The sequence below is a fragment of the Methylobacterium nigriterrae genome (assembly GCF_037106235.1).
GTDB lineage: Bacteria > Pseudomonadota > Alphaproteobacteria > Rhizobiales > Beijerinckiaceae > Methylobacterium > Methylobacterium nigriterrae.
Genome location: NZ_JBAWTG010000011.1, coordinates 1 through 106,542 on the forward strand (window position 1 = coordinate 1; position 106,542 = coordinate 106,542).

The window sequence follows — 106,542 nt, forward strand, 5'->3', positions numbered from 1 at the left end:
GGGGTCGACGTGCGGGTCCTGGTCCGGGTCGGCGGCCGCGTCACGGCCGCGGTCACGGCCTCGCTCGTCGTGCTCATCGCCATCAGCCTCGCGCTGATCGCGGGGCTCGGGCTCCGGTGACGCGGGCGCGGCGAGGCCCGACCGGCATCCGCTCCGACGGGAGAGCGCTGCCGCGCAGCGCCCGGGCCATAAAAAAGGCCGCTCCCGAAGGAGCGGCCCGAAGTCTAGGGAGGAAACGCCCAGACGGGCGACACCCCGGCGACGCCATCGCCACGGTGCATGTCGGGTGTCTCCCACGGGGCGCCGCAGCGCACAATCATGCGTCGAGCGGGCCTGGCATGCCAACGACGCATGGAAACGTTTCCAGCCCGGCTGCGGACGGCGATCCCGATGCGCGGGCAGGGCGGGCCGCGCTTGCCTTCAGGAGACGACCGGTCTAGAGCGTCCCCATGATCCCCGGATCACGAAAAAACGCACTAACCCCTTATGAAGCCGCATCTTTTGCGCCGAACCGGCAGCCCCTTCGGCGGTCCATTCTCTAGCCAGATCGCACCCGCTCCGCGGCTCGGAACGGCGCGGGCGCGACCCTCGGGAGCGCGTTCATGACGGTGCAGGCGCGGCTGGAGGGCACCTACGACTACATCGTGGTCGGCGCAGGCTCGGCGGGCTGCGTCGTCGCCAACCGGCTCTCGGCCGACCCGCGCAACCGCGTCCTCGTCCTGGAGGCGGGCGGGCGCGACAACTGGATCTGGTTCCACATCCCCGTCGGCTACCTGTTCGCGATCGGCAATCCGCGCGCCGACTGGATGTTCGAGACCGAGGCCGAGCCCGGCCTCAACGGGCGCTCCCTCCGGTATCCCCGCGGCAAGGTCGTCGGCGGCTCGTCGGCGATCAACGCCATGATCTCGATGCGGGGCCAGGCCGCCGACTACGACCATTGGCGCCAGCTCGGGCTGACCGGCTGGGGCTGGTCGGACGTGCTGCCGGTATTCCGGCGCCTCGACGACCACTTCCTCGGCGAGAGCGAGCACCACGGCACCGGCGGCGAGTGGCGGGTCGAGGCGCCGCGGCTGCGCTGGGCCGTGCTCGACGCGCTGGCGCGGGCGGCCGTCGAGATGGGCATCCCGGCCACCCCCGACTTCAACACCGGCGACAATACGGGGGTCGGCTATTTCCACGTCAACCAGAAGCGGGGCCTGCGCTGGTCGGCGGCGCGCGGCTTCCTCAAGCCGGCCCTGAGGCGGCCGAACCTGCGGCTCGAGACCGGCGTGCAGGTGGAGGGGCTCGTCCTCGAGGGACGGCGCGCCGCGGGCGTGCGCTTTCGCCAGGGCGGCCGCCTCGTCGAGGCGCGCGCGGGCCGCGAGGTCATCCTGTCGGCGGGCGCGATCGGCTCGATCCAGATCCTGCATCTCTCCGGCATCGGCCCGGGCGAGTGGCTCGGGCCGCACGGCATCGCCACCCGGCTCGACCGGCCCGGCGTCGGCCGCAACCTGCAGGACCATCTGCAGCAGCGGGCGGTCTACGCGGTGAGCGGCGTGCGCACCCTCAACGAGACCTACCATTCCCTGGTCCGGCGCGGGCTGATGGGCGTGCAATACGCCCTGCTGCAGCGCGGCCCCCTGACCATGGCGCCCTCGCAGCTCGGGATCTTCACCACCTCCTCGCCCGAGCACGAGCGCGCGAACCTCGAGTTCCACGTCCAGCCGCTCTCCCTCGACCGCTTCGGCGACCCCCTGCACCGCTTCCCCGCGGTCACGGTCTCGGCCTGCAACCTGCGCCCGACCTCGCGCGGGACGGTCCGGCTGCGCGCCCCCGACGCGGCGGCCAAGCCCGTCATCGCGCCGAACTACCTCGCCACGGAGGAGGATCGCCGGGTCGCGGCCGACGCCATCCGGGTGACGCGCCGCCTGATGCGCCAGCCCGCGCTCGGCGCCTACCGGCCGCGGGAATACCTGCCGGGGCCGGAGGTCGACGACAGCGACGCGGCGCTCGCCCGGGCCGCGGGAGATATCGGAACCACGATCTTCCACCCGGTCGGCACGGCCAAGATGGGCCTGCCCTCCGACCCGCTCGCCGTCGTCGACGAGCGCCTGCGCGTGATCGGCCTCGACGGGCTGCGGGTGATCGACGCCTCGGTGATGCCGACCATCACCTCGGGCAACACCAACACCCCGACCATCATGATCGCCGACAAGGGCGCCCGGATGGTGCTGGAGGATGCCCACGCGCCCGCGGCGGCCTGGTCGCCGGGGCGGGCCGGCTGAGCTTGTTTTTCTAGCCGATCGGTCCAATAATCGGCGCGTGACCCGCGCCCTGACCATCGACGCCGCCGCGCCGCCGCGCCGCCGCGGCCGGCCCCCGAAGCGGGTGCCGCGCTACGGCGAGACGCGCGAGGCGCTGATCCGGGCGGGCGTCGCCGCCCTCTCGGAGAAGGGCTTCTCGGCGACCGGCCTCGACGAGATCCTGCGCGGCGTCGGCGTGCCGAAGGGCTCGTTCTATCACTACTTCGCCAGCAAGGACGCGTTTGGGGCGATCCTGATCGACGCCTACGCGACCTATTTCGCGGGCCGGCTCGAGCGCGCCTTCCGCGACGATGGCACGTCGCCGCTGCGGCGGCTGCGCGGCTTCGTCGACGAGGCCCGGGCCGGCATGGCGCGCCACGATTTCCGGCGCGGCTGCGTCGTCGGCAATCTCGGCCAGGAGATGGGCGCGCTGCCGGAGCACTTCCGGGGCCAGCTCCGCGATGTCCTCGGCGACTGGCAGGCGCGCACCGCCCGGTTGCTGCGGGCGGCTCAGGCGGCCGGCGAGATCGGGCCGCACCACGATTGCGAGCGGCTCGCCGCCTTCTTCTGGATCGGCTGGGAGGGGGCGGTGCTGCGCGCCAAGCTCGAGCGCGACCCCGCTCCCCTCGACCTGTTCGCCGACGGCTTCTTCGACCTCATCGGCCGCTGAGGCGGCAGGCCCAGCAAGACGGAGATCCCCATGTTCCAGGCGGTCCTGATCGAGAAGGACGAGGCAGGCACCCGCGCCGGCCTCCGGGAGGTCGACGAGGCGCGATTGCCCGAGGGCGACGTGACGGTCGAGGTCGCCTACTCGACGCTGAACTACAAGGACGGGCTCGCCATCACCGGCAAGGGTCCGGTCGTGCGCCGCTTCCCGATGGTGCCGGGCATCGACATCGCCGGCACCGTGCGCGACTCCGCCCATCCCGGCTACCGCCCCGGCGACCGGGTCGTGCTGAACGGGTGGGGGGTCGGGGAGACCCACTGGGGCGGGCTCGCCCGGGTGGCGCGGCTCAAGGGCGACTGGCTCGTGCCGCTGCCCGACGCCTTCACGCCGCGCCAGGCCATGGCGATCGGCACCGCCGGCTACACCGCCATGCTCTGCGTGATGGCGCTGGAGCGCCACGGCGTCGGCCCGGACAAGGGCGAGATCGTGGTCACGGGGGCGGCGGGCGGCGTCGGCAGCACGGCGATCGCCCTCCTGTCGGGCCTCGGCTACACGGTGGCGGCGGTGAGCGGCCGCCCCGAGGAGGCGGATTACCTGCGGGGCCTCGGCGCGGCCGAGATCCTCGACCGGGCAGCATTTTCCGGGCCGGCCAAGCCGCTGGCCAAGGAGCGCTGGGCCGGCGCCGTCGACGTGGTGGGCAGCCACGCGCTCGCGCATGTCTGCGCCTCGGCGAAGTACCGCGGCGTGGTCACGGCCTGCGGGCTCGCGGGCGGCATGGACTTCCCGGCCTCGGTCGCGCCCTTCATCCTGCGGGGCGTCACCCTCGTCGGCATCGACAGCGTGATGTGCCCGCGGCCCGAGCGGCTGGAGGCGTGGGCGCGCCTCGCCCGCGACCTCGATCCGGCCAAGCTCGACGCCATGACCTCCGAGATCGGCCTGTCGGAGGTGATCCCGACCGCCGAGCGCCTCATGGCCGGCCAGGTCCGCGGCCGGATCGTCGTCGACGTGGCGCGGTAGGGACCGGTCCGGGCCGAAGCGGGATGGCAACGGCGCCCGCGCATCCCGGGCGCGGAGCCGGCGGACGATCGCCATGACCGCCTCCCTCTGGATGCCCGTCCTCGCGCGGGCCCTGACCACCGGCCTCGTCGTCGTGCTGGCATCCGCGCTCGCCGAGGCCGCGGGCCCGTTCTGGGGCGCGCTGATCATCAGCCTTCCGGTCACGGCCGGTCCGGCCTACGCCTTCATGGCGCTCCAGCACGAGCCGGCCTTCATCGCCGGGGCGGCGCTCAACGGGTTCGCCGCCAACGCGGCGACCGGCGCCTTCCTGATCGTCTACGCGCGGCTCGCCCCGGCCGGCCCGCAGCCGCGCGCCCTCGGGGCGGCCGTGCTGGCCTGGCTCGCCGGTGCCCTCCTCGTCAGCCAGATCGCCTGGACGCCGCTCGCGGCCCTCGCCCTCAACGGCGCCGTGTATGGCCTCGGCGCCGCCCTGTTCCGGACGGGGAGGCGGACGGATTACCGGCGCAGCGCCGTGGCGGCGCGGCGCTGGCTCGACCTCCTGATCCGCGCGGCGGCCGTCGCCCTGTTCGTCACGGCCGTGCTCGCGGCAAGCTCGGTGCTGAGCCCGGCCCGGACCGGCGTGATCGCGGCCTTTCCGGTGGCGCTCACGAGCACGATCGTCATCCTGCATCCCCGTGTCGGCGGGGCGGCGACGGCGCAGCTCGCGGTCACGGCGATCCGGGGCGTGTTCGGCTTCGGCCTGACGCTGCTGACGCTGCACCTCCTGGTCGAGCCCTGGGGCGTTGCGCGGGCGCTGCTCGCCGCGCTCGGCGTGTCGCTCGCCTGGTCGGCGGGGCTTCTCGCCCTGCAGCGGCTGGCGAGCCGGCCCGTCCGTTAGGGCGTTCCCATGATCCCCGGATTCCCATGATCTCCGGATCGCGAAAAGCGCTCCAGCTCCTCGTGGCGTCGCATTTTCCCGCCGCACGGGTGGCCCCTTCGGCGAAAAGCGCTCCGGCGCGGATCAGCGGACCGGTCCCGTCCTGCGATAGATCAGGCACAGGTTGTTGGCCGGCATCGCGACGCGCTCGCGGAAGGTCAGTCCGCATGCCTCGGCCGCCCGGGTGACCGCCTCGAGGTCGCGCAGGCCCCAGTCCGGGTCGCGCGCGCGCAGGTCCGCGTCGAAGGCCGCGTTGCTCGGCGCGGTCGGGCGCCCGCCCTCCCGGAACGGCCCGTAGAGGACCAGGATCCCGCCCTCCGGCAGCACCCGCGCCGCGCCGGCCATCAGCCCCTCGGTCGCCGCCCAGGGCGCGATGTGGATCATGTTGATGCACAGGACGGCATCCGCCCGGTCCACCGGCCAGGCGTCCGAGGCCGCGTCGAGGTCGAGCGGGGCGAGGATGCCGGCGAGGCCGGACGCGCGGGCATGGGCCGCGACGCTGCGCCGGGCGGCGGGCGCGGGGTCGCTCGGCAGCCAGCGAAGCCCCGGGAGCGCGGCCGCGAAGTGGACCGCGTGCTCGCCCGTCCCGCTCGCGACCTCGAGAACGGTGCCGGCCTCCGGCAGGACGCGGCGCAGGACGGCGAGGATCGCGTCGCGGTTGCGCGCGACCGCGGGTGCCGTCAGCGCCTCGTCCGTCGCGTCCCGATCCGGCATCCTCGTCGCGGCCTTTCGGCGATGGCGGCCGGACCGGGCGCGCCCCGTGGTGAGGAACGGGCGGGGACGCCGTGCGGTTCGGCCTCGGGCAGGCCGGGCGGCCCCTGCCGGCGCCGCCCGGTTCCGCTCAGCCCTTGGTGCGGTTGCGGATCATGAAGGAATCGTAGGAATACTCGGCCACCTGGAACCAGAGGTACTCCTCGCCGCGGAACGCGCGCAGACTGTCGTACCCGGCCTTGAAGTCCGGGTTCTTGGCCGAGATCTCCGCGTAGACCTCGTTGGCGGCCTTGAGCGCGGCCTCCATGATCTCGTTCGAGAAGGGGCGCAGCTGCGCGCCCGTGCCGACCAGCCGGCGCAGCGCGGCCGGGTTGCGCGCGTCGTACTTGGCCTGCATGTCGAGATTGGCCGCCATCGCGGCCGACTGGACCACCGACTGGTAGGTCTTGGGCAGGCTCTCCCACTTGGCCTTGTTGATGTAGAAGTGCAGCGTCAGGCCGCCCTCCCACCAGCCCGGATAGTAGTAGAACGGTGCGACCTTGTTGAAGCCGAGCTTCTCGTCGTCGTAGGGCCCGATCCACTCGGCCGCGTCGATCGTGCCGCGCTCCAGCGCCGGGTAGATGTCGCCGCCCGCGACCTGCTGCGGCACCGCCCCGAGCTTGGCCATGACCTGACCGGCAATGCCGGCGATGCGCATCTTGAGGCCCTGGAGGTCCGCGACCGTCTTGACCTCCTTGCGGAACCAGCCGCCCATCTGCGTGCCGGTGTTGCCGCCCGGCAGCGCGTAGATGTTCTGCTTGGCCATGAAGGCGTTGACGATGTCGTTGCCGCCGCCGTGGTAGAGCCACGCGCTCTGCTGGCGGCTGTTGAGGCCGAAGGGCACGGCCGCCCCGAGGGCGAAGGTCGGGTCCTTGCCGACGTAGTAGTAGCCCGCCGTATGGCCCATCTCGACGGTGCCGTTGCCGACCGCGTCGGCGGTCTGGAAGGTGCCGACGATCTCGCCCGCCGCGAAGGGCTGGACCACGAACTTGCCGTCGGTGGCCTCCGAGACGAACTTCGCGAAGACGTCGGACGCCCCGTAGATCGTGTCGAGGGATTTCGGGAAGGCTGAGCTCAGGCGCCAGCGCACCTCGGGGGCCGACTGGGCGATGGCGGGCGCGGCCACGCCCATGGCTGCGGCGCCGAGGCCGGCGCTCTGCAGGAATTCGCGTCTCTTCATGGTGTCCTCCCTGATTTTCTTGCCGATGACGCGCGAGCGGCCCGACGGCTCACTCGATCTTGGGCGGCCCGAGGTCGATGGGCGGCGCCTCGCCGCCGGGCTCGCCCCCGCCGAGCCCCGGCAGGCTGTCGAGCTGCTGCTGGACCGCGGCCGGGTCGATCTTGGTGCCCGAGTCCTTGTAGTGGGTGACCATGCCGGGAAACAGGATGACGAGCGCGACCATGACGCACTGGATCACCACGAAGGGAATCGCCCCGTAGTAGATCTGGCCCGTCGTGATCGGCTCCATCCGGCGGCCGGTGACCCGGTCGATGTAGGGCACCCTGGCGGCCACCGAGCGCAGGTAGAACAGGGCGAAGCCGAAGGGCGGGTGCATGAAGCTCGTCTGCATGTTCACGCCGAGCATCACGCCGAGCCAGATCAGGTCGATGCCGAGCTTGTCCGCGGCGGGGCCGATCAGCGGGATGATGATGAAGGCCAGCTCGAAGAAGTCGAGGAAGAAGGCCAGCAGGAAGATCAGCACGTTGATGAAGATCAGGAACCCGATCTGGCCGCCCGGCAGGCTGGTGAGCAGGTGCTCGACCCAGACATGGCCGTTGACCCCGTAGAAGGTCAGCGAGAAGACGCGTGCTCCGATCAGGATGAACAGCACGAAGGTGGACAGCTTCGCGGTCGACTCGGTCGCCTGCTTGACGATGCCGAGATTGAGGCGGGCCGGATTGCGGTCGAGCCAGCGCTTGATGCCCGCGAGCACGAGCGAGCCAACCGCGCCCATGGCGCCGCCCTCGGTGGGGGTCGCGATGCCGATGAAGATGGTGCCGAGGACGAGGAAGATCAGCAGGAGCGGCGGCACCATCACGAAGGTGACCTGCTCGGCCATGCGCGAGATCAGGCGCAGGCCCGTGAGCCGGCCGATCAGGCCGACCGCGAAGGCGTAGACGGCGCCCGCAGCGACGAGCTCGGCGAGGAGGCTGAGGGTGCCGGCCTGGGCCTGCCGCAGGGCGAGGCTGCCGGCCGCGAGGGCGAGCGCGAGCACGGCCGAGAGCACGAGCCTCTTCACGCCGAGGAAGCGGTTCATCACGGCGCAGATCAGCGCCACGACGGTGGCCACGCAGATCGTCAGGATGACGTAGTCGGCGCCCGCCTTGGTGCCGGTCTGGCGCATCATCGCCGTGCCGACCAGCGCCGAGAAGAGGACCAGCACGCCGAGCTGCCAGACGCCGCGGGCGCCGTTCGGCTCGCGGTAGCCGATCGCCTCCCGCGGCAGGCCCGGCGCGGCCTTGGGATAGACCAGGGTGATCAGGAAGACGTAGCCCGCGTAGAGGCCCGAGAGCATGAGCCCGGGCAGGAAGGCGCCCTCGTACATGTCGCCGACCGAGCGGCCGAGCTGGTCGGCCATGACGATGAGGACGAGGGAGGGCGGGATGATCTGCGCGAGCGTCCCCGACGCCGCGATGACGCCCGAGGCCAGGCGCCGGTCATAGCCGTATCGCAGCATGATCGGGAGCGAGATCAGGCCCATCGAGATCACGGAGGCGGCGACCACCCCGGTCGTGGCCGCGAGCAGCGCCCCCACGAAGATCACCGCGTAGGCGAGGCCGCCCCGAATCGTGCCGAAGAGCTGGCCGATCGTGTCGAGCAGGTCCTCGGCCATGCCGGATCGCTCCAGCACCAGCCCCATGAAGGTGAAGAAGGGGACGGCGAGCAGCACCTCGTTGGACATCACGCCGAAGACGCGCTCCGGCAGGGCCTGGAGGAGGGGCCAGGACAGCGTGATCGTGTCCGGCGCGTAGGGCGCGAGCTCGACGGCGACGACGAAGAACAGGAGGCCGTTGGCGGCGAGCGCGAAGGCGACGGGGTAGCCGAGGAGCAGGAACACGACGAGCGCCGCGAACATGATCGGCGCGAGGTTATGGGCGATCAGCTCGGCCATGGGAGATCATTTCTGCGCGGCGTGGGACGGGAGTGCGGAGGCGCGGGTCAGGGCCGGGGCTGGCCCGGCGCGTGCGGCTCGATCACGAGGTCGGCGACGAGGCGCTCGGCCTCGGCCTCGGCCGCGGCATGGTGGCCGCCCGCGCTTCCGGAATCCTCAAGGTGCCCGGTCAGGATGGCGATCCGCTTGATCAGCTCCGAGAGCCATTGCAGGGCGAGCAGGAAGAAGCCCGCCAGGATCAGGCCCTTGGCCGGCCAGATCAGGAGGCCGCCCGCGTTGGTGGAGACCTCGCCCGACTCGAAGGAATGCAGGAAGAACGGCGTCGAGAGGTAGAGCATCACCGCCACGAAGGGCAGCAGGAAGAACAGGTGCCCGAACACGTCGACGAGGTCGCGCCCGCGCTTCGACAGGCGGTTCGACAGGATGTCGATGCGGATATGCTCGTTGGCCTTGAGCGTCCAGGCGGCGCACAGCATGAACACGGCGCCGAACAGGTACCATTGCAGCTCGAGCCACGCATTCGAGGAGGTGCCGAACACCTTGCGCACGATGGCGTTCAGCGACGAGACGACCACGGCGGCGACGATCGCCCAGGCGGCGAGCTTGCCGACCCGCTCGTTGAACGCGTCGATGAACCGGCTCAGGCCGAGCAGGGGCATCCCATCCTCCCTCGCGGAACCGCCGTTTCAGTTCCGCTGTACACCCATAGCTTGAACCCAAGCCGAGAACAGCCCCTCGAACGAGATTGCCCAGCGTTTGTAACGGGCCTCAATCCGCGAAAAAAACCACCGTGACGAGCATGAAGAGCGGCACCAGGATGCAGCCCGACCAAAGCATGTAGCCGAAGAAGCTCGGCATTCGGATGCCGCGCTCCGCGCAGATCGCCTTGATCATGAAGTTCGGCGCGTTGCCGATATACGAGTTTGCGCCCATGAATACGGCGCCGGCTGAGATCGCTGTCAGCGTGCGCGCGAGCGGGCCCATCAATACTGTTGGATCGCCGCCCGCGAGATTGAAGAAGATCAGGTAGGTCGGCGCGTTGTCGAGGAAGCTCGACAGGCCGCCGGTCAACCAGAAATAGGCGGCATCGACGGGCGTGCCGTCGGGCCGCCCCACCAGCGCGATCAGGGGCGCGAGGGAGCCGTCCGGCCCGGCGCGCAGGATCGCGAGGACCGGGATGATCGTCGCGAAGATGCCGGCGAACAGGATCGCCACCTCTTGGATCGGCGTCCACGCGAAGGCGTTCTCGATGCGGATGGAGCGCCGCGTCGTGCGCCACGACAGCAGCCCGAGCGCGAGGAGCAGCCCGTCGCGGACCAGGCCCTCGAGCGGCCGCTCGACGCCGAACCCGAGGGGCACCCGGATTCCGGAGCGCCACAATCCGCTGGCGAGGACGGCCGCGATGATGCCGGCGAGATAGAGGATGTTGTGCAATCCCTCGATCTCGATCCGGCGCGGCCCGCGGCCCGCGGGCCGAGCGGCGGTCTCGTGCCGCCAGGCGAGGCGATCGATGAGGTAGAACAGGGCCAGCAGGAGGCCGCTCGCGAAGGCCATCGGGCCGGCGAGCGCCGTCATGGTCCAGAGGAAGTCGACGCCCTTGAGGAAGCCGAGAAAGAGCGGCGGATCCCCGAGCGGCGTCAGCGAGCCACCGATATTGGCGACGAGGAAGATGTAGAACACGAAGACATGCGCGTTGCGGCGCCGGCCCTGATTGGCGCGGATCAGGGGCCGGATCAGCAGCATCGCGGCGCCCGTCGTGCCGAGCAGGCTCGCCGCCAGCGTGCCGACGCCGAGGATCGCCGTGTTCGTCAAGGGCGTGCCGACGAGGTTGCCGACGATCCGGATGCCGCCCGCGACCACGAACAGGGAGAACACCAGCAGGATGAACGGCAGGTACTCGACGGCGAGCGCGTGCCAGATCTCCACCGCGGCCGTCGCGGGGCCGAAGCGGGCGGCGCAGGGCAGGAGAAAGGCGGCGGCCCACAGGGCCGCGACCTTGCCGAAATGGTGCTCCCAGAGCCGGGGCACGAGCATCGGCAGAAGCGCGATCGAGAGGAGGAGGCCGGCGAACGGTACGGTCCAGGCCAGGCCGAGCGCGGCCCCGTCGAGGTGAGGCGCGAGGTGGTCCGCGCCGAGCCCCGTCGGTGACGACGCCTGGGCCGACGCGATCGCGGTCGTCTCGGTCAATGGGCTTCCCCCGAATTCCTGCGCCGCCGGTGACCGGATCGGCCGCGCCCGCCAGGGTCCCGGAATTGTCCGGGCCGCATCGCGGACGTGTCGTCGGGCATCCTGATGGCGGGCCGGGCGAGGTCTATAGGAGAGGCTGGGCAGAGGATCCACAGGGCTCGCCCGCATTCGCGGGGGACCGTTCCGCTCGGGGAGCAGCCGCGACCGGCGCGTGTCCCCGCCCCCATGCGGCGCGATCCCGCGGCCATTCCTGCGAATCGGGCGCGCGGTGCCAGCGATTCGGCGTGGCGCCGTCGCCTCCGCGTCCGGCCGCACGGCTCCGCGGCGCCCGGGCCGCGCATCCGCCCGGAGCGGACGAGCGGGGATCCGCCTTGCGGTCTTGCGGGGACGATGAGCCGCCTTCCGCGACGTGGCAGCACGGCAACAGCCCTATGGAACCTTTGCCGGAGTCACGAATCCGTGTTGCTCAAGCTACCTCCTTCACACAATGTGCTGGCGCAAATGGGCTGAACCAGTTCGCGTGCGAACGCTCCGGAATCTGGGTCGGACATAAGAAAACGAACGCAACAAGGGCAGCGCAGGTCGATTGCGCAAATCGCCCGTTCGGTCTCGAAACCATTGGAGGTTGTAATGAAGCTCCTGAAGACCGCACTTCTTGGAACTGCGGCCTGTCTGTCAGTCGTGAGCGGTGTGCAGGCGGCAGATCTTCCGGTCAAGAAGGCCGTACCCGTCGAGTACGTTCGCGTTTGAGGCGCCTACGGAGCGGGGTTCTTCTACATTTTTAACACCGACACCTGCCTGCGCGTCTCGGGACGCGCGCGGTTCGAGGCCGGCTACCAGACGAATTTCAGCCGGAACCAGGGCGCCGGCGACACGACCGGCTACCGCGGCCTGCTGCGGCTCAACGTCGATGCCCGCACCCAGACGGCCTACGGCACCCTGCGCGCCTTCACCCGCATCGAGATGGCGTCGCGCACCGGCTACCCGACCCTGAACTCCGGCACGCAGCAGCGCATCGGCAACGCCTTCCCGGCCCTCGGCCAGGATCAGTTCGGCCGCGCCCAGCAGTTCGTGAACGTCGACAAGGCCTTCATCCAGTTCGCCGGCTTCACGGCCGGTCGCGCCTCGTCGTTCTTCGACTTCTACGCCCATGACTTCGAGATCATGGCCGGCACGCTCGGCTCGGACGTCGCCTCGACGAACCTCCTCGCCTACACGGCCAAGCTCGGCGACGGCCTGACCGCCACCCTGTCGGTGGAAGACCCGACCTTCCGCAAGAACACGGTCTACTCGCCCGCCAACGGCGCCGTCGCGGCGATCGTGGGCAGCTCGACCTTCGCGACCTTCGGCGCGAGCAACGCGCCCGCGCCCGTCTTCCTCGGCTTCAACGCCGCGGGCGCCGGCACCGGCGTCGGCTTCGTCGACGTGATCGAGCGCAACCGGATGCCCGACTTCGTCGGCGCCCTGCGCTACGACGCGGCCTGGGGCTCGGCCCAGATCTCGGCCGCCGTCAAGGACGTCAACGTCGGCAACTTCATCCCGGGCAGCTTCCTCGGCACCACCGGACCCGGCGCCGGCGTTCCGCTGACGGCCGCGAACGCCGCCGTGCGGGCGCGCGTTCCCACCGAGTACGGCTGGGCCGTCCAGGGCGGCCTGAAGCTCAACATGCCCTACGTCTCGCCCGGCGACACGCTCTACCTCCAGGGCGCCTACGGCGAGGGCGCGACGGTCTACACCGGCTACCAGGCGTATACCGGCACCTACATCTCGAACACGACCTCGCTCCAGGGCTCGCCGTTCCAGCAGTACCTGAGCGACGCGACGCTGAACCCGGTGACCGGCAAGATGCAGCTCTCCACGAGCTGGACCGTGGTCGGTTCGTATCTGCACTACTGGTCGCCCGAGTGGCGGTCGGCCTTCTTCGCGAGCTACGGCGAGCTGAACTTCGCTCCCGGCGCCCGCATCGCCCAGGGCCTCGCCACCACGATCGGCGGCACCACCCTGGCCGGATCGCCGGGCGTCCCCGGAACCCGCAGCTTCCTGCTCAGCCAGGTTCTGCGCGACACCTACCAGGTCTATGCCGGCGCCAGCCTGATCTGGTCCCCGGTCAAGGATCTCGATATCGGCGTCGAGGGCATGTACACCAGCATCGGCGTCCAGCAGGGCCGCGTGACCGACCTGAACAAGAACTTCGGCGTCAGCGCGGCTCAGATCAACGCCGGCATCGCGGTCCGGACGGTCTCGTCCTACGACGGCGGTCAGGTCCGCGTGCGCGTGCAGCGCGACTTCTAAGAGCGGCTGATCCGGGGATCGCGCTCGCGTCCGGTCGGGATCCGGTTCGGCGCGAACGCGAAATCCGGGGCGTTGCTTCTCAAGGTTCGGGGCTCGGCCTTCACGGCCGAGCCCCTTCTTTTTGGCGGTGGCCCTCACGCGGTCCGGCTCTGGACGGGCCGGCCGGTCCGAGCTCTCCGCACGCGCCGTTCGGCACGCGCCGCAGCGTGGTCAGGCGGGCGGCGCAGCCTGGAGCGGGCCGGATCTGCGGGGGCCTTCGGTCCCGTCACGATCGGATGCTCGCCGTTAGAGCATTGATCTGGCGCGCTTTCTGGTCGCCAAACCGGCAACCGCTTCGGCGGAAAGCGCGCTGGCAGGCCACGCGATGCCCCGGGCGCGGATCTCGGCGCGCCGCATCCGCGCGCTCTGGTTGCTCAACCCGCCTGACGGCGCAGATAGGCGACGAACCGCGCGGCCGCCGAGGCCCGGTCGCCTTCGTTGACGATGGTGTGGTCGGCCAGGGCCGGAGCCTCGCGCGCGAGACGGGCGGCCAGATCGCCGTCCTGGGCGCGGCCGCGGGCGGCGAGGCGCCCGGCCAGGATGTCCGGCGAGGCGGTCACGGCCACCACCCGCACGCGCGGAAGTAGGCGCCGCGCATCCGCGACGACCCGGCGCGAGACATTGCAGACGATCCAATGGCCGCGACCGGCCGCTTCCAGCGCGTCGGCCGGGATCGCGTAGCCGAGCCCGTGGGCGCGCCAGTGCAGGGCGAAGGCGCCCGCGGCCGCGCCCCGCGCGAAATCCGGCTCCGAGATCTCGATATTGTCCTCGTGGGCGGAGGGGGGGCGCGTCACGAGGCGTCGCGGGAAGACGAAGCGCGCGTCGCCGGCGAGGTCCTCGCGGGCCAGCCCGATCAGGGTGTCCTTGCCGGCCCCGCTCGGGCCGACCACGAGCACGAAGCCGCCGGTGCGGTCCATCACACCACCCGTTCGCCCGCGCGCCAGACTTGGCGCACCACCGGGACCCCCTGCGCGATCCGCACGCGGACGAGATCGGCCCGCAGGCCGACCGCGATCCGGCCGCGGTCGTTGAGGCCGGTGGCCCGGGCCGGGTTGGCGGTGACGGTGGCGATCGCCTCCGGCAGGCGGATGCCGGGCACGCGCTCCGGCAGCTGGAAGGCCGCCATGAGCAGGCTCGCGGGCACGTAATCCGAGGAGAGGATGCTGAGCAGCCCCGCCTCGGCCAGATCCTGCGCCGCGACGTTGCCGGAATGCGAGCCGCCGCGGATGAGGTTTGGCGCGCCCATCATCACGGTGATGCCGGCAGCGTGGGAGGCTTGCGCCGCCTCGAGCGTCGTCGGGAACTCGGCGAGCGCGACGGATTCCGCGCGGGACATCCCGACATCGGCGAGGGTCGTGTCGTCGTGGCTCGCCAGCGGGATGCCCATCGCGTGCGCCAGGGCGACGAGAGCGGGCCGGTTCATGGCGGTCAGGGCTCGGCCCTCGCGGATCTTGCGCTCGGTGCCGGCCCTGATCTCCTCGATCGGGCGGCCGCCGCGCCCGGCATACTGATAGTATTTCGAGACGTCGCGGAACTGGCGCTGCCCGGGCGTGTGGTCCATCAGCGAGATCAGCCCGACCGGGAACCGCTCGGCGAAGGCCCGGACCGCGTCGACCACGTCGGCGGACGGGATCTCGCAGCGCAGGTGCGTGCGGTGATCGGCCCGGAACAGGCCCGACGCTCGCGCGTCCGCGATGGCCTGCGCCAGCGCGTCGAGCTCGGAGCCGAGCCCGCTGCCGTCCGGATCGGACCCGGCCCGCAGGGAGTCGAACACGGTGGTGATGCCGGAGGCGGCGATCTGGGCGTCGTAGGCCAGCACCGCCCCGAGGGGATGCCAGCGCACGCCGGGGCGGGGGGCGTAGTGGCTCTCGAGATGGTCGGTGTGAAGCTCGACGAGGCCGGGGAGCAGGATGTCGCCGCGCAGATCGAGGCCGCGCTCGGGGGCAGGGCCCTCGCCGATCTCGGCGATGCGCCCGCCCGTCACCGCGAGCCAGCCCGTCTCGACCCGATCCGGCAGGACCAGGCGCGCATTCTCGACGATCTCGATCGCGCCCGTCATCGTCCCGGCTCCATCCGCCATCGCCTCGGCTCCGCTCGTCATGCCGCGGCCCGCCCGCGGAAGGCCGCCACGTCGACCACGCGGGTCGCCACCGCCTCGCGCACGTCCGCGTCGTGGAAGATCCCGAGGATGCCGGCCCCCGCCGCCCGCTTCTCCCGGATCAGCGCGACCACGACGGCACGGTTGCGGGCGTCGAGGGAGGCCGTGGGCTCGTCGAGGAGCAGGAGCGGCCGCTCCGCGATCAATCCGCGGGCGATGTTGACCCGCTGCTGCTCGCCGCCCGAGAAGGTCGCGGGCGGCAGGTCCCACAGCCGCTCGGGCAGGTCGAGCCGGGTCAGGAGATCGGCGGCCCGGCGCCGGGCCGCCTCGGGCGCGAGCCCGCCCTCGATTCCCGCCGCCTCGACGACGGCGCGGGCGCCGACGCGGGGGATCACCCGCAGGAACTGCGAGACGTGGGCGACGACGTGCCGGCGCAGGGCCAGGATCTCGCGGGGCTCGGCCCGGGCGACGTCGATCCAGCGTCCGTCGTCCCGGATCCGGATCGCGCCGCGATCGCAGCGGTAATTGCCGTAGGCCATCTTCAGGAGCGAGGACTTGCCCGAGCCCGAGGCGCCGCCGAGCACGACGCACTCGCCCGGATGCACGGCGAAGGTCGCTCCCGCGATCACCGGCAGCACCGCGCCGCCGCGCAGGTGCAGGGTGAAGCTCTTGGCGACGTCCTCGAAGGCGAGCAGGGGCATCGACATCACGCGGCGAGCACCGATGAGACCAGGAGCTGGGTATAGGCGGCCTGGGGATCGTCGAGGACCTGATCGGTCAGCCCGGTCTCGATCACCCGGCCGGCGCGCATCACGAGGACGCGGTGCGACAGGAGGCGCGCGACGGCGAGGTCGTGGGTGACGATGATGACGGCGAGGCCGAGCTCGGCCACCAGCCCGCGGACCATGTCGAGGAGGCGGGCCTGCACCGAGACGTCGAGGCCCGAGGTCGGCTCGTCCATGAGCACGAGGCGCGGCGCGGTGACGAGGTTGCGGGCGATCTGCAGGCGCTGGCGCATGCCGCCCGAGAAGCGCGTCGGCGGATCGTCCACGCGATCCGCGGCGATCTCGACGCGGGCGAGCCAGTCGAGCGCGGCGGCGCGGATGCGGCCGTAATGCCGCTCGCCGACCCCCATCAGGCGCTCGCCGACATTGCCGCCGGCCGTGACCGCCATGCGCAGGCCCTGCGCCGCGTCCTGGCGCACGAAGCCCCAATCGGTGCGCATGAGCGCCCGGCGCTCGGCCGCGCCGAGATCGGCGAGATCGCGGGTCGTGCCGTCGCGCATCCGGTAGGCGACCGACCCGGCATCCGCCGCGACCTCGCCGGCGATGAGGCCGAGCAGGGTGGACTTGCCGGAGCCCGATTCGCCGACGACCGCCAGCACCTCGCCGGGATCCAGGGCGAGGTCGATGCCGTCGCAGGCCAGGCGCGCGCCGTAGCGCTTCGTCAGGCCCCGCACGCTGAGCAGGGGACCGCCGGGCAGGGGACCGCCGGGCAGGGAATCGCTTGGCAGGGAATCGCTCATGCCGCCCGGTCTCCCTCGGCGCCCTGCGCCCGCCGCTCCTCGCAATGGTCGGTGTCCGAGCACACGAACATCCGCCCGCCGGCATCGTCGAGGACGACCTCGTCGAGATAGACGCGCCCAGCCCCGCACAGGGCGCAGGGCCGGTCGAAATGCTGCACCCGGAACGGATGATCCTCGAAGTCGAGGCTCCTCACCCGCGTGTGGGGCGGCACCGCGTAGATGCGCTTCTCGCGCCCCGCCCCGAAGAGCTGGAGGGCGGGGCAATCGTCCATCTTGGGGTTGTCGAATTTCGGGGTCGGCGACGGGTCCATGACGTAGCGGCCCGCGACCTCGACCGGGTAGGCGTAGGTCGTGGCGATGTGGCCGTGGCGGGCGATGTCCTCGTAGAGCTTCACGTGCATCAGCCCGTACTCGGCGAGCGCGTGGAGCTGGCGCGTCTCGGTCTCGCGCGGCTCGAGGAAGCGCAGGGGCTCCGGGATCGGCACCTGATAGACGAGCACCTGCCCCTCGCGCAGCGGCGCCTCGGGGATGCGGTGGCGGGTCTGGATCACGCTGGCCTCCCGCGTGCGGGTCGTCGTGGCGATCCCGGCCGTGGCGGAGAAGAAGCGGCGGATCGAGACCGCGTTGGTGGTGTCGTCGGCGCCCTGGTCGATGACCTTGAGCACGTCCGAGGCGCCCAGGATCGCGGCCGTGACCTGAACCCCGCCGGTCCCCCAGCCGTAGGGCATCGGCATCTCGCGGGACGCGAAGGGCACCTGATAGCCCGGAACGGCGATCGCCTTGAGGATCGCGCGCCGGATCATCCGCTTGGTGCCCTCGTCGAGATAGGCGAAGTTGTAGCCGGCGGTCTGCATGGCGGCGGAGGTGCTCATCACTCGGCCGCCTCCCGGAGCGGATCGTCGCCCGCGTCGGGCCGGCCATGGGGCCGGCCATGAGCCGCCGCGTGCTCGGCGCGCAGCCGGCGGACGAGTTCGAGCTCGGCCTGGAAATCGACGTAGTGCGGCAGCTTCAGATGCTCGACGAAGCCGGTCGCCTGCAGGCTGTCGCAATGGGCCAGGACGAATTCCTGGTCCTGGGCCGGGGCCCCGACGGGCTCGCCGAGCTCGCCGGCGCGCAGCGAGCGGTCGACGAGGGCCATCGCCATCGCCTTGCGCTCGCCCTGTCCGAAGGCGAGGCCGTAGCCGCGGGTGAATTGCGGCGGCACCGCGCCGCTGCCGTGGAACTGGTTGAGCATCTGGCACTCGGTCATCGCCACCGTGCCGAGCTCCACCGGAAAGCCGAGCTCCTCGGGCGTGAACGCGACGGCGACCGCACCGAACCGGACCTCGCCGACGAAGGGGTGGGTCCGGCCGTAGCCGCGCTGCGTCGAGTAGCCGAGCGCGAGAACGAAGCCCTCGTCGCCCCGGGCCAGCGCCTGGAGACGCACGGCGCGATCGGCCGGATAGTCCACCGGCTCGCGGGTGAGGTCGCCGACCGGCGCGCCCTCGTCGGCGGGCGACGCCTCGAGGAGGCCGGCCTCCCGCAGCAGGTCCGTCACGCGCGGGCAGGCGCCGGCATCGGGGCCGGGCTCGGCCTCCGCCGCCGCCTCCGGTTCGCGGCCCTCGGCCAGCGAAGGGTCGATCAGCCGGTGGGTATAGTCGAAGGTCGGGCCGAGCACCTGCCCGCCGGGCAGGTCCTTGAAGGTGGCCGAGATCCTGCGCGAGACCGCCATGGCGCCGGTATCCACCGGCTCCGTCGCCCCGAAGCGCGGCAGCGTCGTCCGGTAGGCCCGCACCAGGAACACCGCCTCGACCACGTCGCCGCGCGCCTGCTTGAGGGCGAGCGCGGCGAGGTCGGGGTCGTAGAGCGAGCCCTCGGTCATGACCCGGTCGACGAGCAGGCTCATCTGCTCGCGGATCTGCGCCACGGTCAGGTCGGGCACCGCCCGGTCGCCCCGGCGCGCCTCGGCGAGCAGGCGGTGGGCGTTGTCGATGGCGGCCTCGCCGCCCTTCACGGCCACGTACACGGGCTCACGCCTCCATGGAGTCGACGACGGGCTCAACGAGCCGCGCCGAGCGCGGCAGGCCGGCGACGCGGCCGGGTGCGGTGAGGAGAAGGTCGACGCCGCGCGGGAAGCCGGCGTGGTTCGCGCGAAGGCGCGCGGGCCAGTCCGCCGGCAGGGGCGCCGCGTCGAGCTGCGTTCGCCCGCGGATGCCCGGCCCCTCGAGGCCGAGGCCGTCATCGTCGGACAGGCGCTCGACCGCCAGGATCAGGGTGGTCGAGGCGTCGGGATAGTCCGGGCTCCCCTGCCGGAACTGCGCGAAGTCGGGGCAGGCGGCCGGATCGGCGATCAGCGCGAAGGCGGCCTCGGCCGGCGACGGCACGATGGGGGCTCCGGTGTGGAAGCGCAGGAACTCGGACACCGCGGCGACCTCCGCGAGGGGCGCGTCGAGCCAGATCGGCGTGTCGGCATCCGCGAGCGTCAGCGCGAGCGCGGCGAGTTCCGGCGCGAGCGGGGCAGGGGGCGCCAGGGCGCAGGCCAGGGATCCGACGCGGCCCGGCCGGGCGAGCGCGTCCATCGCGGCCCGGAAGACGGCCTGCGCGTCGTGCACCGGATCGGTAAAACCGCGGGCAAGCGCCATCAATCCTCTCCCCGAACCAGGGTGAAGAAGTTCACCCGCGTCGCCGCGACACGCCGCGCCGCGGCCTCGGCCTCCCGCCTCCGCCGCTCGGCGACCCTCGCCAGGGCGGCCTCGACGGCGGCGCGGCTCTCCGCGCGCTGCCAATGGGCGTCGAGGAGGGCGGCGAGCCGCGCCCTCGGGCGGTCCCGGCCGAGATGGTAGGCGAAACCGGTCTCGCCGGAGGGCAGCCGCACCGCCGCCCGCGTCACGGTGGCCTCGCCGAGGTTGAAGGCGCGCCCGTCGCCGCCGATGCGGCCGCGGGCCATGACGAGGCCGGTCTCGGGCGCCCGCAGGTCCTCGGCCTCGTCGGAGAGGCCCACGCCGGCGAGGACGCCCCTCAGCTCGGCCAGCGTCGCCGCTCCGGCCAGCGCCATCGCGGCGCGGCGCGCCTCGACCTCTGGCGTCGTGCGGCCCGCTGGTGTTTCGCTGGCGATCGGAATCATGCTGCGAAGGCTCCGAATTCGTCTATATGTATAGACAACCGGGGAAACGAGAACAAGGGCAATTCGGACCCGTCATGGCCATCACGCGCGACACTCCCGTGACATCCCTGCAGCGCGGCGGAGGCCTGGCGGCCTGGCGCCAGATTGCCGACGCGCTGGCGGAGGCCATCGGGCAGGGCGAATTCCCCCCCGGCAGCCAGCTTCCCACCGAGGCGTCGCTGGCCGGGCGATTCGGCGTGAACCGCCATACGGTACGTCGGGCCCTCGGCGTGCTCGCCGAGCGCGGGCTGGTGCGCGCCACCCAGGGGCGCGGCACCTTCGTCGAGCAGGGCCAGATCCCCTATCCGATCGGTCGGCGCACCCGCTTCTCCGAGATCGTCTCGCGGGCGGGCCGCGAGGCTTGGGGCGACCTGACCGCGGCGGCGACGGCGCCGGCCGATGTCGAGACCGCCGCGGCGCTGGGGATCGCGGCCGGCGCACCCGTCATCGAGATGCTCACGCTGCACCGGGCCGACGGCGCGCCGATCTCGGCGGCGCGGATCTGCCTGCCGCTGCCGCGCTTCTCCGGGTTCGACGCGGCCTACGCGCGCCTCGGCTCGATCACCCGGGCCTTCGCGGAGTTCGGCGTCGACGACTACACCCGCCTCTCGACGCGGATCGGCGCGCGCGCCGCGACAGCTGAGGAGGCCGCCCGCCTCGACATCGCGCCGGGCCGCCCGCTGCTGATCGTGTCGAGCGTGAACGTCGACGGCGGGGGCCTGCGCATCGAGGCGAGCCGGAGCCTGTTCTCCGCCGACCGCGTGGAGCTGCTGGTGGAGTAGACGACGCGTCCCTAACGCGCCTCGCCCCCGATCAGCGCCCGGCGCAGGCGCCCCGAGACGGCGTCGATCGCAGCGACCGTGGCGAGGATCATCAGGACCAGGAAGGCGACCTGCTGCAGTTCGAGCACGCGGATCAGCTCGGTGAGGTACTGGCCGATGCCGCCGGCCCCGACGATGCCGATGATCGTCGCCGAGCGCGTGTTCGATTCGAAGAAGTACAGGACCTGGCTCCCGAGGACCGGAAGGACGGCCGGCACGAGGCCGAAGCGGATGCGGTGGAGCGGGCTGCCGCCCGAGGCGGCCACGCCCTCGCCGGCCCTGCGGTCGGCGGTCTCGACCGCTTCGGAGAACAGCTTGCCGAGCGCGCCGAAATCCGCGCAGGCGATGGCGAGCGCGCCCGCGAAGGGTCCGAGGCCGACCACGTTGATCCAGATCAGGGCCCAGATCAGGACGTCGACAGAGCGGATCACGTCGAGGCCGCGCCGGACCGCGAAATGCGCGAACGGGTTCCGCACCACATTTCTGGCGGCGAGGAACGCCACCGGGAAGGCGAGGAGCGCGGCGGTCAGGGTGCCCAGGAAGGCGATCGCGAGGGTCTCGCCGAGCGCCTGCAGGAAGTCCGGAAAGCGCCCGCCGGCGCTCGGCGGCAGCATCATGAGCGAGAACTCGCCGAGGCGCCCGAGGCCGTTGAGGATGCGCGTCGCCGAGAAGTCGAGCCGCGCCATCGCGAAGCCGGTGAGCCCGAGAAGGGCCGCCGCGGCGGCGAGCGTCGCGAGGCGGGCCGGCCAGGAGACGCGGAACGCGTCGGGGTAGCGCAGCCGAAGGGCGGCGACGTCGGCCGTTCGGCCCCGGGCGGGCGGCGGCCGGGTCACCGCGCGGCCTCCAGGCCGAGCAGGCGATGGCGCAGCCGCTCGGTGGCGAGGTCGATCGCCATCACGGTGACGATGATCATCAGGAGGATCGCGCTGACATCAGTGTAGTAGAAGTTGCGGATCGCCACGAGGAATTCCTGGCCGATGCCGCCGGCGCCGACGAAGCCCATCACGCCCGCGCCCCGCACGTTGATCTCGAAGCGCAGCAGGCCGTAGGAGGCGAAGTTCGACAGGACCTGCGGCAGCACCGCGAAGCGGATCGCCTCGACCCGCGAGGCGCCGGAGGCGGTCAGGCCCTCGACCGGCTTCATGTCGATGTTCTCGACCACCTCGGCGAACAGCTTGCCGAGCGCCCCCGCGGTGTGGATCGCGAGGGCAAGCACGCCGACCATCGGCCCGAGGCCGAAGGCGATCACGAAGACCAGCGCGAACACGATCTCGGGCACCGTGCGGAACAGCTCGAGGCTGCGCCGCGCGAGGAAGCACCCGGTCCGGGTCCGCGCGAGGTTGGCGGCCGCGCCGAAGCACAGGAGGAAGGCCGCGAGCCCGCCGAGCAGCGTGCCGAGATAGGCCATCAGCAGCGTCTCGCCGAGGAGCGCTGCCCATCGCGGCAGGCCCCAGTACCATTCGACGAGGTCGCCCCGGAGGTTGCCGAGGGTGAGATGCGGCAGGATCTGGCCGATATAGGCGGTGAAGTTGCCGATGTTCTCGGCAAACACCAGGGGCCTCACCTCGGCCATGAAGCCGGCGACCACCGCCAGGCCGGCGACGATCGCGAGGGTCGCCAGCGTGCGGCGTCGGCTCGCCGCCATGGCCCGCGCGTAGGCGTCCTCCAGCGTCGCCGCGCGCTCGGGCGCCAGGGCCGCGATGCGGCGGGTCATCGAGGCCGTCCGGGCGCCGCGATCAGGACTTGCGGCGCTGGTCGTCGTTGAACTTCAGCATCTCGATGATCGGCTGGTAGTCCTTGAGCGTGACCGGCGCGAAGCCGAGGTCCTTGCCGTCGGAGAGGCGGTCGAAGGCGGCCTTGTCGGCCGTCGGCAGATCGATGAAGGCCCGGCGGATCCTCGCCTTCAGGTCGTCCGGCAGGCTCGCCAGCATCGCGAAGGGCCCCTCCGGCAGGAACTCGGACTTGAAGATCACCCGGAAGTCCGACTGCCCCATCTGCGAGCCGTCGGGCTTCTTCAGCATGCCCTTGGTCGCCATGCGGGTGACCATGGTGTCCGTCTCGGAGTTCCAGAGATTGGCCGCGGCGTCGGCGGTGCCCTGGACCAGGGCGAGGACGGCGTTCTCGTGGCTGCCGGCGTAGACGGTCTTGCCGAAGAGCTTGTCGACGTCGTAGCCGGCCTTGTTCAGGAAGAAGCGCGGGGCCTGGTTGCCGGAGGTCGAGTTCGGGTCAACGAGCGCGAGGCTCTTGCCCTTGAGATCCTCGACCGACTTGTAGGGGCTGTCGGCGCGCACGTAGAGTACCGAGTAGTAGCCTGAGGCACCGTTGTTGTGCGTCTGGTTGACGATCGGCTCGAGCTTCACGCCAGTCATCACCGCCCGGGAGAAGGAGGCCGGCCCGTAGAAGGCGATCTGGATGTTGCCGGCGCGCTGGCCCTCGATCACCGCCGCGTAGTCGTTGGCGACCCGCAGCTTGACCGGCACGCCGAGCGCCTTGGTCAGGTAGGCGGTCAGCGGCGCGTAGCGGTCCGTGGTGCCCGAGGCGTTCTCGGCCGGGATCACCCCGAGGGTCAGCTCGGAATACTTGCCCGAGCCGCCCTGCGCGGCGGCGGGAGCGGCGAGCAGGGCGAGCGCGGCGAGGGCGCCGGCGAGGCTGCGGCGAGTGATCATGTCCGTCTCCTGTGACTTGCGTGTCGTCGAACGGGTCTGGCCGGTCAGGCGACGAGCGCCTTCCCTTGGCCGAGTTCGCCTTGGCCGAGCTGCCCTTGGCCGAGCTCCCCTTGGCCGAGCCCCTCTGGGCCGAGCACCGCCTGCGCGGCCGGCCGGCGGTCCATCACCTCGCCGGCCTCGAGGCCGTAGAGGCGCTGCGCCACGTCCTCGGTGAGGTCGAAGGCGCGCCCGTCGAACACCACGCGCCCGTCGGCGAGGCCGACCAGGCGGTCGCAATAGGCCCGGGCGAGGTCGAGCGAGTGCAGGTTGCACAGCACGGTGATGCCGAGGCGCTTGTTGGCGTCGGCCAGGGCGTCCATCACGAGCTTGGTGTTGCGCGGGTCGAGGGAGGCCACCGGCTCGTCCGCCAGGATGATGTCGGGCTCCTGAACCAGGGCGCGGGCGATGGCGACGCGCTGCTGCTGGCCGCCGGAGAGCTGATCGGCGCGATGTCCCGCGAACTGGCCCATGTCGAAGCCGTCGAGGGCCGCCAGGGCCAGGGCACGATCCCGCGTCGACCAGATCTTGAGGAGCGACCTGTGGCTCGGCACCCGGCTGAGGCGCCCCATCAGCACGTTCGTCAGCACGTCGAGACGCCCGACGAGGTTGAACTGCTGGAACACCATGGCGCAGCGGGCGCGCCAGCGGCGCAGGTCGCGGCCGCGCAGGGCGGTGACGTCCTGCCCGTCGAACAGGATCCGTCCGGCGGAGGGTTCGGCGAGCCGGTTCAGCATCCGCAGGAAGGTCGACTTGCCGGCGCCCGAGCGGCCGATCACGCCGACGAAGCTGCCGGGCTCGATCCGCAGCGAGACGCGGTCGACCGCGTGCCGGCTTCCGTAGCGGCGGGTGAGGTCTTCGACGATGAGCATGCCTTCGTCCGTCGCGAACAACGAAGGGCTGTAGACGCCTCGCCGACGACGATAGGATGACAGCCGCCCCGGATTTCCCCCGCTCAGGCCCCGTGGCGCTCGAGAAAGGCGTCGATCGGGAGCGCCCGGAAATCGGGCAGGGCGCGGCGGAGGCGCTCGTGATCCCAGTCCCACCAGGCGAGGGCCAGCAGGCGCTCGGCGACCGGTTCGGGGAAGCGCCGCCGCAGCGGCCGCGCGGGGTTGCCGACCACGATCGTGTAGGGCGCCACGTCGCGCGTCACGATCGCCCCGGCACCGACGACCGCGCCCGTGCCGACCGTCCGGCCCGGGAGGACGACGGCGCCGTGCCCGATCCAGACGTCGTGGCCGAGGGTGACGGGCCGCGCGCGGCGCCGCTCGAAGAAGGCGGCCTCGTTCTCCTCCTCCGGCCAGTAGGACTTGGCCCGATAGGTGAAATGGGCCTGCGAGGCCCGCTCGACCGGGTGGTTGCCGGGGTTGATGCGCACCTGCGCGGCGATCGAGCAGAACTTCCCGATCCGCGCGTAGATCGCCTCGCCGTCCTCGACAATGTAGGAGTAGTCGTCGAGGCTCGTCTCGGTGAGCCGGGTGCGGGCCCCGACCTCGGTGTAGCGCCCGAGCCGGCACCGCAGGATGCGGGCGGTCGGGTCAACCACCGGTTCGAGACCAAGCCTGTCCGCCGCCATGCGCTGCCTCCTGGAACCGCCCTGCCGAACCGCGCACCGGTCCGGCGGGCAATATTTCACGGCGCGAACGGGATGCGCTGCAGGATCCGGAACGGCTCCCCGCCCTCCTGGCGCATGACCGTGACCGCGTCGATCACGACGCTGGCCTCGGCATCGTAGGCGCGGGCCATCCGGGCGAGCCAGAGCTCGCGCTCCTCGGCGGCGAGGCTGCCGGTGAGCGTCATGTGGAAGCGGAACGCCTCGAAGACATGGGGATATCCCCAGCGGTCCAGCAGCGCCCGCCCGCGCGGATCGAGCCGGTCGGGACGGCGCCGGGCCCGCTCGGCCTCCGTCAGCGGAGCGCGCAGGACATCCAGCGCGGCGACGCACTCGGCCGCGAAGAGATCGACGTCCGGGACGGGCGCTTCCGGAACCAGGGCAACGAAGCTGCCGAGGAGCGCGACCTGAAGGCGGCCGGCCGGCAGCGGCCGGCGGTGCTCCGTCAGCGCCGCGCAGGCCCGGACGAGAGCGTCCTCGCCGATGCCGGCGGCGAGGCGCATCGGGGCCTTCAGGGTTGCGTGGAACCCGTAGGTCCTGGGCTCGGCCGTGACGGCCGCGAGCGCCGCTCCGGCCGCCACGACGCAATCCGGTGGCGGGCCGTCGCCGAGCACGCCCGCCCCGAAGCGGGCGAGCGCGGATCCCGGCGCCGGGGTGAAGTAAAGCGCGTAGCGGACCGTGCTGCTCAAACGAGGCGCTCTCAGACCTTGGGCCCGCTTCCGGACATGGCGTCGGGCCGCGATGTCGTCCGGTCCATAAGGCCGCCGCGCCGCGATTTTATGACGCCGCCGCGCGGACGCTCAAAGCCCGTGCCGGACGGCGGGATGCGTCGCGGCGCCCGGGAGCGCTCGCCCCGCCGGTCGACAGGTAAGGGGACGGTTCCCGCACGGGCCCGGCTCTGCCAGAGAGATGCGGTGGACCGAGCTGGAAGACATCCGATGCTGCCCGATGCGACGGCGCTGCCGCTGACCGAGATCCTGCTGCGTCTCGGCCTGGCGACGCTGTGCGGCCTGGCGCTGGGGCTCGAACGCGAGTTGCGCGGCAAGGACGCGGGCCTCAAGACCCACGCACTCGTCAGCCTGAGCTCGGCCGTGATCACCGCCTCGGCCCTGAGCATGTACGCGGATGTGCGCGCCCACGGCGGCGACGCGGATCCGCTTCGCGTCATCCAGGGCTTGGCACAGGCCATCGGCTTCATCGCGGCCGGCACGATCTTCGTGGCCCAGCGCGACGTGAAGAACCTGACCACGGCCGCCAGCATCTGGTTCGCGGCCTCGGCCGGCATCGTGGCGGGCGCGGCGCAGTTCAAGCTGCTCGCCGTCGCGATGGGCATCGGCTTCGCCGTGCTGATCCTTCTCAAGCTCCTGGAGCGCTACGGCCTGTCGGGAAAGGATTGAGGCCCGGAGCGCCCGCCCGCGGGCTTCGCGGCAGGGCGCTCACGGGCAGGGAACGCTCAGCGCAAGATGCCGGCCGCCAGGAGCCTGTCGCGCTCGGCGGCCGGAAGATCGTGCCGCTCGGCCACGATCTCGGCGGTCGACCCGCCGAGGGCCGGCGGCATCCGGCGCACGGGCGCGCGGGCCCCGTCGAGGCGGTAGGGCGGCGCGAGGACGTGCGCGGCGGCATCGGCCCCCGGACCCTGCGGAACGACGAGGCCGGCGCTGCGGGCGCGCGGCGAGGTCAGGGCCTCGTGCAGGCCGAGAACCTCGCCGCAGGGAATGCCCGCCGCGGAGAGCCGCGCGAGGAGGTCGGAGCGGGGCCACCGGGCGAGTTCCGCCTCCATCACCGGCAGGAACGCGGCCCGATTGCGGGACCGCGCCAGGTTCGTGGCGAAGCGCGGGTCGCTGCAGAGGTCCGGCCGACCGAGCACCTGCTCGCAGAAGCGGCGGTACTGACCGTTGTTGCCCACCGTCAGCACGATCGGCCCGTCGGCGGCCTGGAACACGCCGTAGGGCACGATGGAGGGATGGGCGTTGCCGTAGCGGAGGGGATCGCGCCCCTGCACCATGGCCTCCAGTCCGCAATAGGAGGTGAGCGCCACGCCGCAATCGAACAGGGCGAGCTCGACGTGGCGGCCGCGGCCGGTGCGCTCGCGCTGGAACAGGGCGGCGAGCACGGCCTGGGCCGCGTACTGGCCGGTGAAGAGGTCCACCGCCGCGAGGCCGAACTTCAGGGGCGGGCGCCCGGCCTCGCCGTTGAGGGCCATCAGCCCGGCCTCGCCCTGCACCACGAGGTCGTAGCCCGGCCGCGTCGCCTCCGGCCCGTCCGAGGCGTAGCCGGAGACCGAGCAGTAGATCAGGCGCGGGTTCTCGGCGGAGAGCGCCGCGTAGCCGAGGCCGAGCCGGTCGGCGCCGCCGGTCTTGAAGTTCTGCACCACCACGTCGCTCTCGCGCGCGAGATCGCGCACGAGGGCGAGCCCCTCGCGGCTCGCGAGGTCGACGCCGATCGAGCGCTTGTTGCGGTTCACGCTGTCGAAGTAGGAGGTGTTCGTCGGACCCGTAGGCAGGCCCCAGTCGCGGGTGTCGTCGCCGCGCTCGGGGTGCTCCACCTTGACCACGTCGGCGCCGAGGTCGCCGAGGCACATGGCGCACCAGGGGCCGGCCAGCACGCGCGACAGGTCGAGCACGCGGATGCCGGCGAGCGGCAAGTCGGGCGGCAAGTCGGGTGGCAGATCGGTCTGGTCTTCCCGCGACAACGCGACTCTCCTCAGGCGCCCATGACCCCCTCGAGGCCGCGCACGGCCTCGATGAGCTTCGGCCGGGCCACCTCCATCAGGAAGCGGCCGTCGGTGATGACTGTCGGGGCGCCGCAATTGACCGACATGGGCGGCAGGCCGCCGCCGGGGTGGAAGCCCACCGCGATGGCCGACACCGTGTCCTGCCACTCGCCGAAGGAGGTGCAGCAGCCGATCTCCCGGTGCTCGGCGACCGCGCGGTCGAGGCCGTCGCGCAGGGCCGGCCAGGCGAGCGGGTCGAGGGCGCAGAGCTCGTCGTAGATCTGGGCGCGCTCGCGCTCGGAGCAGACGGCGATGTAGGCCCGGCCCATGGCCGAGCGGGCGAGCGAGATGCGCGAGCCCGTGTCGAGGTTGAGCGAGATCGCGGCGGGTCCGCGCTGGCAGTCGACGTAGCGCATGCTGAGCCGGTCGCGCACGCCGAGGCCGACCGAGGCATTGGCGGCCTGCGCCACGGCGCGCAGCGCCGGCCGGGCGATCCGGCGCACGTCGAGGCCGCCCAGCGCCACCGAGCTCAGGGCGATCAGGGCGCTGCCGAGGCGATACCGGCCCGTCTCCTCGACGTAGTGGAGGTAGCCGAGCGTCGTCAGGGTATGGGTCAGCCGCGAGACGGTGGAGCGGGGCAGGCCGCAGGCTTCGGCGATCTCGTGGTTGGCGAGCATCCTCCGGTCGCGCCCGAACGCGGCGAGCACGGCAAGGCCCCGCGCGAGCGCCGTGACGAAGTGCCGGTCCTCCTTGGGGCCTGTCTCGTCCGGCTCGAGCTCTGTGAGGCGGTCGCTCATCGGGCGAAGAAGGCCGCGAACGCCGCCTGCGCGGCGGGCGACCGGCGCAGGGCGTGGAAGGTCTCGGCCTCGCTCTCGAGGGTGCGCGCCACCAGCGCCGCGTGGCCGGCGCGCAGCATCCGCTTGGTGGCGGCCAGCGATTCCGGCGGCAGCGCGGCGAGGGCCCGGGCCGTCTCCAGGGCCGATTCAAGGGCCGTCCCCTCGCTCACCACGGCGTTGACGATGCCCGCCTCGAGCGCCGTCTCCGGCCCGAACGGCTCGCCCAGCATCAGCAGCGCGGCGGCGCGCTTCGGGCCGGCCGCGAGCGGCAGGAGATAGCTCGACGCGCCCTCCGGACTGAGCCCCAGCGCGACGAAGGGCAGGCGGAAGCGGGCGCCCGCACCCGCGAAGGCAAGGTCGCAATGGAGGAGCAGCGTCGTGCCGATGCCGACCGCGTGGCCCTCCACGGCCGCGAGCACCGGCTTCGGGCAGCCGGCGAGCGCCTTGAGGAAGGACAGGCCGGCACTCTCCTCGCCCGTCTCCGCGGTATCGCGGAAATCGGCGAGGTCGTTACCGGCGGTGAAGCAGGTGCCGGCCCCGGTCAGGACGATGGCGCGCACCGCCCCGTCGCCGCCGGCCTCGGCCAGCGCCGCCGTCAGGGCCGCGTAGGTCGCGCGGTCGAGCGCGTTGCGCCGGGCCGGGCGATCGATGGTGAGGAGGCGGATGCCCCCCGCGGGATCGGCGATCCGTAGGGTCGCGGTCATGACGTGCTCCCTTCAGCCGGCGCCCGCGAGGCGGTCGCGCGCCGCGGCGTATTCCTGCGCGAGCCGCGCCACGAGCTCGGCGGTTCGCGGCACGTCGCGGATCGTGCCGACGCCCTGGCCGGCGCCCCAGACGTCGCGCCAGGGCTTCACCCGGTCGCTGGCGAAGCTCATGGCGCTCTTGTCGGCCCGCGGCAGGGCGTCCGGATCGAGCCCCGCGGCCCGGATGCTGGGCTTCAGGTAATTGCCCGGCACGCCGGTGAAGAACGGCGTGTAGAGGATGTCGGCGGCGCTGCTTGCCGAGACCATGTCCTTGTAGCCGGCGGCGGCGTTCGCCTCCGCGGTGGCGATGAAGCGGGTGCCCATGTAGGCGAGGTCGGCGCCCATGGCCTGCGCGGCGAGGATCGACGCGCCCGTGGTGATCGCCCCCGACAGGACGAGCGGACCGTCGTAGAAGCGGCGCACCTCCCCGACGAGCGCGAAGGGGCTGAGCGTCCCGGCATGGCCGCCGGCCCCGGCGCAGACCAGGATCAGTCCGTCGACCCCCGCCTCCAGCGCCTTCTCGGCATGGCGCACATTGGTGACGTCGTGGAACACCACGCCGCCATAGGCATGGACCGGCCGCACGACGGCGTCGGGCGCGCGCAGCGACGTGATGACGATCGGCACGCGATGGCGCGCGCAGGCCTCGACGTCCCGCGCGAGGCGGTCGTTCGAATCGTGCACGATCTGGTTCACCGCGAAGGGCGCGACCTTGCGGTCCGGGTCGGCGGCCCGCGCCGCGGCGAGCGCGGCGGTGATGCAGCCGAGCCAGGCGTCGAGCCTCTCGGCGGGCCGGGCGTTCAGGGCCGGGAAGGAGCCGACGATTCCGGCGAGGCATTGGGCGATCACGAGGTCGGGCCCCGAGACGATGAACATCGGCGAGGCGATGACCGGCAGGGCGAGGTTCTCGCGCAGGATCGGGGGCAGACGGCTCACGCGCTCAGCGCCTCCCGGGCGAAGTAGAGGTCGTGCAGCCGGCCGAGATCGACCTCCGCCGCCGGGGCGCTGAGGCGCACCTGGCCGCCGCGCAGCAGGTGCACGTCGTCGGCGACCGACAGGGCGACGCGGGTGTTCTGCTCCACGAGGAGGATCGTGGTTCCGGCCTCCTTGAGGCGCCGGATGATGTCGAACACCTCGTTGGCGATCACCGGCGCGAGGCCGAGGGACGGCTCGTCGATCAGCAGGATGCGCGGCTTCGACATCAGCCCGCGGCCCATCGCGAGCATCTGCGCCTCGCCCCCCGAGAGGGACCCGGCCGCCTGGCCGCGCCGCTCGCGGAGGCGCGGAAACAGGCCGTAGACCCGGTCGAGCCCCGCCGCGAGGTCGCCCCGGCAACGCTTCGGGTAGGCGCCGAGGCGGAGGTTCTCCTCGACGCTCATGTCGCGGAACACGAGGCGGCCCTCCGGCACCATGACGAGGCCGCGGGCGGCGAGGTCCCAGGTGCGGCCGGAGAGGCGCTCGCCGCCGAGGCGGATCTCGCCCCGGTGCGGCACGAGGCCGGTCAGGGCCCGCATCAGCGTGGTCTTGCCCGCCCCGTTCGGGCCGACGATGGCGGTGAGCGCCCCCTCCCGGAACCGGAGCGAGAGATCCCACAGCACGGTGATGTGCCCGTAGCCGGCGCGGAGGTCCCTCGTCTCAAGCATGGACGGCTCCCGTGTAGCTCTCGACGACCCGGCGATCGCGGAAGACCGCGGCGGGCGTCCCGTCGGCGATGATCTCGCCGAAATCGAGGACCACGGCCCGGGAGCAGAGGTCCGAGATCGTCTCGATGTCGTGCTCGACGATGACGATGGTGAGCCCGAAGCGGGCGTGCAGCTCCCTCAGCTTCGCGCTGAACCCGCGCTTGGCCTGGCTCTCCAGGCCCGCCAGCACCTCGTCGAGGAGGAGGAGCTTCGGCTCGGTGGCGAGCGCCTTGGCGATCTCGAGCCGCTTCAACTCCTGCAGGGCGAGCGCGCCCTCGGCCGGCCGGCCGGCCTGCGCCGACAGGTCCATCACGGCGAGGATCTCCTCGATCCGCTCCGGGTCGTGGCGGCCCGCGCCGAAGACCTGGGCGACCGCGAGGTTCTCGCGCACGGTGAGGTGCTTCATCGGCTGCGGGATCTGGAAGGTGCGGCCGATCCCGAGGCGCGCCCGCCGGTGCAGCGGCAGGCGGGTGATGTCGCGTCCCTCGAACAGCACCCGCCCGCGCAGCCGGGTCAGCCCCGAGATGCCGTTGAACAGGGTGGTCTTGCCGGCCCCGTTCGGGCCGACGAGGCCGAGGATCTCCCCCTTCTCGAGCCCGAAGGTGACGTCGCGGAGCGCGACGAGGCCGCCGAAGCGGACGGTGACGGCCTCAAGCGCCAGCATCGCGCGCCTCCTGCCGGAGGAGGCCGAGCAGGCCGTTCGGCGCAGCGAGCACCATGACGACGAGCACGACGCCGAGGACGATCTGGTGGCCCACCGCGATCATCCCCTTTGCCACCACTTGGTCGAACAGGTAGATCGCCACCGCCCCGCCGATCGGGCCGGCGATGGTGCGGTACCCGCCGAAGATCGCGGCGATGATCGGCAGCACGCTCCAGACCCCCGAGAAGGCGTAGTCGGGCTCGAGGAAGCCGATGATGTGCGCGTTGAGCGCCCCGAACAGGCCGGTCATGAAGGCCGAGAGCATGAGCATCCAGGACTTCAGGAGCACGCTGTTGACGCCGACCACCCGGGTCGCGTCCTCGCTCTCGGCGATGGCCCTCAGGGCGAGGCCGACATGGCTGCGCCGCACCGCGACGTAGGCGAGGGCGCAGAGCGCCACCAGCGCGACGAGCAGGAGATAGCTGCCGGTGCGGCCGCCGAGGTCGATGCCGAGGATCGTGGGCAGGCCCGGATAGCGCTGCAGGCCCGCCCCGCCGCCGGTGAGCCAGGCGGCCTCGGTGGCGAGGATGCGGAAGATCTGCGCGTAGGCGAGGATGGCGAGCGCGAAGTAGGGGCCGGAGAGCCTGAGCGCCGGAAGCATGGCGAGCGAGGCGAGCGCCGCGCAGAGGCCGGCGAGCGGCACGCTGAGGAGCACCGGCACGCCGAGCCGCGCGGAGAGCAGGGCCGAGGCGTAGGCGCCGACCCCGAAGAAGGCGGCGTGCCCGAAGGAGACCATCCCGCCGAGGTTGCCGAGCAGCGCCCAGGCCAGGGAGACGCCCGCGAGGATCAGCGCCGAGATGAGGAGGCCGAGCAGGTAGTTGCCGGCGCCGAGGAGTACCGGCAGCAGCGCGAGGACGAGGAGGCCGACGGCGAGCCCGGCGCCGCGGGGCCGGCCGCGGGCGGCGGGCTCCTTCAGCGCAGGTCCCTCCGATGACAGCGCGGGGGAGGTGTCGACGGACGCCATGCGCAGATCCTCAGCCGCGGCGGGCACGGGCGCCGAACAGCCCGTTCGGCAGGAGGAAGAGGACGAGGAGGAACAGCACCATCCCGGCGAGCTCCTGCAGGGCGGAGCTCGCGAGCGTGACGGTGAGCGCCTCGGTGACGCCGAGGAGGATCGCGGCGAGGAACACGCCGGGGATCGAGCCGACCCCGGCCAGCACCGTGACGATGAAAGCCTTCACGGTCAGCGCGTGTCCGAAGGCCGGCTGCACGACGCTCATCGTGTAGAGGGCGACGCCGGCGCAGCTCGCCAACGCCCCGGCCACCAGGAAGGCGACGAGCTCGGTGCGGCGGGGGCTGATGCCCATCAGCATGGCGGCGGAGCGGTTCGAGGAGACGGCACGCACCGCGCGGCCGTACCAGCTCCGCTTCAGCCACCACCACAGGGCGAGCATCAGGACGAGGCTGAGGCCGAAGGCGACGAGCTCGCCGTTCATCGCGTAGACGCTGCCGATGGCGGTCGCGTCCTGGAGGCGCGGCGCGGTGGTGGTGCGCACGTCGCTCGCGAAGGCGAGCAGGATCGCGTTGGTGAGGATGATGCCGATCCCGAAGGTGAGGATCAGCGAGTTCAGCTCGCGGTGGTCGCGGATCCGGTCGATCATCAGGAACAGGACGGCGCAGACCGGGAGCACCACGGCGAGCGCGAGGGGGATCGCGAGATAGGGGTCGAGGCCGGCGCGGGCCTCGACGACGTAGGCGGCGTAGGCGGCGACGAGCACCAACTCGCCGTGGGCGAGGTTTATGATGCGCATGGCTCCGAAGGAGAGGGCGAGGCCGAGGGCCACCAGGGCGTAGACGCTGCCGACGAGGAGCCCGGAGAACAGCGCCTGGAGGACGAGGTCTCGCACGCCCGTCACCAGGGCAGGGCGGGGAAGGCGATCTCGCCGGTGGCGGCCGCGGCCGGCGAGACGAGGACGATCCGGCCCGACCGGTGCTGGCCCATCGCCACCGAGAAGCGCGGGTTGTCGCCGTTGGCGTCGAACTGCACCGGCCCGAGCAGGGTCTCGCGCCGCGTCGCCCGCATCGCCTCGGGAAGGCCGCCGCTCCTGAGGGTGCCGGCCTCGTCCGCGCGGGCGATGGCCTCGGCGAGGATCGTGGTCTCCACGAAGCTGAGGGTGGAGAGGTACTCCACGTCCTTGCCATAGGCCTGCCTGTAGGTCTCGGCGAAGCGCTTGCCCTCCTCGTCCTTCATCTCGACCGGGAAGGGCAGGAACGAGGTCCCGACCACGTTGTTCATCAGGTCGGGGAATTCCTGGTACATCTTCGGGGTGGCCAGCGACCACGCGCCGACGACGAGCTTGACCTGCGGCTTCAGCACCTTGGCGGCGCGGATGATGCCGACGTAGTCGTTCTCGTAGGCCGACATCACGAGGATGTCGGAGCGGTCCTGGAGTTTCACCTTGTTGATGATCGGCTTGAAGTCGGTGATCGCCGGGTCGAACGCGTGCACCGTCACCGCGATGCCCTTGCCCGACAGATCCTTCTCGAGGCCCTTCGCCAGCAGCATCGGCGCTTCCTTGGTGGAGGCGAGGATCGAGATGGAGGCCGGCTTCAGGCTCTCCAGCAGGGCCCCCATGCCGCGCTGGTAGCCGGCGTTGTTGTTGATGCGGAAGAACGCCTTCAGGCCCCGCGCCGTCAGCTCGTCGCTCACGGCGCCGGCCGTGACGTAGAGCGTGTCCAGCTTGTTCGCGGCGTCGGAGGCGGGGCCGACGATGTTGGAGCCGTAGCCGCCGATGACCGCGACGGCGCCGTCCGAGACGAGCTTCTCCACCGCCGAGACGGCCTTGGCGGGCGCGCTCTCGTCGTCGATGACCTGAAGGCGGATCCGGTGCCTCGGCGAGCGCTCGTTGAACATCTGGATCGCCACGCGCATGCCCTCGTCGAAGGCCTGGCCCGAGCGGGCGAGCGAGCCCGTGAGCGGCATGTGCGCGCCGACCAGGATCTCGTCGGCCGAGGCCGGCCCGGCGACGCTCCCGCACAGGCCGGCGAACGCGATCGCCGCAACCGCGACGGCTCTGCCAAGCATGCTGATTCCTCCCTCGCGGCCCAGGCTTCCGGCCTGCGCGGCGTCGATTCCCCGTTCCGCGCGGATCGTCATTCCGCATCGTTCCCGCGACCGGCCCAGGACCGCCCTCGGGGCCGAGCCTGATCGCACGGGGGTTCGGCCCCTGTCAATTTTTCGCGGAATGTTATGCTGCATAGTGGAACGGCAATGTCAGTCATGCGTGGTTCTGAATGATTCGGGTTGACGGAGATCGGGTGAGGGGCGAAATCCGCGTAGAAAGCAGAATAAGGTTCTGCATAGCGGAATAATTCGGGAGGAGCATCCGCGTGATCCGCCAGGAGATCGGCGACGGCATCGCCGTGCTCACCATCGCCAGCCCGCCCGTGAACGCGCTCGGCGGCGACCTCCGCGCCGCCCTCGACCGGGCCGTGTCCGGGGCCATCGCGGACCCTGCCGTTCAGGCCGTGGTGATCGCCGCTGAGGGCCGGGTGTTCGTCGGCGGCGCGGACATCTCCGAGTTCGGCAAGCCGGCCCGCCCGCCCGTTCTTCCGGACGTGCTGGCGCGCCTCGAAGCGAGCCCGAAGCCGGTCGTCGCGGCGATCCACGGCGCGGCGCTCGGGGGCGGGTTGGAACTCGCGCTCGCCTGCCATGCCCGCGTCGTCGGCCCGGCGGCGAAGCTCGGGCTGCCGGAGATCCGGCTCGGCCTGATCCCGGGAGCGGGCGGCACGCAGCGCCTGCCCCGTCTGATCGGCGCCGCGGCGGCCTTCGCGATGATGCTCGACGGCGAGCCGGTCGAGGCCGAGGCGGCCCTGCGCCTCGGCCTGGCCGATGTCTTTGAGCCCGATGTCCTGGAGCCCGGCAGCCTGGTGGCCGCGGCCCGGGCCCTGGCGCGGCGCCTCGCGGATGCGGGCTCCCCGCCCCGGATCCGCGACCGCTCCGAGCGGATGGACGAGGCCGCGCGGGCGGCCTTCGAGGCGCGGGCGGCGGAGGCGCTGGAGCGCTCGGGCCGCCTGCCGAACGTCGCAGCCCTCGTCGACGCGGTCCGGGCCGGGTTCGAGCACCCCTTCGACGAGGCGCTCGCGATCGAGCGTGCCCGGTTCCTCGCCCTCGTCGACGACCCCCGCTCGCGGGCCCTGCGCTATGCCTTCTTCGCCGAGCGCGAGACCGCGCGCGTGCCGGGGCTGGACAAGGACACACCCCGCCGGCCGATCCGCGAGGCGGCGGTGATCGGGGCAGGCACGATGGGCGCCGGCATCGCCCTGTGCTTCGCCAACGCGGGCATCCCGGTCACGGTGATCGAGACCGGGGAGGCGGCGCTCGCCCGGGGGCTCGAACGGATGCGGGCGACCTACGCGGCCTCGGTCGCGCGGGGCTCCCTCCCGCAGGCGGAGATGGACGAGCGCCTCGCGCGCATCGACGGCCGGGTCGGGCTGGAGCATGCCGGCGAGGCCGACATCGTGGTGGAGGCCGCCTTCGAGGACATGGGCGTCAAGACCGCGATCTTCTCCGGGCTCGACCGGATCGCGAAGCGCGGGGCGGTGCTCGCCACCAACACCTCCTATCTCGACGTGGACCGGATCGCCGCGGCGACGGGCCGGCCGCAGGACGTGCTCGGCCTGCACTTCTTCAGTCCCGCCAACGTGATGCGGCTCGTGGAGGTAGTGCGCGCCGAGCGGACCGGGCTCGACGCGCTCGCCACCGCGAACGACCTCGCCCGGCGCCTCGGCAAGCTGCCGGTGACGGTGGGCGTCTCATTCGGCTTCGTCGGGAACCGAATGCTCGCGCGCCGCAGCGCGGCCGCGGAGCGGCTCCTCCTCGAAGGCGCCTTGCCGCACGAGATCGACGCCGCGGTGACGGGCTTCGGCTTCCGCATGGGCCCCTTCGCCATGGCCGACCTCGCCGGGCTCGACATCGGCTGGCGCACCCGCAAGGCAACGGGCGCGACGGCGCCCATCGCGGATGCGCTGTGCGAGATGGGCCGCCTGGGCCAGAAGACGGGCCGGGGCTTCTACCGCTATCCCGAAGGCACGCGCAGGGGCTCGCGCGATCCGGAGGTCGAGGCGCTGATCGCGGCGCAATCCGAGCGCCGTGGCGTCGCCCGGCGCAACGTTGCTCCCGAGGAGATCGTCGCCCGCCTGATGCTGCCGATGGTCAACGAGGGGGCGCGCATCCTCGAGGAGGGCATCGCGGCCCGGCCCGGCGACGTCGATACGATCTGGCTCAACGGCTACAACTGGCCGGCCTGGCGCGGCGGCCCGATGCACTGGGCCGACGGCCTCGGCCTCGCGCGGGTCGCGGCCGATCTCGATGCCTTCGCGGCAGCGACCGGCGACGAGACCCTGCGCCCCGCCCCGCTCCTGGCGCGGCTCACCCGCGAGGACGGCCGCTTCGCCGACCTCGCCGCCCGATGAGCGCCGCTCGACGAGGCTCCCCGATGACCGATGCCGTGATCGTCGCCACCGCCCGCACGCCCATCGGCCGGGCACATCGCGGGGCGCTGAACCTCACCCACGGGGCGGACCTCGCGGCGCACGCCGTCCGCCACGCCGTCGAGCGCGCCGGCCTCGATCCCGCCGAGGTCGAGGAGGTGGTGTTCGGCTGTGGCTATCCGGAAGCCGCCACGGGAGGCAACGTCGCCCGGCACGCGAGCCTCGTGGCCGGCATCCCGGTGCAGGCGTCCGGCGCCACGGTCTCGCGCTTCTGCGCCTCGGGCCTCGAGGCGATCGCCGGGGCGGCCCGGCGGGTCATCCTCGACGGCGTACCCGTCGCCGTCGCGGGCGGCGTCGAGTCGATCTCCCTCGTGCAGCCGCAGGTGTGCCGGGACCTGATCCGGAACGGCTGGCTCGGCGCGAACCTGCCGGCGATCTACATGCCGATGATCGAGACCGCCGACATCGTGGCGGAGCGCTACGGCGTGTCGCGCGAGGCGCAGGACGCCTTCGCGCTGGAGAGCCAGCGCCGCACGGCCGCCGCGCAGGCGGCCGGCCTGTTCGACGCCGAGATCGTGCCGATCACGGCGAGGCAGGCCGTGACCGACGCGGCCAGCGGCGAGACCCGCGAGGTCGAGACGCGGCTGGCCAGCGACGAGGGCAACCGGCCCGGCACGACCCTGGACGGCCTGTCGAAGCTCAAGCCCGTGCGCGGCGAGGGCGCCTTCATCACCGCCGGCAATGCCAGCCAGCTCTCCGACGGCGCCTCGGCCTGCGTCGTGATGTCGGCGGCCGAGGCCGGACGGCGGGGGCTGACCCCGCTCGGGACCTTCCGGGGATTCGCCGCGGCGGGCTGCGAGCCGGACGAGATGGGCATCGGCCCCGTCTTCGCCGTGCCGCGGCTCTTGCAGCGCAACGGCCTCACGGTCGACGATATCGGACTTTGGGAGCTGAACGAGGCCTTCGCGTCGCAGGCGGTCTATTGCCGCGACCGCCTCGGGATCGATCCCGAGGCGGTGAACGTCAACGGCGGCGCGATCAGCGTCGGCCACCCGTTCGGCATGTCGGGTGCCCGCCTCGTCGGCCATGCCCTGCTGGAGGGACGCCGCCGCGGGGTGCGCTACGCGGTCGTGACCATGTGCGTGGCCGGCGGCCAGGGCTGCGCCGGCCTGTTCGAGATCGGGGCTTAGGATGGACCTGCGCTTCACGCCCGAGGAATCCGCCTTCCGCGCCGAGGTGCGGAGCTTCTTCCGCACCGAGATCCCGGCGGAGATCCGCGCCAAGGTCTCGGAGGGCCGGCCGCTGGCACGCGCCGACTACGTGACCTCGCAGCGCATCCTCAACGCCCGCGGCTGGGCCGTGCCGCACTGGCCCCGCGAATGGGGCGGCCAGGACTGGGACCCGATCCGCCGCTACATCTTCATGGAGGAGCTGATGCAGGCGGCGGTGCCGCTGCCCCAGCAGTTCAACTGCTTCATGCTCGGGCCGGTGATCGCGGCCTTCGGCAGCGAGGCCCAGAAGGAGCGCTTCCTCGGGCGGGCGGCGAATCTCGACGATTGGTGGTGCCAGGGCTTCTCGGAACCCGGCGCCGGCTCGGACCTCGCCTCGCTCAAGACCCGGGCCAGGCGCGACGGCGACCAATACGTCGTCGACGGCCAGAAGACCTGGACGACGCTCGGCCAGCACGCCGACTGGATCTTCTGCCTCGTGCGCACCGACCCGGAGGCGAAGAAGCAGAGGGGCATCTCGTTCCTGCTCATCAACATGACGAGCCCCGGCGTGAGCCTGCGCCCCATCATCACGATCGACGGGCGCCACGAGGTCAACGAGGTGTTCTTCGATTCCGTGCGGGTGCCGGCCGAGAACCTCGTGGGCGAGGAGAACCGGGGCTGGGACTACGCCAAGTTCCTGCTCGCCAACGAGCGCACCGGCATCGCCCGGATCGGGCTGACCAAGGAGCGGATCGCGCGCATCAAGCGCCTCGCCCGCGAGGTGCCGGCGGGCGCCGGCACGATGTGGGACGAGGCGGATTTCCGGGCCCGCGTGGCGAGCCTGGAGATCGAGCTGAAGGCGCTGGAGATCACGCAGATGCGGGTGGTGGCCGCCCAGGCGAAGCGCGACGCGGCGAGGCCCGATCCCGCCTCCTCGATCCTCAAGATCAAGGGCTCCGAGCTTCAGCAGGCCGCGACCGAGCTCCTCCTCGAGCTCGCCGGTCCCCTCGGGCTGCCGGCGCCCCGCGGCGGCCTGCCCAACGATCCCGAGGCCCTGAGCTGGGAATCCTTCGCGGCGCCGACCTATCTCAACGCCCGCAAGGTCACGATCTACGGCGGCTCGAACGAGATCCAGCGCAACGTCATCGCCAAGGCGATCCTGGGGCTCTGAGGAGAGGCAGCCGATGGATTTCGATCTCACCGACGAGCAGAGCCTCCTCAAGGACAGCGTGAGCCGCTGGGCCTCCGACCGCTACGCCGCCCTTGAGCGGGTGGAGGCCGCCCGCCGGCAGCCCCTCGGGTTCGATCCGGAGGCCTGGGCGGAATTGGCCGAGCTCGGCCTGCTCGGCCTGCCCTTCGCGGAAGGCGACGGCGGCTTCGGCGGGGGGCCGGTGGAGACCATGCTGGCTTTCGAGGCGCTCGGGCGGCACCTCGCGCCGGTCCCCTATCTCGCCGGCATCGTGCTCGGCGGCGGCGCCCTGCGCCTCGCCGGCAGCCCGGCCCAGCGGGCCGAGCACGTCCCCGCCCTCGCGGAGGGCCGCCATCGTTTCGCCTTCGCGCACGGGGAGCGGCAGGCGCGCTACGATCGCGCGGACGTCGCCCTTGCCGCCCGCCGCGAGGGGGGCGGCTACCGGCTCGACGGCGAGAAGTGCGTCGTCCTGAACGCGGACGCGGCGCAGACCCTGGTGGTGAGCGCCCGCACCGCCGGCGGCCGGCGGGAGCGCGAGGGGATCAGCCTCTTCCTGGTGCCCGCCGACGCCCCCGGGGTGAGCGTGCGGGCCTATCCCACCCATGACGGCGGCCGGGCGGCGGACCTGCTGCTCGCGGGCGTCCGCCTGCCGGCCGACGCCCTGCTGGGGCCGGCCGACGCGGCCCTGCCGGTGATCGAGCGGGTGCTCGACGAGGGCATCGCGGCGGTCGCCGCCGAGGCGGTCGGCCTGATGGACGCGCTCCACGGCCTCACCCTCGACTACCTGAAGACCCGCCGGCAGTTCGGCACGGCCATCGGCGCGTTCCAGGTGCTCCAGCACCGGGCGGTGGACATGCTGATGGCGCTGGAGCAGGCTCGCTCCATGGCCCTTTACGCCACCATGATGGCGAGCAGCGAGGATGCGGCCGAGCGCGGGCCGGCGGTGTCGGCCGCCAAGGTGCAGATCAACCGCTCGGCCCGCTCCATCGGTCAGGAGGCGGTGCAACTCCACGGCGGCATCGGCATGACCCTCGAATATCTCGGCGCCCACCAGTTCCGGCGCCTGACCGCGATCGAGCACCTGTTCGGCGACACGCCCTACCATCTGCGCCGGGTGAGCGCGGCCGGCGGCCTGCCCGGCGCGGCCTGACGGCCGGGCGGATGACAGAGTCCCTCCAGAACCTGAACGGCGAGGAACCGACCATGAATGCTCCGCAGCGCCCCCCCGGCTCGGCCTTGCCCTCGGCCCCGGCCTCCGCGTCCTTCGTCTGGGACGATCCGTTCCTGCTCGACGACCAGTTGAGTGGGGACGAGCGCGCCATCCGCGACACCGCGCGCGCCTTCGCGCAGGAGCGGCTTCTGCCGGGGATCGTCGCGGCCTACGCGCAGGAGCGGACCGACCGCTCGCTCTTCGAGGCCATGGGCGAGCTCGGCCTGCTCGGCGTGACCCTGCCGGAGGAGTACGGCTGCGCCAACGCCTCCTATGTCGCCTACGGCCTCGTCGCCCGCGAGGTCGAGCGCGTCGACTCGGGCTACCGCTCGATGATGAGCGTGCAATCCTCTCTCGTGATGTACCCGATCCACGCCTACGGCGACGAGGCGCAGCGCAGGCGCTACCTGCCGAAGCTGGCCTCCGGCGAGTGGGTCGGCTGCTTCGGGCTGACCGAGCCGGAGGCGGGCTCGGACCCGGCCGGCATGACGACGAGGGCCGTGCCGGTCGCCGGCGGCTACCGGATCTCGGGCGCCAAGACCTGGATCTCGAACGCGCCCTTCGCCGACGTCTTCGTGGTCTGGGCGAAGTCCGCCGCACACGACGACGCGATCCGGGGCTTCATCCTCGAGAAGGGCATGCCCGGCCTCTCGGCGCCGCGGATCGAGGGCAAGCTGTCGCTGCGCGCCTCGGTGACGGGCGAGATCGTGATGGCGGAGGTGGAGGTGCCCGAGGATGCGCTCCTGCCCAACGCGTCGGGGCTCAAGGGTCCGTTCGGCTGCCTCAACCGGGCGCGCTACGGCATCGCCTGGGGCGCGATGGGCGCGGCCGAGGATTGCTGGCACAGGGCGCGCCAGTACACGCTGGATCGCAGGCAGTTCGGCCGGCCGCTCGCGCAGACCCAGCTCGTCCAGAAGAAGCTCGCCGACATGCAGACCGAGATCGCGCTCGGCCTTCAGGCGTGCCTGCGGGTCGGGCGGCTCTTCGACGAGGGCCGGATGGCGCCCGAGATGGTGAGCCTGATCAAGCGCAACAATTGCGGCAAGGCGCTGGAGATCGCCCGCACCGCCCGCGACATGCACGGCGGCAACGGCATCATGGGCGAGTACCACGTGATGCGCCACGCCCAGAACCTCGAGACGGTCAACACCTACGAGGGCACGCACGACGTCCACGCGCTGATCCTCGGACGCGCCCAGACCGGCCTGCAGGCCTTCTTCTGACGGTCTCCGGGCGGGGCCGCGCGGTCTCGGCGCCCGGCCGGGGCCGCGGCTTCGGACGCCGCGATCGGCGGAAGGGCCCCCGGGCCTGCCGAAGCTGTTGCGAGGCGCGGCGGCTCGACGCCCGGACCGATCCTACCGCGCGTCCGACTGCTGGCGGGATCTCGCCTTCAGCTCCGGAAAATCCTTCACCATGCCGATGCCGAAGAGCGGCTTGCTGACCCCGTTGTGGCAGGTGGCGCAGGAGACCTTCGGTGCGTCGCCGGCTGCCGGCCCGAGGCGGTTCGCGGGAAGCGTGTCGCGCAGCGGGTTGAGGTAGTTGCCGTTGAGGTCGCGCACCATGCGGATGCCGTGCCAGGCCGTGATCCGCTGGGGAGGACTGTCGGCCCAATCGTAGAACGAGCGCGTATTGTGACAGAAGTTGCAGTTCACGCCGAGCGACTTCGAGAAGCTCATCATCAGAGCGTAGGTCCATTGGGCCTGCTTGATCGATTGCGGGTTGCCCGCCTTCAAGGCCGTCCTCGACGCGACCCGGATCTCGCCATCCTGCTCCAGGAAGGGCGTGAGCGGGTCGAAGGGCAGGGCGGAGCCGCCGGCCACGCGCGACGGGTGATTCTTGCCGGCCGGCCTCTGGGCCGAACCGCCGGCCTGCGCGGGGCCGGGATCGCTGAACCAGACATTGGGCGGCACCAGCTGGCCGCGATGGCAGGTGTAGCAGGTCACCCCGGTCTCACCGACATGCTTCGTCCAGTCCGCGTTGACGTGCTGCACCATCTGCAGCATGCGCCGCGCCACGACCTTGGTGTAGAGCGCGTCGTCGGCGAAGTTCGCGGTGTTGTGGCACGCGGCGCAGCCCTGATCGGCCGCGACCCATTTGGTCATCGAGACCATCAGCCGGGTGAACTCGCCGACGCTGACCTCGCCCAGGACCTTGACGTTCTCGTAGACGGTGCCGGCCTTGGCGCCCTCGTCGCCCGCGTAGGGCACCGAGGCCGGGATCGCGTTCCCGGCGAGCGCGGCCGCCCTGGCCTCCGGCTCCTGCAGGAGGACCATGCCGGTGCCGCGATAGCCGTGCTGCTCGCTCCGCGTGTTCGGCGGGTTCATCGCCTTGTACACGATGAGCCCGAGAACGTTCAGGGCGATCGCGATCGGAGCGAGAAGAAGCAGCAGGGCCAGGCGGAAGCCGATCATCGAGAAGCCCCCTCCCGCGAAGCGTCCAGGACGGGCCGGCCCAGGACTCGCCTGCCCTGGGCGGCAGGAGGGGCGCCCGATGCCGATCACGGCAGGCGGCCCTCGATGCCTCGGAAAGCCGTTCCCGGCCCCGCGGCCGCTCGCGCCGGAGCGCGCAGCTTTACTGTGGCACCCTTTTTCCCATTGCGCCCAATAAGTTTGCTGATCGTTCCGATAAGAAGTTCTGGTTTTGTGCAAGTCGCCGTTTCGTGTTCGGTAGAACATGAGGAACGCCTTCGGGGAACACGGCCATGACGACGTCGCCGACGCGCTCGACGATGGGCCTGCGCTCGGCGCGCCGCGACGTCGCGCCTGCCGAATTCCGCCCTGACGGGGCCGCGCGGACCGGCACGGAGCCCGGCCGATGACGGGGCGCCTCGCCGCGACGGCCGCCTGCGCCGGCGTCCTCCTCCTCGCGCCCGTCACCCACGGGGCGTCGCCCCCGGGCGATCCGCCGGCCGCCGACAGGCGGGTGACGGCCGTCGTGCGCAACGATCTCGGCCAGCTCAAATGGGTGGTGACCGAGGCCACCGACTACACCCCGCTGGAGGCGGAGGGGCGCCGGGTCTACCTGGCGGGCGGGTGCAACTACTGTCATTCGCAGTACGTGCGCCCCGTCAGCACCGACGCGCGTCCCTGGGGGCCGGTCACCGCCGATGTGCGCCGCTGGGGGCCGCTCGCGGAGCCGGGCGAGTCCGCCTACGACAGGCCGCGGCTGTTCGGCCCCGGCGGGGTCGGCCCGGACCTCTCGCGCGAGGGGCTGAAATACGGCGACGAGTGGCACCTCGCGCATTTCTGGAATCCGCCCGGCATCACGCGCGGCTCGATCATGGGCGGATTCTCCGGCCTGTTCGAGACGGTTCCCGAGCCGGCGGCGATCGTCGACGACGAGGCGTTCACGCTCCCCGACGGATCGACCGGCAAGACGCTCGAGAGGACGGCGGCGACCGAGAGGCTGTTCGACTTCGGCAGCAAGGAGCAGGTCAAGCTGACGCCGAACAAGGACGGCCTGCTGTTCGTGCCGATGGATGCCCGCGGCAGGCACCCGATCGTCTGGACGCCGAACCAGGAATTCGCGGGCGCGGCCGTCAAGCTCGTCGCCGAGACGAAGGACGTCCAGGCGCTGACGGCCTATATCCAGAAGCTCGGGACGGATCGCGGGCAGTGGCGCGATCTCGCCCTGTCCGAGGAGGTGGAGGGGTCCGGGGTCGCCCAGGAGCGGTCCGACGCGTGGGTCGCGCGCGGCAAGCTCGTCTACGAGCGCCGCTGCATCGCCTGCCACGGCGAGACCGGCAACGGCAACGGCTGGGCCGCGACCTTCATGACGCGGCAGCGCCCGCGCAACTTCACCACGGGCGTGTTCAAGTTCCGGCTGACCAAGGGCACGCTGCCCTCGGATGCCGACCTGCTGCGGACGATCACGCGCGGCGTGCGCGGCACCGCCATGCCGGCCTGGTACGAGCTGCCGCTCGACGAGCGCCTCGCCGTGATGCAGTACGTCAAGTACGCGCTCACCGTCGACAGATCCGACGAGACGCAAGCCCCCGCCTACTACTTCGTCGACGAGCCGCCGGGACCACCGATGCCGATCGGCACGCCGCCGAGGCCGTCGGCGGATATGATCGCCCACGGCAAGGCGATCTGGCAGCAGGCCAAGTGCTGGGAATGCCACGGCCAACAGGGCAGGGGCGACGGGCAGAAGGCGCCCGGGCTGAAGGACGATTGGGGCTTTCCCATCCGTCCCGCGAACCTGACGCGAGGCCAGTTCAAGTCGGGTCCGACCGTGTCGGATCTCTACCGGACCATCACCACGGGCCTGAGCGGCACGCCGATGGCGTCCTTCAAGGACGCCTTCCCGGATGCGGATCGCTGGGCGCTGTCCTACTACATCCTGTCGCTCTCGGCCTTCACCGATCCGCTCAGCGGCAGGCCCCTGCCGCTCTCCCCGGCGGACCGCGCGGCGCTCAACGATCCGAACCTCCAGACGCTCGGCCCGGAAGACGCCTACAGGCCGCGAGCGGCGGCGGTGCCGCGTGGCGAGGGGCGTCCGGAGGCCGTGGCCGGGCGATGAGAGGCGAGCGCCGATCGACGGCCGCGCCCGCACGGATCGCCCGGGCGGCGGATGCGGCCGTCGCGCGGTCCGCGGGAGGCTCCGGCCTGCGCGACGAACCTCCCGCATATCGGGCCGGGAACGGCGAGTGGAGCAGCGAACGATGGCCGCCAAGCAGGTGACGTTCTCGGACGAGGCCCGCAGCCGGATGCTGCGGGGCATCGACCTCCTCTCCGAGACGGTCCGCGTGACCCTCGGTCCCAGGGGCCGCGTCGTCGTGCTGGGACGGGATCACGATCCGCCGCGCATCACCAAGGACGGCGTCACGGTCGCGAACGACATCGAGCTCGGCGACCGCTTCGAGAACATGGGCGTCCAGATGGTGAAGGCCGTCGCCTCGCGGGCCTCGTACCTCGCCGGCGACGGCACCACCACGGCGACGGTGCTGGCCCAGGCCATCGTCCGGGACGGCGTCAAGCTCGTTGCCGCCGGCGTGAACCCGATGGATCTCAAGCGCGGGATCGATGCCGCGGTCGCGGCGGTCGTCGCCGATCTGCGCCGGAACGCCAGGGCGGTGGCGTCGAGCGAGGAGATCGCGCGGATCGCCACCGTGTCCGGCAACGGCGACGCTGCGATCGGCCGCCTCATCGCCGACGCCATGCGGCAGGTCGGCGATGACGGCGTGATCAGCGTGGAGGCGGGCGAATCGTTCGAGACCGTGCTCGACGTCACCGAGGGCATGCAGTTCGACCGCGGCTACATCTCGCCGACCTTCGTGACCGACCCGAGAACGATGCGGGTCGAGCTCGACGAGCCCTACGTGCTCGTCAACGAGAGGACGATCTCGTCCCTCAGGGAATTGCTGCCGCTGCTCGACGCCGTGATGGAGACCGGCAGGCCGCTCCTCATCGTCGCGGAGGGCGTCGAGGGCGAGGCCTTCGCCACGCTCGCAGCCAACGCCATGCGCGGCTCCCTTCGGGTCGCCGCCGTCAGGGCGCCCGGCTACGGCCCTCCCGGCAAGGCGCTCCTGCAGGACATCGCGATCTTCACGGGCGGCCACGCGATCTGCGAGGAACTCGGCATCAAGCTCGAGAATGCCAGCATCCGGCTGCTCGGACGGGCGAGGCGGGTCACGGTCGACAGGAACGACACCACGATCGTCGGAGGATACGGCAACGAGGCCGAGATCGCGGCGCGGATCAGGGAGCTCAGGGCGCAGATCGGCGAGACCGCGTCCGACTACGACCGCGAGAAGCTGCAGGAGCGGATCGGCCGGTTGTCGACGGGCATGGCCGTGATCCGGGTCGGGGGCGCCGGCGAGGCCGAGGTCCGGGAGCGCAAGGACCGGATCGACAACGCGCTGCACGCGACGCGCGCGGCCGTGGCGGAGGGAATCCTGCCGGGCGGCGGCGTCGCCCTGCTGCGCGCCGCGCGGGCGCTGGGGCCGCTTGCGGGCGCGAACGAGGATCAGCGGCAGGGCATCAGGCTCGTCGCGAAGGCGCTGGCCGCGCCGATCGCGCAGATCGCGAGCAATGCCGGGCAGGACAGCTCGGTCGTGATCGGCAGGGTCCTCGCCGAAGACGCCTACGGCTTCGGCTACGACGCGCAGACGGGGCGGTACGCCGACCTCCTCGCCGAGGGGATCGTCGACCCGGCGAAGGTGGTGTGCACGGCGCTCCGGGCCGCCGCCTCCGTCGCCGGGCTCCTCGTGACGACCGAGGCGATGATCGCCGACCTGCACGACAGGGTGATGCCGGAACTCGAGGGCCACCACCATCACGGCAACATGGACATCGACTTTTGAGCGGTCGCGATCGACGGCATCGGCCGACGGGGGCCGCCTCGGCAGGTCGCGACCGCCGCGAGCGCTGCTTGCCGAACCAGACACCGGTTCGGCGAGAGAGTGCGCGCCGGATCCGAGGCTCGGAGCCGGCGCGGCTCCTGCCCGCCGCCCGGATCGCGGCCTGGATCTTGGCGGCCGGGATCTTGGCGGCCGGAATCTCGGCGGCCGGGATCTCGGCGGCCGCGGCGCAGGAGGGCGGGCCCCTCGTGGCGATCTGCGCGGCCTGCCACCGGCTCGACGGCCGCAGCACGGGCATCCCCTCGATTCTCCGGTGGGAAGCGGAGGAGATCGTCGACAAGATGCACGAGTTCCGCGCGGGCGGGCGCGCGAGCCCCGTCATGCGCGCGGTGAGCCTGTCGCTGACGGATGACGAGATCGCGGCCGTCGCGGACGAACTCGCCGCCATCGGCAGGAGAGCGAAGCCGCCGTGAGCCCCAAGTCATGACGGGCTGGACCCGCCGCGAACTCGGCATCGGCGCGGCGGCGCTGGGCTCGGCGCTCGGCCCGGCCCGCGCGCGAGCTAGGCCGCGCGTCGTCGTGATCGGCGGCGGCATCGGGGGTGCCACGGCCGCGAAGTACCTGGCGGCCGGCGACGCGCTCGACGTCACGCTGGTCGAGCCGAAACCCCGCTACGCGACGTGCGTCTTCAGCAACCTCTATCTCGCCGGCCTCTGGTCGCTCGAATCGCTCACCCACGGATACGGGACGCTCGCTCGGCGCTACGGCGTCGCGGTCGTCGAGGACGCGGCCGCGGCGATCGATCCGGGGATCAGGCGCGTCCGGCTCACGGGCGGCGCGAGCCTGACCTACGACCGGCTCGTCGTCGCGCCGGGCATCGCCTTCCGGTTCGGCGAGATTGACGGCTACGACGAGGCGGCGACGGAATCCATGCCGCATGCCTGGAGCGCGGGTGCGCAGACCAGGCTGCTGCGCGCGCGCCTGGAGGCCATGGAGGACGGGGGTGTCCTCGTCATCGTCGCGCCGCCCGAGCCGTCCCGCTGTCCGCCCGGGCCCTACGAGCGCGCCTCGCTCGCCGCCTATTATTTCAAGCAGTTCAAGCCCCGCTCGAAGATCATCATCCTCGATGCGAAGGACAGCTTCTACCAGCAGGAGGTGTTCCGGGAGGGCTGGGATCGGCACTATCCGGGCATGATCGAGTGGCTGCCGGCCCGCTCGACGGGAGGCGTGACGGCCGTCGACGTCCCGGCGGGGCTCGTCAGGACGGCGCAGGGGACCGTCAGGGCCGACATCGCCAACGTCATCCCGCGGCAGACCGCCGGTGCGCTGGCGCATGCCGCCGGGCTGGTCGATGCGGGGGGCTGGTGTCCCGTCGATCCGGAAACCTTCGAGTCGAGGCTCCGGCCCGGCATCCACGTCGTCGGGGACGCGGCCCGCGCGGGGGACATGCCGAAATCCGCCTTCTGCGCCAACGCCCAGGCCAAGGCCTGCGCCTGCGCGATCCTGACGGCGCTGACGGGGGCGCGCCCGTCCCGGCCGCATCTGCTCGGCACGTTCTACACCTTCCTCGCCGGCAACGACGCGATGGGCGACGCGGCCGTCTTCACGCCGGCCGACGGGACGATCAGGCTGAGCGGCGCCTTCCTGACCGGGACCGGCGAGCAATCGGAGACGCGCCGCAGGAATGCCAGGGCGGCGGTCGGCTGGTACGACGCGTTCACCCGGGACGTGTTCGGCTGAGGGCCCTGCTCGGGCGCCGGCCGCTTCGATCGAGCGGCGGCCGTATCAGTACTTTCCAGGGGTCAGCACCGAGCCGGTATTCGACCAGTAGATATACGCTTCCAGGTCCTTCATCGCCTCGGAATCGGCCTCGATCTGCTCGCCCTGCATCGGCTTCTCGATGCACCAGTTGACCATGTCCCGCAGCGTCGAGAACTTGCCGATCTGGGCCTGGAACTTCGGGAAGGTGTGCGGGTGGGTGTCGGCGGCATGGGGATGGCACATCGCGCACGCCATCCCCGAATTCGAGAGATTGACCCCCATCGCCTTCGCGGTCGCGGCGTCGCCGTGGAACAGGAGATCGCCCTTCTTGACCGCGTCCATGAAGGCGTCGTCGTAGGACTTCAACTGCTCCCGCGAGACCGGGGCCTTGTGCGCGCTCGCCGGGCCGACGACGAACAGGACGACCGAGAAGGCCGCCGCCGCCGCGAGCGCCCCCAGGAGCGAAGCGACCGTCCCGTCCCGCGTCATGGCTTCGCTCCTTCGTAGGGACCCAGCTGATCGGCGATTCTCGGCCGCAGGACCTCGGGATTGCTGAGCGAGGAATCCTCCGCCGACTGGACGAACACCTCCTTGCGGCCCCACATGACGTACTCGGCCTCGATCCTGTCCCTGTTCATCGTCAGCTTCTCCCAGCCGACGCCGTCGTAGATGTCGCCGGGATCGACCCGGATCATCGGCTTCGTGAGCTTGGGCACGCCCTCCGGCGCGTAGGGCCAGGGCCACGAGGTCGCCAGCATGCCGATCGAGCGCATGTTGCCGATCTCGTTGTAGAGCACCTGATGCACGTGCCCGTGGATGTTGGTGACGTTCGCGTACGGCTTCAGGATCGCCTGCACCTCGCGCCAGTCACGCACCCAGAAGTTCCACGGCGGGTAATACTCGTAGAGCGGATTGTGGCTGAAGATCACGACCGGCCTCGACGGGTCCCAGCCGGCGAGGATCTTCTCCATCCAGTCGAGCTGGTCGCGGCCGACGCCGGCCCAGGGGCCGGCCACCGAGCCGTCGAGGACCGCCATGTGGTCCATGCGCTCCTCGGGGCTCATCTTGCGCGCGGTCCAGTAATCCGGGCCGCGGCTGACGGTGTCGAGCCCGATGAAGCGCACGCCCTTGTGGTCGAAGCTCCAGTTGGGCTGGCCGAACAGCTGGCCCCACTTCTTGCCCATGTCGAGGTACCAATCGTGCTCGCCCGGGATGAAGACCTTCTTGATCTTCACCTCCTTGAGCAGCTCGACGCCGAGTTCGAGCTCTTCCGGCTTGCCGAGCTGCGCGATGTCGCCGCCGAAGATCAGGAAGTCGGCCGGCGGGTTCATGGACTGGACGTCCCTCGCCGCGCGCACGACCTTCTCGACGAAGCGGGTATTGACCGATCTCGGATACAGATGCGTGTCCGAGATCCAGGCGAACTTGAACGATTCCTCGGCCGCGTAGGCCACGTCGATCGTGTTGATCAAAGGCCACCACGCGAAGGTCTGGCCGACGGTCGCCGCGCCGAACAGGCACGACTTGTGGAAGAACGTCCTCCTGGTCAGCCTGAGGTCCGGATCGGGGCTGACCCCCGGCCGCTGCAGGGCCGCCGCGATCTCGCGTCGTTCGCGCTCAAGGTCCGACATCGGCGTCTCCTCCCATGACCGTGCTCAGCCTCGCGGGCCCCTTCTCCGACGCCCGTCATCCGGCTCGGCCCGTTCCGGGCGTGCGATTTCCGGGTCCGGGGTCGAGGCCGCCCGAACTCATTTCCTCTTCAGCTCGATCGACAGGCTGGTCGGCTTGCCGGCCTCGACGGTGACCTTCTGCTGGACCGGTTTGCTGGCCGATTGCAGCGCCACCAGATCGTACTCGCCGGGCGGCACGTCGGAGATGCTGAATCTGCCGTCCGCGCCGGTGAGCGCGTAGTACGGGTTGTCCACGACGTAGATCCAACCCTCCATCCAGCCATGCGCGTCGCAGTCGACCCTGACGGCGCCGGCCTTCGGCAGTTCGGCCGCGATGGCCTGGTTCTGGTTCGGCTGCGCCATGTTGAAGGCGGTGCGCTTGCCGTAATAGCCGTGCGTGTTGTGCAGGACGGGATCCCTGTTGACCACGTCCAGCGGACCGGCCGGGATCACCTGCACGGAGGGCACGAAGCGGCACTTCTCGTTGTCGAGTTCCGGCTTCCGGCCCGCCGGCGGCCAGGCCTTCCCGCTGCCCACGCCGACGAGGTAGACGACGGCGTCCTTGACGCCCTTGTCGGGACCGACCTCGATCAGGGCCTCCTCGCGCGGCCCGCCGCAGATCTCGACATCCTTGGTCGGCACGATCTTGCGCGTTCCGGGAACTCCGTCGAAGCGGACGGTTCCCTCGATCGTGCCGCCGCCCGCGACCGCGCCGGCATCGTAGGCCAGCGCGGGCAACGTCGTCGCGGCGCCGACGGCGATGGCGCACGCGGCCCCGATCGATCTGCCACTCGCCATGATCCTGCCCGATGATCCTGCCCGGCGTTTCTCCGTCCCCGGGAGGTTCCCCGAGGCCTGCCCTTCGGCGAGACGATCATGGATTTCGAAATGTTCAAAACTAGAACTTCTTATGAGGTCAATCAGCAAAGCTGTCGGACAGGGCATGGAAAGCCTGACACACTTGGCCAGACTGTCCGCGGCGGTCGATGATCGGGCAGGCAGGCATGGCTATCCCGGCCCGTGAACGGCGGGGTGCGGTGCAGGCCGAGGTCACCGGCCGCCTACCTGTGCTTGGGCGAGGCCCGATGCTGCTGTCCCGATCGCGTCTCGCCCGAGGGTTCGTTGCCGGGATCCTCATCGGCCTCGCCTCGGCAGCCTTCGACCCGCCGGCGCGCGCCGCGGAGGCCGTGACGGTCGGCGGCCCCTTCACGCTCAAGGCACCCGACGGGACGACCGTCACGGAGCGGAGCTACGGAGGCAAGTGGCTGCTGGTCTATTTCGGCTACACGTCCTGCCCCGAGATCTGCCCGACGACCCTGTTCGACATCGCCGCGGCGATGAAGCATCTCGGATCCGAGGCCGGCAATCTGCAACCGATCTTCATCACGCTCGATCCCGAGCGCGACACCCCGGTCGTGATGGGCGAGTACGTCCGGTCCTTCGATCCGCGGATCGTCGGGCTCTCGGGCGAGCCGCGGGAGATCGAGGCCGTGACCCGGGCCTACGGCGCCTACGTCGCCCGACACGAGGGAGGCGCGCACGCGCGCGGCGGCCGCCTGGACCACAGCACCTACATCTATCTGATGAGTCCGGCAGGCCTGTTCGTCCGCGCCTTCGATTCCGACTGGTCCGGAGAGGAGATCGCGTCGAAGCTGCGCGAGATCATGGCGCGGCAGCCGGATTGAGCGCCGCGCCCGATGGCTGCCCGGTCCCGCTACGCCTGCACGTCGGCCGACGGGTTGGCACAGTTTGCCCGCCTCGCCCGCCCGCCCTGATACAGCGCGAGCGCCGGGCTCGCCGCCTTGAGCACCACCTGGCCGAGGGCGTGGAAATCCTCCCTGCACGGCGAGGTCTTCCGCCACATGAGCCCGACGCTTCGGCTCGGCTGCGGATCGGAGAACCGCAGGAGCTTGACGCGGCTGTCGCGCAACTCGACGTTGACGGCGACCTCCGGCAGCAGGGTGACGCCGTAGCCACTGGCCACCATCTGGATGATCGTCGCGAGGCTGGTGGCGAAGAAGCTGTTGCTCGCCTCGTTGCGCGCGTCGCCGCAATAGGCGAGCGCCTGATCCCGCAGGCAATGGCCCTCTTCCAGCAGGAGGAGCTGACGCTGCTCGACGTCGCTGACCGTGACCCGTCCCCGTTCGGGCAGCGGATCCTTGGCGGAGACGGCGAGCAGGAAGCGGTCCTCGAACAGCTGCAGCGTCTCGATATCGGTCTTCTCGACCGGCAGCGTCAGGAGGGCCACGTCGATGGTGCCGCGCGTGAGTTCGTTCAGTAGGGTCCTAGTCTGCGCTTCCAGGAGACCGAGGCGAAGCTCCGGGTAGCAGCGCTGCAGTTCCGGGATCACCCGCGGCAGGACGTAGGGTGCGAGCGTCGGGATGATGCCGAGGCGCAGAGTTCCGACGAGCAGTCGGCCGGTGCGGTGGGCGAACTCCACCAGATCGCGCGTGGCGCTCAGGATCAGGGCCGCGCGCTCGGCAATCTGCGCGCCGCGCTCGGTCAGCCTCGCGTTGCCGTGGTGGCGCTCGACCAGCGCGCCGCCGAGACAATCCTCGAGTTCCTGGATCTGCATGGAGAGCGCCGGCTGGCTGACCGCACACTCCTCCGCTGCCCGCCCGAAATGTCGGTGCCGGCTCAGCGCGTCGAGGTAGCGGAGCTGGCGCAGCGTCAGCATGCACGATGCACGGCGACGAGGGCGTTCGGCCGCGCCGGCAGGCTGGGAGGCGACCCGCTCGATGGCTCGCGGAGCCGGCACGGCACGCCGCGGCGGCCGGATCGGCGCAAGGACATCGAAGGACTTGAAGGTTCCAGACCCGTTACCGCCTCGAGCGAGACAGGCAGTCTTCCGACCGTATGCCCGCGGGCGGCGCACGCGACGGGCGCGGCGGCATCGAGCAGGGACCGTCTTGCGTCGCCGGCAGGTCGTTCGCCACGCCCGCGGCCGATGGCTCGAACGTCCGGATCAAGCCCAGCCGGCATCTCCACTCCCGAGTTCCGTCCGCTCGCCGGCTCTCGCCATCCCGAAGGCCAATCGCCTCGGCGAGGGGTTGGGATTCTGATTGTTGTGCATGCAACCCGACTCGATGAAAACAAAATTTCACAAATGTGGATCCGATTCAAAAAAGTGATGCGTCCTGTCGAAGCGGCTCCTCGTCGGTCGGCGCGTTTCGACGGCTCGGGTTCTGCCCAGGCCTGACGCGTCCGGCTGTCGCGGCCGGCAGGGCAACGACGCCCGCGTCGCGGCCCGGCCCGATGCGCCCTGCATCGGCGAGACGTTCCGATCGGCATTGTCCGGAAGAGGCCGTCATCTTCAAAGCCGCTCAAGCAAAGGTTCAAAATTTCTCAATCGACTTGCGGTTTGCCTGATAGGATCATCGAGGAGACATGATGTCTGCGGTTATCATGCGCGTGCGGCGGATCGGTCTGCCGATGCAATTTTCAGGAAAATCGAAAAATGCGTGACGAGAGCTGTGGATCTGGAATGAAAACCCGGATGGAATCCTGACAGACGTCTTTCAAGGCACCCGTTGTGACGATGATGCGAGGACCCAGTTCGGGGCTTGTCGGTAATCCGGCCAGCTTCCGGGACAGGCAGGCGGCGCTCCCGGGCAGCGCGTGGAGGACAGGACCATGACCTCGATCCGTGGCGCCGATCTCGTCGCGCGCTCCCTCGAACGGCTGGGGGTGACGCGCATCTTCACGCTGTCGGGCAATCACATCATGCCGATCTTCGACGCGCTCCTCGCGACGACGATCGAGATCGTGCATGTGCGCCACGAGGCGGCCTGCGTCCACATGGCCGATGCCTGGGGGCGCCTCACCGGGCAGGTCGGCGTCGCGCTGGTCACCGGGGGCCAGGGCCTGTCGAACGGCGCGGCCGCCCTCTTCACGGCGCTGGCCGCGGAATCCCCGGTGCTCCTGCTGTCCGGACATGCCGGCCTGCGGGAGCTCGGCCGCGGCGCGTTCCAGGAACTCGCGCAGGCCGACATCGCCCGGCCGATGTGCAAGGCGTCCTGGACGGCGGCGTCGACCGCCACGCTCGGCGACGATCTGGCCCGCGCGATGCGGCTCGCGCGGGAGGGGAGGCCGGGCCCGGTTCATGTCGCGCTTCCGGTCGACCTCCTCGAACACGAGGTTCCGGCGCAGAGCATCAGCCTCCCGGACGCGATCGAGCCCTCCGCCGTCGCGCCCGCGCCGTCCCTGATCGATCGGGTGAGCCGGATTGTCTCGAACCATGCGCGGCCGCTGATCCTTCTCGGGCCGGCCCTGTGCGGCGCGGAGGGGGCCGCCATGGCGCGCGCTCTCGAGCAGCGGTCCGGCGTGCCGGTCATCGGGATGGAGAGCCCGCGCGGCGTCAACGATCCAGGCCTCGGTTGCTTCTCCGAGATCCTCGCCGAGGCCGATCTCCTGGTCCTCGTCGGGAAGCCTCTCGACTTCACCCTGAGGTTCGGGGACGAGCCCGCGGTCTCTCCCGCCTGCGCCTTCGTGGCGATCGATCCCGAGCCCGAGCTGATCGCGAGGGTCTCGCGCAGCAAGGGCTCCCGGCTGCTCGCCTCGGGCATCGCGGACCCGAAGCCCGTGCTGGCCGCGCTCACGGCGTCGCTCGCGGCCGAGGCGGGCGGGCGCGCCGGATGGTGCGGGCGCGTCCGCGCCGCCCTCGCCTACGAGCCGCCGGAATGGGCGGCGGTTCGCGGCAGCGCGGGGCGGGTCCATCCGGTGCAGCTCGCCCAGGCGGTCGGCGACTTCCTCAAGCGGCACCCCGGCGGCACGCTCGTCTGCGACGGCGGCGAGATCGGGCAGTGGCCGCAAGCGCTGATCCGCGGCGAGCGGCGCCTCGTGAATGGCGTCTCGGGCACCATCGGTGCCGCGATCCCCTTCGCCATCGCCGCCCAGATCCTGAGCCCGGACGCGCCCGTGGTGGCGATTCTCGGCGACGGCACGTTCGGCTTCCACATGGCCGAGTTCGACACCGCGGTTCGGCACGCCCTGCCGATCATTGTCGTCATCGGGAACGACGCGCGGTGGAATGCCGAGTACCAGATCCAGCTGCGCAGCTACGGTGTCGAGCGGGCCAAGCATTGCGAGCTGCTGCCCTCGCGCTACGAGCAGGTCGCCGTGGCGCTTGGCGGGCACGGCGCATGGGTGACCTCGGCCGAGGAGCTTCCCGCCGCGCTCGAGGCGGCCCGCGCCAGCGGCAAGCCCGCCTGCATCAACGTCATGATCGACGGCGTTCCGGCGCCGGCGATCCATCGAGCCGAGGCGGGTTGAGTCGCGGGCCGACCGAGCCCGGCAGCCTGATGGGAGAACGGAATGCTCAGACGTCACCTGATCACGGGCGCGGCCGCGCTGCTGGCCGGCGCGGGCGCCGCGCGCGGGGAGGGCGGCGACGTGCGGATCGCCAGGCAGCCGAGCCTGGGACATCTTCCGCTCATGATCATGGAGGAGCGCGAACTCCTTCAGAAGCAGGCCGAGCGGCGCGGATTGCCCGGCCTCAAGGTCGCTTTCGTGACGCTCGCGGGCGGCGCCGCCATGAACGACGCGCTCCTGTCGAACGCGATCCAGTTCGCGGCGGGCGGCGTTCCGCCCTTCATCCTGCTCTGGTCGAAGACCCAGGGCACCGGCCTGGCGGTGAAGGGGGTGGCCACGATGAACTCGATGCCGCTGCTGATGAACACGAACAACCCGCGGATCCGGTCGCTGCGGGACTTCACCGACCGCGACAAGATCGCCCTCCCGGCCGTGAAGGTCTCGGTCCAGGCCTTCTTCCTGCAGATGGCCGCGGAGAAGGAACTCGGCCAGGACCGGCGCAACGATCTCGACAGGCTGACGGTGACGCTGTCCCACCCCGACGGGATGGCGGCCCTGCTCTCGGGCCAGGAGGTGACGGCCCACTTCACAGCGCCGCCCATCCAGGAGCTCGAGGCGCGGCAGCCCGGCATCCGGACCATCCTGAACTCCTTCGACGTGCTGGGCATGCCGTCGACCTTCAACGCGATCTGGGCCTCGTCCCGATACGTCGAGGAGAACCCGAAGCTCTACGACGCCTTCACCGCGGCTCTCGACGAGGCGATCGCCATCATCGACAGCGACAGGAACGCCGCGGCGCGATCCTACATTAAGCTCTCGAAGGACCGGAGCGACGTCGATCTCATCGCGCGGATCCTCAACGATCCGCAGGTGACCTTCACGACGACGCCCCAAGCGATCGGCCAATACATCGGCTTCATGGCCCGCTCGCAGATGATCCGCCGGGTCCCCGGCAGCTGGCGGGATCTGTTCTTCGCCAATGTCCACGACAAGCCCGGCAACTGACCGTTCACCGGGTCCGGCCTGGAGCACGATGCGGACACGTGGAATCCGGTTTTCCGGACTCATCGTGCGGCCACAACAAGAGAGAGCATGCTGCCGTTTCCGCGAAAGTGCAGCATGCTCGAGCCCCTTACCCGGCAAGCCGCAGCCCGACGATCCCCATCATCGTGATCGCTGCGAACACGAGCCGGACGGGATCCGCCGGCTCGCCGAAGAGCAGGATGCCCGCCACGACGCTGCCGGCCGCGCCGATGCCGGTCCAGACCGCGTATGCCGTGCCCACCGGCAGCACCTGCAGCGCCTTGGTCAGCAGCACCACGAAGGCGGCCAGCAGGACCAGCGAGAGCGCCGTCCAGGCCGGATCGCGGAAGCCGTCGGCCTTCTTCGTCGCGAGCGCCCAGGCCACGTCGATGCAGCCGGACGCGACGAGGAGCCCCCAGCCCCACCCCGCGCTCACGGCACGCGCCTCAGAAAGCGCGGCGCGAGCGCGCGCAGCCGCGCCTCAGCCGCCGCGGCTGCCTCGTCCGCCGCCGGTCCGATCGTCGGGCCGACCGGCACGATCGTGGCGTCGCCCAGGCCGATGAAGCCGAGGGCGGCCCGGAGATACGGCGTGGCGAGGTCGGGCCGGCCGCGGCTCTCGCCCGCCGCATAATCGCCGGCGCTGGCTAGGATCACGAGGGTCGGGCGCGGCGCCAGGAGGGGGGCGTAGCCGCTCGCCGGATCGAACGAGAAGGTCAGGCCCGGCTGGGTGACGAGGTCGATCCAGTGCTTGAGCCTGTAGGGGATGCCGAAGTTCCACATCGGCGTGGAGATCACGACGTGCTCGGCGCGCGCGAGGCGGGCGACCATCGCCTCGATGACCGACCAGGCCGTCCGCTCGTCGGACGCGAGTGCCCGCCCTCCGAGGCGGGCGTACTTGGCGGCGAGCACCGCGCCGTCGAAGGCCGGAAGATCGGCCGCCCAGAGGTCGAGCCGGTCGACCGTGAGCGCCGGCGCCTCGGCGCGCAGGATCTCGATCAGCCCACGGGCGGCGGCCGAGGAGCGTGAGTCCGGGCCGCGCGGCGAGGCTTCGACATGAAGGAGCCGGGTCATGCCGGCAGCACCTTGAAGAGAATCCGTCGGTTCATCCGTACCCTCGCGTCGCGTGACACTTCAGCCGTGCCGAAGCAGGAGGTAGCCTGTGCGCGGATCGGCAGGGAGGCGGTGTTCTTGCGAGACGTCGCTGCACGGATGCACAACCCGGACTGGGACGACCTGCGCTTCGTTCTCGCGGTGGCGGAGGCGGGATCGCTCGCGGCGGCCGCGCGCCGCCTGCGCGTCAACCACACCACGGTGCTGCGGCGCCTGGGCGCCTACGAGCAACGCCTCGGCGCCCGCCTGTTCGAGCGCCTGCCGACCGGCTATCTGCCGACCCTGACCGGCGAGGCGATGATCGCGGAACTGCGCCGGATCGATGCGGCGATCCACGCGGCCGAGCGGCGGGCGGCGGGCCAGGACCAGCGCCTTTCCGGTTCGGCGCAGCTCGCGACGACCGATACCCTGATGGCCTCGCTTCTGCCGCGCGCGCTCACGCTCCTGCGCCGGGCGCATCCCGGCATCCTGCTCGAAGTCTCGACCGCCAACGCCGATGCCGTCCTGACCCGCCGCGAGGCCGATCTGGCCTTGCGCCCCACCGCGTCTCCGCCCGAGACGCTGATCGGGCGACGGCTGTGCGGGCTCGGCTACGCCCCGTACGCCGCCCCGTCCTACCTGGCGGACCGGAACGCGGATTGCCCGCTCGCCGACCATGACTGGATCGGGCCGGACGAGTCCCTGCGCGAGACGGCGACGGCCCGCTGGATGCGGGCGAACCTCGCCGGCCTCGTGCCCGCGTTCCGCGTCGATTCCCTGGTATCGGTCCGCGACCTGGCCGCGGCCGGCCACGGCGTCGCGCTGCTGCCCTGCTACCTGGGCGATACGTCGCCCGGCATCGTGCGGCTTGCGGGCCATCCGACGATGGATCTCGGCATCGCTCTCTGGCTTCTCACCCACGAGGATCTGCGCCGCGTGGCGCGGATCGAGGCCGTCTCGCGCGCGCTCACGGCCGCCCTGCTGGCGGAGCGATCAGTCCTCGAAGGGTGAACCGCGCGATGATCCGGGCCGGGCTTCGGGCGAGATCGGTGCCATGCGGCGCCTGCCGGTGCAGGGCGCCGATGTGCCGGCCGGCACGTGCTTGAGCCCGGGATTTGATGGCCTCGCTCCGGCGCTTGCGCCGGGCGGGCATCGCGGGCGGCTCGGCCATGACGCCCCCGCCCGGGGCAGTCGATCACGGGGCCGGTGTGACGGGCGCTGTCCGGCACGCGGGTCCCGGGACGGCGGGCCCGCGATCCGGACGCCCTGGCCCGACGCATCCGGCCCTCACGTCAGGCGGAAGCGCAGCTCGCCGAGGCCTTCGAGGCTGCAGGCGATCTCGTCGCCGGGCTTGAGCCATTTGCGCTCCGCGCGCGGGATCTTCTCGCCGAAGATCACCCCCTGCGGCGTGCCGGTGTAGAAGACATCGCCGGGCTTCAGGGTCATGATCTTCGAGGCGAAGCTGATCAGTTGCCGACAGTTGAAGATCATGTCGTTGGTGTTCCAGTCCTGGCGCTGGACGCCGTTGACGCGCGTCTCGAGGCGCAGGTTGTTCGGGTCCTTCACGAGGTCGCTGGTGACGAGGTAGGGCCCGAGCGGCGCGAAGCCGTCGCTCGTCTTGCCGATCATGAACTGGGAGGTCAGGAATTGCAGGTCGCGGGCGCTGAAATCGTTGCCGGTGGCGTAGCCCGCCACGTAATCGAGCGCGTCGGCCTCCGAGACGTCGCGGCACTCCCGCCCGAACACGATCACAAGCTCGACCTCGTAGTCGAACTCCTTCGCGACGGCGGTCGGGAGCCGGATCGTGCCGCCATGGTGGTTGAGGGCGTTGTTGTACTTGTTGAAGAGCGGCGGGTCCTTGGGGATCGGGGTGCCCGTCTCCTCGGCATGCTTGCGGTAGTTGAAGCCCATCATGATGATCTTCTCGGGCCGGGTCACGAGCGGGGCGTACTGGACCGCTTCCTCGCGCAGATACGCTGTCCGTTCGTCCCGCGCGCTCGCCGCGTCGACGAGCGCCCTGAGCTGCCCGCCCTTCCCGTTCTGCAGCAGGTCGTCCATGTCGACCGGCGCCGGCAGGCCGAGGGCCTCGGCGGCCGCCGTCACGTCGAGGACGCCCCTGTCGGACTTGACGCCGAGGCCGTAGCCGCCGCCCCGGCGCATGTTGAGCAGGGTCATCCCGCGCGGCATCTCGAAGGCGGCGGGCGCCGCGGCCGCCGCTCCGGCGCCCGCGCCCGCGCCCGCGCCCGCGCCCGCCGACGCGGCGGCAACGCCGACCGCTCCCATCAGGAAATCCCGACGCCCTGTCTGCATGACAAACCTCCCGTTGCTGATCTTCGCCCGACCGCGCCAGCCTATCGCGCGGCCTTCCGCATCCACAGGTCCCAGGCCCGCAAACGGATCTGGTCGAGAGCGCGTTCCGCCGTCATCCTCTCCCCGGGATCGAGGAAGGCGACCGGGCCGCCGAGCGCGATCGCCTGGCTCCGAGCCCGGCCGAGGCCGGACGGCGGCAACCTGGCGAGAGGCCGGCGGGTGTCCGGCTGACCGATTCGGTCCACGGGACGTCTCCGCCGGGACGCGACGGCCATGCCCTGTCCATCGGGCAAGGCCGCCGTCGAACGCCGCGCAGCCAGCCTGGCGGGACGGTCGCACGAGGAGGTCGAGATCATGCTCAGGCACTTTGACCATCTGACCATCGTGGTGCGGGACCTCGACCGCGCCAAGGCGTTCTTCGCCGTCCTGGGCTTCCAGGAGGCCATGTCCGTGGTCATCGCCGGAGAGCCCTTCTCGGGCTACATGGGCGTTCCCGACATCGAGGCTGACCACGTGACGCTCGTCCTGGAGAACGTGGCGCCCCGGACCGAGATCCAGCTCCTCCGGTACCGGCATCCGGAACCGCTGCCGGATCCGCACATCCGCGACCTGAACAAGCTCGGCATGAACCACATCTGCTTCGCGGTCGACGACGTCGAGGCGGAGGTCGCCAAGCTGAGGGCGCACGGCTTCGAGCCCCGCAACGCGATCATGGATTTCCACGCGCGGAAGCTCGTCTTCATCGACGGGCCGGAGGGCGTCACCGTCGAACTCGCCGAGTGGCACTGAGAGCACCTCGCGGGATGCCCGGCCACCGGGAGCCCTCCCTGCACGCGCATCGGCGCCGCGGGCGTCGGGCGCGCGGCCAGCCGGGCGCGGGGCGGGGCGGCATACCCTGCTCATAGGGCCGGAACGCTGCCACGGGCATCCCGGTTCATGGGGTGCGCCGCCCGGGGGCCCATCCGGCGCGGGCGGGATCGGAGGGAACCGAGCATGCGCTCAGCGGCCGTGGCGAGACCGGAGCCGACGCCCTTCTGGTCGGCGCTGTTCACCGATCGACGGATCGCGCCGGCCCTCGGTCTCGGCTTCACGTCCGGCATCCCGTTCCTTCTCGTCTACGCGACGCAATCGGCGTGGCTGTCCGACATCGGGATCTCGATCGCGACGATCGGGCTCCTGAGCGAGCTGACCCTCGCCTACAAGTTCAAGTTCCTGTGGGCGCCGTTTCTGGACCGGTACGATCCGCCTCTGCTCGGGCGCGCGCTCGGCCGGCGGCGGGGCTGGATCGTCGTCGCCCAACTCGGCGTCATGGCGATGCTCGCCGGCATCGCGTTCGGCGATCCGGCGCATCGGCTCGCCTGGACGATCGCGTTCTCGCTGGCCCTGGGGTTTGCCGGCGCCACGCTCGACCTCGTCATCGACGGCTGGCGCATCACCAGCGTCCGGCCTCCCGAGAAGCAGGCCGTGCTGTCGTCCTGGACGGAGATCGGCTGGCGGTTCGGCAACCTGGCGGCCGGGGCCGGCGCCCTGTTCCTGGCCGACCGGATCGGCTGGCGCGGCGCCTATCTCTGCATGGGCGCCCTGATGCTCCCGGGCATGATCGCGGCCGTGCTCGCGCCCGAGCCGCCTTCGGACCGGCTCCCCGCCTCCGCCCGAGCGGGCTTCGTCGAGACGGTCTGGGCGCCGATCCACGAACTCCTGACGCGGCTCGGCCCCACGGCACCCATCATCCTGCTGCTCGTTGCCGGCTTCCGGATGCCGGGCTACGTCGCGAGCGCGATGGCGGTTCCGCTGTTCAAGCACCAGGGCTTCTCGAACACCGATATCGCGACCGTCACCAAGCTCTTCGGCTTCTGGATCGCGCTCGGCGGCACGTTCCTGGCAGGCGCTCTCGTCCCGCGGCTCGGCATGCTGCCGAGTCTTCTCATCGGCACGATCGCGGGCTCGGCCTCGCATTTGAGCCTCGCCTACCTCGCAGCGCATGGGGGCGACGGCGGGACGGCCTTCTGGACCTTCGCGGCCACCGTCGGCATCGACGGCTTCGCCTACGCCTTCGCCTCGGTCGTGCTGATCACATACATGTCGACGCTCTCCTCGCCCGAGCATGCGGCAAGCCAGTTCGGCCTCTTGACATCGCTCTGCGCTTTCCCGGGCAGCCTGCTGGCGGGCTTTTCGGGCTTTGCCATCGAGCGGACGGGCTTCACGTGGTTCTTCGTCGGGACGTCGCTGATCGGATTGCCGGTGGCGCTGCTCGCGCTCTACGTCTGGGCCAAGGTCGGCATCGCCGACGAGACCGCGCCGCGGCCCGCTCAGGCCGCGCGATGAGGTCGAGGCGGCCTGCCGGCGTGGCGACCTCCGTGGCGACCTCTCCGAGAAGCGGCGCGGGCCGATGGGCGCCCGGAACGGCGGCGCCGCGCCCGGGTTGAGCCGGGAAGTCCCCGGAGGTTCACCGTGACGACCGACCCGCTGCACAAGTTTCCCCGTCCGCCCTTCGAGACCCAGCCCCAGGGCTTCCCGGGCAAGACCGGGCGCATGGCACCCGAACCCGACCACGGAGAGAAGAGCTACCAGGGCTCAGGCAAGCTCGCCGGCAAGGCGGCGCTCATCACCGGCGGCGACAGCGGCATCGGCCGTGCGATCGCCATTGCCTATGCCCGGGAGGGGGCCGACGTCGCCATCTCCTACATGCCCGAGGAGCAGAAGGACGCCGAGACGGTCGCTCAGTGGATCGAGAAGGCCGGCCGGCGCGCGCTGCTCCTGCCGGGCGATCTCAAGGATGCCGCCTACGGCCGCAACATCGTCGCCCGCGCCGTCGAGACGTTCGGCCGCCTCGACGTGCTCGTGAACAACGGTGCCTTCCAGCAGCCGAACCAGGGCCTCGACGGCATCGAGGACGCGGTATTCGAGGACCACTTCCGCACCAACGTGTTCGGCCCGTTCTACGTGACCAAGGCGGCGCTCGCGCACATGAAGCCCGGCGCCTCGGTGATCTTCACCTCGTCGGTGAACTCCAAGCACCCGATGCCGTCGCTGCTCGCCTACAGCGCCACCAAAGGGGCGCTCAGCAACATGGTGCTGAGCCTCGCCCAGTTGCTGGCCGAGAAGGGCATCCGCGTGAACGGGGTGCTGCCAGGCCCGATCTGGACCCCGTTCATCCCGGCTGGCATGGACCAGGACTCAGTGAAGAGCTTCGGCTCGATGGTGCCGTTCGGCCGCCCGGGTCAGCCGGCCGAGCTCGCCTCTGCCTACGTGATGCTGGCCTCCGACGAGAGCAGCTACACGTCGGGAGCGCTGGTCACGGTCGCCGGCGCCATGCCCGTTCTCTGAGCGGGGCGGGCGTTGCGCCGAGGGACAGGGACGCAACGAGGGGGAGCGATGGAGCGGACGATGGAGGCTGAACCCAAGCCGCGGCTCGTCGGCGTGAATCACGCCGCGTCGGAGGACCAACCGGATACTGGGCCCCTTCGGGACCTCTCTCTCGGATCCAGCCTGAGCCGAACTCCGAACCGAGCCGGACGTTGACCATGCTCCTACGATGGAGCCTGTCATGTCGAAGCTCACCGGCGACGAGCGGGAGGACATCCCGAAGAGCAAGTTCGCGCTTCCCGACGAGCGCAAATACCCCGTCGAGGACAAGGCGCACGCGCGCAACGCCAAGGCGCGTGCGGCCCAGCAGGAGAAGGCAGGAAACCTGTCCGCGGCCGACAAGAGGACGGTCGACGCCAAGGCGGACCGCGTCCTGAAGGGCCGGTAGGCGGTTCAGGCGCCTCGGCCACTCGGGCATACGGCGTGGCGGCGCCGACATAGAGCCCGACGTCACCCGCCTTCTGCGCGATGAAGTCGTCGCGGTCCGCGAAGTTGATCCGGGGTGCCCGGACCGTCCGTGCTGTGCCCGGACGGAGCCGGCTCGGCCCCGTTACCAGCCCGTACGCCTGGGCTCGGTTCCAAGGACGGCCTCGTCGATCCTGCCCCCACGTCCTCGGCGGCCTGTGCCGGCGTGTCGTCCTCCGCCCGTCGTTCGTCGAATCCCTGCCCAGGCAGGAACGTCAAAACGATTTCCTCACCTGTACATTCGTGCCTAACCGTACGGCTGCGGCCGGACATTGGCGTGCTGGCCGATTTCCTTCCGGATACTGTCTCCGGATTGCATCACTGCTCAGAATAACACCTTCTCAGGGTTTTTACGGCGCCTTCCGAGGGTTTCCCTGATTGCCCTTCGCGGGTGGGCTCGGAAACCCTGGCGGCCGAGCCACATCCCGGAGGCGGACATGGGGTCTGTCATGCGTCACCTCCTCGGCGGCCTCGTCCTGGCGGCCGTCGTCCCGCTGGCTAACCCAGCGCAGGCGGCCGAGGGCGGCCTCAGCTTCTACATCGAGGGGCAGTCGGTTCCGCTCGGCGGCATCGTGCCGCCGCCCGGCCTCTACTTCGACAGCACCACCTACTTCTACAACGGAAGGATCGGCGGCAATCGCCAGACCCAGATCGGCGGCAACGTCATCGCCGATGCCAAGGTGAACTTCGTGGCCGACTTCGTGACGGCTCTTTGGGTCACCCCCGTCGAGATCGGGGGCGGCAATCTCGCCGTCGCCTTCGTGATGCCGCTCGGCGAGCCGGCCGTGCGCGCGGGCGTCCTTCTCAACGGTCCCCTCGTCAACCAGGCGTTCGGCCGGCCGGTCGGTGCTTCCGTGGCCGACGCCACCTTCAACCCCGGCGACCCCATCGTGTCGGCCACCCTCGGCTGGCATTCCGGCAACTGGCACTGGAAGCTCTCGGGCCTGCTCAGCATCCCGGCCGGTGCCTACGTGCCAGGACAGCTCTCGAACGTCTCGTTGAACCGTTACGTCGGCGACGTTTCGGCCGCCGCGACCTACCTCGACCCTGCGCTTGGCATCGAGCTCTCGGCGGCTGCCGGCTTCACGTTCAACGGCAAGAACCCGGCCACGCAGTACGTCACAGGCACGGAGTTCCACGTCGACGTCTCGGCCTCGAAGTACCTGACCAGGGAAGTCTCGGTCGGCGTCATCGCCTCGCACTACGAACAGATCACGGGCGACAGCGGCCCCGGCGCCCGGCTCGGCCCCTTCAAGGGTCGGGTCACGGCGGTCGGCGGTACGATCGGTGCGACCGGCGAGTTCGGCAAAATCCCGGTCACCACCCGGTTGAAGGTGCTGCGGGAGGTGGACGTGGAGAACCGCTTCCAGGGTACCCTGGGCTTCTTGGATGTGTCGTTCCCGCTCTGGGTCCCGCCCCCGAAGGCGGCGCCGGAGCCCAGGCCGCCGGTGACGAAGTCCTGAGGGAGGCGCACCGCTTTCGGGAAGCGGAAGGGTAATTGAGGCACCGAGGCTTGCCCAGGGCGAGCGCCGGGAGCCTGATGCGGCGAGGACGCGAGCCCGCCCCCATCCCGGGTGGTGGGTGTTCGGCATGCCCGGGAGCCACGCGGGAGGCTATCTCGTGACGGTGACTATCCTGATCGTGGACGACCACATCGCCGTCCGCCGTGGCGTCCAGACCATCCTGGAGGGGCGCGACGGCTTCGAGATCGTCGCCGAGGTGGGCACGGGGGCTTCGGCCATCGATCTCGCCGAACGGCACAAGCCGGACGTGGCGGTCATCGACTACTCGCTGCCGGCCATGAACGGGTCGCAACTGACCCGGCGCATCCGGGAGGCCAGCCCGCGCACCGAGGTGCTGGTCTACACCATGCACGAGAGCGACGCCCTGGTACGCGACGTGCTTGGGGCCGGCGCGCGCGGGTACCTCCTGAAGTCGGACGCCGACCAGCACCTGATCGCCGCCGTCGACGCGCTGGCCCACCACCAGCCCTATTTCACCGGCCGCGTGAACGAGGCGCTCCTCGCTCACTACCTGGCTCATCCGGGCGAGGGCTCGCAACTCGACACGCTGACCTGTCGTGAGCGCGAGGTGGTGCAGCTCATCGCCGAGGGCCATTCGAGCAAGCAGGTCGGCGCGGCGCTGGCCATCAGCCTGAAGACGGTCGAGACGCACCGAGCCTCCGCCATGCACAAGCTGGGCCTGGAAACGACAGCCGCCCTGGTCCGCTACGCCGTGCGCAACAAACTGGTGGAGCCCTAGGGGTTTTTTCGGGCCGCCCTCAGGGAATTGCCGGCATCGGGTCAGGGTTTTGCCCGATAGTTCGAACGCGGTCCCCAGCCTAAAGTTGCCGCAAGTTAAGCCCGAAGATCTCGTGGCAGGCACGACTGATTTCGATGATCGGCTATCCTGACGGGAGGTGTCGATGCGGGTCCATGGCGGATCGCTGTGCCTTGCGCCCGCCGCGCTCCCCTTGCCGGCAGCGTCCGAGCCGGCTCGTGCCGCACCCCTGATGCCACACGCCGCCGTTGTCCCCCTCCCCGACGGCACGGTCGAGCTCGCCGCGCGGCGGCACGCGCTCCGGGATCGCTTCAGGGGCGGCGGTTTCCGGGGCGATTTCGCAGGGCGCAGGACGCGCGGTTTCGCCGGCCATCAAGCTCTGCCCGACGCCGGGCCACCTCGTGGGCATCCCGGTCGCGAACCTCTCGGCGGACGCGGCGCGCAGCACCCGCCTGGCCGTGTTCGTGGGTGGCTGAGCCATCGCCCAACTCTGGCTGTTCTGACCGGCTCCGATCGTCGGCGGAGCCCTCGGCGGCATCCTCTACCGCCGGCTCGGCGAGCAGCCCTCCAGCCAGGTCACCGGGATGGTGCCACCCGCGCCGGCCGAGTGCGTGGGCCGACCTTCCGTCGATCCCCGTTGAGGAGAGACCGATGCCGAGCGCGACCGTTCCCGACCGGCCCATCGTGCCGCGGGCGGACGGGGACGCGGTCTTCGTGCCGGGCGGGACCTTCCGCATGGGTTCGGATCGCCACGACCCGGGGGAGGCACCCGTCCATCGGGTCTGAGTCGACGGCTTCCGGATCGACCGCACGCCCGTCACCAGCGCTCAATTCCGGGCCTTCGTGCGGGCCGCGGGCCACGTGACGGTCGCGGATCGGCCGGCCGTGCGCCATCCGCATCCGGTCGACACGTCCACGAGCCACATCGTCTTCCGCTGCGTCAGAAGGAGTGGGTCATGACCGATCCCGTGCAGTCCCAGCTTGCCGCCGACGAGGGTCAGTCCGCGGCCGTCAACCGCAGGGCCATGCTGCTGCAGGGCACCGCGCTGGTCGCGGCCGCCCTGGGCTCCGGCACCGGTGCCCAGGCGCAGCAACCCCAGCAGCAGCCGCAGCCGGCCGCCCCGTCGCAGTCGGGGGCGGCGAGCCGGCCGCCCAACATCCTTGTCATCTTCGGCGATGACATCGGACAGACCAACATCAGTGCCTACTCATTCGGATTGATGGGCTACCGCACGCCGAACATCGACCGGATCGCCAAGGACGGCATGATGTTCACCGACTACTACGCCGAGCAGAGCTGCACGGCGGGCCGGTCAACCTTCATCACCGGGCAATGCACGCTGCGCACCGGCCTGTCCAAGGTCGGCATCCCCGGCGCCGCCGTCGGCCTGCAGCCGCGTGACGCCACCCTGGCCGAGCTCCTCAAGCCGCTCGGCTACGCCACGGGCCAGTTCGGCAAGAACCATCTCGGCGACCGCGACGAATACCTGCCGACGAACCACGGCTTCGATGAGTTCTTCGGCAACCTCTACCATCTCAACGCCGAGGAGGACCCCGAGAACCACTTCTACCCGCAGAGCCCTGAGTTCCGGAAGCGCTTCGGGCCGCGCGGCGTTCTCAGGACCTCCGCCGATGGCAAGATCGAGGATACGGGGCCGCTGACGAAGAGGCGGATGGAGACCATCGACGACGAGACCTCGGCGGCGGCCATCGACTTCATGCAGCGGCAGGTCCGGGCTAGCAAACCGTTCTTCTGCTGGTTCAATTCCACCCGGATGCACTTCCGCACACACGTACGGGCGGATCACCGGGACAAGCCCGGATTGGACTCCCGGACAGAATATGCGGACGGCATGATCGAGCACGACGCGACCATCGGCCAGATACTCAAGGCGGTGGACGACCTTGGGATCGCGAACGACACCATCGTGCTCTACACCACCGACAACGGCCCGCATCAGAACTCGTGGCCGGATGCCGGCACGACGCCGTTTCGCAGCGAGAAGAACACCAACTGGGAAGGCGCCTTCCGGGTGCCGTGCCTGATCCGCTGGTCCGGACGCATCCCTGCCGGCACCGTGTCGAACGAGATGGTGAGCGGGCTTGACTGGGTGCCGACCCTGATGGCGGCCGCCGGCGACCCGGACATCAAGGATAAGCTGCTCAAGGGCCATCAGGCGGGCACCAAGACCTTCAAGGTCCACCTCGACGGCTACAACCAGCTTCCGTACCTCACGGGCCAGCAGCCGAACAGCGCGCGCAAGGAGTTCATCTACTTCGACGACGATGGCGATCTCGTCGCACTGCGCTACGGGAACTGGAAGGTCGTCTTCGAGGAGCAGCGCGCCCCAGGAACGATGCGTATCTGGGCAGAGCCCTTCACCAAACTGCGGGTTCCCAAGATTTTCAACCTGCGGTCTGACCCTTATGAGCGGGCCGATATTACCTCGAACACTTACTATGATTGGCTTATGTCAGACGGCGCTGGCGTTTTCATAGCGGCCCCTCCCGTCGTGGGCCAATTTTTGGCGACCTTCAAGGACTATCCGCCGAGCCAGCGGCCTTCGAGCTTCAGCATCGACCAGATTGTCGAGAAGATGCAGCGGACCTTCGAGGCCCGCAACCAGTGACGGTGAAAGCGGGCCGACACGCCGGCCCGCCTCACATCGTGGAGACCTCGGATGCGCTCCAAGGCGTTCATGCTGGTCCGTCGCACGGTCCTTGCCGGCGCCGCGACGCTGGTCGCGGCACACGCATCGGGCCTCGCAGGGGCCGCGGACGCCGACCCCTTGCCCTCCTGGAACGAGGGTTCGACGAAGCACGCGACCCTGGACTTCGTCGACCGCGTCACGCGGGAGGGGCAGCCAGGCTACCTGTCGCCGGCGGAGCGGATCGCCGTCTTCGACAACGACGGGACCTTGTGGGCCGAGCAGCCGGCCTACTTCCAGGCCGCCTTCGCCCTCGACGAGGCGGTGCGGCGAGGCTCGGTCATCGTGGATATGGCACGGGATTGGAAGTCCATCTTCGCCGCCGCGCTCCCGTCCAAGCGCTGAGGAGGGGGGCCGGTGGCAAATCAGCTCCAGCCCCTGTCGACATCCGCGGCCGCGGCGGCGGATGCAGGACCGCGCGAGGCCATTCTCGACCTGCAGAGCCGTGTCAATCGGGACATCATCGGCCAGGAGCGGGTGGTCGAGCGGCTCGTCATCGCGCTCCTGGCAAACGGCAACGTGCTGCTTGAGGGCCTTCCGGGCCTCGCCAAGACCCGGGCGATCAAGAGCCTGTCGAGGAACCTGGAGAGCGCGTTCAGCCGCATCCAGTTCACGCCCGACCTCCTGCCCTCGGACGTGACCGGCGGCGAGGTCTATCGCGGTGAAGGGACTGGCGGAGGGACCTTCGAGTTCCGGAAGGGCCCGGTCTTCGGCAACCTCGTGCTGGCGGACGAGATCAACCGGGCCCCCGCCAAGGTTCAGTCGGCCCTCCTCGAAGCCATGGAAGAGCGGCAGGTCACGGTGTCCGGCAAGCGCTATCCCTTGCCGGACCTGTTCATGGTCCTCGCGACCCAGAACCCTATCGAGCAGGAGGGGACCTATCCGCTACCCGAGGCGCAGATGGACCGATTCCTGATGCACGTCACCATCGACTACCCGAGCGACGCCGACGAGGTGCGGGTGCTGCGCCTCGTGCGCGCCGAGAATGCGGGGGCGGGCGCCGCGCCACCGCCCAAGATCCCCCAATCCATCGTGTTCGACGCCCGGCGGGAGATCGACGCGGTCACCACGGTCGGGGCCGTCGAGACCTACATGGTCGCCCTGATCGCCGCGACCCGGCGCCCGTCGGAGTACGGCGACAAGCTGCGCCACTGGATCGCACTGGGCGCGAGCCCGCGCGGCTCCCTCGCCCTGGACCGCACGGCGCGCGTCGTCGCCTGGCTGCGCGGCCGTGACTACGTCGTCCCGGAGGACGTCCAGGCCGTCGCGCACGACTGCCTCCGCCACCGGATCTCCCCCTCTTACGAGGCCAGCGCCGACGGCGTGAGGGTCGACGACATCGTCGACGAAATCGTCGCCCAGGTCGCGGTGCCGGCCTGAGAGAAGGGAGGTACGGCATGCTCCGCACGGTCCCGCGCACGGCGAGCATCCCGGCGGGACGAGCGCGGGCCTACGTCGAGCTCGCGGACCTCACGCGGCTCAAGCACAAGGCCACGGGCTTCAGCTTCCTGCCGCGCCAGCCCGTGCACAGCCTGCTCTACGGGCGTCACGCCTCGCGGCTGCGGGGGCGCGGGCTGAGCTTCGAGGAGTTGCGCGGCTACGTCGAGGGCGACGACACCCGCGCCATCGACTGGCGCGCCACCGCCCGGCTCGGAAAGCCCTACATCCGGGTCTACAGCGAGGAGCGCAACCGCCCGGTCATCCTCATCGTCGACCAGCGGCAGACGATGTTCTTCGGCAGCCGGCACGCGACCAAGTCGGTCGTCGCGGCGGAGGTCGCCGCCCTTGCCGCCTGGCGGGTCACCTCGCTGGGAGACCGCGTCGGCGCGGTGCTGTTGTCGACGGCCGGCATCGCCGAGATCCGGCCGGAGCCTCGGGAGCGCGCCGTCCGGCGCATCCTCGACGCGACCGTGCGCGGCAACCGCCTGCTTCCCACCCCGGGCGGAGCGGCGGAGGCGCTCGGACAGCTGAACGAGGGCCTGCGCCGGGCCGCCCGCATGGTGCTGCACGACGGCCTGGTCTGCCTCATCTCCGACGGGGCGGGCACGGATGACGAGACGGCGGAACTCGTCACGAAGCTGACGGCCCACAACGACGTCGTCGCGGTGTTCGTCTACGATCCGCTGGAGGAGAAGCTGCCCGACCTCGGCCGGGTCGTCGTGGCGGACGGCGAGCGTCGGATCGAGGTCGATACCGGCGCGCGAAACCTCCGGGAACGCTTCGGCCAAGCCTTCGCCGAGCGGCGGAGCCGCCTGGAATCCTTCTCGCGCAAGCGAGCCATCCCGGTCCTTCCCGTGAGCACGGACCGCGACACGGCCGAACAGGTCCGGGAGATACTCGGGCGTCGCAGGGACGGCGGGCGGAAGGGAGCCGCCCTCGCGGGAGGGCTGGAGCGATGAACCCGGACCCCGCCAGCCTGGAGAACCTGCGCGACCTCGCGCTGCCGCCCCCGGTCTCGCTATGGCCGCCCGCGCCCGGCTGGTGGATCCTGGCCGCCGGCCTCGCGTCCGCTTCCGTGGTGGCAGGATGGCGGTCATGGCGGCGTTACCGCGCGGATGCCTATCGCCGCGAGGCGTGCCGGCAGCTCGACGCCATCGAGCGCCGGGTCGACGCCGGCCTGTGCGCGGGTGCCGCGTCCGAGCTTGCCGTCGTGCTGAAGCGGACGGCGCTCGCGGCCTTCCCCCGCGCCGCGGTGGCCTCGCTGACCGGACCGGCGTGGCTCAGGTTCCTCGACCGGACAGGCTGCACCACCGCCTTCACCGATGGCGCGGCGCGAGGGATCGGGCAATGGGCGTTCGCCGGGGACCGAGCCGCCCCGGCTGCGAACCTCAAGGCGGCGCTTCGGGAGACGCGCGCCTGGGTCCGGGCGCACCGGCGGTCGGAGGAACCGGACCGATGCTGACCTTCGCCTACCCTTGGGTTGCCCTCCTTCTGCCGCTGCCGTGGCTCGTGTCCCGCCTGTCCCCGCCCCGGGCCGAGCGGCGCCCAGGCCTGCGGGTGCCGTTCTTCGACGCACTGGTCGCCCTCACCGGCGCCCGCCCTCAGAGCGGCGCGGTCGTCGCCAGCCGCGACCGCTGGCGCACGGGCGTGCTCGCCGCCTGCTGGCTTCTCACGCTCGCCGCGCTCGCGCGCCCGCAGCGGATCGAGGCGCCGCTCCGCCGCGACCAGCCGACGCGCGACCTCCTCCTCCTAGTCGACCTGTCGGGCTCCATGGACGCCCGCGACTTCCATAACGCCTCCGGGCAGCTGACCGACCGCCTGACGGCCGTGAAGGGGGTCCTCGACGACTTCCTGGCGCGCCGGCAGGGCGACAGGGTCGGAGTCATCGTGTTCGGCGACTCCCCCTTCGTCCTCGTGCCCTTCACCACCGATCTCGCGCTCTGTCGCGAGCTGATCCGGGAGACCGCAGTGGGAATGGCCGGGCCGAGGACGGTCCTTGGCGACGCCCTCGGGCTCGGCATCACCCTGTTCGACCAGTCGCGCGCACGCGCCCGGACGGTCATCGCCCTGACGGACGGGAACGACACGGCGAGCCGGGTCCCGCCACCGGAGGCGGCCCGCATCGCGAAGGACAAGGGCATCGTCGTCCATACCGTGGCCATCGGGGACCCGGCCGCGGTCGGGGAGGAGAAGCTCGACGAGGAGGCTTTGCGGGACGTCGCGGCGACCACCGGCGGCGGCTTCTACCGTGCGCTCGACCGCGAGGCGCTCGCCGACATCTATCGCCGCCTCGACGCCATCGAGACCCGCCGGATCGAGACCGTGTCGTTCCGCCCCAGGACGGATCTCTACTGGGTGCCGCTCGGCCTCGCGCTCCTCCTGAGCCTGAGCGCCCAGGCACTCGGCCTGGCGCTGGCCTCCCGGCCGGCATCGCAGGCGGCCTCGCATTCCGGGGGCACGGCATGACCATGGCGCTCGCGGACGTCCACTTCCTACGGCCCTGGGTCCTCGTGCTGCTGGTCCCGGCCACGGCGCTGTGGTGGCTGACGCGTGCGCGGTCGGACACGACGACGCGCTGGCGGGAGGTGGTCGCGCCGGACCTGCTCCCCCTTCTGACCGCCGGCGGCGGCGAGCGGGGCCGGATCACCCCGGCAGCCATGCTGGCGGCCGTCTGGGCCCTCGGGACGATCGCCGTCGCCGGGCCGACCTGGGCGCGTGAGCCGGCACCCTTCGCCGCGACCCAGCCCCCCGTCATGCTCGTCGTCCGGGTGACGCCGTCCATGCAGACGGCCGACGTGGCGCCGAGCCGGGCCGAGCGAGCCTGGCAGAAGGTCTCCGACCTGCTAGCCCTGCGCGAAGGAGCGGCGGCAGGGCTCGTCGCCTACAGCGGCTCGGCCCACCTCGTCCTGCCGCCGACGCCCGACAAGGCCGTGCTCCTGTCGCTCCTCCGGGCGATCTCGCCGGAGGTGATGCCGGTCGAGGGCGACCAGCTGGCACAGGCCGTGTCCCTGGCGGCCCGGACGCTCGCGAGCGGTGGGCAGGGCGGTTCGATCCTGGTCCTGGCCGACGCGGTCGCGCCGGGTCAGGACGCGCTTCTGCAGGCGGCGGGTGGGGCCGGCGCCCGGCCGATGACGCTGCTGGCGATGGTCCCCCCCGACCAGGCCTCCGCGGCGCTCGAAGGGGCGGCGACCGCCCTCAGCGCCAGCCTCGTGCCGCTCTCGCCCGACGATGGGGATGTCCGGCGGATCGCGCGCCGCCTGGATGGCGCCCGGGCATCCGTCGGGGATCCGGCCAGCGAACGCTGGGCCGAGACCGGCTACTGGCTGACGCCGCTGCTGGCCGCGCTCGTGGCGGCCTGGTTCCGGCGCGGCTGGGTCCTGGCGCGCTGAGGGGCGGTTCGATGGTCTCTCGCAGCTTTGCCGTCATGCTCGGGCGCCTCGGCGACGCGGCGCGCGCGCATCCCTACGCTGTCGTGGCGGCCTCGAGCGCGCTGGGGCTGTTGCTCGGCGCCGCCTGGGTCGGCCCGGCGGACCTGTTCGCCTCGCCGGACCAGCGGGGGCGCTGGCACTTCGAGCGCGGCGATTACCGGGACGCGGCGGCCACCTTCACGAACTCGCTATGGCGCGGCATCGCCCTGTTCCGGTCTGGGGAGTTCAAGCAGACGGCGCAGGTGCTGGGCGGCCTCGATACCGCCCAGGCGGCCTACGATGAGGGCAACGCCCTTGTCATGCTCGGTCAGTACAATCAGGCGGTTCAACGCTACTCCCGCGCGCTGGAACTCCGCCCGGACTGGCCCGACGCCGAGGCCAACCGCACCCTGGCGCGACTGCGCGCCGCCCGCATGAGGACCGAGGGCGGGGATAGCGGCGACACCGAATCCAGCCCCGACGAGGTCGTCTACGACCGGACGAGGAAGAACGCCGGCCAGGGCGAGGGCACGGAGGCGGCTAGCGGCGCGGCCATGAGCGACGAGGGGGCCAGGGCCTTGTGGCTGCGGCGGGTCCAGACCCGTCCGGCCGACTTCCTGAGGGCCAAGTTCTCCTACCAGCTGCAGAACGCGCCCGCGGTCGCTCCTGAGGAGCGCCGGCGATGACGCGGCTCGGGCTGCTCCTCCTCTCGGTCGCCGTCGCCTGCTTGCCCGCCGCGGCCGAGGAGGCCGGCAGCGTGGTCGTCCGCCAGGGCATCCGGCCCGCCAGCGCGGTCATCGGCCAGCGCGTGACGGTCTTCGTCGACGTGCTGTTCCCCGGCGAGATGCCGGCCCCTCCACAGGTGAAGCTGCCCGAGGTGCCGGGCGCGCAGGTGTTTCGGTTCGAGAGCCAGGGGACGACGCTTCAGGATCGCCTGGGCGGAAGCCCGTATGTCGGCCAGCGCTTCGAGTTCGCCCTGTTTCCTCGCCGGGGCGGGAACCTGAGCGTTCCCCCTGCCAGGGTGACCCTGCTCGACCGGCGGCAGGTGCCTGCGGACACCGTGGCCGGACAGGCGGCGGCCCTTGCGGTTCGAGTGCCGCCAGGCGTCGATGCCTCCCAGCCCGTCGTCGCGACCACCCGACTGAGCCTCGGCCAGCGCTGGGAGCCGTCGCCGACGGATCGCATCGAGGTCGGCGGTGCCCTGAAGCGGACGGTTGTCCGCGAGGCCGAGGACGTGCCGGCCCTCGCGATGCAGGACCTGCGCGGTCCGATGCCCGAGGGCGTGCGTGCCTACGACGACCCGCCCGATGCGGACGATCGCAGCAATCGCGGCACCCTGACCGGGCGGCGGGTCGACCGGATCACCTACGTCTTCGAGAAGGCCGGGGCGTTTCGGCTCCCCACTCTCCGCCAGCCGTGGTGGGACCTCGGCGCGCAGACCTCTCGCACCGCGGAGGCCATGGGCACGAGCGTGCGCGTTCAAGCCCGGCCGGTGGATGCGAAAGCCCCTCTCTTCGAGAAGGCGAGGCGCCTGTCCATGCCCGTCTACGCCCTCGGCTTCGCGGTGCTCGCGGCCCTGCTCTGGGCTGGCCGACGGACCTTAAGCACCCTTCTTGCGTGGAGAGGGTCGCGGCGCCGCTCCGAGCGTGCGGAGTTTCGGCGATTGCGGCGCGCATGCCGGGGCACGCAGGCCGGACCGACCTACGCCGCTCTGCATCGGTGGCGGAGCCGCCTCGGAGAGAGCGTCGGCGCGAGCCGGATGCCTGACGCCGCCATCGATGCCGCCGCAAACCGCTTGTCCGCCATCCTGTTCGGGGGGGCGGCGTCGGCGTCATGGACCGCCGCAGAAGCACGGCAGCTCGACGCACGGCTCGGCGAGCTTCGCAAGGCGGCTTTGGCGGCGGCATCCCCGACCGCCGACGCGACGCGGCTGCCACCGCTCAACCCTGCCGTCCGATCCAGCTCCTCCGTCTCGCCGGCGGCGGCCCTGGAGCCCTCCAGGAGGGCGCCATGAGCGGTCACTCACGCGACGTCGCCGGGACGGCGGCCGAGCCCACCATCGTGCTCCTGCATCCGGCGGGCGCGGCCCAGGCACAGGCTCCCGTGCCCTTCGACGCGTCCGATGGCCAGGACGATGCCTACGACCGGATCATGGCCGACGAAGTCCGGCAGGTCGGGCTGAACCGGACGGTCCATTCCTCGGACGGCTATGCCGTCGGGCGCATCCTCGACGCGCGCTTCATCGAGCCCGGCCAGCCGGTCGAGGTCACGTTCAAGGCCTTCCCGCGCGAGGTCCACGCCGGGCGGGTCCCGGCCGTGCTTCAGGCCATCGCGACCGGGCAGGCGCAGCCCGGCGGCCTCGCGGTGGCGCCGTCGGAGATCCGACCGGCGCCGTTCGTGGTCCGGCTCACGCTCGACGACCCGGCGGTATCTGCCCGCCTGCCGGCCGGCAGCACGGACACGGAGCGCGTGCAGGCCGCCCACGTCATCCGCAAGGTCGCGCTGCGGCAGGCCGCGATCCTCAACTACGTCAATCCATTCTGGGGAGCGTCGTGATGCCGGCCAAAGTCGTTCGGTCCGTTCTCCTCGGCACCGCTCTCGCAACGGCGGTCAACGTCGGCGCCGGCGTCTCGCAGAGCCAGAAGCCGGAGGCCGTCAGGAGCGCCGCGCGGATGTCGGACCAAGATGTCGCCGACGCCTGGATGTACCTCTTCGCCCGGCTCCTGGTCCTGCGCCAGCAGCAATCCGACTTCCGGGAAGGGTTCAAGTGGAATGAGCTGGTGCACCGCAAGCCCGGCGCGGTCGACTGGCCCAACCCCAACCTCGACGTCGCCTACTCGGAAGCCTGGGTCGCGACCGACGAGAACAGCTGCACCGTCGTCACGGTGCCGAAGATCACCGGGCGATACTACACGGTGCAGTTCCTCAACGGCTGGGACGAGACCCTCGCCAACATCAACGAACGCGTCTTCCCGCGGCGACCTGCCGGCGCGTTCGCCGTCTGCCTGCGGGGCGCGAGCCTGCAACTGCCCGCCGACGTGAAGCGCATCGACTTGCCGGTGAGACATTCGCGAGTCCTCCTCCGCGTCGAGCTGGGAGCGGACTGGGACGAGGCGGTGCGCCTCCAGCACCAGTTCACGTTCCGCACCACCGGGTCACCGACGCCGCCCGAAATCCCGGTCACGCCCGCGTTCGACCTCGAGAAGCTGCCCGGGGTCGAGGCATTCGACGCCGCCGACACGGCCCTCGACAGCGAGCCCGACCTTAATCCGGGCCTGGAGAGGTACGCGTCCAACGCGCGCGCCATCGGTCGGGCCGTCAAGGATCCGGTCGAGCGCGAGCGGGCCCACGCCGACTTCGCCAAGTTCGGGCCTGCCATCGGTCACGGCGTCATCGTCAACGGCTGGGCCCGGCCAGCGGTGGTCGGCAACTACGACCTCGACTACGTCGCGCGCACGCTCATCGCGTATGGCGGCATCTGGGCCAACGTGGTGCCTGAGGTGCTCTACTACCGGGCGAGCACGGACGGGGATGGCGCTCGCCTGACCGGCGACGACAGTTACACGCTCACCTTCCCGAAGGACCAGCTGCCTGAGTCGTTCGCTTCGTATTTCTGGTCGGTGATTGCCGTCGACTCGACGCATTTCCGCGTCCTGCCCAATCCCCGGAACCGGTTCCTGCTCAATCGCGAGACGAACCCGCGATATAACCAGGACGGCTCGCTGACGCTTTACTTCGCGGCCGTGAAGCCTGCCGACGCGCCGGACGGAAACTGGCTGCCGACGCCCAAGGGCTCGGCCTACCGCCTGACCTTCCGCTTCTACGGGCCCATCGACGGGGTGGCGAACGGCACATACTTCCCGCCGCCGCTCGTGAAGCGGCGCTGAGCCCGCCGTCCGGAGCCTGTCATGAGCATCGCACGCTGCGCCATCGCCGTCGTCGCGCTCCTCGCGCTGACGATCCAGGCCTCCGCGCAGGTCGAGCCGCTCGCGTCGTGGAACGACACGCCGATCCGGCCTCCCGGCGCGGTGTCCACGCGGTCGCCATGAAGAGGGACTGGAGGACGGTCGTCACGCGCTGGCAGGCCAAGGCGTTGCGGACGCACACGCTCGATCTCGGGAGGAGACCGCCATGAACCGTCATGCCCACGTCGCCGCCGGATTGCTGCTGACAGCGCTCGGTGCCGGGACGCCGGCCATCGCGCAAGACCTTGTCCAGGTCTCGCCGTCCTGGTCCTTGGCACTGCCGCCGGGGCCCGACGCGCACGTCAAGATCACGGAAGCCTATGCCCGGATGGTGGCGCGCGACGCGTACTTCTGGGCTTGGCCGATGATGAACATCTACAATCGCCGCCTCGCGTTCAGGCAGGCACCCCAGGTGGGCCTGATGAACGGCGTCCTGCCGTTCGCGCCCCTCAGTACCCTGGCCATGCTGCACGACTACATCGAGCCGGAGCAACGTTGGGTCGCCTGCCCGAACCAGGGCGTGGTCTACGGCGGCGCCGTCGCCGCCCTCGACGAGACGCCGGTCGTGGTCCAGGTCCCCGATTTCGGCGGCCGGTTCTGGGTCTACCAGGTCGTCGATCTCCGGACGGACGGCTTCGCCCAAATCGGCTCCATGTACGGGACGAAGCCCGACACGGGGATGCCTGCTTATGCCCTGACTTGAGCGGGCAGTGACGCAACGGTGCCCGTCACCCCTTGCCGTGGCTCTCCCGCATCTGCGTTGGCGAACACCCGGCCCAGCGACGGAAGGCATTGGAAAAGGCAGCGACCTCCTGGAAGCCGAGAAGCCATGCAACGCGGCAGATGGGGAGCCTGCAATCCCTCAAGTAGTGATGAGCCAGATCCCGGCGCATCTCCTCCAGGATGTGCCCGAAGTTCAGCCCCTCGTCGGCGAGGCGGCGCGATAGGGTACGCTGGCTCATGCCCAGGGCCTCGGCGATGGCACTTACGCGAGGCCGGCCATGCGGCAGGAGCGGCGCGACCGCGTTCTCGACCCGCGTGCGCAGGCTCTCCGACGGGCGACCGCGATGGCGCAGAGCCTCCTCGCAGTAACCCCGCAGGAGCTCGTGAAGGTAGGGATCGGCACCGGCGAGCGCCTCGTCCGCGGGCTCGGCCGACAACACCAATTCATCCCTTGCAGCCTCGAAGGTGACGGGGCAGCCGACGAAAACCTCGAACCGTTGGCTCGCCTCGCAACGCGGGTGGATCAGCGACAGTCCGAGCGGACGGAGCCGACGACGCGTCAGTTGCCGCGCGATGCGGACGAGCCCGGTCATCCAGAACTCGGCTTGGTGTCGGTCTGCGTGGCGGGCCACCCCGACATAGGCGAGGCGTACCCGCACGTCACCGATGCGCGAGCAGGTCGACGCGACCCCCTCGTTCGTGATCGCCCCATAGCGGCCGCCGTGCAGGAAGGCGTCGCGCAGCGTGGGTGCGGAAGCCATGACGTAGTAGAGGAGGCCGATCTCCCGGAACTCGAAGTCCTTGGCGAGGCGGAAGCCCAGAAGCTCGTCGTCCAAAGCTTCGGCCGCCAGCCGCAGGAACGCGACTTGGCTTGCGGCGCCTATACGGGCGTGCGGATCTTTGATCTGGCCGGCGCCCAGGCCGACCCGACGCAGCAACGGGCGCACATCGACCCCGGCGCTTGCGGCGTGTGCGGCGGCGAGCCGGGTGATGGCGCCCGTCGCGATCGGCGGCAGGGCCGATGGCTTCCCGCGCGAAGGCGGGGGCCCAGGCGAGGTCGCGGCTTCGGCCTGGTGTGGCATGGCGCACCATCAATTTGGCCGAGGATAGCAAGACCGGCGGGCGCCTGTCCCGGTACGGACGCGTTCGTCCGGCCTCCCCGTGCCATGCCTTCCCGGTCCTTCGCTATGGATCCGCCGATTCGGAGAAGGATTCGGGGCGCCATCCAGCGAGAGAGTATCCCCGATGCCCGCCACCCGCCGGCTCGCTCCCTGCGCGCCGCCCGAACACGATCCCGAACGTTGCCTCGTGCAAGCCTACGCGCGACTGATCCTCCTGCCGGCGCGGGCGAACGGCTCGAAGGCCACTGTCATCGCGAGCGCCGGCACTCGAGACGTTCGGCTCGTCGAGGAGCTGTCCGAGGATGGGGCGCCGGAGCAGGCTCGGCTGAGCGTGGAGATCCACGACCGGCAGAGCGGCAGCACCATCGCGAGCGTGCCCTGCGAAGACCTGCAGGAAGCCGAGTCCGCGACCGTAGCCCTGCTGGCGAACGTCGGATCTCTGGGCCAACGAATGGACGGGCCGCCACCGAGGCGCGGCGATGCAATCCTTACGTTTAGGCCGATACCGGTCGCGACGGGCTGCGCGGACGAGGCGGGTCTCCTGGCTCTGGCAGACGGGAAGCTTGCGGCCATCCTCGTGCAACTGTCCGAGGAACTCCATGGCCCCGGAGCAGCAGGGTGCTGGTTCGTTGAGGTCGGGTTCGGGCCCTGCCGCCCCGACGGAGAGCGGGTGTTCGCGTCCCTCGGCGCCGCCGAGCACTGGCTCCGGGGGCGCCTGGCCGCGAAGGAGGGCTCGCATGCCCAGGGCTGACTTGCGTCCCTTGATCGGCGTCACGGCAGCCATCGTTGAGGCGTACGCGGCGAACAACCGCCTCCCAGCCGGTACTCTGCCTCAGCTGATCGAGGCGGTTCATGAGGCGCTGTGTTCGCTACGGGCCGCCTGGCCCGCCGTCGAGGTGCGGCCGGAACAGCCGACGCCGGGCCAGATCCGGCGATCGATCACGCCCGAAGCTCTGATCAGCTTCATCGACGGGAAGTCCTACAAGACACTCAAGCGACACCTGACGGCCCATGGTTTGACCCCTGTCAGCTACCGGGAACGCTACGGCCTGCCGAGGGACTATCCGATGGTCGCGCCAGCGTATGGCGATCAGCGGTCAAGGATCGCCAAGGCCATCGGGCTGGGCCTACCGCGACTGGATGCGTAGGCCCCCGACGCGATTATTTCTCCTTCTGGCACCGCCGCTTCGAGGCACGTGCCATCATGAGGGACTGTCGTCACCTGAGGTGATCGAGGGCCGCGGCGAGACAGAGGATGCCTGCGAAGCTGGTGGCGGTTTTCTCGTAGCGCGTGGCAATCGCCCGCCACTCCTTCCGGCGCCCAGAGCCGCTCGGCGATGTTGCGGTTGGTGTAGATCCAGTTCGGGCAGCGCACCGGCGCCTCGTTGCACTTGGCCGGGACCGCAGGCTTTGCTCCGGCCTCTCTTGCGGGATCGCGCGTCACTTGGCGCCGTTCTGATGCCGCCACAGGATGGCCGAGAGCGTGCGCTGAAGATCCTGCGGTGGCGTCTTCGCCTTCGGCCGGCAGACCTCGGCCAGCGGCTCCAGAACAGCCCATTGCGCGTCGCTCAGCATCGCCCCTCCTCAGATCGGACGGACGAAACGCATGCTCTGCCAGATGGTTCAGGCGACGACAGCCCCTAGCAAGGGTTAAGCCGGCGCCGCGTGGCGTTCCATGAATTCTGCTTGGTCCAGCGGCGCGGGCGGACCCCCGTCCATCTTCAAACCCGCCCTGCTGGTTTGATGATGTGTGGCCATCATCATCCTGTAGTGCCGTCAATCTCGCATGTCGGGGTTGAGTGCGCAGGAGGCGCCAATGCGCTTCTCAATCACCGCCAGAGCGTCATCGAGGCAAGCGTGGTGCGTCGGCACGCCCGAGAGACGACTCCCGGATCGCGACACGATGGCAACCTCGGTTGACCCCGGGATCGAGCGGATCGCGCCGAGTGGGCAGCCGAGCCGGTCGGTGAGCCACCAAGCGGTGTCATGTTCTCCGACCGGCGTGGCGACGACGCCCATGCGCCAGCCCTCAATGCGAAACCACGACCTCATGGCAACCACCCAGGACAAGACATCTGGGATGGGTGTCCCTCGTGGCCGGACTGCCGTCTGTGAGGTAGATCACACAGGTGAGTTTCAGCGAGGCGAGCGGGTGGCAGGTTTCTTCGAGGGCGAGGATCACCGGCCGCGGCATCGTCGGATGAAGAAGAGGTGACGTGCCGGGCCGGTGACTGCCACCCTGGATCCTGACAGGGCGCACAATGCTGTGCGCCTAGGATGGGCTGCGGCAAGCGTAGAGATGAGACGGGGAGGGGAGCCACCGACCAACGGGTGTGAGGAGACCGCCGACCGGTGGCATAAGCTCGTCTGTTGAGCCTGCCTCGTTAACTGTCTCATGCGGCCAAGGTTCAACTGAACGCGTTGGCAGCAGATGGATGCCACCGGCCAGCACTCTCAGGGCGAGGTTACGTGCCAGCCGGTGACGCAGGCGGCAACCGATCAGGGAAAATCCGCCGTCGCCGCCTTGGGTGCGAAATCGGGCCGGGGTGTGACTGGCGAGGCGAGCGCGCCTGTTACGGGAACTTGTCGATGACATAAATTAACGCCGCCAAAGCTTTGCCGCGAAACATGTGCAGCCAAGTATAAACATAGATCTATCTGCTGTTTTTGCCTGGAACATTCATCCAACTCCGCTCGTTTCTCGCCTCAGTGGCTTGTTGCGAGTTGCATGATGCTGACCGGGCTCACCGTGTGTTCGATTGCCGGATATTCCGATTGCGTCCACGAGCGCATCTCGCTCACCGAAGTGAAATCCACCAGCCAGTGCGTGACCACCCCTCAGACCGTGACCGCTCAGTGGATGACGGCGCACGACCCGGACCGACATGCGGAATGGAAGTGTACGACACCAGGGCGCCTGGATCGAGATGCGTGATCGATCGGCGCCCGCGGTCACATCTCAGCCACAAAAACTCATTTCTCTCAGCTACCCCTTTCGGCATAGTGCGCGAGAGACATCGCGCAGGGCCAATTTCGGCGTAGACTGGTCGGACTTTGATTCTGGTCACAACGATGCCGCCTGGGGAAGAGTAAAGGCGAGGGGCAGCAGAGCAAGCTTCGCGCATACATGTGGGCTGTCTATGAACAAGTGCTGAAGTGTTGCGATCGGGGAAAAACCCAACACCGCTCTCGAAGTGTTTATAGATGCAAACTATAGATGGAATTTAAATCGACGGCGGGGGTTAGTTAGGATGCGTTGAGATGTTGTACGTGATGCGAGATGCGCATTGCGCCATGTTGTCCTCAGCCCGAACCTGGGCCGCAGCGACGCGGCTGGCCTGCGAGAATCCCCTCAACCCACTCTCCTACCTGCCACAGAGCCGCGCCCTGGCGGCCTCCTGCGAGATGTTTGAGCGCGTCACGCGCACCTACGCTAAGCCTGCCTTCAACCTGCCCGTGCCTGAACGCGTTGTCTGGGAGCGCCCCTTCTGCCGGGTGATCGCCTTCGGAGAGCCCTCGGACAAGCCCAAGCTCCTTATTGTGGCGCCCATGTCCGGCCACTACGCCACGCTGCTGCGCGGCACCGTCGCGGCCTTCCTCGACACGCATCAGGTCTTCATCACCGACTGGGCCGACGCCAAGCAGGTGCCGCTCTCGGACGGTCGCTTCGACCTCGACGATTATGTCGATTACTGCCTCGCCCTGTTCGCAGTGCTCGGCCCGGACCTCCACGTCATGGCGGTCTGCCAGCCCTCCGTGCCGGTGCTCGCCGCCGTCGCCCTGATGGAAGCGGAGAACCATCCGCTCGTGCCATGCTCGGCAACGCTGCTGGGCGGCCCCATCGACACGCGCTGCTCGCCCACCGCCGTGAACCGACTGGCGCAGGAGCGCGGGCTCGCATGGTTCGAGCGGCATTGCATCCACCCTGTGCCCTGGGGCTACCCCGGCAGCGGGCGGCCGGTCTATCCAGGCTTTCTCCAGTTGGCCGGGTTCATGAGCATGAACCTCGACCGGCACGTCTCTGCGCATTGGAGCATGTTCGACCACCTCGTCGAGGGCGACGGCGATTCAGCCGCCAAGCACCGGGCCTTCTACGACGAGTATCTGGCAGTGATGGACCTCACCGCCGAGTTCTTCCTCCAGACGGTGCGCACCGTCTTCGTCGAGCATGCCCTGCCGCGCGGTGAGATGCGCCATCGCGGTGAGCCGGTGAACCTCAGCGCGATCCGGCGCTGCGCCTTGATGGCGGTCGAGGGCGAGCAGGACGACATCTCGGGCGTGGGTCAGACCCGTGCCGCGCTGGACCTCTGCACGAACCTGCCGGAGAGGAGAAAGGCTTATCACCTTCAGGCCGGAGCCGGGCATTACGGCGTCTTCAACGGCTCGCGCTTCCGGGCGGAGATTGCGCCGAAGATCGCCGCCTTCATGGCGCAGAACGCACGCGGGGCATCACTAGGGGGCAGAGCGCGCACGGCAGTGACGGGCAATGGCGGTCAATGCGCGGCCGCTGAGTCCGCTGTGCCTCGGCCCCAGGGTCGCTTGCCCGTGCCACCGCTAGCGGCAATGTCGAACGTCATCAGGCTGCCGCGTCAGGCAAAGACCTGAGCCTTAGGCATCGACCTCTCGGCATGCGTGGACGCCTGCCACTCTGACGGAGACCGAGAGGGCACGAGCGCCCTCATGCGTTGGTCAAGCTCGTCCAGACGCCGGATCAGCGGTGCGCGGCGGCGACAGCGCTCCGCCTCAAGCTGCTGCCGAACCCGGCTCTTTCCCGCCTCAGGTCCCGACAGCGCATCCAGGCGCTCGCACGCGCTCTGGAACGCGAACTCGACATCCGCCAGGGCGGCGAGCGCATGCTGAAGGTCACCCGTGAATTCGTCGTAGGCTAGGGTGGCTGAGGCATCATTGTCGGGCATGACGATCTTCCGTAGCCATTCCGGTTGAGGTCAGACACTGACGCTCGGCAGACGACCGGATCGTCGTGGGCATCAGCAAAACGTTGCAGTTGCGGCAATAGCCCTGCTTGTTTCGCGCATCGCGATGCAAGTCTTCCGACATTTCCGGCTAGAGCCCTCGTTGATCTTGGAGGCGGCGCGTACCTCATGTCGAGCAATAAGAGCGGCATGCACGCGAATATCCGCGACTGTGCGTGTTCGTACGTGTTTGAGCTATGTGAATGCACATCAACAAATGATGGTGACCCTCGCGGGCCTTCACCCAAAAAGCTCCTCGGCAAGCGCACTGACACGTGGGGGAAGGATTTGCACAAGCGACAGCGCCAACTCGATCCCGACCGCATCGCCGCGTTGACACCGCGCGGCGGCCTTCAGGCTGCCGAGTTTGAGGACAGGCGGCTGGGATACCTCAGCGTCGATGGCGCGACGGTTTCCTACACCGACGCCTCTCTCGGGGCAGTTCTGCTGAGCACCGAGTTCGCGAGCGGTAGAGAAGCTGCGCTGCAAATGACCTTCTACCGATCGACCTATCAGGACGTGAAGGCTCGGCGTGCCGCCTTCAGAGCGGTGCCGGTTTAGCCCAGCAGTCGCAGAGCCCAGGCCCTGCCGTTTCAATGCGGCGTGTCGATCCGGTGGAGAGAGCCATGCCCGCGGCGTCTGGAGACCCATCGGAGATCGTGGAACGTCTGATCGCCGAGGCGGAAGCGTGCCACACGGAGGAGGTTCGGCTCGTGCAGGCCCTGACCGGCGATGATCGAAGCGCGGCTGAGGCTGGGCACAGGCTACGAGAGACCGAGGACATGCTCACGCTGCTGCACAGCGTCCAGCCGCGCCCACCTGCGATCCCGAAGAAGTCCTGACGCGACGTCCCATGCATCCCTTTTGCCTGCATCTGAAGCCCTGCCGAAGCGGCGGGGAAGGCCACTTCGTCTGGGAGATCAACCAGAGGGGCAGGTCGAAACGTCGTTCCCCCCATAGCTATCCAACCTTTGAGGTGGCACGGCAAGCCGGTAAAGCCACGCTCGATGCGCTGATCGCCGACTGGCGGCAATCGCGTGCGATGATGGGAGCGCACAACGTCCCCGTGTCTTCCTCGTGGCAGGTTCTACCCCGTGCCACCCCGGAGAGCGGATGAGGCCCGCGGCGTTCTGAGACGAAGCGCCATCGGTAGCTACAATGGTTTGGGCCCGTGGAATTTGGCTCGTCGTGTCAGGAGGCAGACATGCACTCTGATCTGGAGCGTGCGCGACAGACCCGGGAGACGGCTAAGCGGGGTCTGGAGCAGATTGAAGGGGCTGACCCACGCCTTAAGGGCATCGTGTTCGTGTCAGGCTATCTTGAGCATTTCCAACATAATAACTGCAAAGGCTACGATCAGGCCAAAGAACCTTCGACCTGACCAAGCGTTCCATCGAAATGCACCAGCCGCCCGGCGTCGCGTGCGCGTGGCTAGGCTGCCGACATGGAGGGTCTATCCACCATCGCCAAGCGGAGGCTCATGAATGTCACGCTTCTACTTCGAATTGGATGACGGCCAAGGTGCCCTGCGCGATGAGACGGGCACCGAGTGTCGGAACATTGAAGAGGCGCACGATCAGGCGATCAGCACTCTCGCTCAGGTGTTCAAGGACGAGGTGCAAGGTGGCGAGCCTCGCGATTGCGGGGTTCTAGTGAGGGATGCCCAAGGTCGGCCGCTTTTCAGAGCCAAGCTCTCGTTTGTCGAAAAGTGGCTGATTTAGGTTTCTGCGCACGCGTACCATCCTGAAAGCGATGGCGTCTGGCACAGGTCTCTTTATGACAGGATTTTACCGCTTACAGCGCTGTTAATCCAATGAAATCTCAGCATAACTCATAAAGGTGAAATGTTACGCAGGCAAAACTTCCGGTATAACGAGCTTCATCAGCGGCTGTATGCCGAACGAAATCGACGAACATTTACGCTGAATTCCGAAAGATTGCAGGGTTGGTATGGGCGGGTATGGCAAGCTAGCACGGGCTCCGTGATGGGGAGGTAGGCGTAGCTTATGACCGCGATCAGCACGCCAGATACCAACGCCGCCTTCGGACAAGTCGATCTCACTGACTGTGACCGCGAGCCCATCCATGTGCCGGGCTGCATCCAGAGCTACGGGGTGCTCCTCGTCCTTGAGCCGACCCGGCTGACCATCAAGCGCGTCGCAGGTGATACGAGCACTTTCCTGGGCCACGCCCCTGAGGCGCTGCTCGACCGGACCCTAGCCAAGCTGTTTGGCCCGGCCCGTGTGAAGCGCCTGAGGGCACTGCTCGCGCAGGGCGATCTCGTGACACCCCTCCACGCCTTCGATCCCGAGCTTCGCCTGGGCAAGCTGCCAATTGACGCCAGCGTGCACAAGACACGGCTGATCGGGAGCGCGGTAGGCCGGGCCGGCGTGGATCGAGATGTGTTGGTGGTCGAGTTCGAGGCCGCTGACCTGCCCGACATGCGCGCTCATGACCCGCTCGCGACGGTTCAGCAGATGCTGGCCTCGATGCAGTCCGCTCCTGACCTGGACACCTTCTGTCAAGCTGCCACCGAGCAGGTCCGCCGGACGACAGGCTACGACCGCGTGATGATCTACCGCTTCCTGCCCGAGGGGGAGGGTGCGGTCATCGCGGAGAGCCGGGGGCAAAGCGTGGAATCTTATCTCGGGCTTCGCTATCCGGCCTCTGACATCCCAAGGCAGGCTCGCGATCTCTTCCTGCGGAATTGGCTGCGCATCATCGCTGATGTGGACTACGTGCCGGCTCCTCTGCTTGCAGCTACAGAGGGAGCCCGAGCCAGAAGCACTGGTACGCTCGACATGAGCCAGTGCAGCCTGCGCGCGGCGTCCCCGATCCATCTTGAGTACCTGCGCAATATGGGCGTGGCCGCCTCAATGACGATATCGATTATGGTGGGCGGCCGGCTCTGGGGCCTGATCGCCTGCCATCACACCGTTCCCAAACGCATCCCCCGCCATCTGCGCGCGAGCTGCGAGCTGTTCGGGCACATGTTCTCGTTCCAGCTTGAGGCACGCGAGCAAGCCGCAGCCTATGAGATGCGCCATAGGCTGCGCCGTGCGCGCGAGACGCTGGTGCAGCGCATCTCGGACGAAGGCGACCTCGCCAGGGGATTGATCCAGCAGGGGAGCAGCGTTCTCAACTACGTGGACGCGGGCGGTGCGGCGCTGCTGGTTGGGGACGCCTTCTCCGCCATTGGACGCACGCCGAGCGAGGGCCACGTGCGCACGCTCATCGAGTGGCTGGCGGGCAGTCATGCGGGTGAAGCGGTGTTCGCGACGGCCTCGCTGTCCAGCCATTGGGAGGCTGCACGTGACTTCGCCAGCGACGCCAGCGGCATGCTGGCCCTTGCAGTCGCGCGTAATCCGCCAACCTACATCCTCTGGTTCCGCCCCGAGGTGCTGGAGACAGTCTGCTGGGGCGGCAATCCGGACAAGGCTGTCGAGATCGGATCCAGCGACCACCGGCTGTCTCCGCGCACGTCGTTCGAGGCGTACAGCCAGTCAGTGCGGCTGCATGCTGAGCCCTGGGCCGAGGCTGAGGTCGAGGCCGCGCAGTTGCTCCGGCTGTCGCTGCTGGAGATCATCCTCAGGCGCATGGAGCAGGTCGCCCGTGAGCGCAATGCAGCCCAGGCTCGCCATGAGGTGATGCTGGCCGAGTTGAACCACCGCGTGAAGAACACGCTCGCGACTGTCCAGGCGCTGGCACGACACTCCAAGGGCAGCGCCGCCACGCTCGACGCCTATGTGCACAGCTTCGAGCAGCGCATTCAGGCCATGGCAGCCTCACATAACCTGCTCAGCGATGCCGTTTGGCAGACAGTGGAACTGCGTGCGCTCATCGTTGAGCAGCTTCTCCCCTACGCTAAGGAGGGTGACAGCCTGTCGCTCGACGGCGACCGCATGATCCTTCTGCCCAGGATGGGCACGTCGCTCGGCATGGTGTTCCACGAGTTGGCAACGAACGCAGCCAAGTACGGCGCACTCTCGGTGCCGGGCGGGCGCGTACGCATCCGGTGGAACGTCACAGGCCATACGCCCTCACGCGTGCTGAGATTGTCCTGGCGCGAGGAGGGCGGCCCGCCTGTTAAGCCGTGGGCACGGCAGGGCTTTGGCTCCTTCGTGACGCAGCGCCTGATCGCCTACGAGATGCAGGGCAGCAGCGAAGTGCTCTACAAGTCGGAGGGCGTGTGCTTCTACATGGAGGTACCTGAGACTGCCCTGGTGCTGGGCGCAATTCCCGGCGGAGCAGCGGGCAAGTCAGGTGCACGGTCCGACAAGGCCGGAGCCGCGCCTCGCATCCTGCTGGTCGAGGATGATGCCTTGCTCGCACATACGCTGGAGGAAGCCGTGCGCGCTCTCGGCTGGACGCCTGTGGGGCCGGTGGGACAGGTCGAGGCCGCCATGATGCTGGCACTGGTTGAAGCTGGATCGTTGAATGGAGCGGTGCTCGACATCCACATCGACGAGGCGAAGGTCTGGCCGGTTGCAGAGGCGTTGCAGAATCAGGGCGTGCCGTTCCTGTTCGCAACCGCCTACGACCGCAGCCGAGATGTCCTGCCCACGCGCTTTGCAGGCGTGCCGATCCTAAGCAAGCCGTTCGTGGAGCAGCAACTCATGGACACGCTGCTGTGGCTGGTGGCAGGCAGAGGCTCCCAGCCCAATGGACAGAGCAGATCTGACGCGTAGCGGCATCCGAAAGTATCTCTTGATTCTGCGGCACAAATGATGAATTAGACCGCTGAGGCACTAAGAACTTCGGAAGAGAAAATGTCAGAACCGACTCATGCCACCGCGCCCGAATTCATCGAACTCACCGCCGATATCGTCTCGGTATATGTCTCCAACAATCCCGTTCCTGTGGCCGAGCTTCCGGCGCTCATCGGAAGCGTTCACGCGGCGCTGAATGGCCTCGCTCAGGGGACCTCTCAGGCTGCCGCTTCTGAGGAACAGACCGAGAAGGCGACGCCGTCGCAGATCCGCAAGTCGGTCACGCCCGATGCGCTGATCTCATTCATCGATGGCAAGCCCTACAAGACGCTCAAGCGCCATCTGACCGGCCACGGGCTCGATCCCTACAGCTACCGCGCGCAGTTCGGCTTGCCGGCCGACTATCCGATGGTGGCCGCCAGCTACGCCGCGCAGCGCTCGGAACTCGCCAAGTCGATCGGCCTCGGCCGGGGCGGCGCACAGGCAGAGCAGACCAGCGGCCGTGGTCGCCGGGCGGCTTAGCGATGATCTTCGTTTCTGGGCATCTGCCGACATTCGGGTGAGACGCCCAGAGACGCCCGGAGGTGCCGGAGCAGGCGAGCGGTCCCGAACCAGCACAGGACCGCCGATACAACCTCAACGGCGACGATCAGCAAGTACGCGGTCTGCTGGAGGGCCGGCGCCTCGATGGCGCGGTAGCGGATGGTGGCGCTCGGGAAGATCGTGTCCATCGCCAGGACGTGCTGCACGAACGGCAGGTTGGCCCCGTCATCCGTGATGTTGCCGAAGGCGACGAGGCTGAGGAGCAGCGCGATGGCCGCCACGACCGCTGTTTTGGAGGCGCGGCCCATGAGCATCGGATCGGGTCTCCCTACCGGATTGCGTGAGCGCGCCGCCGAGCCTCAGTCTCGAGCCGGCCCGAGCCAAGGCTCCGCCAGGGCGTAGCTCTCCCCGTTCTGACGCCAATCGTCCGCCGAGCCGCCAACCTGCTCGGTATCTGCTCCGCGCAGCCATCGCGGCCAATCCTCCCTCTCCTCGAACCGGACCGGCGGAATGTTGCGGAGACGCTGATGAGCATGAACTTGCGCTGACGCGCGTCAGGTACAGCGCACGCTTCGTTGGCAGCAGGAGCCCTGCGCTGGATGGGTGCTCGTTTCAAAAGGCCCCCGGACACGCTCTTGCGCGCTCCAAACCGCCCGCAGCGCTCAGCGCGGGCCATTGTCACGCGATCAGCGACGGAGTCCGGGCCGAACGGAGCGACGCGCCTCCAGCTACTTGTTGCCAGGATACCAAGGCTCGCCACAGGGCTTGTGAGGGTGTGATCCCGCTTCCAGCGCCCGCACCCGACCCTGCGCGATGAAGGCCCGCAGACGCGCGACATGGGTCAAGGCTTCGTGTGCCATCCGCATCGGGTGCGCCTCCTCAGGACGGCTCCCTTCCAGGCGGCGCACCTCCTCCAGCTTAGCGTCTCGCTGCTGCCGCTCGTGTTTCAGAATCGCGCCCACGCGTTTCCTCTGCGTCTTGCCTGACGAGCTACGTTCTAGCGCAGCCTGACCTGTCTCTTTCCCCATAGACGCGTGCCAGACAACGCCCATGAGATGCGCGCACATCCGGTATCCCCAGCGCGTCATCTTGGCCGTGCCGCAGGGATCTGGTCGCGCCGCTCCGCCGACGTGATCGCGACGTAGGTAGGATATTAGCGATATCGGTCGCTGCTCTGGCTCATGCGCCGAGCCACGTACTCGCCCGAGAGTGAGTGGCGGCCGAAGATGAGCCACGCGATCCCGAAGCCGATGGCTCCAGCGATGAGGAAGCCGCTCAGGGTTGTGCTGTCGAGATCGCCAACAGCGCGGCTTCCCTGCCGATAGTAGCGCTGGCCCCGGTCGGATACGTCACCCCACATCTCAGAGGCGCGATCAGCCGTACTGCGCATCGCGCTCTGCGCCTGATCCGCGAAGCTGCCACCTTTCGCATCTCGGCTGTCATCTCCGGCCTGGGTTCCGGAGGAAGGCTGCCAGCGGGCGCCTGTCTGATTATCAGCCATGTCCATCCTCCTGTGTTCGACGACTTCACTCTTTTGAGCGGGAAACGATGAGCACGCTCCTTGGCGTTAGAGCCGCGGTGGTGATGCACGGCGGCGCATGAGGTACCAGATCACCGCGATCACGACGGCAGCAACGATCAGCAGCCACAGCCAGTTCATGGTGCTGAAGGTGGACGGAGCGGGCGCGGTTGGTGCGGGCTGAGCCGGGGTCGGAGCCGTGGGCGCTGTTGTCTCCTGCGCGAGGGCTTGGTTGACCGCGATCAACCACAAGAACGCGATGGCCTGGGCGGCATTCAGCATTGCTAACTCCCGCTTTCAGGAAACGAGTTGCCGAGACAGCGCGTTCCGGACGTGCGCTTTCAGCAACCGGGACTGATCGCAAGCGGGCTGTGACGAGCCATGGTCGCTTTGCCGGAGGACACCCCGCTCGATGTCGTCGATCACCTCATCGCCGAAGCGGAGGAGCAGCGCATCGAGCAAATCGCGCTCATCGAGCACCGGACCCGATACCTGAACCGGAACATGTCGGCGTGAACGATTCTCGGTCTCGGCGATTAGCATGAGTTAACGGCGCTCTCCCGGTGCGCTTCCCTTTAACCCAGCGCTGATCAGGCGCCTGCGTCTCCCCGGATCATGATCAAGAGCGATCCTCATCTGCACAGCTATGGCTCGGCTTTCGATGCGGTGCTGCACGGCGTAGCGCAGGGCCTCGGCAGCTTGTTCCCGCCGGTCGCGCAGCCGCGTCCGGCAGAGCCTGATGAGGAACAATCTCGTGATGCCGATGATGCCGCGGCTGACCCGGCCCAGGAGTAGCCTTCCCGCATGCAGCCGCACCTCGTGCAGGACCACATCGCCTCCATGACCACCGCCTGCATCAATCAACTTCGGCAGTTGGCCAACGAGGGACTGCGCTACCGCCTTGTGATCCAGCCGAGCGCCACCGACACGGTCGAGGTGCACGTGCAGAACCTCACGCCGGATATCGACGAGCGTATCAGGCGTTGCCTCGGCCTGACCGGCATGCAGATCGAGATGGTCCCGAGCTAAACTCCCGGCTCGGCTTCCTTGGGATCGACCTGGGCGGCCGGTTGCTGAGCCCCCCTGCTCCAGCTTCGGCGCGGCTGACCGGAGGGTGCTCTCTCCGGCTTCTCGACGGCACCTGTTCGCTCGGCAATCCGCTTGGCCCGTGCGTTGAAGTCGCTCATCGAGATTGAGCGCGCATTGCCGGTTCTGTTGTCGTGGGCCACCTGAGCCTCCGTGTTGCCCAAGAGCGCAGACTGCACCAACTCGGGATTGGGTTCTGATCCGCCTCGAGCGGCTGATTGGGTGTGCGGGTGGCTGGCGTAAGCTCCTGCTCCCGTGCCTCACGGGTGCCGGCTTCCGTGCCGTGGGTACGGTAGCCGGGCCCGCCCACCACCTCCGGCAGCAGCGTCACGATCTCGTAGATGCGGCCGGCATTGCGCGCAGTCGCTGGGATGCGAAGGCGCATGCATTGACCGAGCCGAAACCGGTGCGCCATGCAAACAGCCTCCAGCCTTTGATCACGAGTGGCTGTGATGGTCTCGCGAGACCTTCATGTCTGGCGCGGGAGAGCGGGTCATGCTGCGGATCACCCGTGCCGGGCGGCCCGACTTCTGCGCGATGGCCTCATCCTGCACAGCTATGATCTCGCGGGCTGGCGCATCCCCGTCCAGCCCGCCGAGCACCTCGGAAGGAACTCGCCGGTTCGAAGCCTGCGAGCCATCCTCATAGACGACGTCGAACAGCACGAAGCCGCGCTCCAGCGGCTTGGACTTGATACGCTTGGCCATGGTTCTCAGGAATTTGGAGCGGCCGGATGGCCGATCTGGAAACACCAACGGCCACCGATGCCAGGCGGAGTGCGCGTACATCCGGCGTCACCCCATCCCGGCACCGTGGCCGTCTCCGATCCGGCAACGCTACGCGTTCCGACCGGCATGGGAAAGATATGGCGCTCAGCCCACCTAACGGCAATACACAGGTGCGAAATCCGCCCGAAGCGGGCTCGGAAGAGCCCCCTTACGCGTTGTTTTTCCAGGCAATCTTCGGTGGCAGCCTGCTTATGCTTGTGAAACGCGCTTCAGTGGCGTAGGAACTCCACATCGATCTTTGGCCAGATTTCCGGCCGCATCGCCCTTTAGAGGGCACGCGCTCTGCATCTCCCACATTTCGACGACCAACGGCTGAGCGCATGCGGACATGCGCTTGGCCTTCTATCGCCTACAAAGATACGGGACGACCCCATGAGCATTGGAACCGTGAAGTGGTTCAACGAGACCAAGGGCTTCGGCTTCATCCAGCCTGATGACGGTAGCAAGGACGTGTTCGTCCACATCTCGGCCGTCGAGCGCTCGGGCATGCGCACCCTCGTCGAGGGGCAGAAGATCTCCTACGAGATGGAGACCGACCGGCGCTCGGGTAAGCAATCGGCCGGCAACCTGAAGGCCGCGTGAGCCTCTTTTCCCCAATGACAAGCTTCGAAGCCGTTCCAATTGGAACGGCTTCTTCTATTTCTGCTGCTGGCATTGGGCCGCAGTGTCGTAAGGATTTTACGTGGGCCAATTCAAAGCCAACCAACTCGTTGACCGCCTCGAAGCTGCCGCGAAGGCACGGCAAGCCGCATTAGCCCGCTTCAGGGCTCGCCCGGCTGCCGACGACCCGGCCGTGCTCGCACGGCAATCTGCGCGCCGCGCCATCATCCAGGCACGCGAGGTGCGGGCCGAGGAGCGCGAGACGGCCCGTCTCGCCGCCGAAGCGCAACGGGAGGCTGAAGCTCTGGCTGAGTTGGAGCGACAGGCGGCTGAGCTTGCCCGTCAGGCTGCCGAGAAGGCCGAGCGGCAAGCTGCCTTGGCGGCTGAGCAGAAAGCGGCACGCGATGCCCGCTTCGCGGCCCGCAAGGCCAGAGCGCGCCGGTAAGCCGCGCACGCCTCACGGAGTGCCCGTGCCAGAGGAGTAAGGCAGATGTCTCACAAGTTCAAAGTCGGGCAGCACGTACGGCAATTCAGGAACGGCTACGCGGACGCTCAGAGTGGTTTTGGCGCTATCTTTGAGGTGGTCCGGTTGATGCCGGAGGATGCCACGGGTGAGCCGTTCTACCGCATCAGGTCTGCTTCGGGTGGTGAGCGTGCTGTGCGCGAAGGCGAGATCACCCTCGCCTCATAAAACGGCTTCCTCGTCGAGGTGCCGGCATGCCATCGGCACCCGTCCCGGATATGAGGTACCCTCGACCAAGTCGGTCGCGCTTGGTCCAACCCGTACGTCCCGGTTCGCTCGCCTAATGGCGAGCCTGTTTCGTGTTGTCCCAGACCACTTGAAGGTCAGCCCATGCGGTACCGCGGCTTACATCTGTGCGGCCTCGGCGTGCTCGGCGGCCTCGTTGGCGTCGTGGTCTACAGCTTCGTAGCCCCGCTCGTGAGCGGCTTGGCCGTGAACCAGTACCTCCTCGCATTCAGCGCCGGAGGCGCCACGGTCAGGGGCGCCTTGTCCTTCAGTGGTCGATAGGCACGCCGCTGCCCCTGGCGCATGCGGCAGGCTCCTTCGGGGCGCGCTCGGCTAAGATATGCTCCGCCTGGGCAGCATCGCCGCGCTCAGCAAGCTGCGCAATCAGCGCCACCTGCTCGCTCCGACGCCGCTCGGTGTCGGATACCGGCCGGGGCAGGGTCTCAACTGCGTCGGGCACGAACGCTGCCTGTGGTGCGTGGTCGCTACTCGTTGTCACGGCGCTGTCTGCATGGCCAGAAGATACGAGCGACGGCAGCGCAAGGCGGCTAGGATATCTTCGATCTCCGTCAGCACACGCTCGGCCGCGGCGGTATCCTGGGCCTGCTGCATCAGGTGCTCGATCAGCGCGACTTGCTCGACACGGTGCTCCTCAGCCTCACCGATGAGGTGATCGACGATGTCGAGGGAGGTGTCTTCCGGCAAATCGACCACGACGCGTTAGCCTCCCCGGTTTCCTAACGCTACCATGATCGTGACAGCAGCGCGGCTCCAGCGACAATCGGGCAGCGCGACTGCCGCTCGATGAAGGGAGATCCGATGCGCTTGCAGTTCGATCAGCACGGCAACATGCTCGTCGATCCGCGCGAGCTTGCCACGAAGCTCGGCACCGATGCAGCCCGCTTGCGGCATCTGAAGAGGCTCGGCCTCGTTAGCAGTCGGATCGAGCCGGGGAGCGGCAAGGACAAAGGCAGATCGCGTGTCACGGTTCGAACCGAAACTGCCGCCTGGGAGGCCATCTTCGACGAGGCTGGCGCCTTGATCCTGGAGCGTAAGCTCTGATTCCAGACGAGAGCGTCGCGCGAGATGGAGACCGGTTTCAGCCACTGTCTTGGTGGGTCGGATGTCAATCCGCGTTAGCGGCCATCCCGCCAGTCGCGTCACCGGGTCCGATTCTTATTCACGTGTGTGAGCGACGAGCCTGCGACAAGCGGCTACAGGCTCCTGACTAGCAGGCGTATGAGGGTGGTCGCGCCGTTCCAAGTCGCTGAAGCTCTGCTCATGGGCAAGCTGGTGCTGCTCCTGGCAGAGACGCGCTATCCCAGGAACGCCCAGGGCCGGGTACTCCTAATGGAAGCGCTGTCCGACCTTAAAGCGGAGGCTCTTGCAGCGGATCGATCCGCTGATACCTTGGCAGCGATCAGGGCTACAAAGATGATGGTGCAGATCCCGGATCGCCTATCCGCCCGGCCGCTGAGTGGCCGCTGACCAAACTCGGCTCGGCCTGTACACCGCTGCGCGAACCGGCATTGGCCATCGCGGCGCTTGCTCGGAGCAGCCGAGTGATTGGTGCCGCTCAGAATCAGGTCACAGCAACGGCCTTGCGTCGGCTGTCATAGGCCAGCAGCACACCGTCCCGAACGCCCGTTTTCAGGCGCGAGCGGAGCCGGATCGCGGACCCTGGCGTTCTCAAGCACAATGTCCAGCAAAGCTCGGCCGACAGAGCCGGACCGGGAGGCCGCCACAGATGAGAGGCGATGACCGCTACGCACGTCTGATCCCGACGGTCAGGGCCGTGCTCGACACAATGGCGCACGCCATCCGGGCGGAAGAGTGCTCGGCAAGCGACATGGCACGGCTCGCCCATGACGTTATCGGTCAGTCGAAGGAGGCGGCCGAGGCGTTTGCGGAGGCGAGCCGGCAGCACGCGGTGAAAGCGCTCGCGGCTCGCGGCCGGCGCGCGGCTCTCCTGGCGCAGTACGGGCTCGCTGCTCTGGACGCGGACGAGAACCGCGCCTGAGACGCCGGGTCCGCTCATGTGGTTAGGCTGATTGCCGCGCCTGTTGCCCGAATGCTGCCGGCCCAGCCTCGCCAGCAGAGATCTCTCGTCCCCATCTGCTGCCCGTCCTAAGCTTGCCTCCTACGGCGCGGAATGGGTCTCCTCATGAGCGAGAACGAACCCGAAGGCGAGGATTGGCGCAGCGTCAGCACGCGTGCACACGATCACACTTCCCTCGCTCTCGCCCGGCAGCGAGCCGAAGAGCCCAGGCGCGGCCGGACGGCCTCTCATCCCGCCCAGATCCCGGCGCGGGGCTGGAAGGACATCCTCTGGCGCGTGCTGCTCGCGCTGCCGCAGGATCGCGTGCTGGCCACGGGGGGCAGCGTGGCCTTCTTTGCCCTGCTCGCCGTCTTTCCCGGCTTGGCGACGGTCGTGTCTCTCTATGGGCTCTACTCGGATCCGAGCGTGATCAGTCAGCACGCGAGCTTGTTGTCCGGCATCCTTCCCGCAGGCGTCCTGGACCTGCTCGTCGATCAGATGACGCATGTGGCCCAGAAGAGCACGGGCACGCTCAGCACAGCCTCAGCCCTCAGCCTACTGATTGCATTCTGGAGCACGAACTCTGGCGTGAGTGCCCTGTTCGACGCGCTCAACGTGATCTTCAAGGAACGGGAGAAGCGCTCGCTGCTGCTGTTCTACGCCACGACCTTCCTATTCACGCTCGGCTTGGTCATTTTCACCTTGACCGCCATCAGCTTGGTCGTGGTGCTGCCGGTCATCCTGAGCCAAGTCGGCCTCGGAGCCTTCGCTGACACGCTCATCCGCATCGCGCGGTGGCCGGTGCTCCTGGTTGTGGTGGGGATCGGCCTCGCCCTTATCTACCGCTACGGTCCGAGCCGACGCGAGGCCAAGTGGCGCTGGGTCACTTGGGGAGCGGTGTCGGCCGCCTTCCTTTGGGTCGCGGCCTCCGCCATGTTCTCCTGGTATGTGGCGAGCTTCGACAGCTACAACCGAACTTATGGCTCCCTGGGAGCCGGCATCGGCTTCATGACCTGGATCTGGCTGTCTATCGTGATCGTGTTGCTGGGCGCGGAACTCGATGCCGAGATGGAGCGCCAGACCGCACGCGACAGCACGGACGGGCCGTCGAAGCCGCTCGGCGAGCGCGCAGCGTTCGCGGCCGACACCGTTGGTCCGGCTAGCCCCGGTTAGGCTGGGGCCGGGAGTTCACCTCGACGTCCTGCACTGACGGAGCCAAAGCATGCTCGACGCGACCAAGCTCCTGGCCAATGCCCTCGGTGAGCATCTCGCGCTCTCCTACCGGCGCACCTTTGGCAGTCGCGAGCCGCGCTTTGCCGAGATCATTGAGGAAGCCGGTCGTCTCATCATCGAGCGGATCGTCGGCAGCGACGCCCTCTACCACGACGCCTATCACACAGCGCTCGTGACCCTCGTGGCACAGGACGTCCTACGGGGCCGCTTCATCAGCCAGGGCATCACTCCCGAGGACTGGCTGCACGCCATCCTGGCCGCGCTCTACCACGACATCGGCTATGTCCGTGGCGTCTGCTCAGGCGATAGCGCTAACCGCTTCGTCATCGACGAGAACGGGGCCACGACGGGTTTGCCGCGCGGCGCCTCGGATGCGGCGCTCACGCTCTATCATGTCGAGCGCTCGAAGATCGTCGTGCAGGAGCGGTTCGGCACGCACGACATCGTCGATGCCGCCCGCGTCGCACGCGCCATCGAACTCACCCGCTTTCCTGTGCCGGACGACTGCGATCATGCTGAAACAGGCACCGAGGCCGGCCTGATGCGAGCCGCGGACCTGATCGGGCAGCTTGGCGATCCGCTCTACCCGCGCAAGCTCAACGCGCTGTTCCACGAGTTTGCCGAGGTCGGCCTCAACAGGCAGCTTGGCTATGAGACTCCTGCCGATCTGGCTGAGCGCTACCCGACCTTCTTCTGGTCGAAGGTCGAGCCAGTCATCGGCGAGGCCGTCCGCTTTCTTGACCTGACGGTTGAGGGCCGGCGCTGGGTCGCACACCTCTACGCGCACATCTTCGCCATCGAGCACGACTGCCGCCGCATGGGGCCGCATCCTGGCTGACGGTCGGCTCGGATCGTGTCGTTCCGGTAGTCGGTGAGCGGCCACTCAGCCGAGATTCTTGCGGCCAAGTTCGAGAGCATGGGGCATGATTGGCCCGAGTGTCAGGATACGCTCTCTGCTTTTGACGATACGCCGAAGCCGCCGAGTTGCAGCGTCGCTATGAACTGCCCACGGCCGGCACCGAACCGCGGGTGTATGTGCGGCTGACCTCCAACTGGATCGAGTTGACGGTGCGGTTCCTCACGCGCACCCACGGCGTACGTGAACTGAAGAGCGCGATCAGCCGCGACATCCTGACGGAATTCGCGCGGGCCAACATCATGATCGCCACGGCAACCTTCGAGTTGGTCGGCAGCCCCATGATCCGCGTTGACGTCGAAGGTCGGAATCCATCCTGACGGACATCTCGCCGCATGGCACTCAAACCGAGGCTCAACTCGCGAGGAGCGTTGCGCGAACTCTGCATTCCGTGCTGCCTAAGCGCGGATGATGTGCCTAGACCGGACACGTCATCGTCCGGAGGAGCGAGCGATAGGGGATGAGCACGGCAGGCACCGGCCGAAGGTGGCGACGTGCTGCAACGCGCGGCTTGCGCCTGCTCACGCGACCGGTTCGCAGAGCACAAGGGGCTGGCGATCTCGTCCTTGAACCCTATCGCGGCTACGGATCTGAAGCGGAGATCTTCCTCATCGGCCGCGTGTTTCGGCAGTCGCGGCCGGATCACGATGATGGCCGGAGCAGCCTGCGCGTCCTGCTTCGCGACGTGCGGCGTCGCATCACGCGACGAGCGCTTGCCAATGCCCCGATCCTGGCTCGTTTCGGCGGCTCCGAGACGCGCACGACAACCGACCGGGACGGCTACTTTCGCATCCACCTGCGGCCCTGCTCAATCCCGTCGAGCGATGATGGCTGGCATCCGGTGGACCTGACCCTGGAGGTGAAACCGCCGGTCCAGGCACGGGGGGAAGTCTTTGTCCCGTCTCGGCGCTGCCGCTTCGTGGTGATCAGCGACATCGACGACACCGTCATGCGGACCGGCGTGGCCAACAAGCTCAAGATGCTCTGGCGGCTCTTCGTCGCCGAGGCCGAGAGCCGCGTCGCCTTCCCAGGTGCCGCAACGTTCTACAGGGCGCTGCATGCGGGCGCAGCCGGCAATGAAACCAACCCGATGCTCTACGTATCGCGGGCGCCCTGGGGCACCTACGACATGATCTCCGAGTTCTTCCGGCTGCACCGCATCCCGATTGGCCCGGTACTGTTCCTGCGCGAATGGGGCGTGACGTGGCGTCACCCGCTGCCGCGTCGAGCGAAGGAGCACAAGCATGAGTTGATCGAGCACATGCTGGCGCTCTACCGCGATCTGCCCTTCGTGCTGATCGGCGACAGCGGCCAGCACGACCCGGAGATCTCTGCCGAGATTGTCGCCAAGCACCCTGGTCGCGTACTCGCCGTCTACATCCGCAATGTCTCGCGCGACGCGACACGCATCTCCGAGATTGAGCGGCTCGCGGTTGCTGTCACAGCTGCTGGGAGCAGCTTGGTGCTTGCTGCGGACAGCATCGCGATGGCCGAGCACGCGGTCGGCCTTGGCCTCATCGCTCCCGCGGCAGTTGCAGATGTTGCAGCCGAGAGGATGGCGACAGACCGCGCCGAGACTGAGACAGAGGTCCACCGCACGGTCGTCGTATCGCCAGATGCGGGCGTTGGAAACGAGCTAAGGGAAATCCTTGAACGCAGATCGGACGAAGGAGCGAACGTTGTCGTTGAGAAAGATGGCGGCGCTCCACGCACCTTCTGATTGATCCGCCTGGGCATGCATTCTTATTCGCCACAAGGCAGCGGCTCGGCCGTCGTGGAACCCAGTCTCGGTCTCGCTGGCCTGCTCTGAGCCCGTTCGGGCACCTCGCAGTCCGACGCTCGCCGACACCTTCTCCCCCTTCACAATCAATGCTCCCCACCCCCACTCCATCCTCTCGGGAATCGGGGGCACGATCATGCCGGCCTGACTGTCTGCCGCGACCGTGGGCGGGAACTGTCGGGGTGGACCGTGGCGGGGACGTTCAAGAGGACGTGGGGAGGACGGTTGGCTGCGCCGGCATCGGCTCAGCCGGGCTGCGTTCCACGCGCATTCTCGTGCGGGAGCCGTTTTTCTCACGCCTCAGCTAATACGGGCAGCCGCGCGGACACCTGAGGGGACGCGGGACGCTGTGATGTCATGGTCGATTGACCCGAGGGCACGCCGCTCGATGCGGTCAATCACCTCATCGCTGAAGCCGAGGAGCGTCGGATCGAGCAAGTCGCGCTCCTTGAGCACCTGATCCTCCCTGACGTTCACAGGCCATCGCGTCCATACTCTCTCCTTGCGAGCGCACTTGAAGACCGGGCTGCCCCGGCACCACGGCTGGTGTTGGAGAATGCGTCTGGCAGCGACGCAGTCACGCCAGCCCAGGCAAACAGCCTGAGACGATCGACGGCTTATGGCCGATCTGCATCAGGCTCTGTTCAGCCGTGACAGAGGCAGGAGATTGTGCAACGCACACAAAGCCTTAGCGCGCGAACAGTTTAATCATCTCTCATGTAACGAAAGAATACAAAATCATTCTTGCTCGCCGTCTTGAAGCCAACGCCTAAATCATGCTTCAACTGTCGCAGCGCAGCGAATCGTCCTTTGCTTCGTTGGCTACAGTAGCTGTAGATGGATTGATTATAGTCCTCCAGCGAATGAAATACTCTGAATCAGAGGAGATCCAGATGGCAGGTGCTCAAACCAATCCCAAGGGCGACCACGACGAAAGGGTAACGAACATCGCCAGCGCCGCGAGATCCAACACCAGCAAGGCTGCGGAGCAAGGCCAGCAGTTGCTGGAGGCAGGCAGCGACGGCATCTACCGGATTATCGATCTTCAGGAGCGCACGACAGAGAACGCGAGACAGGTTCTACAGTCCGGCATCGAGACAGCCTCCCACCAAATTCGCCAGCTCTCCGGTCGATTCGTGCACGTTCTCGGCTTCTCGAACGAGGACACCGAACGCCTCGCGTCGCAATCGAAGCAGAACCTGGAGGCTGTCTCGCGCGGCGGCACGGTTCTGACGCAAGCCTTCCAAGACGCCTCGCGCCGCTGGTTCGACCTCAGTCAGAAGCAGTGGCAGCGCAACCTCGACGGCCTGAACCGGCTCGCCCGCGCCAAGTCAGTTCAGGAGTTCGCTGCCATCCAGAGCGAGTTGATCCGCGAGGGGCTGCAACATGTCGTGAGTGACAGCCGTGCCATCGCCGAGCGGTCCCTCCGGGCCGTGGATGAGGCCGGCAAGGCGCTCACGAACACGGCGTAGCGGCGGCGGCAGGTCAGCACGAAGGCTGATCGGAAATTGCATCACCTTGCGCCAACGATGCCGTCACAGGGGCGGTCTGTACGGCCGCCCCTTCTCGTTCTTGCAAAGGCGCGATGACGCCGCGCTCATGAGGCTTGCGTGTACGATCCGCTTTCGGTCCCTCTTCTCGCGCTGGAGGTACAGCGGGTGATCGAGCTTCGCTTGGTGAAACTGGCCTGGGGCGGGCGCGAGACGCAGACGGAGGCGCCGCGGATGATGAGCGCGAAGATCGGCGCCGCATCGAGACGGCGGGAACGCTGATGCTCGGCGGCACATGCGACACGGTGGTCGCCCGGTACAGGGCGCATGTGGCGGCAAACACTGAGCGGCTCACTGCGAATTAGGTGGCCGTAAGAGCGTTGATCGCCTCGTCGGATGCGTGTCGATGCGACCGACACGGGCAACCAACTTGTCACGGACGCCTTCCAGTCGATCCTCGGTCGCGCCCCGGCTGCTTCCGAGTTCGCCTTCTTCCAGGGCCCCCCCGCTCAGGTCCTGTCGCTCGTCGCCGGCTCGCCCGAGGCTGCCCAAGCCGGCATAACCCAAGCGCCTATGATCACTGCGACTTGCTGGGGTCGTCGGCAGGATTCACGTAGGTGATCGCGAAGGGGCCCTGTCCATGGACTTGGACCACCGTCTCGCTCGTCGTCCAAGCGAAATGGTTCATCCCGGCCGGAGCTTCCGCGTATCCGCCTGCGGTCAATTCCTGGCCTGCCGCGGGATCAAGCTTGTCGCCCATACCGAGATGGAAGTTGCCTGAGAGCACGGTCACGTTCTCGGCAGTCGGGTGGTGATGAGCGGCAATCCTGTAGCCGGACGGCATCTTGAGGCGGACGACATAGAGCCCGTCGCTTGAGGGGTTGCCCGACATCACCGCAAGCTGCGCGCCTTTGGGGAACACGGGCGGCGCGGGTCCCCACTGCACCTGATCGGTCGGGATGAGGATCCCGTCCGCGAAGGCAGCAGCCGTCACCGCCAGGAAGGCGCAGACACTCAAGCTCATCTTCAGCATGGCAGCGCTCCTGAACTCAAGGTGCCGACATCTTACCAGGATCCGGTCCGCGAATCCGCGCGCTGCGCTGGCCATCCTTCGACCGTGCAGTTGACGACCTTGGGCATGAACTTGCAGCGCGCGCAGTCCAGGAATCGCACGGCTCCGGTCGACGTGGTCAGTGGGTCTCAAGGCGTTACGGCATCGGCCCAGCGCAGGCGCTACGCGACCGTCCGCGTTTTCTCCAGGCGTTGAACCGCCGCCATCTCAATGGCCACCACAGGCTGAATTGATGTGGCCCTGCCACCACGCGTGATGAGCGTGGATGTCGCGTGCACCTTCTCGGTAGGTCGAGCCGAGAGGCAGACGCGCGCACTCGCAGGTCTGATGCGGCATGATCGTGAGGTCATTCAGGAGAGCCATGCTGAGCGCATCGAGGGCGGCCAGCATGCTCTTCGTGTTGGCGCCCGCAACCTCTTCCACGCCGGGATAGCCGACGAGCGCACGATAGGCGCGCTCGATCTCGCCCACATCGCCGCTGGCGATCATGTCCGGAATGTCTTTGATGTGCATGGCCATGCCTCCATGCCCGCCGCACGCAACCTCGTCGAGATCAGGATCTGCCATCTCAGGCCGCGCCAAGATATTGTTGCGAGAGTACAGCAGGCGTTCTGGGCCGCAATGGCAAGCCTTTCGGTCGGCTCAGAAGCGTTCGGAGGCGGTCTAGCGTGGGTGGATCATCTCACCGCGCTCCAGCATCGCGATGAATCTCTCGATGCGCCGGGCTCGCGCTTCCGGAGTTCTTGCATCCTGGATGCGGTACAGGATCGCGTACCGGTTCGCCCGATCCAGCACCATGAAGAAGCGGGCCGCCTCGGCGCTCGCGTCGAGAGCAGCCTGGAGATCAGCGGGAATGGCTGCGGTGCTCTGCGGAGCGTAAGCGGCCTCCCACCGGCCGTCCGCCTTTGCCGCCTCGACCGCACCGAGCCCAGCCGGGTGCATCCGGCCCCGCTCGATCAGGGCGGCGGCCGTCGTGCGGTTCACCTCCGACCACTTGCTGTTACGCTTGCGCGGGGTGAAGCGAACCAACCAGAACTCGTCATCGAACCGGCCCAACTGGCCGTCGATCCAGCCGTGACAGAGCGCTCCTTCGATGGCGTCCTGTCGCGACACGCTGGCGGTGGTGGCCCCCTTCTTTGCCAGTTTGAGCCATACGCCCTGGGAGGTTGCCGCCTGCTGAGACAGCCACGTCTCCCACTCTGAGGCGCTGGCGAAGCCCAGAATGGGCAGGCCGGACTTCAGGTCGGCAGATTGATCCACAGGGCTCCTCCGACGATAAATCCGCGCCTCAGAACCAGGGCATGGTGGCCTGCGCGACCTTCTGCTCTGGCTGGCTATGCGAAGGCGCGGCGGGCGGGACTGTGCTGCCAGTACGGACGGCAATGCCTTGCCGCTTCGTCACGTCGTAGAAGCCGCGGGTATAGAGCGAGACGGCTCGGCGCTGATCGCCGCCTGCGGCCCGGTAGGCCGCGGCAAGATAGGGTACGGCGTAGCTCAGGTTGGTGTTCGCATCGAGCAAGCCGGAGGCCGATCCGCTGTAGCCCATCGTGCGCGCCGTGCCGTGCTTGATCTGCATCAGGCCGTAATTGCCCCGGTGCTGCGCGCGGGCATTGTAGCGGCTCTCGCGCTGGACGACGCGGTGCACCAATGCCTCCGGCACGCCGTTCGCCTGCGCGTGCTTCGCGATCAGCGCGTCGAGCGTGCCGTCTGAGGCGCCCGATGCGACAGCAGGCAGCGACAGCGCGCCGAGGGCGCAGGTGACGAGGGTGAGCCGGAACAGCATGAGCACTCCTGATCGGGTCGGAAGCGCCAAGCCTCGCGGCGGAATGTGGTGATGTCGTGCCCTACGGCCAAGCTGGAGGGCTAAAGGGCGGATGCGTACCTGCTCTCGACGCCTCGGACCGGCATTCTGCTAAAGTTCGCAGGCCAAACTCGACGCGGCCTGACAATGACGCAGCCTCAGCCGCTACCTCGCCTGATTGCGTTCGCGCCGTCGCATTTCTGCGAACGAGCGCGCTGGGCGCTGGATTATGTCGGGGTGGCCTATCGCGAGGAGCGCTGGGCGCCAGGGCCACACAAATTTCTCGCCAAGCGACTCGGTCTAAGCTCCAGCACGACGCCGATCCTCGATCTGGGCAATGGGCAGGTGATCCAGGGCAGCGACAAAATCCTGACCTGGACGGGGTTGCGCGGCGGCGACGCCGACGTCGAACAGCGCTTCGAGACGTGCATCGGCCCGCTCGCCCGCCAATTCTTCTACGCTGCCGTGCTCGGCAACCCGCGATCCGGTGTCCGGAGCGTCCTGTTTGACGGCGTGTCCACCACCCAGACCTTTGCTGCCATCCTGCTCTGGCCCCGGACACGCCGTAGGATGATGCAGTTGATGAATGCGCGGGCCGATCTGCTGCCGGTTCTCACCGAGCGGCTTGAAGCGGAACTCGCGTGGTTCGAAGGCGTGCTCGGCGAGCGCGGCAAACACCTCGTGGGTCACACGTTCGGCCGTGCGGACCTCACCGCCGCCAGCCTGTGGGCGCCGTTGGCGCTGCCGCCAACCCACCCTGTCGTCGCTCTGTACGCGAAGGTCGTGTTTCCCACTGCCGAGCAGACGACCATCTCAGGCTGGAGGAATAGGCCGAGCATTGCGTGGGTGCGGGACATCTACGCCGATCATCGTCGCTCATGCCAAGCTGCGGGCGCAGGACGAGGCGTTTGGGATGGCCGGCCCACCTTTAGGTCGCGAACCCATGACGGCTGGCACGGATGAACCGCGGCGTCGTTAGCCCTCGGGACACGGAGGGTTCTGGATGGCGCGGCTTGACCTGACGGATGCGGAGTGGGCGGTGATCGAGCCGATTCTGCCGACGGACGTGCGTGGCAAGGATCGGGTGGACGACCGGCGGGTATTGAACGGGATCTTCTGGCGGCTGCGCACGGGCGCACCCTGGGCCGACATCCCGGCCCGCTACGGCCCGCGCACGACCTGCGGCAACCGCTTCCGGCGTGGCGCAAGCGCGGGATCTGGGATCGGCTTCTGGAGGCTGTGTCAAAGGTTTACGAGGGTGACCTGCAGATGATCGACGCCACCAGCGTGCGGGTGCACCAGCATGCCGCCTGCGCCCAAAAAAACTAGGACGGCAAAGTCGGCTGTTGGGCTTGCCGTTCGAGCGCCCTGAGGTAGGCATCGGGATCACGGCGGAAGCGGGTTCGTGCGGTGCGGGCCTGCCG

Annotated in this window: 113 protein-coding genes and 6 pseudogenes; 68 read left to right on the plus strand and 51 right to left on the minus strand. The window is 69.5% G+C overall.

The genetic code is table 11. The annotated features are described in order from the left end of the window. The first annotated feature begins 608 nt into the window (after window positions 1-608). The 4 genes from WDW90_RS08550 to WDW90_RS08565 all read left to right on the plus strand — a co-directional run bounded on the left by WDW90_RS08550 (window position 609) and on the right by WDW90_RS08565 (window position 4,843). Window positions 609-2,264 (plus strand): GMC family oxidoreductase, encoded by a 1,656-nt coding sequence (locus WDW90_RS08550; protein ID WP_336487074.1) that lies wholly within the window; start codon window positions 609-611, stop codon window positions 2,262-2,264. A gap of 37 nt (window positions 2,265-2,301) precedes the next feature. After that, on the plus strand, window positions 2,302-2,952 hold the full coding sequence (acuR, locus tag WDW90_RS08555) for an acrylate utilization transcriptional regulator AcuR (RefSeq protein ID WP_336486967.1): 651 nt from the start codon (window positions 2,302-2,304) through the stop codon (window positions 2,950-2,952). A 30-nt stretch (window positions 2,953-2,982) separates the two neighbouring features. Further along, a complete protein-coding gene (acuI, locus tag WDW90_RS08560) occupies window positions 2,983-3,966 on the plus strand; it encodes an acrylyl-CoA reductase (NADPH) (protein ID WP_336486968.1) in 984 nt (327 codons plus the stop codon). A 73-nt stretch (window positions 3,967-4,039) separates the two neighbouring features. After that, window positions 4,040-4,843, plus strand: a complete 804-nt coding sequence (locus WDW90_RS08565) for a hypothetical protein (RefSeq protein ID WP_336486969.1) — start codon at window positions 4,040-4,042, stop codon at window positions 4,841-4,843. A gap of 123 nt (window positions 4,844-4,966) precedes the next feature. Here WDW90_RS08565 and WDW90_RS08570 read toward each other — a convergent pair whose 3' ends face one another. The 5 genes from WDW90_RS08570 to WDW90_RS08590 form a co-directional block, all read right to left on the minus strand. Continuing rightward, window positions 4,967-5,596 carry a DUF938 domain-containing protein gene (locus WDW90_RS08570; RefSeq protein WP_336486970.1) on the minus strand — a complete coding sequence of 210 codons (630 nt, stop codon included), beginning with the start codon at window positions 5,594-5,596 and terminating at the stop codon, window positions 4,967-4,969. Between the two features lie 127 nt (window positions 5,597-5,723). Further along, window positions 5,724-6,812, minus strand: coding sequence for a TRAP transporter substrate-binding protein (locus tag WDW90_RS08575; RefSeq protein ID WP_336486971.1), 1,089 nt, complete (start codon window positions 6,810-6,812; stop codon window positions 5,724-5,726). Between the two features lie 49 nt (window positions 6,813-6,861). Continuing rightward, window positions 6,862-8,745 (minus strand): TRAP transporter large permease, encoded by a 1,884-nt coding sequence (locus tag WDW90_RS08580; protein WP_336486972.1) that lies wholly within the window; start codon window positions 8,743-8,745, stop codon window positions 6,862-6,864. 47 nt (window positions 8,746-8,792) lie between these two features. Then, window positions 8,793-9,404: a TRAP transporter small permease subunit gene (locus tag WDW90_RS08585; protein ID WP_336486973.1), complete on the minus strand. Its 612-nt coding sequence runs from the start codon at window positions 9,402-9,404 to the stop codon at window positions 8,793-8,795. A gap of 109 nt (window positions 9,405-9,513) precedes the next feature. Next, window positions 9,514-10,932, minus strand: a complete 1,419-nt coding sequence (locus WDW90_RS08590; protein WP_336486974.1) for a sodium:proton antiporter — start codon at window positions 10,930-10,932, stop codon at window positions 9,514-9,516. Window positions 10,933-11,562: 630 nt separating this feature from the next. Between WDW90_RS08590 and WDW90_RS08595 the strand changes: the two are divergent. Continuing rightward, window positions 11,563-13,224: pseudogene (locus WDW90_RS08595) on the plus strand (porin). A 413-nt stretch (window positions 13,225-13,637) separates the two neighbouring features. On the opposite strand, the gene phnN reads toward WDW90_RS08595, so the two are convergent. The 8 genes from phnN to phnG are packed head-to-tail and all read right to left on the minus strand — an operon-like array spanning window position 13,638 to window position 19,920. Beyond that, on the minus strand, window positions 13,638-14,180 hold the full coding sequence (gene phnN / locus WDW90_RS08600; RefSeq protein WP_336486975.1) for a phosphonate metabolism protein/1,5-bisphosphokinase (PRPP-forming) PhnN: 543 nt from the start codon (window positions 14,178-14,180) through the stop codon (window positions 13,638-13,640). After that, window positions 14,180-15,364 carry an alpha-D-ribose 1-methylphosphonate 5-triphosphate diphosphatase gene (locus WDW90_RS08605; RefSeq protein ID WP_431311000.1) on the minus strand — a complete coding sequence of 395 codons (1,185 nt, stop codon included), beginning with the start codon at window positions 15,362-15,364 and terminating at the stop codon, window positions 14,180-14,182. The genes phnN and WDW90_RS08605 overlap by 1 nt, the downstream gene beginning before the upstream one ends. Beyond that, window positions 15,361-16,068, minus strand: coding sequence for a phosphonate C-P lyase system protein PhnL (gene phnL / locus WDW90_RS08610; RefSeq protein ID WP_336486976.1), 708 nt, complete (start codon window positions 16,066-16,068; stop codon window positions 15,361-15,363). Before phnL ends, WDW90_RS08605 begins: the two co-directional genes overlap by 4 nt. Continuing rightward, window positions 16,068-16,886 (minus strand): phosphonate C-P lyase system protein PhnK, encoded by an 819-nt coding sequence (phnK, locus tag WDW90_RS08615; RefSeq protein ID WP_336486977.1) that lies wholly within the window; start codon window positions 16,884-16,886, stop codon window positions 16,068-16,070. The genes phnL and phnK overlap by 1 nt, the downstream gene beginning before the upstream one ends. Further along, the gene (locus tag WDW90_RS08620; RefSeq protein ID WP_336486978.1) at window positions 16,883-17,758 is read right to left on the minus strand and encodes an alpha-D-ribose 1-methylphosphonate 5-phosphate C-P-lyase PhnJ; all 876 of its coding nucleotides are present in this window, start codon (window positions 17,756-17,758) and stop codon (window positions 16,883-16,885) included. The genes phnK and WDW90_RS08620 overlap by 4 nt, the downstream gene beginning before the upstream one ends. Then, the gene (locus WDW90_RS08625; RefSeq protein WP_336486979.1) at window positions 17,758-18,891 is read right to left on the minus strand and encodes a carbon-phosphorus lyase complex subunit; all 1,134 of its coding nucleotides are present in this window, start codon (window positions 18,889-18,891) and stop codon (window positions 17,758-17,760) included. The genes WDW90_RS08620 and WDW90_RS08625 overlap by 1 nt, the downstream gene beginning before the upstream one ends. 4 nt (window positions 18,892-18,895) lie before the next feature. Then, window positions 18,896-19,507 (minus strand): phosphonate C-P lyase system protein PhnH, encoded by a 612-nt coding sequence (gene phnH, locus WDW90_RS08630; protein ID WP_336486980.1) that lies wholly within the window; start codon window positions 19,505-19,507, stop codon window positions 18,896-18,898. Continuing rightward, window positions 19,507-19,920 (minus strand): phosphonate C-P lyase system protein PhnG, encoded by a 414-nt coding sequence (gene phnG / locus WDW90_RS08635; protein ID WP_431311004.1) that lies wholly within the window; start codon window positions 19,918-19,920, stop codon window positions 19,507-19,509. The genes phnH and phnG overlap by 1 nt, the downstream gene beginning before the upstream one ends. A 143-nt stretch (window positions 19,921-20,063) precedes the next feature. Here phnG and phnF point away from each other — a divergent pair, with 143 nt between their 5' ends. Next, complete coding sequence (phnF, locus tag WDW90_RS08640; RefSeq protein ID WP_336486982.1) at window positions 20,064-20,810, plus strand: phosphonate metabolism transcriptional regulator PhnF; 747 nt, start codon at window positions 20,064-20,066, stop codon at window positions 20,808-20,810. Window positions 20,811-20,821: 11 nt separating this feature from the next. On the opposite strand, the gene phnE (WDW90_RS08645) is transcribed toward phnF, so the two are convergent. The 6 genes from phnE (WDW90_RS08645) to WDW90_RS08670 all read right to left on the minus strand — a co-directional run bounded on the left by phnE (WDW90_RS08645) (window position 20,822) and on the right by WDW90_RS08670 (window position 25,852). After that, complete coding sequence (gene phnE / locus WDW90_RS08645) at window positions 20,822-21,682, minus strand: phosphonate ABC transporter, permease protein PhnE (protein ID WP_336486983.1); 861 nt, start codon at window positions 21,680-21,682, stop codon at window positions 20,822-20,824. Then, window positions 21,679-22,563: a phosphonate ABC transporter, permease protein PhnE gene (phnE, locus tag WDW90_RS08650; protein ID WP_336486984.1), complete on the minus strand. Its 885-nt coding sequence runs from the start codon at window positions 22,561-22,563 to the stop codon at window positions 21,679-21,681. Before phnE (WDW90_RS08650) ends, phnE (WDW90_RS08645) begins: the two co-directional genes overlap by 4 nt. Before the next feature lie 22 nt (window positions 22,564-22,585). Further along, window positions 22,586-23,515, minus strand: a complete 930-nt coding sequence (gene phnD, locus WDW90_RS08655; RefSeq protein ID WP_336486985.1) for a phosphonate ABC transporter substrate-binding protein — start codon at window positions 23,513-23,515, stop codon at window positions 22,586-22,588. 44 nt (window positions 23,516-23,559) lie between these two features. Beyond that, window positions 23,560-24,423 carry a phosphonate ABC transporter ATP-binding protein gene (phnC, locus tag WDW90_RS08660; RefSeq protein WP_336486986.1) on the minus strand — a complete coding sequence of 288 codons (864 nt, stop codon included), beginning with the start codon at window positions 24,421-24,423 and terminating at the stop codon, window positions 23,560-23,562. A gap of 83 nt (window positions 24,424-24,506) precedes the next feature. Next, the gene (locus WDW90_RS08665) at window positions 24,507-25,127 is read right to left on the minus strand and encodes an LbetaH domain-containing protein (protein WP_336486987.1); all 621 of its coding nucleotides are present in this window, start codon (window positions 25,125-25,127) and stop codon (window positions 24,507-24,509) included. Between the two features lie 56 nt (window positions 25,128-25,183). Next, a complete protein-coding gene (locus tag WDW90_RS08670) occupies window positions 25,184-25,852 on the minus strand; it encodes a DUF1045 domain-containing protein (RefSeq protein ID WP_336486988.1) in 669 nt (222 codons plus the stop codon). 249 nt (window positions 25,853-26,101) lie between these two features. Between WDW90_RS08670 and WDW90_RS08675 the strand changes: the two genes are divergently transcribed. Further along, window positions 26,102-26,560: an MgtC/SapB family protein gene (locus tag WDW90_RS08675; RefSeq protein WP_336486989.1), complete on the plus strand. Its 459-nt coding sequence runs from the start codon at window positions 26,102-26,104 to the stop codon at window positions 26,558-26,560. Between the two features lie 56 nt (window positions 26,561-26,616). Here the strand turns inward: WDW90_RS08675 and WDW90_RS08680 are convergent, their stop codons facing one another. Genes WDW90_RS08680 through WDW90_RS08720 form a run of 9 tightly spaced genes read right to left on the minus strand, consistent with a single transcriptional unit; the run spans window position 26,617 to window position 34,865 of the window. Next, window positions 26,617-27,855 carry a CaiB/BaiF CoA transferase family protein gene (locus WDW90_RS08680; RefSeq protein ID WP_336486990.1) on the minus strand — a complete coding sequence of 413 codons (1,239 nt, stop codon included), beginning with the start codon at window positions 27,853-27,855 and terminating at the stop codon, window positions 26,617-26,619. Between the two features lie 11 nt (window positions 27,856-27,866). Further along, on the minus strand, window positions 27,867-28,673 hold the full coding sequence (locus WDW90_RS08685; RefSeq protein ID WP_336486991.1) for an IclR family transcriptional regulator: 807 nt from the start codon (window positions 28,671-28,673) through the stop codon (window positions 27,867-27,869). Next, a complete protein-coding gene (locus WDW90_RS08690; protein ID WP_336486992.1) occupies window positions 28,670-29,416 on the minus strand; it encodes an enoyl-CoA hydratase/isomerase family protein in 747 nt (248 codons plus the stop codon). The genes WDW90_RS08685 and WDW90_RS08690 overlap by 4 nt, the downstream gene beginning before the upstream one ends. Before the next feature lie 12 nt (window positions 29,417-29,428). Next, entirely contained in the window at window positions 29,429-30,331 is a 903-nt protein-coding gene (locus WDW90_RS08695) for an NAD(P)H-dependent flavin oxidoreductase (RefSeq protein ID WP_336487076.1), read from the minus strand. Window positions 30,332-30,387: 56 nt separating this feature from the next. Further along, window positions 30,388-31,098, minus strand: coding sequence for an ABC transporter ATP-binding protein (locus WDW90_RS08700; RefSeq protein ID WP_336486993.1), 711 nt, complete (start codon window positions 31,096-31,098; stop codon window positions 30,388-30,390). Beyond that, a complete protein-coding gene (locus WDW90_RS08705) occupies window positions 31,091-31,801 on the minus strand; it encodes an ABC transporter ATP-binding protein (protein WP_336486994.1) in 711 nt (236 codons plus the stop codon). Before WDW90_RS08705 ends, WDW90_RS08700 begins: the two co-directional genes overlap by 8 nt. Further along, window positions 31,788-32,804, minus strand: coding sequence for a branched-chain amino acid ABC transporter permease (locus tag WDW90_RS08710; RefSeq protein WP_336486995.1), 1,017 nt, complete (start codon window positions 32,802-32,804; stop codon window positions 31,788-31,790). The genes WDW90_RS08705 and WDW90_RS08710 overlap by 14 nt, the downstream gene beginning before the upstream one ends. A 10-nt stretch (window positions 32,805-32,814) precedes the next feature. Then, window positions 32,815-33,687, minus strand: coding sequence for a branched-chain amino acid ABC transporter permease (locus tag WDW90_RS08715; RefSeq protein WP_336486996.1), 873 nt, complete (start codon window positions 33,685-33,687; stop codon window positions 32,815-32,817). Window positions 33,688-33,692: 5 nt separating this feature from the next. Then, window positions 33,693-34,865, minus strand: coding sequence for an ABC transporter substrate-binding protein (locus tag WDW90_RS08720; protein WP_336486997.1), 1,173 nt, complete (start codon window positions 34,863-34,865; stop codon window positions 33,693-33,695). A gap of 305 nt (window positions 34,866-35,170) precedes the next feature. Here WDW90_RS08720 and WDW90_RS08725 point away from each other — a divergent pair, with 305 nt between their 5' ends. Genes WDW90_RS08725 through WDW90_RS08745 form a run of 5 tightly spaced genes read left to right on the plus strand, consistent with a single transcriptional unit; the run spans window position 35,171 to window position 42,106 of the window. Continuing rightward, window positions 35,171-37,255, plus strand: coding sequence for a 3-hydroxyacyl-CoA dehydrogenase NAD-binding domain-containing protein (locus tag WDW90_RS08725; protein ID WP_336486998.1), 2,085 nt, complete (start codon window positions 35,171-35,173; stop codon window positions 37,253-37,255). 23 nt (window positions 37,256-37,278) lie between these two features. Further along, window positions 37,279-38,463, plus strand: a complete 1,185-nt coding sequence (locus tag WDW90_RS08730) for an acetyl-CoA C-acyltransferase (RefSeq protein ID WP_336486999.1) — start codon at window positions 37,279-37,281, stop codon at window positions 38,461-38,463. A gap of 1 nt (window position 38,464) precedes the next feature. Then, entirely contained in the window at window positions 38,465-39,655 is a 1,191-nt protein-coding gene (locus WDW90_RS08735; RefSeq protein WP_336487000.1) for an acyl-CoA dehydrogenase family protein, read from the plus strand. A 13-nt stretch (window positions 39,656-39,668) separates the two neighbouring features. Next, a complete protein-coding gene (locus tag WDW90_RS08740) occupies window positions 39,669-40,823 on the plus strand; it encodes an acyl-CoA dehydrogenase family protein (protein WP_336487001.1) in 1,155 nt (384 codons plus the stop codon). Window positions 40,824-40,876: 53 nt separating this feature from the next. After that, complete coding sequence (locus tag WDW90_RS08745; RefSeq protein ID WP_336487077.1) at window positions 40,877-42,106, plus strand: acyl-CoA dehydrogenase; 1,230 nt, start codon at window positions 40,877-40,879, stop codon at window positions 42,104-42,106. A gap of 132 nt (window positions 42,107-42,238) precedes the next feature. Here WDW90_RS08745 and pufC read toward each other — a convergent pair whose 3' ends face one another. Continuing rightward, a complete protein-coding gene (gene pufC / locus WDW90_RS08750) occupies window positions 42,239-43,294 on the minus strand; it encodes a photosynthetic reaction center cytochrome PufC (protein ID WP_336487002.1) in 1,056 nt (351 codons plus the stop codon). A gap of 403 nt (window positions 43,295-43,697) precedes the next feature. Between pufC and WDW90_RS08755 the strand changes: the two genes are divergently transcribed. From WDW90_RS08755 to WDW90_RS08770, 4 genes are all read left to right on the plus strand, one after another. Then, window positions 43,698-45,404: a cbb3-type cytochrome c oxidase subunit II gene (locus WDW90_RS08755; protein ID WP_336487003.1), complete on the plus strand. Its 1,707-nt coding sequence runs from the start codon at window positions 43,698-43,700 to the stop codon at window positions 45,402-45,404. A 142-nt stretch (window positions 45,405-45,546) separates the two neighbouring features. Further along, on the plus strand, window positions 45,547-47,187 hold the full coding sequence (gene groL, locus WDW90_RS08760; RefSeq protein ID WP_336487004.1) for a chaperonin GroEL: 1,641 nt from the start codon (window positions 45,547-45,549) through the stop codon (window positions 47,185-47,187). 68 nt (window positions 47,188-47,255) lie between these two features. Further along, on the plus strand, window positions 47,256-47,657 hold the full coding sequence (locus WDW90_RS08765) for a c-type cytochrome (protein WP_336487005.1): 402 nt from the start codon (window positions 47,256-47,258) through the stop codon (window positions 47,655-47,657). A 10-nt stretch (window positions 47,658-47,667) separates the two neighbouring features. Beyond that, the gene (locus tag WDW90_RS08770; RefSeq protein WP_336487006.1) at window positions 47,668-48,924 is read left to right on the plus strand and encodes an FAD-dependent oxidoreductase; all 1,257 of its coding nucleotides are present in this window, start codon (window positions 47,668-47,670) and stop codon (window positions 48,922-48,924) included. A 45-nt stretch (window positions 48,925-48,969) separates the two neighbouring features. On the opposite strand, the gene WDW90_RS08775 is transcribed toward WDW90_RS08770, so the two are convergent. From WDW90_RS08775 to WDW90_RS08785, 3 genes are all read right to left on the minus strand, one after another. Further along, complete coding sequence (locus tag WDW90_RS08775) at window positions 48,970-49,434, minus strand: c-type cytochrome (protein ID WP_336487007.1); 465 nt, start codon at window positions 49,432-49,434, stop codon at window positions 48,970-48,972. Beyond that, a complete protein-coding gene (locus tag WDW90_RS08780; protein ID WP_336487008.1) occupies window positions 49,431-50,576 on the minus strand; it encodes a metallophosphoesterase family protein in 1,146 nt (381 codons plus the stop codon). Before WDW90_RS08780 ends, WDW90_RS08775 begins: the two co-directional genes overlap by 4 nt. A gap of 117 nt (window positions 50,577-50,693) precedes the next feature. Continuing rightward, window positions 50,694-51,413, minus strand: coding sequence for a carboxypeptidase regulatory-like domain-containing protein (locus WDW90_RS08785; RefSeq protein ID WP_336487009.1), 720 nt, complete (start codon window positions 51,411-51,413; stop codon window positions 50,694-50,696). Window positions 51,414-51,700: 287 nt separating this feature from the next. Between WDW90_RS08785 and WDW90_RS08790 the strand changes: the two genes are divergently transcribed. After that, window positions 51,701-52,300 carry an SCO family protein gene (locus WDW90_RS08790; RefSeq protein ID WP_336487010.1) on the plus strand — a complete coding sequence of 200 codons (600 nt, stop codon included), beginning with the start codon at window positions 51,701-51,703 and terminating at the stop codon, window positions 52,298-52,300. Window positions 52,301-52,329: 29 nt separating this feature from the next. Here the strand turns inward: WDW90_RS08790 and WDW90_RS08795 are convergent, their stop codons facing one another. Next, a complete protein-coding gene (locus WDW90_RS08795; protein ID WP_336487011.1) occupies window positions 52,330-53,292 on the minus strand; it encodes a LysR substrate-binding domain-containing protein in 963 nt (320 codons plus the stop codon). Between the two features lie 956 nt (window positions 53,293-54,248). Between WDW90_RS08795 and WDW90_RS08800 the strand changes: the two genes are divergently transcribed. Together WDW90_RS08800 and WDW90_RS08805 are read left to right on the plus strand one after the other, a co-directional pair. Next, window positions 54,249-55,886: a thiamine pyrophosphate-binding protein gene (locus WDW90_RS08800; protein WP_336487012.1), complete on the plus strand. Its 1,638-nt coding sequence runs from the start codon at window positions 54,249-54,251 to the stop codon at window positions 55,884-55,886. A gap of 42 nt (window positions 55,887-55,928) precedes the next feature. Next, window positions 55,929-56,930 carry an ABC transporter substrate-binding protein gene (locus WDW90_RS08805; RefSeq protein ID WP_336487013.1) on the plus strand — a complete coding sequence of 334 codons (1,002 nt, stop codon included), beginning with the start codon at window positions 55,929-55,931 and terminating at the stop codon, window positions 56,928-56,930. A gap of 127 nt (window positions 56,931-57,057) precedes the next feature. On the opposite strand, the gene WDW90_RS08810 is transcribed toward WDW90_RS08805, so the two are convergent. Together WDW90_RS08810 and WDW90_RS08815 are read right to left on the minus strand one after the other, a co-directional pair. After that, on the minus strand, window positions 57,058-57,384 hold the full coding sequence (locus WDW90_RS08810; RefSeq protein WP_336487014.1) for a DMT family transporter: 327 nt from the start codon (window positions 57,382-57,384) through the stop codon (window positions 57,058-57,060). Then, window positions 57,381-58,019, minus strand: a complete 639-nt coding sequence (locus tag WDW90_RS08815; RefSeq protein WP_336487015.1) for an FMN-dependent NADH-azoreductase — start codon at window positions 58,017-58,019, stop codon at window positions 57,381-57,383. Before WDW90_RS08815 ends, WDW90_RS08810 begins: the two co-directional genes overlap by 4 nt. 117 nt (window positions 58,020-58,136) lie before the next feature. Between WDW90_RS08815 and WDW90_RS08820 the strand changes: the two genes are divergently transcribed. Further along, window positions 58,137-59,048, plus strand: a complete 912-nt coding sequence (locus WDW90_RS08820; protein WP_336487016.1) for a LysR family transcriptional regulator — start codon at window positions 58,137-58,139, stop codon at window positions 59,046-59,048. Between the two features lie 276 nt (window positions 59,049-59,324). Here the strand turns inward: WDW90_RS08820 and WDW90_RS08825 are convergent, their stop codons facing one another. Together WDW90_RS08825 and WDW90_RS08830 are read right to left on the minus strand one after the other, a co-directional pair. Continuing rightward, the gene (locus WDW90_RS08825) at window positions 59,325-60,347 is read right to left on the minus strand and encodes a fumarylacetoacetate hydrolase family protein (protein ID WP_336487017.1); all 1,023 of its coding nucleotides are present in this window, start codon (window positions 60,345-60,347) and stop codon (window positions 59,325-59,327) included. A 41-nt stretch (window positions 60,348-60,388) separates the two neighbouring features. Continuing rightward, the gene (locus WDW90_RS08830) at window positions 60,389-60,592 is read right to left on the minus strand and encodes a hypothetical protein (protein WP_336487018.1); all 204 of its coding nucleotides are present in this window, start codon (window positions 60,590-60,592) and stop codon (window positions 60,389-60,391) included. 109 nt (window positions 60,593-60,701) lie between these two features. Between WDW90_RS08830 and WDW90_RS08835 the strand changes: the two genes are divergently transcribed. From WDW90_RS08835 to WDW90_RS08935, 20 genes and pseudogenes are all read left to right on the plus strand, one after another. Beyond that, window positions 60,702-61,136 carry a VOC family protein gene (locus tag WDW90_RS08835; protein ID WP_336487019.1) on the plus strand — a complete coding sequence of 145 codons (435 nt, stop codon included), beginning with the start codon at window positions 60,702-60,704 and terminating at the stop codon, window positions 61,134-61,136. 204 nt (window positions 61,137-61,340) lie between these two features. After that, window positions 61,341-62,672, plus strand: a complete 1,332-nt coding sequence (locus WDW90_RS08840; RefSeq protein ID WP_336487020.1) for an AmpG family muropeptide MFS transporter — start codon at window positions 61,341-61,343, stop codon at window positions 62,670-62,672. 126 nt (window positions 62,673-62,798) lie between these two features. Beyond that, window positions 62,799-63,674 carry an SDR family oxidoreductase gene (locus tag WDW90_RS08845; RefSeq protein ID WP_336487021.1) on the plus strand — a complete coding sequence of 292 codons (876 nt, stop codon included), beginning with the start codon at window positions 62,799-62,801 and terminating at the stop codon, window positions 63,672-63,674. A 220-nt stretch (window positions 63,675-63,894) separates the two neighbouring features. Then, the gene (locus tag WDW90_RS08850) at window positions 63,895-64,101 is read left to right on the plus strand and encodes a DUF6582 domain-containing protein (RefSeq protein ID WP_336487022.1); all 207 of its coding nucleotides are present in this window, start codon (window positions 63,895-63,897) and stop codon (window positions 64,099-64,101) included. Window positions 64,102-64,615: 514 nt separating this feature from the next. Beyond that, a complete protein-coding gene (locus WDW90_RS08855; RefSeq protein ID WP_336487023.1) occupies window positions 64,616-65,641 on the plus strand; it encodes a SphA family protein in 1,026 nt (341 codons plus the stop codon). A gap of 157 nt (window positions 65,642-65,798) precedes the next feature. Further along, entirely contained in the window at window positions 65,799-66,440 is a 642-nt protein-coding gene (locus WDW90_RS08860) for a response regulator (RefSeq protein WP_336487024.1), read from the plus strand. A gap of 669 nt (window positions 66,441-67,109) precedes the next feature. Beyond that, a pseudogene (locus tag WDW90_RS08870) lies at window positions 67,110-67,334 on the plus strand (formylglycine-generating enzyme family protein); the annotation flags it as partial. A 149-nt stretch (window positions 67,335-67,483) separates the two neighbouring features. Next, on the plus strand, window positions 67,484-69,088 hold the full coding sequence (locus WDW90_RS08875) for an arylsulfatase (protein ID WP_431311001.1): 1,605 nt from the start codon (window positions 67,484-67,486) through the stop codon (window positions 69,086-69,088). A 51-nt stretch (window positions 69,089-69,139) separates the two neighbouring features. Continuing rightward, window positions 69,140-69,511 (plus strand): HAD family hydrolase, encoded by a 372-nt coding sequence (locus tag WDW90_RS08880; RefSeq protein WP_431311002.1) that lies wholly within the window; start codon window positions 69,140-69,142, stop codon window positions 69,509-69,511. Between the two features lie 12 nt (window positions 69,512-69,523). Then, window positions 69,524-70,546: an AAA family ATPase gene (locus WDW90_RS08885; RefSeq protein ID WP_431311003.1), complete on the plus strand. Its 1,023-nt coding sequence runs from the start codon at window positions 69,524-69,526 to the stop codon at window positions 70,544-70,546. A 17-nt stretch (window positions 70,547-70,563) separates the two neighbouring features. Beyond that, a complete protein-coding gene (locus WDW90_RS08890) occupies window positions 70,564-71,565 on the plus strand; it encodes a DUF58 domain-containing protein (RefSeq protein ID WP_336487026.1) in 1,002 nt (333 codons plus the stop codon). Beyond that, entirely contained in the window at window positions 71,562-72,068 is a 507-nt protein-coding gene (locus WDW90_RS08895) for a DUF4381 domain-containing protein (RefSeq protein WP_336487027.1), read from the plus strand. Before WDW90_RS08890 ends, WDW90_RS08895 begins: the two co-directional genes overlap by 4 nt. After that, window positions 72,062-73,072, plus strand: coding sequence for a VWA domain-containing protein (locus tag WDW90_RS08900; protein ID WP_336487028.1), 1,011 nt, complete (start codon window positions 72,062-72,064; stop codon window positions 73,070-73,072). Before WDW90_RS08895 ends, WDW90_RS08900 begins: the two co-directional genes overlap by 7 nt. Then, window positions 73,069-73,995, plus strand: a complete 927-nt coding sequence (locus WDW90_RS08905) for a VWA domain-containing protein (protein ID WP_336487029.1) — start codon at window positions 73,069-73,071, stop codon at window positions 73,993-73,995. The genes WDW90_RS08900 and WDW90_RS08905 overlap by 4 nt, the downstream gene beginning before the upstream one ends. An 11-nt stretch (window positions 73,996-74,006) precedes the next feature. Then, window positions 74,007-74,699 carry a tetratricopeptide repeat protein gene (locus WDW90_RS08910; protein ID WP_336487030.1) on the plus strand — a complete coding sequence of 231 codons (693 nt, stop codon included), beginning with the start codon at window positions 74,007-74,009 and terminating at the stop codon, window positions 74,697-74,699. After that, window positions 74,696-76,027: a hypothetical protein gene (locus tag WDW90_RS08915; protein ID WP_336487031.1), complete on the plus strand. Its 1,332-nt coding sequence runs from the start codon at window positions 74,696-74,698 to the stop codon at window positions 76,025-76,027. Before WDW90_RS08910 ends, WDW90_RS08915 begins: the two co-directional genes overlap by 4 nt. A 218-nt stretch (window positions 76,028-76,245) precedes the next feature. Further along, a pseudogene (locus WDW90_RS08920) lies at window positions 76,246-76,569 on the plus strand (efflux transporter periplasmic adaptor subunit); the annotation flags it as partial. Next, on the plus strand, window positions 76,569-77,900 hold the full coding sequence (locus WDW90_RS08925) for a DUF1214 domain-containing protein (RefSeq protein ID WP_336487032.1): 1,332 nt from the start codon (window positions 76,569-76,571) through the stop codon (window positions 77,898-77,900). The pseudogene WDW90_RS08920 and the gene WDW90_RS08925, both read left to right, overlap by 1 nt. 21 nt (window positions 77,901-77,921) lie before the next feature. Continuing rightward, complete coding sequence (locus WDW90_RS08930; protein WP_336487033.1) at window positions 77,922-78,062, plus strand: hypothetical protein; 141 nt, start codon at window positions 77,922-77,924, stop codon at window positions 78,060-78,062. Window positions 78,063-78,144: 82 nt separating this feature from the next. Further along, window positions 78,145-78,681: a DUF1254 domain-containing protein gene (locus tag WDW90_RS08935; protein ID WP_336487034.1), complete on the plus strand. Its 537-nt coding sequence runs from the start codon at window positions 78,145-78,147 to the stop codon at window positions 78,679-78,681. Between the two features lie 25 nt (window positions 78,682-78,706). On the opposite strand, the gene WDW90_RS08940 is transcribed toward WDW90_RS08935, so the two are convergent. Beyond that, window positions 78,707-79,783, minus strand: a complete 1,077-nt coding sequence (locus WDW90_RS08940; protein WP_336487035.1) for an AraC family transcriptional regulator — start codon at window positions 79,781-79,783, stop codon at window positions 78,707-78,709. Window positions 79,784-79,946: 163 nt separating this feature from the next. Here WDW90_RS08940 and WDW90_RS08945 point away from each other — a divergent pair, with 163 nt between their 5' ends. Together WDW90_RS08945 and WDW90_RS08950 are read left to right on the plus strand one after the other, a co-directional pair. Beyond that, window positions 79,947-80,573 (plus strand): hypothetical protein, encoded by a 627-nt coding sequence (locus WDW90_RS08945; RefSeq protein ID WP_336487036.1) that lies wholly within the window; start codon window positions 79,947-79,949, stop codon window positions 80,571-80,573. After that, window positions 80,560-80,970, plus strand: a complete 411-nt coding sequence (locus WDW90_RS08950; protein WP_336487037.1) for a Ros/MucR family transcriptional regulator — start codon at window positions 80,560-80,562, stop codon at window positions 80,968-80,970. The genes WDW90_RS08945 and WDW90_RS08950 overlap by 14 nt, the downstream gene beginning before the upstream one ends. A gap of 70 nt (window positions 80,971-81,040) precedes the next feature. Here the strand turns inward: WDW90_RS08950 and WDW90_RS08955 are convergent. Both WDW90_RS08955 and WDW90_RS08960 read right to left on the minus strand, forming a co-directional pair. After that, a pseudogene (locus WDW90_RS08955) lies at window positions 81,041-81,397 on the minus strand (transposase). 201 nt (window positions 81,398-81,598) lie between these two features. Next, window positions 81,599-81,841: a hypothetical protein gene (locus WDW90_RS08960; protein WP_336487038.1), complete on the minus strand. Its 243-nt coding sequence runs from the start codon at window positions 81,839-81,841 to the stop codon at window positions 81,599-81,601. 1,242 nt (window positions 81,842-83,083) lie between these two features. On the opposite strand from WDW90_RS08960, the gene WDW90_RS08965 reads away from it, so the two are divergent. From WDW90_RS08965 to WDW90_RS09000, 8 genes are all read left to right on the plus strand, one after another. Beyond that, window positions 83,084-84,427: a polyhydroxyalkanoate depolymerase gene (locus WDW90_RS08965; protein WP_336487039.1), complete on the plus strand. Its 1,344-nt coding sequence runs from the start codon at window positions 83,084-83,086 to the stop codon at window positions 84,425-84,427. Between the two features lie 80 nt (window positions 84,428-84,507). After that, window positions 84,508-84,711 carry a hypothetical protein gene (locus tag WDW90_RS08970; protein WP_336487040.1) on the plus strand — a complete coding sequence of 68 codons (204 nt, stop codon included), beginning with the start codon at window positions 84,508-84,510 and terminating at the stop codon, window positions 84,709-84,711. Window positions 84,712-84,924: 213 nt separating this feature from the next. Continuing rightward, the gene (locus WDW90_RS08975; protein WP_336487041.1) at window positions 84,925-85,356 is read left to right on the plus strand and encodes a hypothetical protein; all 432 of its coding nucleotides are present in this window, start codon (window positions 84,925-84,927) and stop codon (window positions 85,354-85,356) included. Window positions 85,357-85,454: 98 nt separating this feature from the next. Then, a complete protein-coding gene (locus tag WDW90_RS08980; RefSeq protein WP_336487042.1) occupies window positions 85,455-85,637 on the plus strand; it encodes a hypothetical protein in 183 nt (60 codons plus the stop codon). A 362-nt stretch (window positions 85,638-85,999) separates the two neighbouring features. Next, complete coding sequence (locus tag WDW90_RS08985) at window positions 86,000-86,176, plus strand: hypothetical protein (protein WP_336487043.1); 177 nt, start codon at window positions 86,000-86,002, stop codon at window positions 86,174-86,176. Between the two features lie 103 nt (window positions 86,177-86,279). Beyond that, window positions 86,280-86,516 (plus strand): DUF6894 family protein, encoded by a 237-nt coding sequence (locus WDW90_RS08990; RefSeq protein WP_336487044.1) that lies wholly within the window; start codon window positions 86,280-86,282, stop codon window positions 86,514-86,516. Between the two features lie 285 nt (window positions 86,517-86,801). Continuing rightward, a complete protein-coding gene (locus tag WDW90_RS08995) occupies window positions 86,802-89,483 on the plus strand; it encodes an HWE histidine kinase domain-containing protein (RefSeq protein WP_336487045.1) in 2,682 nt (893 codons plus the stop codon). 81 nt (window positions 89,484-89,564) lie between these two features. After that, window positions 89,565-90,026: a Ros/MucR family transcriptional regulator gene (locus WDW90_RS09000; RefSeq protein WP_336487046.1), complete on the plus strand. Its 462-nt coding sequence runs from the start codon at window positions 89,565-89,567 to the stop codon at window positions 90,024-90,026. Here WDW90_RS09000 and WDW90_RS09005 read toward each other — a convergent pair. The 3 genes from WDW90_RS09005 to WDW90_RS09015 form a co-directional block, all read right to left on the minus strand. Further along, window positions 90,023-90,361: a DUF2165 family protein gene (locus WDW90_RS09005; RefSeq protein ID WP_336487047.1), complete on the minus strand. Its 339-nt coding sequence runs from the start codon at window positions 90,359-90,361 to the stop codon at window positions 90,023-90,025. The genes WDW90_RS09000 and WDW90_RS09005 overlap by 4 nt on opposite strands. Before the next feature lie 839 nt (window positions 90,362-91,200). Then, a complete protein-coding gene (locus WDW90_RS09010) occupies window positions 91,201-91,554 on the minus strand; it encodes a hypothetical protein (protein WP_336487048.1) in 354 nt (117 codons plus the stop codon). Between the two features lie 60 nt (window positions 91,555-91,614). Continuing rightward, window positions 91,615-91,848 (minus strand): hypothetical protein, encoded by a 234-nt coding sequence (locus WDW90_RS09015; RefSeq protein ID WP_336487049.1) that lies wholly within the window; start codon window positions 91,846-91,848, stop codon window positions 91,615-91,617. 99 nt (window positions 91,849-91,947) lie between these two features. Here WDW90_RS09015 and WDW90_RS09020 point away from each other — a divergent pair, with 99 nt between their 5' ends. From WDW90_RS09020 to WDW90_RS09030, 3 genes are all read left to right on the plus strand, one after another. Continuing rightward, window positions 91,948-92,082 (plus strand): hypothetical protein, encoded by a 135-nt coding sequence (locus WDW90_RS09020; protein WP_336487050.1) that lies wholly within the window; start codon window positions 91,948-91,950, stop codon window positions 92,080-92,082. A 99-nt stretch (window positions 92,083-92,181) separates the two neighbouring features. Beyond that, on the plus strand, window positions 92,182-92,361 hold the full coding sequence (locus WDW90_RS09025; RefSeq protein WP_336487051.1) for a hypothetical protein: 180 nt from the start codon (window positions 92,182-92,184) through the stop codon (window positions 92,359-92,361). A 9-nt stretch (window positions 92,362-92,370) separates the two neighbouring features. After that, window positions 92,371-92,595, plus strand: a complete 225-nt coding sequence (locus WDW90_RS09030; protein WP_336487052.1) for a hypothetical protein — start codon at window positions 92,371-92,373, stop codon at window positions 92,593-92,595. Here the strand turns inward: WDW90_RS09030 and WDW90_RS09035 are convergent. Together WDW90_RS09035 and WDW90_RS09040 are read right to left on the minus strand one after the other, a co-directional pair. Next, entirely contained in the window at window positions 92,592-92,795 is a 204-nt protein-coding gene (locus tag WDW90_RS09035) for a hypothetical protein (protein ID WP_336487053.1), read from the minus strand. The two genes, WDW90_RS09030 and WDW90_RS09035, sit on opposite strands and share 4 nt — an antisense overlap. 294 nt (window positions 92,796-93,089) lie before the next feature. Further along, window positions 93,090-93,359: a hypothetical protein gene (locus WDW90_RS09040; RefSeq protein ID WP_336487054.1), complete on the minus strand. Its 270-nt coding sequence runs from the start codon at window positions 93,357-93,359 to the stop codon at window positions 93,090-93,092. 453 nt (window positions 93,360-93,812) lie between these two features. Here WDW90_RS09040 and WDW90_RS09045 point away from each other — a divergent pair, with 453 nt between their 5' ends. The 4 genes from WDW90_RS09045 to WDW90_RS09060 all read left to right on the plus strand — a co-directional run bounded on the left by WDW90_RS09045 (window position 93,813) and on the right by WDW90_RS09060 (window position 95,070). Beyond that, a complete protein-coding gene (locus WDW90_RS09045) occupies window positions 93,813-94,022 on the plus strand; it encodes a cold-shock protein (protein WP_336487055.1) in 210 nt (69 codons plus the stop codon). A gap of 100 nt (window positions 94,023-94,122) precedes the next feature. Beyond that, window positions 94,123-94,485 (plus strand): DUF6481 family protein, encoded by a 363-nt coding sequence (locus WDW90_RS09050; RefSeq protein ID WP_336487056.1) that lies wholly within the window; start codon window positions 94,123-94,125, stop codon window positions 94,483-94,485. Between the two features lie 45 nt (window positions 94,486-94,530). Beyond that, entirely contained in the window at window positions 94,531-94,731 is a 201-nt protein-coding gene (locus WDW90_RS09055) for a hypothetical protein (protein WP_336487057.1), read from the plus strand. Window positions 94,732-94,893: 162 nt separating this feature from the next. Beyond that, window positions 94,894-95,070 (plus strand): hypothetical protein, encoded by a 177-nt coding sequence (locus WDW90_RS09060; protein ID WP_336487058.1) that lies wholly within the window; start codon window positions 94,894-94,896, stop codon window positions 95,068-95,070. Window positions 95,071-95,283: 213 nt separating this feature from the next. Here the strand turns inward: WDW90_RS09060 and WDW90_RS09065 are convergent, their stop codons facing one another. After that, the gene (locus WDW90_RS09065) at window positions 95,284-95,502 is read right to left on the minus strand and encodes a hypothetical protein (RefSeq protein ID WP_336487059.1); all 219 of its coding nucleotides are present in this window, start codon (window positions 95,500-95,502) and stop codon (window positions 95,284-95,286) included. 105 nt (window positions 95,503-95,607) lie between these two features. Here WDW90_RS09065 and WDW90_RS09070 point away from each other — a divergent pair, with 105 nt between their 5' ends. The 7 genes from WDW90_RS09070 (at window position 95,608) to WDW90_RS09100 (ending at window position 100,695) form a co-directional block, all read left to right on the plus strand. Then, entirely contained in the window at window positions 95,608-95,850 is a 243-nt protein-coding gene (locus WDW90_RS09070; protein WP_336487060.1) for a DUF6522 family protein, read from the plus strand. Between the two features lie 219 nt (window positions 95,851-96,069). Further along, window positions 96,070-96,276: a hypothetical protein gene (locus WDW90_RS09075; protein WP_336487061.1), complete on the plus strand. Its 207-nt coding sequence runs from the start codon at window positions 96,070-96,072 to the stop codon at window positions 96,274-96,276. A 259-nt stretch (window positions 96,277-96,535) separates the two neighbouring features. Next, a complete protein-coding gene (locus tag WDW90_RS09080) occupies window positions 96,536-96,808 on the plus strand; it encodes a hypothetical protein (RefSeq protein WP_336487062.1) in 273 nt (90 codons plus the stop codon). A gap of 144 nt (window positions 96,809-96,952) precedes the next feature. Continuing rightward, window positions 96,953-97,999, plus strand: a complete 1,047-nt coding sequence (locus WDW90_RS09085) for a YihY/virulence factor BrkB family protein (protein ID WP_336487063.1) — start codon at window positions 96,953-96,955, stop codon at window positions 97,997-97,999. Between the two features lie 49 nt (window positions 98,000-98,048). Continuing rightward, the gene (locus WDW90_RS09090; RefSeq protein ID WP_336487064.1) at window positions 98,049-98,897 is read left to right on the plus strand and encodes a metal-dependent phosphohydrolase; all 849 of its coding nucleotides are present in this window, start codon (window positions 98,049-98,051) and stop codon (window positions 98,895-98,897) included. Window positions 98,898-99,043: 146 nt separating this feature from the next. Then, on the plus strand, window positions 99,044-99,295 hold the full coding sequence (locus WDW90_RS09095) for a hypothetical protein (protein WP_336487065.1): 252 nt from the start codon (window positions 99,044-99,046) through the stop codon (window positions 99,293-99,295). A 140-nt stretch (window positions 99,296-99,435) separates the two neighbouring features. Next, window positions 99,436-100,695 carry an App1 family protein phosphatidate phosphatase gene (locus tag WDW90_RS09100; protein ID WP_336487066.1) on the plus strand — a complete coding sequence of 420 codons (1,260 nt, stop codon included), beginning with the start codon at window positions 99,436-99,438 and terminating at the stop codon, window positions 100,693-100,695. Between the two features lie 360 nt (window positions 100,696-101,055). On the opposite strand, the gene WDW90_RS09105 is transcribed toward WDW90_RS09100, so the two are convergent. Then, complete coding sequence (locus WDW90_RS09105; RefSeq protein WP_336487067.1) at window positions 101,056-101,211, minus strand: hypothetical protein; 156 nt, start codon at window positions 101,209-101,211, stop codon at window positions 101,056-101,058. 437 nt (window positions 101,212-101,648) lie between these two features. Here WDW90_RS09105 and WDW90_RS09110 point away from each other — a divergent pair, with 437 nt between their 5' ends. Together WDW90_RS09110 and WDW90_RS09115 are read left to right on the plus strand one after the other, a co-directional pair. After that, on the plus strand, window positions 101,649-102,227 hold the full coding sequence (locus WDW90_RS09110) for a phasin family protein (RefSeq protein ID WP_336487068.1): 579 nt from the start codon (window positions 101,649-101,651) through the stop codon (window positions 102,225-102,227). Between the two features lie 138 nt (window positions 102,228-102,365). Then, a pseudogene (locus WDW90_RS09115) lies at window positions 102,366-102,610 on the plus strand (hypothetical protein). A 212-nt stretch (window positions 102,611-102,822) separates the two neighbouring features. Here WDW90_RS09115 and WDW90_RS09120 read toward each other — a convergent pair. The 4 genes from WDW90_RS09120 to WDW90_RS09135 all read right to left on the minus strand — a co-directional run bounded on the left by WDW90_RS09120 (window position 102,823) and on the right by WDW90_RS09135 (window position 105,100). Further along, entirely contained in the window at window positions 102,823-103,278 is a 456-nt protein-coding gene (locus WDW90_RS09120) for a cupin domain-containing protein (protein ID WP_336487069.1), read from the minus strand. Window positions 103,279-103,524: 246 nt separating this feature from the next. Then, window positions 103,525-103,830, minus strand: coding sequence for a hypothetical protein (locus WDW90_RS09125; protein ID WP_336487070.1), 306 nt, complete (start codon window positions 103,828-103,830; stop codon window positions 103,525-103,527). Window positions 103,831-103,980: 150 nt separating this feature from the next. After that, window positions 103,981-104,577, minus strand: a complete 597-nt coding sequence (locus tag WDW90_RS09130) for a YdeI/OmpD-associated family protein (protein ID WP_336487071.1) — start codon at window positions 104,575-104,577, stop codon at window positions 103,981-103,983. A gap of 28 nt (window positions 104,578-104,605) precedes the next feature. After that, window positions 104,606-105,100 carry a transglycosylase SLT domain-containing protein gene (locus WDW90_RS09135; RefSeq protein ID WP_336487072.1) on the minus strand — a complete coding sequence of 165 codons (495 nt, stop codon included), beginning with the start codon at window positions 105,098-105,100 and terminating at the stop codon, window positions 104,606-104,608. Window positions 105,101-105,265: 165 nt separating this feature from the next. On the opposite strand from WDW90_RS09135, the gene WDW90_RS09140 reads away from it, so the two are divergent. Together WDW90_RS09140 and WDW90_RS09145 are read left to right on the plus strand one after the other, a co-directional pair. Next, window positions 105,266-106,081 carry a glutathione S-transferase N-terminal domain-containing protein gene (locus WDW90_RS09140; protein WP_336487073.1) on the plus strand — a complete coding sequence of 272 codons (816 nt, stop codon included), beginning with the start codon at window positions 105,266-105,268 and terminating at the stop codon, window positions 106,079-106,081. A 40-nt stretch (window positions 106,082-106,121) separates the two neighbouring features. After that, window positions 106,122-106,441 (plus strand): annotated as a pseudogene (locus tag WDW90_RS09145) (IS5 family transposase); the annotation flags it as partial. Window positions 106,442-106,542 lie beyond the last annotated feature (101 nt).

What these genes read in the sequence shown, in the direction of transcription:
- acuI (WP_336486968.1), top strand. Translation starts at nt 2,983, where the DNA reads ATGTTCCAGGCGGTCCTGATCGAGAAGGACGAGGCAGGCACCCGCGCC.
- WDW90_RS08565 (WP_336486969.1), top strand. Translation starts at nt 4,040, where the DNA reads ATGACCGCCTCCCTCTGGATGCCCGTCCTCGCGCGGGCCCTGACCACC.
- WDW90_RS08570 (WP_336486970.1), bottom strand. Translation starts at nt 5,596, where the DNA reads ATGCCGGATCGGGACGCGACGGACGAGGCGCTGACGGCACCCGCGGTC.
- WDW90_RS08575 (WP_336486971.1), bottom strand. Translation starts at nt 6,812, where the DNA reads ATGAAGAGACGCGAATTCCTGCAGAGCGCCGGCCTCGGCGCCGCAGCC.
- WDW90_RS08580 (WP_336486972.1), bottom strand. Translation starts at nt 8,745, where the DNA reads ATGGCCGAGCTGATCGCCCATAACCTCGCGCCGATCATGTTCGCGGCG.
- WDW90_RS08585 (WP_336486973.1), bottom strand. Translation starts at nt 9,404, where the DNA reads ATGCCCCTGCTCGGCCTGAGCCGGTTCATCGACGCGTTCAACGAGCGG.
- phnN (WP_336486975.1), bottom strand. Translation starts at nt 14,180, where the DNA reads ATGGACCGCACCGGCGGCTTCGTGCTCGTGGTCGGCCCGAGCGGGGCC.
- WDW90_RS08605 (WP_431311000.1), bottom strand. Translation starts at nt 15,364, where the DNA reads ATGACGAGCGGAGCCGAGGCGATGGCGGATGGAGCCGGGACGATGACG.
- phnL (WP_336486976.1), bottom strand. Translation starts at nt 16,068, where the DNA reads ATGTCGATGCCCCTGCTCGCCTTCGAGGACGTCGCCAAGAGCTTCACC.
- phnK (WP_336486977.1), bottom strand. Translation starts at nt 16,886, where the DNA reads ATGAGCGATTCCCTGCCAAGCGATTCCCTGCCCGGCGGTCCCCTGCCC.
- WDW90_RS08620 (WP_336486978.1), bottom strand. Translation starts at nt 17,758, where the DNA reads ATGAGCACCTCCGCCGCCATGCAGACCGCCGGCTACAACTTCGCCTAT.
- phnH (WP_336486980.1), bottom strand. Translation starts at nt 19,507, where the DNA reads ATGGCGCTTGCCCGCGGTTTTACCGATCCGGTGCACGACGCGCAGGCC.
- phnG (WP_431311004.1), bottom strand. Translation starts at nt 19,920, where the DNA reads ATGGCGCTGGCCGGAGCGGCGACGCTGGCCGAGCTGAGGGGCGTCCTC.
- phnF (WP_336486982.1), top strand. Translation starts at nt 20,064, where the DNA reads ATGGCCATCACGCGCGACACTCCCGTGACATCCCTGCAGCGCGGCGGA.
- phnE (WP_336486984.1), bottom strand. Translation starts at nt 22,563, where the DNA reads ATGACCCGCCGCATCGCGGCCCTGGCGCCCGAGCGCGCGGCGACGCTG.
- phnD (WP_336486985.1), bottom strand. Translation starts at nt 23,515, where the DNA reads ATGATCACTCGCCGCAGCCTCGCCGGCGCCCTCGCCGCGCTCGCCCTG.
- phnC (WP_336486986.1), bottom strand. Translation starts at nt 24,423, where the DNA reads ATGCTCATCGTCGAAGACCTCACCCGCCGCTACGGAAGCCGGCACGCG.
- WDW90_RS08665 (WP_336486987.1), bottom strand. Translation starts at nt 25,127, where the DNA reads ATGGCGGCGGACAGGCTTGGTCTCGAACCGGTGGTTGACCCGACCGCC.
- WDW90_RS08675 (WP_336486989.1), top strand. Translation starts at nt 26,102, where the DNA reads ATGCTGCCCGATGCGACGGCGCTGCCGCTGACCGAGATCCTGCTGCGT.
- WDW90_RS08685 (WP_336486991.1), bottom strand. Translation starts at nt 28,673, where the DNA reads ATGAGCGACCGCCTCACAGAGCTCGAGCCGGACGAGACAGGCCCCAAG.
- WDW90_RS08690 (WP_336486992.1), bottom strand. Translation starts at nt 29,416, where the DNA reads ATGACCGCGACCCTACGGATCGCCGATCCCGCGGGGGGCATCCGCCTC.
- WDW90_RS08695 (WP_336487076.1), bottom strand. Translation starts at nt 30,331, where the DNA reads ATGTTCATCGTCTCGGGGCCCGACCTCGTGATCGCCCAATGCCTCGCC.
- WDW90_RS08700 (WP_336486993.1), bottom strand. Translation starts at nt 31,098, where the DNA reads ATGCTTGAGACGAGGGACCTCCGCGCCGGCTACGGGCACATCACCGTG.
- WDW90_RS08705 (WP_336486994.1), bottom strand. Translation starts at nt 31,801, where the DNA reads ATGCTGGCGCTTGAGGCCGTCACCGTCCGCTTCGGCGGCCTCGTCGCG.
- WDW90_RS08710 (WP_336486995.1), bottom strand. Translation starts at nt 32,804, where the DNA reads ATGGCGTCCGTCGACACCTCCCCCGCGCTGTCATCGGAGGGACCTGCG.
- WDW90_RS08720 (WP_336486997.1), bottom strand. Translation starts at nt 34,865, where the DNA reads ATGCTTGGCAGAGCCGTCGCGGTTGCGGCGATCGCGTTCGCCGGCCTG.
- WDW90_RS08730 (WP_336486999.1), top strand. Translation starts at nt 37,279, where the DNA reads ATGACCGATGCCGTGATCGTCGCCACCGCCCGCACGCCCATCGGCCGG.
- WDW90_RS08735 (WP_336487000.1), top strand. Translation starts at nt 38,465, where the DNA reads ATGGACCTGCGCTTCACGCCCGAGGAATCCGCCTTCCGCGCCGAGGTG.
- WDW90_RS08740 (WP_336487001.1), top strand. Translation starts at nt 39,669, where the DNA reads ATGGATTTCGATCTCACCGACGAGCAGAGCCTCCTCAAGGACAGCGTG.
- WDW90_RS08745 (WP_336487077.1), top strand. Translation starts at nt 40,877, where the DNA reads ATGAATGCTCCGCAGCGCCCCCCCGGCTCGGCCTTGCCCTCGGCCCCG.
- pufC (WP_336487002.1), bottom strand. Translation starts at nt 43,294, where the DNA reads ATGATCGGCTTCCGCCTGGCCCTGCTGCTTCTTCTCGCTCCGATCGCG.
- WDW90_RS08755 (WP_336487003.1), top strand. Translation starts at nt 43,698, where the DNA reads ATGACGGGGCGCCTCGCCGCGACGGCCGCCTGCGCCGGCGTCCTCCTC.
- groL (WP_336487004.1), top strand. Translation starts at nt 45,547, where the DNA reads ATGGCCGCCAAGCAGGTGACGTTCTCGGACGAGGCCCGCAGCCGGATG.
- WDW90_RS08770 (WP_336487006.1), top strand. Translation starts at nt 47,668, where the DNA reads ATGACGGGCTGGACCCGCCGCGAACTCGGCATCGGCGCGGCGGCGCTG.
- WDW90_RS08775 (WP_336487007.1), bottom strand. Translation starts at nt 49,434, where the DNA reads ATGACGCGGGACGGGACGGTCGCTTCGCTCCTGGGGGCGCTCGCGGCG.
- WDW90_RS08780 (WP_336487008.1), bottom strand. Translation starts at nt 50,576, where the DNA reads ATGTCGGACCTTGAGCGCGAACGACGCGAGATCGCGGCGGCCCTGCAG.
- WDW90_RS08785 (WP_336487009.1), bottom strand. Translation starts at nt 51,413, where the DNA reads ATGGCGAGTGGCAGATCGATCGGGGCCGCGTGCGCCATCGCCGTCGGC.
- WDW90_RS08790 (WP_336487010.1), top strand. Translation starts at nt 51,701, where the DNA reads ATGCTGCTGTCCCGATCGCGTCTCGCCCGAGGGTTCGTTGCCGGGATC.
- WDW90_RS08795 (WP_336487011.1), bottom strand. Translation starts at nt 53,292, where the DNA reads ATGCTGACGCTGCGCCAGCTCCGCTACCTCGACGCGCTGAGCCGGCAC.
- WDW90_RS08800 (WP_336487012.1), top strand. Translation starts at nt 54,249, where the DNA reads ATGACCTCGATCCGTGGCGCCGATCTCGTCGCGCGCTCCCTCGAACGG.
- WDW90_RS08805 (WP_336487013.1), top strand. Translation starts at nt 55,929, where the DNA reads ATGCTCAGACGTCACCTGATCACGGGCGCGGCCGCGCTGCTGGCCGGC.
- WDW90_RS08815 (WP_336487015.1), bottom strand. Translation starts at nt 58,019, where the DNA reads ATGACCCGGCTCCTTCATGTCGAAGCCTCGCCGCGCGGCCCGGACTCA.
- WDW90_RS08825 (WP_336487017.1), bottom strand. Translation starts at nt 60,347, where the DNA reads ATGCAGACAGGGCGTCGGGATTTCCTGATGGGAGCGGTCGGCGTTGCC.
- WDW90_RS08835 (WP_336487019.1), top strand. Translation starts at nt 60,702, where the DNA reads ATGCTCAGGCACTTTGACCATCTGACCATCGTGGTGCGGGACCTCGAC.
- WDW90_RS08840 (WP_336487020.1), top strand. Translation starts at nt 61,341, where the DNA reads ATGCGCTCAGCGGCCGTGGCGAGACCGGAGCCGACGCCCTTCTGGTCG.
- WDW90_RS08850 (WP_336487022.1), top strand. Translation starts at nt 63,895, where the DNA reads ATGTCGAAGCTCACCGGCGACGAGCGGGAGGACATCCCGAAGAGCAAG.
- WDW90_RS08855 (WP_336487023.1), top strand. Translation starts at nt 64,616, where the DNA reads ATGGGGTCTGTCATGCGTCACCTCCTCGGCGGCCTCGTCCTGGCGGCC.
- WDW90_RS08875 (WP_431311001.1), top strand. Translation starts at nt 67,484, where the DNA reads ATGCTGCTGCAGGGCACCGCGCTGGTCGCGGCCGCCCTGGGCTCCGGC.
- WDW90_RS08880 (WP_431311002.1), top strand. Translation starts at nt 69,140, where the DNA reads ATGCGCTCCAAGGCGTTCATGCTGGTCCGTCGCACGGTCCTTGCCGGC.
- WDW90_RS08890 (WP_336487026.1), top strand. Translation starts at nt 70,564, where the DNA reads ATGCTCCGCACGGTCCCGCGCACGGCGAGCATCCCGGCGGGACGAGCG.
- WDW90_RS08895 (WP_336487027.1), top strand. Translation starts at nt 71,562, where the DNA reads ATGAACCCGGACCCCGCCAGCCTGGAGAACCTGCGCGACCTCGCGCTG.
- WDW90_RS08900 (WP_336487028.1), top strand. Translation starts at nt 72,062, where the DNA reads ATGCTGACCTTCGCCTACCCTTGGGTTGCCCTCCTTCTGCCGCTGCCG.
- WDW90_RS08905 (WP_336487029.1), top strand. Translation starts at nt 73,069, where the DNA reads ATGACCATGGCGCTCGCGGACGTCCACTTCCTACGGCCCTGGGTCCTC.
- WDW90_RS08910 (WP_336487030.1), top strand. Translation starts at nt 74,007, where the DNA reads ATGGTCTCTCGCAGCTTTGCCGTCATGCTCGGGCGCCTCGGCGACGCG.
- WDW90_RS08915 (WP_336487031.1), top strand. Translation starts at nt 74,696, where the DNA reads ATGACGCGGCTCGGGCTGCTCCTCCTCTCGGTCGCCGTCGCCTGCTTG.
- WDW90_RS08925 (WP_336487032.1), top strand. Translation starts at nt 76,569, where the DNA reads ATGCCGGCCAAAGTCGTTCGGTCCGTTCTCCTCGGCACCGCTCTCGCA.
- WDW90_RS08930 (WP_336487033.1), top strand. Translation starts at nt 77,922, where the DNA reads ATGAGCATCGCACGCTGCGCCATCGCCGTCGTCGCGCTCCTCGCGCTG.
- WDW90_RS08935 (WP_336487034.1), top strand. Translation starts at nt 78,145, where the DNA reads ATGAACCGTCATGCCCACGTCGCCGCCGGATTGCTGCTGACAGCGCTC.
- WDW90_RS08940 (WP_336487035.1), bottom strand. Translation starts at nt 79,783, where the DNA reads ATGCCACACCAGGCCGAAGCCGCGACCTCGCCTGGGCCCCCGCCTTCG.
- WDW90_RS08945 (WP_336487036.1), top strand. Translation starts at nt 79,947, where the DNA reads ATGCCCGCCACCCGCCGGCTCGCTCCCTGCGCGCCGCCCGAACACGAT.
- WDW90_RS08950 (WP_336487037.1), top strand. Translation starts at nt 80,560, where the DNA reads ATGCCCAGGGCTGACTTGCGTCCCTTGATCGGCGTCACGGCAGCCATC.
- WDW90_RS08960 (WP_336487038.1), bottom strand. Translation starts at nt 81,841, where the DNA reads ATGGGCGTCGTCGCCACGCCGGTCGGAGAACATGACACCGCTTGGTGG.
- WDW90_RS08965 (WP_336487039.1), top strand. Translation starts at nt 83,084, where the DNA reads ATGTTGTACGTGATGCGAGATGCGCATTGCGCCATGTTGTCCTCAGCC.
- WDW90_RS08975 (WP_336487041.1), top strand. Translation starts at nt 84,925, where the DNA reads ATGTCGAGCAATAAGAGCGGCATGCACGCGAATATCCGCGACTGTGCG.
- WDW90_RS08985 (WP_336487043.1), top strand. Translation starts at nt 86,000, where the DNA reads ATGCACTCTGATCTGGAGCGTGCGCGACAGACCCGGGAGACGGCTAAG.
- WDW90_RS08990 (WP_336487044.1), top strand. Translation starts at nt 86,280, where the DNA reads ATGTCACGCTTCTACTTCGAATTGGATGACGGCCAAGGTGCCCTGCGC.
- WDW90_RS08995 (WP_336487045.1), top strand. Translation starts at nt 86,802, where the DNA reads ATGACCGCGATCAGCACGCCAGATACCAACGCCGCCTTCGGACAAGTC.
- WDW90_RS09000 (WP_336487046.1), top strand. Translation starts at nt 89,565, where the DNA reads ATGTCAGAACCGACTCATGCCACCGCGCCCGAATTCATCGAACTCACC.
- WDW90_RS09005 (WP_336487047.1), bottom strand. Translation starts at nt 90,361, where the DNA reads ATGCTCATGGGCCGCGCCTCCAAAACAGCGGTCGTGGCGGCCATCGCG.
- WDW90_RS09010 (WP_336487048.1), bottom strand. Translation starts at nt 91,554, where the DNA reads ATGGACATGGCTGATAATCAGACAGGCGCCCGCTGGCAGCCTTCCTCC.
- WDW90_RS09015 (WP_336487049.1), bottom strand. Translation starts at nt 91,848, where the DNA reads ATGCTGAATGCCGCCCAGGCCATCGCGTTCTTGTGGTTGATCGCGGTC.
- WDW90_RS09020 (WP_336487050.1), top strand. Translation starts at nt 91,948, where the DNA reads ATGGTCGCTTTGCCGGAGGACACCCCGCTCGATGTCGTCGATCACCTC.
- WDW90_RS09025 (WP_336487051.1), top strand. Translation starts at nt 92,182, where the DNA reads ATGATCAAGAGCGATCCTCATCTGCACAGCTATGGCTCGGCTTTCGAT.
- WDW90_RS09030 (WP_336487052.1), top strand. Translation starts at nt 92,371, where the DNA reads ATGCAGCCGCACCTCGTGCAGGACCACATCGCCTCCATGACCACCGCC.
- WDW90_RS09040 (WP_336487054.1), bottom strand. Translation starts at nt 93,359, where the DNA reads ATGGCCAAGCGTATCAAGTCCAAGCCGCTGGAGCGCGGCTTCGTGCTG.
- WDW90_RS09045 (WP_336487055.1), top strand. Translation starts at nt 93,813, where the DNA reads ATGAGCATTGGAACCGTGAAGTGGTTCAACGAGACCAAGGGCTTCGGC.
- WDW90_RS09055 (WP_336487057.1), top strand. Translation starts at nt 94,531, where the DNA reads ATGTCTCACAAGTTCAAAGTCGGGCAGCACGTACGGCAATTCAGGAAC.
- WDW90_RS09060 (WP_336487058.1), top strand. Translation starts at nt 94,894, where the DNA reads ATGCGGTACCGCGGCTTACATCTGTGCGGCCTCGGCGTGCTCGGCGGC.
- WDW90_RS09070 (WP_336487060.1), top strand. Translation starts at nt 95,608, where the DNA reads ATGCGCTTGCAGTTCGATCAGCACGGCAACATGCTCGTCGATCCGCGC.
- WDW90_RS09075 (WP_336487061.1), top strand. Translation starts at nt 96,070, where the DNA reads ATGGGCAAGCTGGTGCTGCTCCTGGCAGAGACGCGCTATCCCAGGAAC.
- WDW90_RS09080 (WP_336487062.1), top strand. Translation starts at nt 96,536, where the DNA reads ATGAGAGGCGATGACCGCTACGCACGTCTGATCCCGACGGTCAGGGCC.
- WDW90_RS09085 (WP_336487063.1), top strand. Translation starts at nt 96,953, where the DNA reads ATGAGCGAGAACGAACCCGAAGGCGAGGATTGGCGCAGCGTCAGCACG.
- WDW90_RS09090 (WP_336487064.1), top strand. Translation starts at nt 98,049, where the DNA reads ATGCTCGACGCGACCAAGCTCCTGGCCAATGCCCTCGGTGAGCATCTC.
- WDW90_RS09100 (WP_336487066.1), top strand. Translation starts at nt 99,436, where the DNA reads ATGAGCACGGCAGGCACCGGCCGAAGGTGGCGACGTGCTGCAACGCGC.
- WDW90_RS09110 (WP_336487068.1), top strand. Translation starts at nt 101,649, where the DNA reads ATGGCAGGTGCTCAAACCAATCCCAAGGGCGACCACGACGAAAGGGTA.
- WDW90_RS09120 (WP_336487069.1), bottom strand. Translation starts at nt 103,278, where the DNA reads ATGCTGAAGATGAGCTTGAGTGTCTGCGCCTTCCTGGCGGTGACGGCT.
- WDW90_RS09125 (WP_336487070.1), bottom strand. Translation starts at nt 103,830, where the DNA reads ATGCACATCAAAGACATTCCGGACATGATCGCCAGCGGCGATGTGGGC.
- WDW90_RS09135 (WP_336487072.1), bottom strand. Translation starts at nt 105,100, where the DNA reads ATGCTGTTCCGGCTCACCCTCGTCACCTGCGCCCTCGGCGCGCTGTCG.
- WDW90_RS09140 (WP_336487073.1), top strand. Translation starts at nt 105,266, where the DNA reads ATGACGCAGCCTCAGCCGCTACCTCGCCTGATTGCGTTCGCGCCGTCG.